100 protein-coding genes, 4 tRNA genes, 3 rRNA genes and 1 riboswitch (2 of these 108 running past the window's edge) are annotated in these 115,343 nt (G+C 55.6%); of the genes, 63 read left to right on the plus strand and 44 right to left on the minus strand.

From position 1 onward, the window contains the following. Nucleotides 1-131 carry the 3' end of an O-antigen ligase family protein gene (locus tag FA91_RS19180; protein ID WP_034918420.1) on the plus strand. Its footprint begins 1,117 nt before the window's first position, so only the last 131 of its 1,248 coding nucleotides appear in the window; the start codon falls outside the window, past its left edge; its stop codon occupies nucleotides 129-131. Nucleotides 132-153: 22 nt separating this feature from the next. Here the strand turns inward: FA91_RS19180 and FA91_RS19185 are convergent, their stop codons facing one another. The 4 genes from FA91_RS19185 to rfaD are packed head-to-tail and all read right to left on the minus strand — an operon-like array spanning nucleotide 154 to nucleotide 4,042. Continuing rightward, complete coding sequence (locus FA91_RS19185) at nucleotides 154-1,074, minus strand: glycosyltransferase family 2 protein (protein WP_034918423.1); 921 nt, start codon at nucleotides 1,072-1,074, stop codon at nucleotides 154-156. Next, nucleotides 1,074-2,051, minus strand: coding sequence for a lipopolysaccharide heptosyltransferase RfaC (gene rfaC / locus FA91_RS19190; protein ID WP_034918425.1), 978 nt, complete (start codon nucleotides 2,049-2,051; stop codon nucleotides 1,074-1,076). The genes FA91_RS19185 and rfaC overlap by 1 nt, the downstream gene beginning before the upstream one ends. After that, the gene (gene rfaF / locus FA91_RS19195) at nucleotides 2,039-3,100 is read right to left on the minus strand and encodes an ADP-heptose--LPS heptosyltransferase RfaF (RefSeq protein ID WP_034918427.1); all 1,062 of its coding nucleotides are present in this window, start codon (nucleotides 3,098-3,100) and stop codon (nucleotides 2,039-2,041) included. Before rfaF ends, rfaC begins: the two co-directional genes overlap by 13 nt. Before the next feature lie 9 nt (nucleotides 3,101-3,109). Next, nucleotides 3,110-4,042, minus strand: a complete 933-nt coding sequence (gene rfaD / locus FA91_RS19200) for an ADP-glyceromanno-heptose 6-epimerase (protein WP_034918429.1) — start codon at nucleotides 4,040-4,042, stop codon at nucleotides 3,110-3,112. A gap of 222 nt (nucleotides 4,043-4,264) precedes the next feature. Between rfaD and FA91_RS19205 the strand changes: the two genes are divergently transcribed. Then, nucleotides 4,265-5,473, plus strand: coding sequence for a glycine C-acetyltransferase (locus FA91_RS19205; protein ID WP_034918432.1), 1,209 nt, complete (start codon nucleotides 4,265-4,267; stop codon nucleotides 5,471-5,473). Further along, nucleotides 5,470-6,495 carry an L-threonine 3-dehydrogenase gene (gene tdh, locus FA91_RS19210; protein ID WP_034918434.1) on the plus strand — a complete coding sequence of 342 codons (1,026 nt, stop codon included), beginning with the start codon at nucleotides 5,470-5,472 and terminating at the stop codon, nucleotides 6,493-6,495. The genes FA91_RS19205 and tdh overlap by 4 nt, the downstream gene beginning before the upstream one ends. Nucleotides 6,496-6,531: 36 nt before the next feature. Here tdh and FA91_RS19215 read toward each other — a convergent pair whose 3' ends face one another. Genes FA91_RS19215 through envC form a run of 4 tightly spaced genes read right to left on the minus strand, consistent with a single transcriptional unit; the run spans nucleotide 6,532 to nucleotide 10,901 of the window. After that, nucleotides 6,532-7,434: a glycosyltransferase family A protein gene (locus FA91_RS19215; protein ID WP_034918436.1), complete on the minus strand. Its 903-nt coding sequence runs from the start codon at nucleotides 7,432-7,434 to the stop codon at nucleotides 6,532-6,534. Continuing rightward, complete coding sequence (locus FA91_RS19220) at nucleotides 7,427-8,662, minus strand: glycosyltransferase (protein ID WP_034918440.1); 1,236 nt, start codon at nucleotides 8,660-8,662, stop codon at nucleotides 7,427-7,429. The genes FA91_RS19215 and FA91_RS19220 overlap by 8 nt, the downstream gene beginning before the upstream one ends. 27 nt (nucleotides 8,663-8,689) lie before the next feature. Beyond that, the gene (locus FA91_RS19225; RefSeq protein ID WP_034918441.1) at nucleotides 8,690-9,592 is read right to left on the minus strand and encodes a divergent polysaccharide deacetylase family protein; all 903 of its coding nucleotides are present in this window, start codon (nucleotides 9,590-9,592) and stop codon (nucleotides 8,690-8,692) included. A gap of 1 nt (nucleotide 9,593) precedes the next feature. After that, the gene (gene envC, locus FA91_RS19230; protein WP_034918444.1) at nucleotides 9,594-10,901 is read right to left on the minus strand and encodes a murein hydrolase activator EnvC; all 1,308 of its coding nucleotides are present in this window, start codon (nucleotides 10,899-10,901) and stop codon (nucleotides 9,594-9,596) included. 327 nt (nucleotides 10,902-11,228) lie between these two features. On the opposite strand from envC, the gene FA91_RS19235 reads away from it, so the two are divergent. From FA91_RS19235 to cysE, 5 genes are all read left to right on the plus strand, one after another. Then, complete coding sequence (locus tag FA91_RS19235) at nucleotides 11,229-11,660, plus strand: rhodanese-like domain-containing protein (protein WP_034918446.1); 432 nt, start codon at nucleotides 11,229-11,231, stop codon at nucleotides 11,658-11,660. Nucleotides 11,661-11,675: 15 nt separating this feature from the next. Continuing rightward, nucleotides 11,676-11,927, plus strand: a complete 252-nt coding sequence (gene grxC / locus FA91_RS19240) for a glutaredoxin 3 (RefSeq protein ID WP_034918448.1) — start codon at nucleotides 11,676-11,678, stop codon at nucleotides 11,925-11,927. Between the two features lie 49 nt (nucleotides 11,928-11,976). After that, nucleotides 11,977-12,441 carry a protein-export chaperone SecB gene (gene secB, locus FA91_RS19245; protein WP_034918449.1) on the plus strand — a complete coding sequence of 155 codons (465 nt, stop codon included), beginning with the start codon at nucleotides 11,977-11,979 and terminating at the stop codon, nucleotides 12,439-12,441. After that, nucleotides 12,441-13,451: an NAD(P)H-dependent glycerol-3-phosphate dehydrogenase gene (gpsA, locus tag FA91_RS19250; RefSeq protein ID WP_034918451.1), complete on the plus strand. Its 1,011-nt coding sequence runs from the start codon at nucleotides 12,441-12,443 to the stop codon at nucleotides 13,449-13,451. Before secB ends, gpsA begins: the two co-directional genes overlap by 1 nt. 73 nt (nucleotides 13,452-13,524) lie before the next feature. After that, nucleotides 13,525-14,346 (plus strand): serine O-acetyltransferase, encoded by an 822-nt coding sequence (cysE, locus tag FA91_RS19255; RefSeq protein ID WP_034918453.1) that lies wholly within the window; start codon nucleotides 13,525-13,527, stop codon nucleotides 14,344-14,346. A 2-nt stretch (nucleotides 14,347-14,348) separates the two neighbouring features. Here the strand turns inward: cysE and trmL are convergent, their stop codons facing one another. From trmL to cpxR, 3 genes are read right to left on the minus strand one after another with little or no spacing between them, the layout of a single operon-like run. Beyond that, nucleotides 14,349-14,828: a tRNA (uridine(34)/cytosine(34)/5-carboxymethylaminomethyluridine(34)-2'-O)-methyltransferase TrmL gene (trmL, locus tag FA91_RS19260; protein ID WP_034918455.1), complete on the minus strand. Its 480-nt coding sequence runs from the start codon at nucleotides 14,826-14,828 to the stop codon at nucleotides 14,349-14,351. 45 nt (nucleotides 14,829-14,873) lie between these two features. After that, a complete protein-coding gene (gene cpxA / locus FA91_RS19265; protein WP_034918457.1) occupies nucleotides 14,874-16,250 on the minus strand; it encodes an envelope stress sensor histidine kinase CpxA in 1,377 nt (458 codons plus the stop codon). Continuing rightward, nucleotides 16,247-16,945 carry an envelope stress response regulator transcription factor CpxR gene (gene cpxR, locus FA91_RS19270; RefSeq protein ID WP_034918460.1) on the minus strand — a complete coding sequence of 233 codons (699 nt, stop codon included), beginning with the start codon at nucleotides 16,943-16,945 and terminating at the stop codon, nucleotides 16,247-16,249. The genes cpxA and cpxR overlap by 4 nt, the downstream gene beginning before the upstream one ends. A gap of 145 nt (nucleotides 16,946-17,090) precedes the next feature. On the opposite strand from cpxR, the gene cpxP reads away from it, so the two are divergent. From cpxP to FA91_RS19295, 5 genes are all read left to right on the plus strand, one after another. Further along, the gene (gene cpxP / locus FA91_RS19275) at nucleotides 17,091-17,606 is read left to right on the plus strand and encodes a cell-envelope stress modulator CpxP (protein ID WP_034918462.1); all 516 of its coding nucleotides are present in this window, start codon (nucleotides 17,091-17,093) and stop codon (nucleotides 17,604-17,606) included. 132 nt (nucleotides 17,607-17,738) lie between these two features. Next, nucleotides 17,739-18,650 carry a CDF family cation-efflux transporter FieF gene (fieF, locus tag FA91_RS19280; RefSeq protein ID WP_034918464.1) on the plus strand — a complete coding sequence of 304 codons (912 nt, stop codon included), beginning with the start codon at nucleotides 17,739-17,741 and terminating at the stop codon, nucleotides 18,648-18,650. 188 nt (nucleotides 18,651-18,838) lie between these two features. Next, a complete protein-coding gene (pfkA, locus tag FA91_RS19285; RefSeq protein ID WP_034918465.1) occupies nucleotides 18,839-19,801 on the plus strand; it encodes a 6-phosphofructokinase in 963 nt (320 codons plus the stop codon). Between the two features lie 139 nt (nucleotides 19,802-19,940). Continuing rightward, nucleotides 19,941-20,933, plus strand: coding sequence for a sulfate ABC transporter substrate-binding protein (locus FA91_RS19290; protein WP_034918466.1), 993 nt, complete (start codon nucleotides 19,941-19,943; stop codon nucleotides 20,931-20,933). A 94-nt stretch (nucleotides 20,934-21,027) separates the two neighbouring features. Continuing rightward, nucleotides 21,028-21,798: a CDP-diacylglycerol diphosphatase gene (locus FA91_RS19295; protein WP_034918469.1), complete on the plus strand. Its 771-nt coding sequence runs from the start codon at nucleotides 21,028-21,030 to the stop codon at nucleotides 21,796-21,798. Here FA91_RS19295 and yhjD read toward each other — a convergent pair whose 3' ends face one another. Together yhjD and FA91_RS19305 are read right to left on the minus strand one after the other, a co-directional pair. Continuing rightward, complete coding sequence (yhjD, locus tag FA91_RS19300) at nucleotides 21,799-22,803, minus strand: inner membrane protein YhjD (RefSeq protein ID WP_034918472.1); 1,005 nt, start codon at nucleotides 22,801-22,803, stop codon at nucleotides 21,799-21,801. It lies immediately after the preceding gene. 53 nt (nucleotides 22,804-22,856) lie between these two features. Beyond that, a complete protein-coding gene (locus FA91_RS19305; protein ID WP_034919589.1) occupies nucleotides 22,857-23,756 on the minus strand; it encodes a LysR family transcriptional regulator in 900 nt (299 codons plus the stop codon). Between the two features lie 115 nt (nucleotides 23,757-23,871). Here FA91_RS19305 and FA91_RS19310 point away from each other — a divergent pair, with 115 nt between their 5' ends. Next, complete coding sequence (locus FA91_RS19310; protein WP_034918473.1) at nucleotides 23,872-24,630, plus strand: SDR family oxidoreductase; 759 nt, start codon at nucleotides 23,872-23,874, stop codon at nucleotides 24,628-24,630. A gap of 12 nt (nucleotides 24,631-24,642) precedes the next feature. On the opposite strand, the gene FA91_RS19315 is transcribed toward FA91_RS19310, so the two are convergent. After that, complete coding sequence (locus FA91_RS19315) at nucleotides 24,643-25,494, minus strand: PhzF family phenazine biosynthesis protein (protein ID WP_034918476.1); 852 nt, start codon at nucleotides 25,492-25,494, stop codon at nucleotides 24,643-24,645. Nucleotides 25,495-25,539: 45 nt separating this feature from the next. Between FA91_RS19315 and FA91_RS19320 the strand changes: the two genes are divergently transcribed. Continuing rightward, nucleotides 25,540-26,163: a glutathione S-transferase gene (locus FA91_RS19320; protein WP_034918478.1), complete on the plus strand. Its 624-nt coding sequence runs from the start codon at nucleotides 25,540-25,542 to the stop codon at nucleotides 26,161-26,163. On the opposite strand, the gene FA91_RS19325 is transcribed toward FA91_RS19320, so the two are convergent. Beyond that, nucleotides 26,160-27,617, minus strand: coding sequence for a PLP-dependent aminotransferase family protein (locus FA91_RS19325; protein WP_034918481.1), 1,458 nt, complete (start codon nucleotides 27,615-27,617; stop codon nucleotides 26,160-26,162). The two genes, FA91_RS19320 and FA91_RS19325, sit on opposite strands and share 4 nt — an antisense overlap. Before the next feature lie 137 nt (nucleotides 27,618-27,754). On the opposite strand from FA91_RS19325, the gene FA91_RS19330 reads away from it, so the two are divergent. Further along, nucleotides 27,755-28,336 carry a LysE family translocator gene (locus FA91_RS19330; protein WP_034918485.1) on the plus strand — a complete coding sequence of 194 codons (582 nt, stop codon included), beginning with the start codon at nucleotides 27,755-27,757 and terminating at the stop codon, nucleotides 28,334-28,336. A gap of 26 nt (nucleotides 28,337-28,362) precedes the next feature. Here FA91_RS19330 and FA91_RS19335 read toward each other — a convergent pair whose 3' ends face one another. The 4 genes from FA91_RS19335 to FA91_RS19350 all read right to left on the minus strand — a co-directional run bounded on the left by FA91_RS19335 (nucleotide 28,363) and on the right by FA91_RS19350 (nucleotide 34,186). Then, nucleotides 28,363-30,759, minus strand: a complete 2,397-nt coding sequence (locus tag FA91_RS19335; RefSeq protein WP_034918488.1) for a phosphoketolase family protein — start codon at nucleotides 30,757-30,759, stop codon at nucleotides 28,363-28,365. Nucleotides 30,760-30,865: 106 nt separating this feature from the next. After that, nucleotides 30,866-32,479 carry a malate dehydrogenase (quinone) gene (gene mqo / locus FA91_RS19340; protein ID WP_034918490.1) on the minus strand — a complete coding sequence of 538 codons (1,614 nt, stop codon included), beginning with the start codon at nucleotides 32,477-32,479 and terminating at the stop codon, nucleotides 30,866-30,868. A 222-nt stretch (nucleotides 32,480-32,701) separates the two neighbouring features. Next, a complete protein-coding gene (tpiA, locus tag FA91_RS19345) occupies nucleotides 32,702-33,469 on the minus strand; it encodes a triose-phosphate isomerase (protein WP_034918492.1) in 768 nt (255 codons plus the stop codon). Between the two features lie 120 nt (nucleotides 33,470-33,589). Next, nucleotides 33,590-34,186, minus strand: coding sequence for a DUF1454 family protein (locus FA91_RS19350; protein WP_034918494.1), 597 nt, complete (start codon nucleotides 34,184-34,186; stop codon nucleotides 33,590-33,592). 91 nt (nucleotides 34,187-34,277) lie between these two features. Here FA91_RS19350 and FA91_RS19355 point away from each other — a divergent pair, with 91 nt between their 5' ends. Then, entirely contained in the window at nucleotides 34,278-34,715 is a 438-nt protein-coding gene (locus FA91_RS19355) for a DUF805 domain-containing protein (protein ID WP_034918497.1), read from the plus strand. Here FA91_RS19355 and fpr read toward each other — a convergent pair. From fpr to FA91_RS19375, 4 genes are all read right to left on the minus strand, one after another. Next, entirely contained in the window at nucleotides 34,706-35,452 is a 747-nt protein-coding gene (gene fpr, locus FA91_RS19360; protein ID WP_034918498.1) for a ferredoxin--NADP(+) reductase, read from the minus strand. The genes FA91_RS19355 and fpr overlap by 10 nt on opposite strands. A gap of 101 nt (nucleotides 35,453-35,553) precedes the next feature. Then, nucleotides 35,554-36,564 (minus strand): class II fructose-bisphosphatase, encoded by a 1,011-nt coding sequence (glpX, locus tag FA91_RS19365; RefSeq protein ID WP_034918500.1) that lies wholly within the window; start codon nucleotides 36,562-36,564, stop codon nucleotides 35,554-35,556. Between the two features lie 97 nt (nucleotides 36,565-36,661). Beyond that, complete coding sequence (gene glpK / locus FA91_RS19370) at nucleotides 36,662-38,176, minus strand: glycerol kinase GlpK (RefSeq protein WP_034919590.1); 1,515 nt, start codon at nucleotides 38,174-38,176, stop codon at nucleotides 36,662-36,664. Nucleotides 38,177-38,201: 25 nt separating this feature from the next. Continuing rightward, nucleotides 38,202-39,047, minus strand: coding sequence for an MIP/aquaporin family protein (locus tag FA91_RS19375; protein WP_034918503.1), 846 nt, complete (start codon nucleotides 39,045-39,047; stop codon nucleotides 38,202-38,204). Nucleotides 39,048-39,475: 428 nt separating this feature from the next. Here FA91_RS19375 and zapB point away from each other — a divergent pair, with 428 nt between their 5' ends. Together zapB and FA91_RS21135 are read left to right on the plus strand one after the other, a co-directional pair. After that, nucleotides 39,476-39,715, plus strand: coding sequence for a cell division protein ZapB (zapB, locus tag FA91_RS19380; RefSeq protein WP_034918504.1), 240 nt, complete (start codon nucleotides 39,476-39,478; stop codon nucleotides 39,713-39,715). A 256-nt stretch (nucleotides 39,716-39,971) separates the two neighbouring features. Continuing rightward, the gene (locus FA91_RS21135) at nucleotides 39,972-40,142 is read left to right on the plus strand and encodes a hypothetical protein (RefSeq protein WP_156103108.1); all 171 of its coding nucleotides are present in this window, start codon (nucleotides 39,972-39,974) and stop codon (nucleotides 40,140-40,142) included. A gap of 501 nt (nucleotides 40,143-40,643) precedes the next feature. On the opposite strand, the gene rraA is transcribed toward FA91_RS21135, so the two are convergent. The 7 genes from rraA to priA all read right to left on the minus strand — a co-directional run bounded on the left by rraA (nucleotide 40,644) and on the right by priA (nucleotide 48,857). Continuing rightward, nucleotides 40,644-41,129 carry a ribonuclease E activity regulator RraA gene (gene rraA, locus FA91_RS19390; protein WP_034918508.1) on the minus strand — a complete coding sequence of 162 codons (486 nt, stop codon included), beginning with the start codon at nucleotides 41,127-41,129 and terminating at the stop codon, nucleotides 40,644-40,646. Nucleotides 41,130-41,235: 106 nt separating this feature from the next. Further along, nucleotides 41,236-42,165: a 1,4-dihydroxy-2-naphthoate polyprenyltransferase gene (locus tag FA91_RS19395; protein WP_051937341.1), complete on the minus strand. Its 930-nt coding sequence runs from the start codon at nucleotides 42,163-42,165 to the stop codon at nucleotides 41,236-41,238. A 190-nt stretch (nucleotides 42,166-42,355) separates the two neighbouring features. Continuing rightward, entirely contained in the window at nucleotides 42,356-43,687 is a 1,332-nt protein-coding gene (gene hslU, locus FA91_RS19400) for an HslU--HslV peptidase ATPase subunit (protein WP_034918510.1), read from the minus strand. 11 nt (nucleotides 43,688-43,698) lie between these two features. Next, nucleotides 43,699-44,229: an ATP-dependent protease subunit HslV gene (gene hslV, locus FA91_RS19405; RefSeq protein ID WP_034918513.1), complete on the minus strand. Its 531-nt coding sequence runs from the start codon at nucleotides 44,227-44,229 to the stop codon at nucleotides 43,699-43,701. A gap of 87 nt (nucleotides 44,230-44,316) precedes the next feature. After that, nucleotides 44,317-45,255: a cell division protein FtsN gene (ftsN, locus tag FA91_RS19410; protein ID WP_034918516.1), complete on the minus strand. Its 939-nt coding sequence runs from the start codon at nucleotides 45,253-45,255 to the stop codon at nucleotides 44,317-44,319. 163 nt (nucleotides 45,256-45,418) lie between these two features. Beyond that, complete coding sequence (gene cytR, locus FA91_RS19415; RefSeq protein ID WP_072032326.1) at nucleotides 45,419-46,462, minus strand: DNA-binding transcriptional regulator CytR; 1,044 nt, start codon at nucleotides 46,460-46,462, stop codon at nucleotides 45,419-45,421. Between the two features lie 196 nt (nucleotides 46,463-46,658). Next, on the minus strand, nucleotides 46,659-48,857 hold the full coding sequence (gene priA, locus FA91_RS19420; protein ID WP_034918519.1) for a primosomal protein N': 2,199 nt from the start codon (nucleotides 48,855-48,857) through the stop codon (nucleotides 46,659-46,661). Between the two features lie 212 nt (nucleotides 48,858-49,069). On the opposite strand from priA, the gene rpmE reads away from it, so the two are divergent. Continuing rightward, nucleotides 49,070-49,282 (plus strand): 50S ribosomal protein L31, encoded by a 213-nt coding sequence (gene rpmE / locus FA91_RS19425; RefSeq protein WP_034918521.1) that lies wholly within the window; start codon nucleotides 49,070-49,072, stop codon nucleotides 49,280-49,282. A gap of 177 nt (nucleotides 49,283-49,459) precedes the next feature. Here rpmE and FA91_RS19430 read toward each other — a convergent pair whose 3' ends face one another. The 3 genes from FA91_RS19430 to metJ form a co-directional block, all read right to left on the minus strand. Next, a complete protein-coding gene (locus FA91_RS19430; protein WP_034918523.1) occupies nucleotides 49,460-50,962 on the minus strand; it encodes a filamentous hemagglutinin N-terminal domain-containing protein in 1,503 nt (500 codons plus the stop codon). 69 nt (nucleotides 50,963-51,031) lie between these two features. Next, nucleotides 51,032-52,765, minus strand: coding sequence for a ShlB/FhaC/HecB family hemolysin secretion/activation protein (locus FA91_RS19435; RefSeq protein WP_051937348.1), 1,734 nt, complete (start codon nucleotides 52,763-52,765; stop codon nucleotides 51,032-51,034). A gap of 166 nt (nucleotides 52,766-52,931) precedes the next feature. Continuing rightward, nucleotides 52,932-53,249, minus strand: a complete 318-nt coding sequence (gene metJ / locus FA91_RS19440; RefSeq protein WP_034918525.1) for a met regulon transcriptional regulator MetJ — start codon at nucleotides 53,247-53,249, stop codon at nucleotides 52,932-52,934. Nucleotides 53,250-53,491: 242 nt separating this feature from the next. On the opposite strand from metJ, the gene metB reads away from it, so the two are divergent. The 8 genes from metB (at nucleotide 53,492) to FA91_RS19480 (ending at nucleotide 64,046) form a co-directional block, all read left to right on the plus strand. Beyond that, complete coding sequence (metB, locus tag FA91_RS19445) at nucleotides 53,492-54,652, plus strand: cystathionine gamma-synthase (RefSeq protein ID WP_034918528.1); 1,161 nt, start codon at nucleotides 53,492-53,494, stop codon at nucleotides 54,650-54,652. A gap of 2 nt (nucleotides 54,653-54,654) precedes the next feature. Further along, nucleotides 54,655-57,081 carry a bifunctional aspartate kinase/homoserine dehydrogenase II gene (locus FA91_RS19450; RefSeq protein WP_034918531.1) on the plus strand — a complete coding sequence of 809 codons (2,427 nt, stop codon included), beginning with the start codon at nucleotides 54,655-54,657 and terminating at the stop codon, nucleotides 57,079-57,081. Between the two features lie 219 nt (nucleotides 57,082-57,300). Then, a complete protein-coding gene (gene metF, locus FA91_RS19455; RefSeq protein WP_034918533.1) occupies nucleotides 57,301-58,200 on the plus strand; it encodes a methylenetetrahydrofolate reductase in 900 nt (299 codons plus the stop codon). Between the two features lie 316 nt (nucleotides 58,201-58,516). Further along, the gene (gene otnK, locus FA91_RS19460) at nucleotides 58,517-59,770 is read left to right on the plus strand and encodes a 3-oxo-tetronate kinase (RefSeq protein WP_197060506.1); all 1,254 of its coding nucleotides are present in this window, start codon (nucleotides 58,517-58,519) and stop codon (nucleotides 59,768-59,770) included. Next, nucleotides 59,763-60,404, plus strand: coding sequence for an aldolase (locus FA91_RS19465; protein WP_034918536.1), 642 nt, complete (start codon nucleotides 59,763-59,765; stop codon nucleotides 60,402-60,404). Before otnK ends, FA91_RS19465 begins: the two co-directional genes overlap by 8 nt. 20 nt (nucleotides 60,405-60,424) lie before the next feature. Beyond that, nucleotides 60,425-61,204, plus strand: a complete 780-nt coding sequence (locus tag FA91_RS19470; RefSeq protein WP_034918538.1) for a DeoR/GlpR family DNA-binding transcription regulator — start codon at nucleotides 60,425-60,427, stop codon at nucleotides 61,202-61,204. A gap of 104 nt (nucleotides 61,205-61,308) precedes the next feature. Next, on the plus strand, nucleotides 61,309-62,661 hold the full coding sequence (locus tag FA91_RS19475; protein WP_034918540.1) for a gluconate:H+ symporter: 1,353 nt from the start codon (nucleotides 61,309-61,311) through the stop codon (nucleotides 62,659-62,661). Between the two features lie 23 nt (nucleotides 62,662-62,684). Beyond that, nucleotides 62,685-64,046, plus strand: a complete 1,362-nt coding sequence (locus FA91_RS19480) for a homoserine dehydrogenase (protein ID WP_034918543.1) — start codon at nucleotides 62,685-62,687, stop codon at nucleotides 64,044-64,046. Between the two features lie 38 nt (nucleotides 64,047-64,084). On the opposite strand, the gene ppc is transcribed toward FA91_RS19480, so the two are convergent. Continuing rightward, nucleotides 64,085-66,736: a phosphoenolpyruvate carboxylase gene (ppc, locus tag FA91_RS19485; protein WP_034918545.1), complete on the minus strand. Its 2,652-nt coding sequence runs from the start codon at nucleotides 66,734-66,736 to the stop codon at nucleotides 64,085-64,087. Nucleotides 66,737-66,972: 236 nt separating this feature from the next. Then, on the minus strand, nucleotides 66,973-68,124 hold the full coding sequence (gene argE, locus FA91_RS19490) for an acetylornithine deacetylase (protein ID WP_034918548.1): 1,152 nt from the start codon (nucleotides 68,122-68,124) through the stop codon (nucleotides 66,973-66,975). 173 nt (nucleotides 68,125-68,297) lie between these two features. Between argE and argC the strand changes: the two genes are divergently transcribed. From argC to argH, 4 genes are all read left to right on the plus strand, one after another. Next, on the plus strand, nucleotides 68,298-69,302 hold the full coding sequence (gene argC, locus FA91_RS19495; protein WP_034919595.1) for an N-acetyl-gamma-glutamyl-phosphate reductase: 1,005 nt from the start codon (nucleotides 68,298-68,300) through the stop codon (nucleotides 69,300-69,302). Nucleotides 69,303-69,317: 15 nt separating this feature from the next. Beyond that, entirely contained in the window at nucleotides 69,318-70,094 is a 777-nt protein-coding gene (argB, locus tag FA91_RS19500) for an acetylglutamate kinase (protein WP_034918551.1), read from the plus strand. A gap of 20 nt (nucleotides 70,095-70,114) precedes the next feature. After that, complete coding sequence (locus tag FA91_RS19505) at nucleotides 70,115-71,329, plus strand: argininosuccinate synthase (RefSeq protein ID WP_034918552.1); 1,215 nt, start codon at nucleotides 70,115-70,117, stop codon at nucleotides 71,327-71,329. 67 nt (nucleotides 71,330-71,396) lie between these two features. Then, a complete protein-coding gene (argH, locus tag FA91_RS19510) occupies nucleotides 71,397-72,773 on the plus strand; it encodes an argininosuccinate lyase (protein ID WP_034918554.1) in 1,377 nt (458 codons plus the stop codon). Between the two features lie 34 nt (nucleotides 72,774-72,807). Here the strand turns inward: argH and FA91_RS19515 are convergent, their stop codons facing one another. Beyond that, the gene (locus FA91_RS19515) at nucleotides 72,808-73,539 is read right to left on the minus strand and encodes a glutathione peroxidase (RefSeq protein ID WP_034918557.1); all 732 of its coding nucleotides are present in this window, start codon (nucleotides 73,537-73,539) and stop codon (nucleotides 72,808-72,810) included. A gap of 133 nt (nucleotides 73,540-73,672) precedes the next feature. Here FA91_RS19515 and oxyR point away from each other — a divergent pair, with 133 nt between their 5' ends. Further along, nucleotides 73,673-74,593, plus strand: coding sequence for a DNA-binding transcriptional regulator OxyR (gene oxyR, locus FA91_RS19520; RefSeq protein WP_034918559.1), 921 nt, complete (start codon nucleotides 73,673-73,675; stop codon nucleotides 74,591-74,593). Here oxyR and sthA read toward each other — a convergent pair. Next, complete coding sequence (sthA, locus tag FA91_RS19525) at nucleotides 74,567-75,967, minus strand: Si-specific NAD(P)(+) transhydrogenase (protein ID WP_034918561.1); 1,401 nt, start codon at nucleotides 75,965-75,967, stop codon at nucleotides 74,567-74,569. The two genes, oxyR and sthA, sit on opposite strands and share 27 nt — an antisense overlap. A gap of 192 nt (nucleotides 75,968-76,159) precedes the next feature. Here sthA and fabR point away from each other — a divergent pair, with 192 nt between their 5' ends. Both fabR and FA91_RS19535 read left to right on the plus strand, forming a co-directional pair. Next, on the plus strand, nucleotides 76,160-76,801 hold the full coding sequence (gene fabR, locus FA91_RS19530; RefSeq protein WP_034918563.1) for an HTH-type transcriptional repressor FabR: 642 nt from the start codon (nucleotides 76,160-76,162) through the stop codon (nucleotides 76,799-76,801). Between the two features lie 11 nt (nucleotides 76,802-76,812). Next, complete coding sequence (locus tag FA91_RS19535; protein ID WP_034918566.1) at nucleotides 76,813-77,166, plus strand: YijD family membrane protein; 354 nt, start codon at nucleotides 76,813-76,815, stop codon at nucleotides 77,164-77,166. 4 nt (nucleotides 77,167-77,170) lie between these two features. On the opposite strand, the gene trmA is transcribed toward FA91_RS19535, so the two are convergent. Further along, nucleotides 77,171-78,274 carry a tRNA (uridine(54)-C5)-methyltransferase TrmA gene (gene trmA, locus FA91_RS19540; RefSeq protein WP_034918568.1) on the minus strand — a complete coding sequence of 368 codons (1,104 nt, stop codon included), beginning with the start codon at nucleotides 78,272-78,274 and terminating at the stop codon, nucleotides 77,171-77,173. A 116-nt stretch (nucleotides 78,275-78,390) separates the two neighbouring features. Then, nucleotides 78,391-78,570: riboswitch (cobalamin riboswitch) on the plus strand. Between the two features lie 70 nt (nucleotides 78,571-78,640). Here trmA and btuB point away from each other — a divergent pair. The 9 genes from btuB to FA91_RS19585 all read left to right on the plus strand — a co-directional run bounded on the left by btuB (nucleotide 78,641) and on the right by FA91_RS19585 (nucleotide 87,146). Then, nucleotides 78,641-80,506: a TonB-dependent vitamin B12 receptor BtuB gene (gene btuB / locus FA91_RS19545; protein ID WP_034919596.1), complete on the plus strand. Its 1,866-nt coding sequence runs from the start codon at nucleotides 78,641-78,643 to the stop codon at nucleotides 80,504-80,506. Next, nucleotides 80,451-81,317 carry a glutamate racemase gene (murI, locus tag FA91_RS19550; RefSeq protein WP_034918569.1) on the plus strand — a complete coding sequence of 289 codons (867 nt, stop codon included), beginning with the start codon at nucleotides 80,451-80,453 and terminating at the stop codon, nucleotides 81,315-81,317. Before btuB ends, murI begins: the two co-directional genes overlap by 56 nt. Nucleotides 81,318-81,672: 355 nt before the next feature. Further along, nucleotides 81,673-83,214 (plus strand): 16S ribosomal RNA (locus FA91_RS19555). 73 nt (nucleotides 83,215-83,287) lie between these two features. Next, nucleotides 83,288-83,364: transfer RNA gene (locus tag FA91_RS19560), tRNA-Ile, on the plus strand. Between the two features lie 149 nt (nucleotides 83,365-83,513). Further along, a tRNA-Ala gene (locus FA91_RS19565) sits at nucleotides 83,514-83,589 on the plus strand. 196 nt (nucleotides 83,590-83,785) lie between these two features. Then, nucleotides 83,786-86,692: ribosomal RNA gene (locus FA91_RS19570) — 23S ribosomal RNA — on the plus strand. Between the two features lie 76 nt (nucleotides 86,693-86,768). Next, nucleotides 86,769-86,884, plus strand: a 5S ribosomal RNA gene (gene rrf, locus FA91_RS19575). Together the 16S, 23S and 5S rRNA genes with 4 tRNA genes alongside form the textbook arrangement of a ribosomal RNA operon. Nucleotides 86,885-86,985: 101 nt before the next feature. After that, nucleotides 86,986-87,062: transfer RNA gene (locus FA91_RS19580), tRNA-Asp, on the plus strand. Nucleotides 87,063-87,070: 8 nt separating this feature from the next. After that, nucleotides 87,071-87,146: transfer RNA gene (locus tag FA91_RS19585), tRNA-Trp, on the plus strand. 114 nt (nucleotides 87,147-87,260) lie between these two features. Here the strand turns inward: FA91_RS19585 and hdfR are convergent. Then, nucleotides 87,261-88,082 carry an HTH-type transcriptional regulator HdfR gene (hdfR, locus tag FA91_RS19590; RefSeq protein ID WP_034918570.1) on the minus strand — a complete coding sequence of 274 codons (822 nt, stop codon included), beginning with the start codon at nucleotides 88,080-88,082 and terminating at the stop codon, nucleotides 87,261-87,263. Between the two features lie 121 nt (nucleotides 88,083-88,203). Between hdfR and FA91_RS19595 the strand changes: the two genes are divergently transcribed. After that, nucleotides 88,204-88,542, plus strand: a complete 339-nt coding sequence (locus tag FA91_RS19595; protein WP_034918571.1) for a DUF413 domain-containing protein — start codon at nucleotides 88,204-88,206, stop codon at nucleotides 88,540-88,542. A 24-nt stretch (nucleotides 88,543-88,566) separates the two neighbouring features. On the opposite strand, the gene FA91_RS19600 is transcribed toward FA91_RS19595, so the two are convergent. Next, nucleotides 88,567-90,087: a YifB family Mg chelatase-like AAA ATPase gene (locus FA91_RS19600; RefSeq protein WP_034918572.1), complete on the minus strand. Its 1,521-nt coding sequence runs from the start codon at nucleotides 90,085-90,087 to the stop codon at nucleotides 88,567-88,569. A gap of 331 nt (nucleotides 90,088-90,418) precedes the next feature. Here FA91_RS19600 and FA91_RS21140 point away from each other — a divergent pair, with 331 nt between their 5' ends. From FA91_RS21140 to ilvA, 6 genes are all read left to right on the plus strand, one after another. Then, nucleotides 90,419-90,517, plus strand: a complete 99-nt coding sequence (locus FA91_RS21140; protein WP_152601420.1) for an IlvGEDA operon leader peptide — start codon at nucleotides 90,419-90,421, stop codon at nucleotides 90,515-90,517. Nucleotides 90,518-90,657: 140 nt separating this feature from the next. After that, on the plus strand, nucleotides 90,658-92,304 hold the full coding sequence (ilvG, locus tag FA91_RS19605; RefSeq protein ID WP_034918573.1) for an acetolactate synthase 2 catalytic subunit: 1,647 nt from the start codon (nucleotides 90,658-90,660) through the stop codon (nucleotides 92,302-92,304). Then, nucleotides 92,301-92,564, plus strand: coding sequence for an acetolactate synthase 2 small subunit (ilvM, locus tag FA91_RS19610; protein WP_034918574.1), 264 nt, complete (start codon nucleotides 92,301-92,303; stop codon nucleotides 92,562-92,564). The genes ilvG and ilvM overlap by 4 nt, the downstream gene beginning before the upstream one ends. A gap of 18 nt (nucleotides 92,565-92,582) precedes the next feature. Then, nucleotides 92,583-93,509, plus strand: a complete 927-nt coding sequence (locus FA91_RS19615; RefSeq protein WP_034918575.1) for a branched-chain amino acid transaminase — start codon at nucleotides 92,583-92,585, stop codon at nucleotides 93,507-93,509. Between the two features lie 64 nt (nucleotides 93,510-93,573). After that, on the plus strand, nucleotides 93,574-95,424 hold the full coding sequence (gene ilvD, locus FA91_RS19620; RefSeq protein ID WP_034918576.1) for a dihydroxy-acid dehydratase: 1,851 nt from the start codon (nucleotides 93,574-93,576) through the stop codon (nucleotides 95,422-95,424). Between the two features lie 2 nt (nucleotides 95,425-95,426). After that, nucleotides 95,427-96,995 carry a threonine ammonia-lyase, biosynthetic gene (ilvA, locus tag FA91_RS19625; RefSeq protein ID WP_034918578.1) on the plus strand — a complete coding sequence of 523 codons (1,569 nt, stop codon included), beginning with the start codon at nucleotides 95,427-95,429 and terminating at the stop codon, nucleotides 96,993-96,995. Here ilvA and ilvY read toward each other — a convergent pair. Beyond that, nucleotides 96,943-97,848 carry an HTH-type transcriptional activator IlvY gene (gene ilvY, locus FA91_RS19630; protein ID WP_034918581.1) on the minus strand — a complete coding sequence of 302 codons (906 nt, stop codon included), beginning with the start codon at nucleotides 97,846-97,848 and terminating at the stop codon, nucleotides 96,943-96,945. The genes ilvA and ilvY overlap by 53 nt on opposite strands. A gap of 156 nt (nucleotides 97,849-98,004) precedes the next feature. Here ilvY and ilvC point away from each other — a divergent pair, with 156 nt between their 5' ends. Continuing rightward, entirely contained in the window at nucleotides 98,005-99,483 is a 1,479-nt protein-coding gene (ilvC, locus tag FA91_RS19635; RefSeq protein ID WP_034918583.1) for a ketol-acid reductoisomerase, read from the plus strand. Between the two features lie 44 nt (nucleotides 99,484-99,527). Here ilvC and ppiC read toward each other — a convergent pair whose 3' ends face one another. Next, nucleotides 99,528-99,809, minus strand: a complete 282-nt coding sequence (ppiC, locus tag FA91_RS19640; protein ID WP_034918584.1) for a peptidylprolyl isomerase PpiC — start codon at nucleotides 99,807-99,809, stop codon at nucleotides 99,528-99,530. An 88-nt stretch (nucleotides 99,810-99,897) separates the two neighbouring features. Here ppiC and rep point away from each other — a divergent pair, with 88 nt between their 5' ends. After that, nucleotides 99,898-101,931, plus strand: a complete 2,034-nt coding sequence (gene rep / locus FA91_RS19645; protein ID WP_034918586.1) for a DNA helicase Rep — start codon at nucleotides 99,898-99,900, stop codon at nucleotides 101,929-101,931. 7 nt (nucleotides 101,932-101,938) lie between these two features. Here the strand turns inward: rep and gppA are convergent, their stop codons facing one another. Together gppA and rhlB are read right to left on the minus strand one after the other, a co-directional pair. Beyond that, nucleotides 101,939-103,423 (minus strand): guanosine-5'-triphosphate,3'-diphosphate diphosphatase, encoded by a 1,485-nt coding sequence (gppA, locus tag FA91_RS19650; protein WP_034918588.1) that lies wholly within the window; start codon nucleotides 103,421-103,423, stop codon nucleotides 101,939-101,941. Between the two features lie 7 nt (nucleotides 103,424-103,430). After that, entirely contained in the window at nucleotides 103,431-104,723 is a 1,293-nt protein-coding gene (gene rhlB / locus FA91_RS19655; RefSeq protein ID WP_034918590.1) for an ATP-dependent RNA helicase RhlB, read from the minus strand. 117 nt (nucleotides 104,724-104,840) lie between these two features. On the opposite strand from rhlB, the gene trxA reads away from it, so the two are divergent. The 10 genes from trxA to FA91_RS19705 all read left to right on the plus strand — a co-directional run. After that, on the plus strand, nucleotides 104,841-105,173 hold the full coding sequence (trxA, locus tag FA91_RS19660; protein WP_034918593.1) for a thioredoxin TrxA: 333 nt from the start codon (nucleotides 104,841-104,843) through the stop codon (nucleotides 105,171-105,173). A gap of 355 nt (nucleotides 105,174-105,528) precedes the next feature. Next, entirely contained in the window at nucleotides 105,529-106,788 is a 1,260-nt protein-coding gene (gene rho / locus FA91_RS19665; RefSeq protein WP_034918596.1) for a transcription termination factor Rho, read from the plus strand. A 267-nt stretch (nucleotides 106,789-107,055) separates the two neighbouring features. Further along, nucleotides 107,056-108,153, plus strand: a complete 1,098-nt coding sequence (wecA, locus tag FA91_RS19670; protein WP_034918598.1) for a UDP-N-acetylglucosamine--undecaprenyl-phosphate N-acetylglucosaminephosphotransferase — start codon at nucleotides 107,056-107,058, stop codon at nucleotides 108,151-108,153. A 32-nt stretch (nucleotides 108,154-108,185) separates the two neighbouring features. Then, nucleotides 108,186-109,241 carry an ECA polysaccharide chain length modulation protein gene (gene wzzE / locus FA91_RS19675; protein ID WP_034918600.1) on the plus strand — a complete coding sequence of 352 codons (1,056 nt, stop codon included), beginning with the start codon at nucleotides 108,186-108,188 and terminating at the stop codon, nucleotides 109,239-109,241. 23 nt (nucleotides 109,242-109,264) lie between these two features. Next, complete coding sequence (gene wecB / locus FA91_RS19680; RefSeq protein WP_034918602.1) at nucleotides 109,265-110,395, plus strand: UDP-N-acetylglucosamine 2-epimerase (non-hydrolyzing); 1,131 nt, start codon at nucleotides 109,265-109,267, stop codon at nucleotides 110,393-110,395. Then, nucleotides 110,392-111,654: a UDP-N-acetyl-D-mannosamine dehydrogenase gene (wecC, locus tag FA91_RS19685; protein WP_034918607.1), complete on the plus strand. Its 1,263-nt coding sequence runs from the start codon at nucleotides 110,392-110,394 to the stop codon at nucleotides 111,652-111,654. Before wecB ends, wecC begins: the two co-directional genes overlap by 4 nt. A gap of 36 nt (nucleotides 111,655-111,690) precedes the next feature. Next, nucleotides 111,691-112,383 (plus strand): dTDP-4-amino-4,6-dideoxy-D-galactose acyltransferase, encoded by a 693-nt coding sequence (gene rffC, locus FA91_RS19690; RefSeq protein WP_034918609.1) that lies wholly within the window; start codon nucleotides 111,691-111,693, stop codon nucleotides 112,381-112,383. 4 nt (nucleotides 112,384-112,387) lie between these two features. Next, a complete protein-coding gene (gene rffA, locus FA91_RS19695; RefSeq protein WP_034918611.1) occupies nucleotides 112,388-113,518 on the plus strand; it encodes a dTDP-4-amino-4,6-dideoxygalactose transaminase in 1,131 nt (376 codons plus the stop codon). A gap of 1 nt (nucleotide 113,519) precedes the next feature. Continuing rightward, nucleotides 113,520-114,770, plus strand: a complete 1,251-nt coding sequence (gene wzxE, locus FA91_RS19700; protein ID WP_034918613.1) for a lipid III flippase WzxE — start codon at nucleotides 113,520-113,522, stop codon at nucleotides 114,768-114,770. Further along, on the plus strand, nucleotides 114,767-115,343 hold the 5' portion of the coding sequence (locus FA91_RS19705) for a TDP-N-acetylfucosamine:lipid II N-acetylfucosaminyltransferase (protein ID WP_034918615.1). It continues 497 nt past the right edge of the window; 577 of the gene's 1,074 nt are visible here — the first part of the coding sequence; it begins with the start codon at nucleotides 114,767-114,769; its stop codon lies off the right edge, out of view. The genes wzxE and FA91_RS19705 overlap by 4 nt, the downstream gene beginning before the upstream one ends.

Raw genomic sequence — 115,343 nt, forward strand, 5'->3', positions numbered from 1 at the left:
TGCTCGGCGTCGTTGTCAGCGGTTTAACCGATGTGGTGTTTATCAGCCGTGAGTTAACCGTGTGTGTCGCGCTGATGATGATTATTGCTGAGATATGGCGCGCGCAAACCCGTTCCGACCTCAGACGCTGATTCTTTTGCTCAGCACGGGGCCTTACAGGCCCCGATTTCTCACGGTCAGCATCTTTCTCTTATAGCTCAGCCGGATTTTTCCATTCAGCATAAACCGAAGCGGACTCATGCGCCGCAGGCGTTGCTCAACCTCTTTTCCCTGTGGCGTATCATGAAGCTGCGAGTAATAACGATTGGCAATATCCAGCCAGTGACAGGTAATAAGCGGGGCATAACGCGCAGGCAATACCTCGTCGAGATGGCGAGTCGCCTCAATCAGGCAGTCAATCTTGTGGTGATCGATGGCTGATGACAGGCTCTGTGGATGTTTGCGATACAGGTAGAAACCGGCGCGAGAGTAAAGCGTTTTGCGGCTGTGCATCAGCATTACCGGGAAAAGCCAGGTATCTTCATAACAGATAAGATCCGGGAAAGCGTGTTGTTGCAGCAGGCGACGGGCAAAAAACTGTCCGATAAAGTGCGCCTGATAGTCGCGATGGATCAGAAAACGTTCAACAGCGTCATGCTGCGTTAATTCTTCCGGCACGGCAGGTTGCCAGGCCGGCTGGGGGCCGTCAGTCCGTGTTTCAATGATTTTACTCAGCAGAATGTCGGGACTGCGCTGCGCCAACAGCGCCAGCCTGTCCGCCAGCGCGTCGGGCAGCAGCCTGTCGTCGCCGTCTACCATCAAAATGTAGTCGCCACGAGCCATTTGCACCGCGTGATTACGAACGCGGCCGACGTTGCGATAGCGCGTCTTCTCCGTGCGAATGTGGGGATAGCGTCCGGCGTAGTCGTCGATAATCGCCTGGGTATCGTCGGTGGAGTCATCGTTGATGATGACGATCTCCGCGCGGTTGCGCGCATCGGCCAGAGAAGCAAAAACGCTGTTCAGCGTCTCCGCCAGCCAGGGCGCGCAGTTGTGCGCGGCAATTAAAATAGTGAGCTGCGGGCAGACGTCCATCAGGCGTCAGCACTGAGCAGAGGAAGAAGCATCGTCTGTACATCCGGCGCGGAAATAGCCGCCATCGCGTTTCCCTCCGCAGGCCGGACGACAAACTGGTTTTTTCCGTATCCGCCAATCAGGCCGGGGTCGGTCGGGCCATAGAGCGTGATATTAGGACGATCGAGCGCGGCAGTCAGATGGCTCAGGCCGGTGTCGACGGAAACCACCGCCCTGGCACCGGCCAGCACGCGTGCGATCTGCTCCAGCGTAAGCCGGGGCAGCACCTCAACGTTGTCAAACCCCTGCGCCAGACGTTGCGCGCGCTGATGTTCATGATCGGTGCCCCAGGGAAGCTTGATGCGCAGCCCGGTGTTTTGCAGCAGGCCGATAAGATCGCGCCAGTGTGACTCCGGCCAGTGCTTGGCGTCGCGGGTGGTGGCATGCAGGAAAACCAGATACTGGTTGACGTCGGCGGGCGGTTCAGCCAGAAAGTGGCTGGCGATGGCATAGTCGCCTTTACTTTCCGGCAGCGGATAGCCGAGGCTTTTCGCAAACAGTTCGCGCGTGCGCTGCACGGCGTGCTGCTGTTTGTTAATTTCATGACGTTGGTCATACCACCAGCTGGCAAAAGGCTCACGCGCGCTGCGGCTGTCCTGGCCGTGCTTGATGCCTTTGGCGATGCGGGTGACCAGCGCCGCGCTTTTAATTAGGCCCTGCGCATCGATCACCAGATCGTACTGGCGCGACTGAACGTCCTGCTTAAAGCGAAAGCGCTCTTCCCGGACATCGCTGCCAAACCAGTGTTTCCGCCAACGGCGAATGGCGACCGGGATCACCCGATCTACCGCCGGATGCCAGGCGGGAATTTGTGCAAATCCCTCTTCCACTACCCAGTCGAAGCGAATGCCGGGAAGGGCGCGCATGGCGTCCGTCAGCGCGGGCAGCGTGTGCAACACGTCGCCCATGGAGGACGTTTTAACAATCAGAACCTGCATTCGCTCTCCTGGTTTTTCTCCAGCAGGGTTTCCAGCTCAGCGAGAACGCGCTCTGGCGTGATATCAATCAGGCTTTGATGGTAGCCTTCCGCGGCATCCCCTTTGCGCACCCGGTGATAGCCGGTGATCATTCGGATCACGCGCGCTTTGTGCGACAGCGGCGGGGTAAAGTCGGGGCTGCTGGGGCCATAAAGCGCCACCAGCGGACGATCCAGCGCGGCGGCGATATGCATCAGTCCAGAATCGTTGCTGACCACGGCGCGGCACTGCGCCAGCAGGATCACCGCCTGCTCAAGCTGCGTTTCGCCTGCCAGATTGTGGCAGCGTTCGCGGGCGTCGGGATGAAGGCTTTGCACTATTTGCTCGCCGGTTTCTTTATCTTTTGCTGAACCAAACAGCGCGAGCTGAAAACCTTTGTCGATCAGCGTCTGTGCCAGTTCTGCGTAGTGATAGTGCGGCCAGCGCTTGGCCGGACCGAATTCGGCGCCGGGGCAGAAACCGATCAGCGGGCGCGCTGGCGACAGGCCGAAAGCGGCAGAGGTAGCCACTTTTTCTGCATCATTGACGTCCAGTTTGGGCCACAGCAGCGGCTGCGGAAGATCGCTTGCGCGCCGCACGCGCGATTTATCGTAGGCCAGCGCCACATAGCGCTCCACCATTAACGGCCAGGCGGCTTTATCCAGCACGCGCGCATCGTTTAACACGCCGTAGCGCATTTCACCGCGCCAGCCGGTACGCGTTTTGATCCCGGCGAAAAAGGGCACCAGGGCGGATTTGAAGGAGTTGGGCAGAACATAAGCGCGATCGTAACCTTTATCACGTAGCGCGTGGCCCAGCCGACGGCGCTCGCCTAACGCCAGCGCGCCGTGACCCAGCGGCATCGGCAGCGCCTCGTTAACCTCCGGCATGCGCGACAGCAACGGACGGCACCACGCAGGCGCCATTACGTCGATGACGGCATCCGGGTGGTTCGCCTTCAGCGTGCGATACAGACTTTGCGACATCATCATATCGCCCACCCAGGAAGGCCCGATGACCAGTATTTTCATCGGCACCCTTTACGCTTTGCGGTTGAGCCAGGCCATATAGTCGGCCACGCCTTCGGCGACGGTTTTGAACGGCTTATCGTAACCTGCCGCGCGAAGCCGGGTTAAATCCGCCTGGGTATAGCCCTGATAGCGGCCTTTCAGCTTTTCCGGGAAAGGAATGTATTCAATTTCACTTTTCTGATGGAATTTCAGGGCTGCGTCAGCCACTTCCTGGAACGACTCCGCCCGGCCCGTGCCGCAGTTGAAGATGCCGGATACGCCGTTTTCCCAGAACCACAGGTTGACGGCGGCCACGTCTTCGACATGGATGAAGTCGCGTTTAAAGCCGTCGCTGCCTTCAAACAGCTTGGGATTTTCACCGTTATTAAGCTGCGTATTCAGATGAAACGCCACGCTGGCCATGCTGCCTTTATGGCCTTCGCGCGGGCCGTAAACGTTAAAATAACGGAAGCCGCAAATCTGCGATTCTGCCTGCGGCAGCACCTGACGCACGTAGTGATCGAACAGCATTTTGGAGTAGCCGTAGACGTTCAACGGCTCTTCAAACTCGCGCTCTTCAATAAAGTTGTCGTTACGGCCGCCATAGGTCGCGGCAGAAGAGGCGTAAAGGAAGGGGATCTGGCGCTCGATGCAGTAATGCATCAGCTCCTTGGAGTACTGATAGTTGTTATCCATCATGTACTTGCCATCCCATTCGGTGGTGGCCGAGCAGGCGCCTTCGTGGAAGACCGCCTCCACATCGCCGAAATCTTCATCCGCAAGAACGCTAATCAGGAAATCTTCTTTATCCATGTAATCGGCAATATCCAGATCCACCAGGTTGGCGAACTTGGTGCCGTCTTTCAGGTTGTCGACAACAAGAATGTCCGTATAGCCTTTCAGATTCAGCGCTTTAATGATATTGCTGCCGATAAAACCAGCGCCGCCGGTGACGATAATCATGAGCTTTAACCTTAAACAGTGGGGGTGAAACGGGAGGTTTCACACACTAATGCCTAATATCATAACATCTCAGCACCACCCGGACAGCCGCAGGCGGCAGGAATTATCTTTCGTCGGCGTTAAATATGCTGTGAAAATCACACAACACGATCAGCACTCTCGTGACAACGCGCGCGCTTCAGTAAGATGTTTCGCTCATTTGCTCCCGTCGGAGAATAAAAAATGGCCTCATCATTTTATCAGCAGCTTACGCAGCAACTTGCCACGCTTCACGAAGACGGTTTGTTTAAGGAGGAGCGAGCGATCGCCTCCGCTCAACAGAGTAATTTAACGCTTGCGAGCGGCGAACAGACAATTAACTTCTGCGCCAACAACTATCTGGGGCTGGCAAACCACCCGGCGCTGATTGCGGCGGCGAAGGAGGGCATGGACAGCCACGGTTTCGGCATGGCCTCCGTGCGTTTCATCTGCGGCACGCAGGACACGCACAAACGGCTGGAGCAGCGGCTGGCAGAGTTTCTCGGCATGGAGGATGCCCTACTTTACTCCTCCTGTTTTGACGCCAACGGCGGCCTGTTTGAAACGCTGCTTGATGCAGAGGACGCGGTGATCTCCGACGCGTTAAACCACGCCTCTATTATTGACGGCGTGCGGCTGTGCAAGGCGAAACGCTATCGCTACGCCAACAACGATATGGCCGAGCTGGAAGCGCGTTTGACGGAGGCACGCAGCGCGGGCGCGCGACATATTATGATCGCCACCGACGGCGTGTTTTCGATGGATGGCGCGATAGCCAACCTGAAGGGCATCTGTGATTTGGCCGATCGCTACAACGCGCTGGTGATGGTGGATGATTCGCACGCGGTTGGCTTTGTCGGCGAGGGCGGGCGTGGCACCCATGAATATTGTGAGGTAATGGGGCGCGTCGATATTATTACCGGCACGCTGGGTAAAGCGTTGGGCGGCGCATCCGGCGGCTATACGGCAGCGCGGAAAGAGGTGGTGGAGTGGCTGCGTCAGCGTTCGCGTCCTTATCTCTTTTCCAACTCGCTGGCGCCCTCTATCGTCGCCGCCTCGCTGCGCGTGCTCGACATGCTGAGCGAAGGCGACGGGCTGCGTCAGCGTCTGTGGGAAAACACGCGTTTCTTCCGCAACGCGATGACGCAGGCGGGCTTCCGGCTGGCGGGCGCCGATCACGCCATCATTCCTGTGATGCTGGGCGAGGCAAAGCTGGCGCAGACGTTTTCGCGTCGTCTGCAAAAAGAAGGCATCTATGCGATTGGCTTCTTCTATCCGGTGGTGCCGCAGGGGCAGGCGCGCATTCGCACGCAAATCTCAGCCGCGCACACGCAAGAGCAGCTTACGCGCGCGGTGGAAGCCTTTACCCGCATCGGCCATGAGCTGGGCGTCATTGGAGGGGAAACGGCATGAAAGGCTTAGCCAAGCTGCGGTCTGAAGAGGGCATCTGGATGATCCATGACGCGCCCGTTCCCGAGCCGGGACATAACGATCTGCTGATCAAAATTCGCAAAACGGCCATCTGCGGCACCGACGTGCACATCTACAACTGGGACGCGTGGTCGCAGAAAACCATTCCGGTGCCAATGATCGTCGGCCATGAATACGTGGGTGAAGTGGTCGCGGTGGGCCAGGAAGTGAAAGGGTTTGCCATCGGCGACCGCGTTTCAGGTGAAGGGCATATTACCTGCGGGCACTGCCGCAACTGCCGCGCCGGGCGCACCCACTTGTGCCGCAACGCCATCGGCGTCGGCGTTAATCGCCAGGGCTGCTTTGCGGAATATCTGGTCATTCCCGCCTATAACGCCTTTCGCATTCCCGACAACATTTCCGACGAGCTGGCCGCCATTTTCGATCCCTTCGGCAACGCCGTGCACACCGCGCTGTCGTTTGATCTGGTGGGCGAAGACGTACTGATTTGCGGCGCGGGGCCAATCGGCATTATGGCGGCGGCGGTCTGTCGCCACGTCGGCGCCCGGCACGTGGTGATCACCGATGTGAATGAGTATCGCCTCGATCTCGCGCGCAAAATGGGCGTAACGCGTGCGGTCAACGTCAGCCATGAAAAGCTGCCAGAAGTGATGCACGAACTGGAGATGACGGAAGGCTTCGATATCGGCCTTGAGATGTCCGGGGCGCCCGCCGGTTTTCACAGTATGCTGAGCGTGATGAATCATGGCGGTCGCATCGCGCTGCTGGGCATTCCGCCTGCGGAAATGTCGATTGACTGGAATCAGGTAATTTTCAAGGGACTGTTTATTAAAGGCATTTACGGGCGGGAGATGTTCGAAACCTGGTACAAGATGGCGGCGCTGCTCCAGTCCGGGCTGGATCTCAGCCCAATTATTACTCACCGGTTCAGCATCAACGATTTCCAGCAGGGTTTCGATCGCATGCGTTCCGGGCAGTCCGGGAAGGTGATCCTGGAATGGTGATCGCTTCCGGGCCGGTTGCACACCGGCCCGGATGTCTTACCCTTTTTTTTCGTCATCCGTCAGATAGCGGACTTTGCGCGTGTAGTCCTGCCCTTTAAAGGTCATCTGTGCGTCCGGCGATTCAAGGTATTTCTGCCATTCGGAAAGCGGGAAGCCACCGTGCGCGCCGACAACCTCTCCCGGAATAGCTGCGGTAGCGCCGCCAATTTTCTTCGAAACGGGCCAGTTCATCCAGTCGCCCAGATTCACGGTTTTGAGATCCAGCATATCAAGCAGGGCAGCCAGCGGAAGCTGATCGGTTGGCGGCTGAGAGTCATCCATCAGCGCCCACGTATCCTGAAACAGCGTGAGCCACAGCGGACAGATACGCTGCCAGGTTTTTCGCGTGGCGGCGAGAAATGCGCCGTTAACGTGATCGACAATAAAGGGACGCACACTGTTGCGATAATAGGCGGGACGATTCTCCTCAGGCGCGCCCATCAGCTTGGCAATCATTCTGCCCTGGCGGAAACTGGAGTAAATGTGTCCGTCGTGCATCTGAATATCCGGCATTTTAAGCAAGTTCAGGTCGGAATCGATCATCAAAATGCCGTCTGTTTTTGCCTGTAACGGCGCCTGAAGCTTAATCAGCCTGCTGCGATAAATTTGCTTATAGCGGTAGCTCTCTTCGCGGAAAGGCACCTCCAGCGTCACCACGCGCGTTCTGTCAGGCAGTTCACCAAACTCATCGGCGGATCTGTCGCTGACGATGACGATCTCCTCCGCGCCCGGCGCAAAGCGGGAAGCGAACAGCGCGCTGAGTTTTGCTTCAGCAATAAAATCTTCGCCGGTACAGGGGATCACTACCGACGTGACGGGAATATTTCCCCGCGCGCTTTCATAGGGAAGGTTATGACGCGAGCGGATGTAACGAAAATGGGGTTTCATAAATTCAAACATGCGATGAGTTCCCGTGTGCCGCACTTTTTAAACGTGATTCCACGCCAGAGACATAATGCTCAATGGCATAGTGCTGTTTTACGCTGGCGTTGGCCTGGGCCAGCAAATTTTTACGCGTGTCCGCATCAAGGTAAAGGGTTTTCATTTGCGCGAACAGACCGTCAATGTCGCCATACTCAAACAGCAGGCCGGTTTGCGCGTGCGTCACGAGTTCGGCGGTGCCGGTCACGCGTGAACCGATGACCGCTGTGTTCAACAGCATTGCCTCCAGCACCACGCGCGGCAACCCCTCGCTTTTTGATGCAAGCACAAAAACGTCAAACGCAGCGAGATAGTCCAGCGGATTGCTGCGAAAACCGGTAAACGTGACGCGATCGGCAATGCCGGCTTTTTTCGCCTGCGCCTGTAGCGCAGCCAGATCGGGGCCTTCGCCAAGAATAACCATCCGCCAGCGGGCCTGCGGAAAGGCGGCGGCAAACTTCTCCAGCGCGCTCAGTACATGATGATGCGATTTACGGGCGATCAGCGAGCCGATGCTGCCAAACACAAAGGTGTCGTCTTCAATGTCCAGCAGCTCGCGGCGCATTGTCAGGCGGTCGGGCAAACGCTGGTGGATATCGATGGCGTTAAAAACGGTAAAACATTTTTCCGGCGCAACGCCCTTATCCAGCAGCACCTTTCGCACGCCGTTTGAAACGGCGATGACCGCATCGGCGCGCCGGTTCACCAGCCTTACCAGCTGCGGATTGAGCACCGGCTCTATGCGGCAGTGTTGCACTACCGCAATCGGCAGCCCCTCTGCCGCCAGATAGCCTTCTGCATTGGAGCCGGGTTGGTTATTCATATAGAGAATGTCTGCCTGATACTCGGCAATAAGCTGGCGGATACGTCTGGCATTGGGCCGTATGCGCCAGCGCATATCGATATGGTTAGTCATTTTCTGCCGCTGCGTGCGGCTATAAAAAACCAGGGTACGAAGCACCTCTTTGGCCATTTTTGCCCAGCGCGGCTGTTTACGCTGTGGGATCAGGATAAAAGGGATATCAAGCGCCTGGAGAACCTGTCTGATTGAATCGCCTGCGCCGCGCCGGTAGTTATGATAAAAACAGCAGCGCACATCAAACTGCGTGCGATCGATACGCTTCAGTAACTCAAGCATGCTGTTGGTGCCGCCGCCCCATTCATTGCCGGTATCCAGCAGCAGAATTTTTTCAGGCCGTTGTGTCATCGGACCGCTTCCCGTATCAGAAAGTCATTAAGGCGTCTTCGGGGCGCTGAACGTCAGCCCGGAAAAATGGGTGTTGATATAGCGCATCGCGCGGCTGCCGCTGATGCTTTCCGCTATCACCTCAAGCGCACGGCTGGCTGGCACCGGCTGCTGTTTCACGACGCAGAGTTTTACACCACGGAACGGATTGCGCAGCGGGCCGGTTCGCTGCGGCTCGCCTGACAGCTGGCTGGGCCGCACCAGCGTGATATCCGACGGCAACGTCGGCAGCATCTGCTGAAGAACGTGGACGGTTGTGGGATGAGGATGGCCGATAGCGATAGCGTAACCGTCACGTTGAGCAAGCCTTACCGCGCGGGTAAACTGGTTGCGTATATCGGCTTCGTTCTGCGTATCATCAAGAAATACCCGGCGTTTAATGACCTTCACACTGGTGCCTGCCGCCGCGCGGGTTGACTGGCTGTTACCGATGGTCATGCTGTCGAGAAAATAGAAGTTATAGTGATTCAGCACGCGCATTACTTTTTGCATGCCCGGCAGGCTGGAAGTCATCGCGCTGCCCATATGATTGTTCAACCCGACTGCGCCGGGCACGTTGGCCACCGCATGGCGAATAATTCGTTCGATTTCGGCATCCGACATGTCGGGGCGCAGCGTGTCTTTTTCCAGCGGCTGTTTGCTCAGCGGCGCCATTGGCAGGTGGATCAGCACTTCATGACCCCGCTGGCGGGCTTTGGTTGCCATTTCACGCGCGTGCGGCGCGTCAGGCAAAACGGCAACCGAAATCGCCGACGGCATCTGTAATACCTGGTTTTCCTGAGCCGGACGATAACCAAAATCGTCAATAACAATCGACAGTTTGCCCGCGTGCGCGGCGCAGGCCAGCGTGAGGCCCGTCAGCACGCCGCAAAGTTTGCGCAGAAGTAACAAATTATCTTCCTAACCACGGTAGTGGATTAACCGCCTGTCCCTGACGTCGAATTTCAAAATAGAGTGAAGGCGTACCCTGGCCGCCGCTGGTGCCCACCAGCGCAATCGGCTGTCCTGCCTTAACCTGAGCGCCTACGCTGACCAGCGCGCTCTGGTTATAACCATAAAGGCTCATATCGCCTTTACCGTGTTCAACCACCACAACCAGTCCGTAGCCCTGGAGCCAGTCGGCCATCAGCACGCGGCCATCGGCGATCGATTTCACTTCAGTGCCTTCTGCGGCGCTGATCACCAGCCCTTTCCAACGTAGCTCGCCCTGTAGCTCTTCGCCAAAGCGATGCTGTAAGCTGCCGCGAACCGGCCAGTTAGCCTGTCCTGAAGGGCGGCCAAGCCCACCGGTGCGGGACATCAGCGAGCGCTCGCTTTCGGTCGGTTTATAGGTGGTGCCTTTGCTCTTCGCCTGCTGTTGCCGCGCCCGAACGCGTTCGGCCTCGCGCGCTTCCCGTTCCGCGCGCGCGCGTGCTTCCCGCTCGGCTTTGGCAATCTTATCGCGCAGGCGAATTTCGTTTTGCCGCAGCTCGACCAGTTGCGCCCGATCTTTCTCCAGCGAAGACTCCAGCGTTCCCAACGTTTTCTTACGATCCGAGCGCGCGCTCTCCAGCTTCTGCGCCTGCGCCTGCTGCTGTGAAAGGAGGTTCTTTTGCTGCGCCTGTTTATCAATCCGCGCGGCTTTCTCCGCCGACAAATCGTTGCGTGTTTTTTTCAGATCGTCGATAGATTTCTGGCGGGCGTCATTGAGATAGCCGAAGTAGGCCAGCAGGCGTTCACTGCGCTGGCTCTCCTCACCGCTGAGGATCAGCTGAACGCCGCTGTGTTGCCCCTGACGAAACGCCGCATCCAGCTGCTCCGCCAGCAGCGCTTCCTGCGATGCCTGCCGGGTCTCAAGCTTATCAATGGAGGCGGTCAGGCTGTTGATCTCTGTACGTAAACTGTTCAGCGCAATCTGCGTTTCACGTAGCTGGCGACTGGCTTGCGCAATGGTTTTTTCCTGACTCTGCAACTGCGCGAGCAGTTTGCTTCGCTGTTGTTGCTGAAGGCGGACGCTCTTCTCTTTTTCGGCGATGTTCTGCTGAATGGTTTTCAGTTCAGATTTATTATCGTCCGCCGCCCGGCTTTCCGCAGGCAGCAGCAAAATGCCTGCGCTGAGCACGCAGGCGGAAAGTGTGAACATGCCAGTTCGTAGCAGAACGCCAATGGCCGATCCGTTACCTGGGGTTCGCAGACGTAAAACTGTCGAATTTTCCCTCATAGGAAAGGATTATTCCACGATGAACAGCGGCTTACCAGCCATCCGTAAACGCTTTTGCATTTCGTTTAGTAACGATGTCATTAACGTATTCACTTTCCGCCTGTCGCTATTCACAGAAACCAGACCCGGCATTGCACAATAAATAACCGTTCATTTGACGAGCGAAACAGCGCTTCGCGAGGGATTTACACAGATGACAATTTTTTTTGGGAAACAGCCCCAGAAAACGCAACTCGAACCGCTTCACGTCTGTACATGACAGCACTGGCAGGTATACTCAGAGGCCTTGTTTTCGCTTATTAACCCTTTCGGGAGTTGTTACCCCTCATGCAAGATATTATGCAGTTCGCAGGCAACCATACCATTCTGAGTCTGGCGTGGGTTGTTCTGCTGGTTTTGGTGATCGTGACCACCGTTAAGGGCATGTTCTCTAAGATAAAAACGGTCAGCCGCGGCGAAGCGACTCACCTTATCAATAAAGAAGAAGCCGTTGTAGTCGATGTGCGTTCACGTGATGACTACCGCAGAGGCCACATTTCTAACGCCATCAACCTTTCCGCCGCCGACATCAAAAAAGGCAGCCTGGGCGAACTGGAAAAACATAAAGCGCAACCGGTGATTGTTGTTTGCGCAAACGGCACGTCTGCCGGTGATTCCGCCTCACAACTGAACGCGGCAGGATTTGAAAAAGTCTATATCCTGAAAGAAGGCATCGCTGGCTGGAGCGGCGAGAATCTGCCGCTGATTCGCGGTAAATAATAGTGGAGAAGCCGTATGGCAAACGTTGAGATCTATACCAAAGCCACCTGCCCGTTTTGCCACCGCGCAAAGGCGCTTCTGGATCAGAAGGGCGTGAACTATCAGGAAATCGCCATTGATGGCGATGCCGATAAGCGCGAAGAGATGATCAAACGTAGCGGCCGTACCACCGTTCCGCAGATTTTTATTGATGCACAGCACATTGGCGGCTGTGATGACCTGTTCGCGCTCAACGAGCGTGCAGGCCTCGACCCGCTGCTCAAATAAACGGGCAGATGGCGTGATAACGGATTATTAACCCATAGGATTACGTAATATGTCAGAGCAAAACAACACCGAGATGGCTTTCCAGATCCAGCGCATTTACACGAAAGATATCTCCTTCGAAGCGCCAAACGCGCCGCAGGTCTTTCAGAAAGAGTGGGAGCCAGAGGTCAAACTGGATCTGGATACCGCATCCAGCCAGCTGGCTGATGAGATTTATGAAGTCGTTCTGCGCGTTACCGTGACCGCAACGGTGGGTGAAGAAACCGCATTTCTGTGCGAAGTTCAGCAGGCGGGTATTTTTTCCGTTGCCGGTATCGAAGGCAACCAGATGGCACACTGCCTGGGCGCATATTGCCCCAATATTCTGTTCCCGTACGCGCGTGAATGCATTACCAGCCTGGTTTCACGCGGCACGTTCCCGCAGCTTAACCTGGCTCCGGTAAACTTTGACGCGCTGTTCATGAACTATCTTCAGCAGTCAAGTGAAGGCACCGCTCCGCAACAGGACGCATAATGTCTTCCACCAACGCCTCAATGAGCGTTATCGGTGCCGGATCTTACGGCACCGCTTTAGCTATCACGCTGGCAAGAAACGGCCATCAGGTTGTTTTATGGGGTCATAATCCACAGCATCAGGCCCAGCTTCAGGCGGATCGCTGCAACACTGCTTTTCTGCCTGACGTGCCGTTTCCCGATTCCCTCAGCATGGAAAGCGATTTAGCCACGGCTATTGCGGCAAGTCGCGACCTGCTGGTGGTGGTTCCCAGCCATGTCTTTGGCGACGTGCTGCGGCAAATAAAGCCTCACCTGCGCCAGGACTCTCGTATTGTCTGGGCAACCAAAGGCCTGGAAAAAGAGACCGGCAGGCTGCTTCAGGACGTTGCTCGTGAGATTCTGGGCGACGACATTCCGCTGGCGGTCATATCCGGCCCTACCTTTGCAAAAGAGCTGGCAGCCGGTCTGCCGACCGCTATTGCGCTGGCCGCGACGGAGACGAAATTCGCCGACGATCTGCAAACGCTGCTGCACTGCGGCAAAAGCTTCCGGGTTTACAATAATCCCGATTTTATTGGCGTACAGCTTGGCGGCGCGGTAAAGAACGTTATCGCCATCGGCGCGGGTATTTCCGACGGCATTGGCTTTGGCGCCAACGCGCGAACGGCACTGATCACCCGTGGTCTGGCCGAAATGACCCGGCTGGGCAGCGCGCTGGGCGCCGATCCCACCACCTTTATGGGCATGGCGGGCTTAGGCGATCTGGTGCTGACCTGTACCGATAACCAGTCACGCAATCGCCGCTTCGGCATGATGCTTGGGCAGGGAAAAGATGTTGAAACCGCGCAAAATACCATTGGCCAGGTAGTGGAAGGTTTCCGAAATACCAAAGAAGTTAAGGCGCTGGCCGCCCGCTGCGGCGTTGAGATGCCAATAACCGAGCAGATTTATCAGATCCTGTATTGCGAAAAAAATGCACGAGAGGCAGCATTAAGCCTGCTCGGACGGACAAGAAAAGACGAAAAGTAGTTCCGGCTGAGCGGTAAAACAATGCTTCATCAGCAGCCAACTGGCGTGATGCACTATTCGACGGGAGAGAGCCATGGCGTGCGTAGAACCTGAACAGGTCTGGGACAATATAAAAGCGGAAGCGCGTGCGCTGGCTGATTCTGAACCGATGCTGGCCAGTTTTTACCACGCAACGCTGCTTAAGCATGATGACCTTGGCAGCGCGCTGAGCTACATGCTGGCTAACAAACTGGCAAACGCCATTATGCCGGCTATCGCGATCCGTGAAATCGTGCAGGAGGCATACAACCAGGATCCTTCAATGATCCAGTCCGCCGCCTGCGATATTCAGGCGGTACGCCAGCGCGATCCGGCTATCGACAAATATTCCACTCCGCTACTTTACCTGAAAGGCTTTCATGCGCTTCAGGCTTACCGCATCGGCCACTGGCTTTGGGGCGAAGGGCGACGCGCGCTGGCGGTTTATCTGCAAAACGAAGTGTCTGTTTCCTTCGCGGTAGATATCCATCCCGCCGCAAGAATTGGCCGCGGTATCATGCTGGATCACGCAACGGGTATCGTGGTGGGTGAAACGGCCATCATTGAAGATGACGTGTCGATTTTACAATCCGTTACCCTCGGCGGGACGGGCAAGACCAGCGGCGATCGCCACCCGAAAATTCGTGAAGGCGTGATGATTGGCGCAGGCGCGAAGATCCTCGGCAATATTGAAGTGGGGCGTGGCGCTAAGATCGGCGCAGGGTCGGTGGTATTACAACCGGTGCCGCCGCACACCACGGCGGCAGGCGTGCCCGCGCGGATTGTTGGCAAACCGGGCACCGACAAACCCGCAATGGATATGGATCAGCACTTTAACGGCACCGTCGCAGGCTTTGAGTTTGGCGACGGCATCTAGTATCAGGCCTGTTCCTTAATCACCGCGCCCGCATAACCAAGCTGGCGCCAGGCTTCATAAACCACCACCGAAACCGCATTTGACAGGTTCATGCTGCGGCTGTCCGGCTGCATCGGGATGCGGATCTTATGCTGAGCGGGCAGCGCATCAAGAATGGTTGCGGGCAAACCACGCGTTTCAGGTCCAAAAAGCAGGAAGTCGTCGGGCTGATAACTGACGGCGCTGTGTGCTGGCGTGCCTTTTGTGGTCAACGCAAAGAGGCGAGAAGGCGATTCTGAGGCGAGGAACGCGGCGTAGTCGGCATGACGGCGAACCGCCGTGAACTCATGGTAATCGAGCCCGGCGCGGCGAAGCCGTTTGTCATCCCACGTAAAACCGAGCGGTTCAATCAGGTGCAAACGAAAGCCGGTGTTGGCGCATAACCGAATAATATTGCCGGTGTTAGGCGGGATTTCAGGTTCGTATAAAACAATATTTAGCATCGGCTCTGGCCCTCGCGAAAGAGGGCCAGAGCATAGCAAACTATCTCAGTTTTTGCTGGAGTAAAGCGGCAGCCAGAGCGTCAGGCGCAGGCCGCCAAGCGGGCTGTCGTCGGCCTTAACCCAACCGCGATGTTGCTGGATCGCCGTTTCAACAATCGCCAGGCCCAGTCCCGTTCCGCCTGATTCCCGATCGCGCGCCTCGTCAGTACGATAGAACGGTCGGAAAATCTGCTCGCGATCCTCTTCACTCACGCCAGGGCCATCATCATCAACGTGAATGGTAATGCCCTGTTTATCTACGGCAAAGCTGACGGAAATCTTCGAATATGAGTAGCGCAGCGCATTGCGTACAATGTTTTCCAGCGCGCTGTCGAGCGCATTTGGGTTGCCGTAAAGCGGCCACGGCCCTGGCGGATAGGGCACGTCCAGCGTTTTACCCATTTGCTCTGCTTCAAATTTGGCATCGTCCAGCACGTCAGACCACAGGTGATTGGCCTTCAGCGCCTCGCTAACCAGCGCGTTTTTGTGCTGCGTGCGCGACAGCACCAGCAGATCGTTAATCATGCCGTCGAGGCGCTGGGCTTCCATCTCAATGCGCTGTAGCTCTTTTCCTTCGCCCTGGCGGCGTCGCATCAGCGCCGTAGCCAGTTGCAGCCGCGTCAGCGGCGTTCTCAGCTCGTGCGAGATATCCGACAGCAGTCGTTGCTGCCCGTTCATCATGCGTTCAAGCGCGCTGACCATCTGATTAAAACTGGCGCCGGCCGCCAGAAACTCCTGCGGGCCTGCTTCCAGTTCAGGGTGCTGCCGCAGATTACCGGCCGCCACGTCATCTGCCGCATGCTTCAGTTTCCTTGCGGGTTTTGCCAGGCTCCAGGCGAGCCAGAGCAGCAGCGGCGAACTGATTAACATTGTGACCATCAGCAGCAGCAACGGACGGTCGAAAAGCAGGTTGATGAAGTCAAGCTGGGAACTGCCCGCCGGGCGAATCAAATAAAGCTGGTAGCTGTCTTCACCATCGCGAACGGAAAACGGCCCGACCATCTCAACCCGGCCGTACTTTTTCTTCTGCGGTCGATCGGCGTTATCAGATTGCCCGATAAAATTACGGATCACCTGCATTTCATTATGCTGAGCGCCAATCACGCGGCCTTCGCTGGTGACCAGCAGAAGTCGCTGGCCCGGCGGCGCCCATTTATCAATTGCGCGAAACAGCCTGCGCCACCACATAAGATCGTTGGGCGGATCCTGCCTCAACTCAGCTTCAACGTGCTGCTCAATCATCGTGCCCTGTCGCTGCTCGTTATCAAGCAGCGACGTCATCTGGCGAGTGTCAAGTTTGGGAACCATCAGCACCAGCATCAGCACCAGCGCGAGGGTCAGCCAAAAGATGGCAAATATGCGGGTGGTAAGGCTGGATATCATGTAGCCGAAACCATCAGATAGCCACGGCCGCGCAGCGTTTTGAACCACGGATGACCATCCTTGCGATCCGGAAGCTTACGTCGCAGGTTCGAAATGTGCATATCGATAGCGCGATCGAACGGCGTCAGACGCTTGCCAAGCACTTCCTGGCTCAGATGCTCACGAGAAACCACCTGACCCAGATGCTGCGCCAGCAGGTAAAGCAGAGTGAATTCCGTGCCGGTCAGGTCCAGCGTCAGGTCGTCAAAGCTGGCCTCCTGGCGCCCTGGGTTAAGCCGCAAATGATCGACCTCCAGCGTAGGTGAACTGCTATCGTGCTGCTGTTGCTGTTCACTCCAGTTAGAACGACGCAGAATGGCGCGAATACGGGCCACCAGTTCGCGATCGTTAAACGGTTTAGGCAGATAGTCGTCTGCGCCCAGTTCCAGGCCCAAAACGCGGTCCAGCTCGCTGCCGCGAGCGGTAAGCATAATCACCGGCGTCTGGTGTTGCTGACGCAGTTCTTTAAGCGTGTCGATACCGTTTTTCTTCGGCATCATCACGTCGAGTAAAAGTAAATCAACTGTGTTATCTAACAAGGCCAGCGCTTGCTCGCCGTCGCCGGCAACAACCACTTCAAACCCTTCCATTTCAAGCAATTCTTTAAGCAGCGAAGTCAATTCGCGATCATCGTCAACCAACAGGATTTTATTCATTTTTTATTGCCCTCCGCAGGCAAAATACCGTGAACGAATGCTGTCAATCCATGACTTTACGTAGTTTTACACCGCCTGACGCATGTTTGCAGCGTTGTCCGTAGACTGGATTTCGTTGAATCGAAATATGGACCGGGAGTTAACGATGCGCAAAGCAACAGCAGCCGTCGTTGTGATACCGGCGCTGATCATAGCATTTTCAGCCGCAGGGGCCGCCGAGGTGGCGACAACTGATGACATGCCTCAAAGCGAGGCGGCGCCACGCAGTATGACGCAGATTCCTCAAACACACATGTTTGATGGTATCAGCCTTACTGAGCAGCAGCGCCAGCAAATGCGCGATTTAATGCGTCAAACGCGTCGAGAGCATTCTCTCATAAGTATTAACGATTTAGATCAACTGCATAAACTCGTCATTGCAGAGAATTTTAATGAAACGGCCTACAAGGCAGAGCTGGACAGAATCGCGCAGGCGGAAGTAACGCGTCAGGTTGAAATGGCGCGTGTGCGCAACAAGATGTATCAGCTCCTTACGCCAGCCCAGCAGGACGTTTTAAAACAGAAACATCAGCAGCGCATGGATAAAATGCGCCAGCTGACCAGTTTGCAGCAGCCTTCATCGCTGCATGCAGCAAGTAGTAGTACCAGCAGTAGTCAGTAATGCCGTAACCAGTAACATAGTATCCCTGTTTTCCTTGCCATAGACACATCCCTGTCTTCCCCGCCATGATGGCGGGGCTTTTTTTTGCTCAAAATTCATTATAATTACCTTCCGATCCTTATGGAGTTTGGCATGGAATATCCCTACGCCCGGTTGGTAAACGCGGCTGCTCTGGCGGCAACCACGCTCGCTTCTCTGCTGTTGATTGTGAAAATTTTTGCCTGGTGGTACACCGGCTCGGTCAGCGTGCTGGCCGCGCTGGTTGATTCGCTGGTTGATATTGCCGCGTCGCTGACCAACCTTTTCGTGGTGCGCTATTCTCTTCAACCTGCTGATGAAGAGCATACGTTTGGCCACGGCAAGGCAGAATCGCTCGCGGCGCTGGCGCAAAGCATGTTTATTTCAGGCTCCGCGCTGTTTCTGTTTCTTACCGGTCTCCAACACCTTGCCTCGCCCGCGCCGATGCGTGCGCCGCTGGTAGGGATGGTGGTGACGCTCATTGCGCTCGGCCTGACGATGGTGCTGGTAACCTTTCAGCGTTGGGTGGTGCGTAAAACGCGCAGCCAGGCGATTCGCGCCGATATGCTTCACTATCAGTCTGACGTAATAATGAACGGCGCCATTCTTGTCGCACTGGGGCTGAGCTGGTATGGATTTAAACTTGCCGACGCGCTGTTTGCCCTGGGCATTGGCGTCTGGATTTTATTCAGTGCGCTACGGCTGGGTTATGAGGCCGTTCAGGCGCTGTTGGATCGCGCGCTACCGGATGATGAGCGACAGGCAATAATCGACATTGCCTCGCGCTGGCCTGGCGTTATCGGCGCGCACGATATCCGAACCCGGCAGTCCGGCCCGACCCGCTTTATCCAGCTGCATTTAGAAATGGACGATAATTTGCCGCTTGATCAGGCGCATCGGTTGGGAGACGAAGTTGAAATCGCGCTGTTAAAACGTTTTCCCGGATCGGATGTCATTATCCACCTGGACCCCATTTCCAGCGTTATGCCGCACGAGCGTGAATCGGTCGTTTTGCCTGATAAATAAACGGGTTAACGGTTTTAAGGGCGAAAACGTGATACTGTGCAAAAAAAATAGCCGTTTGATGACTGACCTGAATCAATTCAGCAAACTGGCTTTGATATACTATTGCAGATATTCAGCGATAAGCTCGCTTGCGTCGTGTGACCCGGCGTCCAGAATTTACATTTGCATTAACAAGTTCAGAGGTTGTCATGATTAAAAAAATCGGTGTACTGACAAGCGGCGGTGACGCTCCGGGTATGAACGCAGCGATTCGCGGCGTGGTTCGCGCTGCGTTGAGCGAAGGTCTTGAAGTGTGCGGCATCTACGATGGCTATCTTGGCTTGTATGAAGATCGCATGATCAATCTCGATCGCTATAGCGTCTCTGACATGATTAACCGCGGCGGCACGTTCCTCGGCTCCGCGCGTTTTCCGGAATTCCGTGAAGAAGCTGTTCGTACCGTTGCGATTGAAAACATGAAAAAGCGCGGTATCGATGCGCTGGTGGTTATCGGCGGTGACGGCTCCTATATGGGCGCAAAACGCCTGACGGAAATGGGTTTCCCCTGCATTGGCCTGCCGGGCACCATTGATAATGACGTCGCGGGCACCGATTACACCATTGGCTATTTTACCGCGCTGGAAACGGTGGTTGAAGCGATTGACCGCCTGCGTGATACCTCTTCCTCGCATCAGCGTATCTCTATCGTTGAGGTGATGGGGCGTTACTGCGGCGATCTGACGCTGGCAGCGGCCATCGCGGGCGGCTGCGAATTTATCGTGCTGCCGGAAATCCCGTATACGCGTGAAGAGCTGGTAGAAGAGATTAAAGCGGGCATCGCGAAAGGTAAAAAACACGCTATCGTGGCTATTACCGAGCATATCTGCGATATCGACGAACTGGCGAAATACATCGAGTCTGAAACCAAACGCGAAACGCGTTCAACGGTGCTTGGACACATCCAGCGCGGCGGCGCGCCGGTGGCCTATGACCGCATCCTGGCCTCACGGATGGGCGCTTACTCTATTGAGCTGCTGTTGCAGGGCTACGGCGGTCGTTGCGTGGGCATCCAAAACGAGAAAATGGTTCACCATGACATCATTGACGCTATCGAAAATATGAAGCGTCCGTTTAAAGGTGACTGGCTGGATACGGCTAAACGACTCTACTAAATCGTTGGGCGCTGGCGACAGCGCCTTTCTTATGCATCGCGTTATACTCTTTAGTTATTACAGCTTATTTTTAATTCTTTAATTCATGAAACACTTTATGTCACGCTCTCGGTAAGAATTCATCCCCGGGAGCGCATCAATGAAGAAGTGGAGTGTAGGATTAACCCTGATCCTGGCATCAACCAGCGTGTTAGCTAAAGATGTTCAGCTTCTGAACGTCTCATACGATCCAACGCGCGAGCTGTACGAGCAGTACAATAAGGCGTTCAGCGCCCATTATAAGCAGGAAACGGGCGATAACGTGGTGATCCGCCAGTCGCATGGCGGCTCCGGCAAGCAGGCGACCTCGGTAATTAACGGTATTCGTGCGGACGTGGTGACGCTGGCGCTCGCGTCAGACGTTGATGCCATTGCCGAACGCGGCCGCATCGATAAGAACTGGATCAAACGGCTGCCGGACAACTCCGCGCCTTATACCTCCACGATCGTTTTCCTGGTTCGCAAAGGCAATCCTAAGCAGATCCACGACTGGCAGGACTTAACCAAACCAGGCGTTTCTGTTATTACCCCAAACCCGAAAACTTCTGGCGGCGCTCGCTGGAACTATCTGGCCGCGTGGGGTTGGGCGCTGGATCAAAACAATGGCGACAAAGCCAAAGCGCAGGATTACATCAAGGCGCTGTTTAAAAACGTTGAGGTACAGGACTCCGGTGCACGCGGCGCAACCAATACATTTGTTGAGCGTGGCATTGGTGACGTATTGATTGCATGGGAAAACGAAGCCTATCTGGCGGTAAACAAGTTAGGCAAAGACAAGTTTGAAATCGTGACGCCAAGCGAATCAATCCTGGCAGAACCCACCGTTTCCGTCGTCGATAAAGTGGTTGATGAGCGTGATACGCGTAAAGTTGCTGAAGAATATCTTAAGTATCTTTACTCGCCGCAAGGCCAGGAGATCGCCGCGCAAAATTACTATCGCCCACGCGATCCCAACGTCGTGAAAAAGTATGCCGATAAGTTTGCGCCGGTTAAACTGTTTACGATTGACGATGCAAAATTCGGCGGCTGGAGCGAAGCGCAGAAAACCCATTTTGGCAATGGTGGAACTTACGATCGCGCGATGCAGCGTTAAGCATCTTTAATAGTCGCCGCGATTGATTATTTGACATGATCTTTATCACCTGTTCATTTACATTGTGAACAGGTGATGTTCAGAGGCGTAGATCATGCAGGCGCGAAAGCGAGTCCTGTTAGCAGTTGCGATAACAGGTATAGTCATAACGGCGGGTTGCGCCTCGGTGGTATTCCATAAAAAGAGTGCCAACGCGCTGTGGAAAACGGTCCGCGAACAATGCGTACCCAATCAGCAGGAAAATAACGATCCCACTCCCTGCCGCATCGTCGATCTTCGCAACGGTTTTGTGGTGATGAAAGACCGCAATGGCCCTCTGCAATACCTCCTTTTGCCGGTTAACAGAATTACCGGTATCGAAAGTCCGCAGCTTCTTAATCCCGCTACGCCTAACTTTTTCGCTGAAGCCTGGCGCGCGCGACACTATATGGAAGAGCGCCGTGGGGCACTTATTGACGACAGGGTGTTTTCACTGACCATCAACTCGCCGACCGGCAGAACGCAAAAACAGCTGCACATTCATATTTCCTGTCTGCGGCCTGATATTCGCCAGCGGCTCGACACGCTTAACAGCACGCTGAATGACCACTGGCAATCCACGCAGCTTGCCGGTAATGATTACCAGATCCGCACCATTACGCGTGATGAAATGAAGAGAACGAGCCCGTTTATTCGCATCGCCAATGAGCTGCCTGGCGCGCGCGAGGAGATGGGGAAATACAGTATTGCGATTGCTGCGCTGCCGGACGGGCGACGCGCCCTGATGGTAACGAAACGCAACCTGCTGAAGCTCAACCGCGCCTCGGCGGAGGAGCTTCAGGATCACAGCTGCCAAATCCTACAGCCGTCAGGGCAGAAGGGGTAACTACTTCGCCGGTTCTGCTACTTCCGCGCCAGCTTCTTTCGGTTCGCCGTCTGCGGTGGCGATCCAGGCGGCGCAAAATAACGTCAGTCGGGCGAAGAAGTAGAAAAACGCCATCAGCCCCAATACTGACCCAAAGGCCGCGCCGGATGGCGACGAGGCAAGCTTGGGCAGCGTCAGCGTCATAATAAATTTGATCACTTCAAACCCAATAGCTGCCAGCAGCGTGCCGCGAAACAGCGCTTTTTTGCGCGGTTTATGGCGCGGCAGAATCCAGAAAATCCACAGGAACAGCAGATAGTTAGCCATGATTGAAATCGTCAGGGCAATCAGCGTCATCACCGGTCTGAGCCATTCAACATGGGACAGCCCAAGGGCTTCAACGATGCTTTCCTGCGCCGCGCCAGCGATTGAGGTCAGCGACAGCGTGACAATCAGCGCCACCACCAGGCCGATAAGCGAGATCAGATCGCGGGTGTATTTAAAATAGATTTTCTCTTTTTCCTGCTTTCTGCGTTCCCAGACGTCGCGAAACTGCGCGCGGATGGCTTCCCGCAGATTCCCCATCCAGCTGATGCCTGAATAAAGTGCGATCAGCAACCCGGTCAGGCCCACGGTAGTGCGCTGCTGCACGGCGGTATTGACCGTGTTTTTCAGCGTGGTCGCGAGGGTGGGATCGCTGATGCTGTTGACTATCTTGCCAATCAGCTCGGTCAACAGATCAGGATGGGAGGCCAGCACAAACCCGACGGCGGCAAAAGAGACCATCAGGATCGGGATCAGCGATAAAAAAGAGAAATAGGTGATTGCCGCGCCAAACTGGCTGCCCAGACGGTCATTAAAACGCTCGCCGGCACGCATGAAATGGGCGACAGCGGGAATGGCTTCGACCCTGCTCACGAAGCGAGAAACGCGTGAAATAGACTTATCGACAGTTTTATTGCCGGTTTTAATGTCAATGGCCGGCTTCTCATCGGTGTGATCCCCGACGGATGAGTTTTCCTTCATGTCGTTAGCGTGTCCTTTAAAAGAGAATGTTAAGTGGAATTATAGACTGCCGCTCAGGCAACGTAGCGTTTCATCGCCTGCGTCAGCCATTCCATGAAAACCTGAACCCGACGCGCAAGGTTGCGACGGTGTGGATAAAGTAGCGAAACCGGCATCGGTTCTGCACGAAACTGCGGCAGAATTTCCACCAGCGTTTTTTCTTTCAGCGCCGCGCGCGCGCCGCACTCCGGCGCCTGAATAATGCCTAAACCGGCCAGACAGGCTGCACGATAGGTCTCCGTACTGTTGACCGTGACCGCGCCGCCGGTTTTCACGTAACGACAGATTTTGCCATCAAAAAACTCAAAGCCGGAAGAGGGCGCCCCTAACTGCTGGCTGTAGTGCACCATCGCATGCTGTGCAAGATCGTCCAGTGAGGTTGGCGTGCCGAAACGGGCCAGATAATCCGGGCTGGCGCAGTTGACCAGGGTCAGCGAACCGAGCGGGCGGGCGATCAGCCCGGAGTCGGCCAGCGTACCTACGCGTATTACGCAATCAAAACCTTCCCGCACCACGTCAACCCGCCGGTCGCTGCTGCTCAACTCAAGTTCGATGCCGGGGTACTGCTGAAGAAAGGCAGGAAGCTGCGGCAGAATAAAATCACTGGCCATGCTGACCGGCATATCAACGCGCAGCCGTCCGCTCAGCGTGGCGGGGTCGTGTTGAAACAGTGAATCCATCTCCTCCAGCGTCGCCAGCACATCGCGGCAGCGATCGTAATAGACCAAACCATCCTGGGTAAGCTGCACGCGCCGCGTGGTGCGATGCAGCAACCGGACGCCCATCGTGTTTTCCAGCGCCTGGATCTGGCGGGAGAGGCTGCCTTTCGGCAGGCCGAGGCTTTCAGCGGCACGCGTAAAACTTTGCAGTTCCGCTACCCTGACAAAAACCTGCATTGCGTGAACTTTATCCATTTTTTCGCTTTTTGTTGCCTGAAATGAAACAGTGAAGCGCTCGTAAGGGTATTTATAGTTTATTTCAGCAGTAATATCCTTGATTTTGTCCACAGCACAACAAGCGGAGAAGAGAATGAGCAATAAAATCGCAGTGATCACCGGTGGAAACCGGGGTTTAGGTGAAAATGCAGCGCTGAAGCTGGCGAAAAAAGGCGTTGATATTATTTTAACGTGGCGCAATGGTGAAGAACAGGCGCAGACGGTGGTAGAGCGTATTGAAGCGCTTGGTGCCCGCGCGGTGGCGCTTCAGCTCGATGTGGCGGACAGCGGCAGCTTTGCTGACTTTGCCCGCAACGTGCAAAAACAGCTTAAAAACGTCTGGCAACGTGATTCTTTTGATTATTTATTGAACAATGCAGGCACCTCGCTGCATGCCAGTTTTGTAGAGACTACTGAAGCGCAGTTTGATGAAGTGGTAAACGTCCATTTTAAAGGCCCGTTCTTTCTTACGCAGACGCTGTTACCACTGATGGCCGATGGCGGCAGCATTCTGAATATTTCCAGCGGACTGGCGCGCTTCAGCCTGCCAGGCTCCGGCGCTTATGCGGCGGTGAAGGGTGCCATGGAAGTGCTGACGCGCTATCAGGCGAAAGAGCTTGGCGAACGTCGCATCACGGTAAATATTCTGGCACCGGGCGCTATCGCCACTGACTTCAGCGGCGGAATGGTGCGTGATAATCCGGAAGTGAACGCCTTTGTCGCTTCGCAAACCGCGCTGGGACGCGTCGGACTACCGGACGATATCGGCGATGCGGTGGCGCAAATCCTCAGCGATGAGAGCCGCTGGGTGAATGGTCAGCGCATCGAAGCCTCCGGCGGCATGTTCCTTTAAGCCACCTGGCAGTCAGAGCCGCAGCGTGCCATCAATCACCGTGGTGACCAGGCCGCCGATCCACACGCCGTCGGCGGTCCTGGAGACGCTGAGACGGCCCGCGCGATGCAGCGCGCTGCCCTGACGCACACGATAATCCAGCTCAACGCCCAGTGCCTGAAAGTAGCGCGCCAGGCAGGCGTTGGCGCTACCGGTAACCGGATCTTCCGTCAGCGAGCCCTGTTCAATCAGCAGCGCACGCACTTCATACTGCTCATTTTCGCCCGCCAGCGGGCCAAATATCATGACGCCGTTGACGCTGGCTTTGCAGAGCAGACGCGCCAGCTCCGCCACATCCGGCTTAACGCTGAGCACCGCCGCCGCTGAGGTCAGCGGGATCAGGAGCCAGCGGATCCCCATATCCGCGATGGTCACCGGCAGCGTGGTGTCAATTGACGGGCTGTTAAGCGTGCTGCCGATCGACGCATCGCTGAACGCCGTCATCGTCGCTTCCGGCGCGGCAAAAGCCAGCGCGCCTTCCGCGCCAATTTTCACCGTGATCAAACCGAGCGCGCACTCCTGCACAAGTTGTCCGGGCGTTTTAGGGTCGAGGCCGTTTTCCAGCAGCGCATGCGCGGTACCAAGCGTAGGGTGGCCAGCGAAGGGCAGCTCGGTATCCGGTGTGAATATCCGAACGCGATAGTCCGCCGCAGCGTTTTCAGGCGGCAGCACAAAAGTCGTTTCGGACAGGTTTGTCCAGCTCGCCATCGCCTGCATCTGCGCATCGCTCAGGCCGCTGGCATCCAGCACGACCGCCAGCGGATTGCCGTTAAGGGGTGAAGAAGTGAACACATCGACTTGTTTAAAGGGGCGCAACCAGGTCATAGTTTAGAGTCCGTCCATTTTTATTGATTGAAGAGTATCAGCCTTATGTTAAAAATTTTAGGACGCGCCTCATCAATTAACGTCAGAAAAGTGCTTTGGGCTTGTGAGGAGCTCGCTCTCCCTTTCCAGCGTGAGGAGTGGGGAGAAGGGCAAAAATCGTTGCAGGATCCCACCTTCAAAGCACTTAATCCCAATTCGCTGATCCCGGTACTTCAGGAAGACGACTTCATCCTGTGGGAATCTAACGCTATTATTCGCTACCTGGCAAATACACGACAGGCCGAATGGCTCTATCCGCAAGAGCCGCGCGCACGCGCCAGGGTCGATCAGTGGCTGGACTGGCAGGCTACCGAACTCAACACCTCATGGCGATATGCTTTTATGTCGCTGGTGCGCCACTCGCCCGCGCATCAGGACGCACGTTTGCTGGCGGCGGCCTGCAAAGGCTGGAACCAGATGATGACGCTGCTCAACGAACAGCTCGCGCGTACGGGGGGCTTTATAGCCGGCGAGGCGTTTTCGCTGGCGGACATCCCGATAGGACTGTCGGTGAACCGCTGGTTTGAGACGCCGTTGGATCACGCCGACTTGCCCGCCGTACGCGCCTATTATGAGCGGTTGACCGTAAGAAAAGGCTATGCGAAATGGGGCCGTAACGGCACGCCTTAGTCGCCGTTTGCGGCGATACCGCTCATTTCACACGCCAGCGCGCCGGTTCGCTTCAGCGCCCAGGTGTAGCGGTCGTCGAACGGATAGCAGCATGAAAGACGCAGCGCGTTGTTGCAGCGATCGCTGAGCGTATAGAGCGCGCCGGGCGTCAGGCAGATCTTTTCCTGAAGCAGGCGGTGGAAAAGCGCCACGCTGTCGACGTTTCCGGGCAGCTCAACCCAGAAGACAAAGCCGCCTTCAGGCAGCGTGGCTCGCGTGCCCTGCGGAAAGTGGCGGGCAATGATGCCGCGTGCCTCGTCCACCTGCGCAGCATAACGACGGCGCAGCGTCCGCAGGTGATGATCATAGCCGCCCGACTCAAGGAAATGCCCCAGCGTTTCGGACAGCAAGCGCGATTCGGTCAGCGATGAAACGGACTTCAGTCTGGCCAGCGTTCGGGTGAAACGTCCTGCCGCAATCCAGCCAACGTGAAAATCAGGCGCAACCGTTTTTGTGTAGCTGGTACAGTAAAGTACCCAGCCATCCCGATCGAACGCTTTTACCGCAGGCGACAGCGGCCAGCAGAATTGCAGCTCGCCATACAAACCGTCCTCAATCAGCGGAACCTGATAATCATTCACCAGCGTTGCCAGCCTTTTTTTGTCCTCCAGCCTCATGGTGAATCCCAACGGGTTTTGCACGGTGGGCATCGCCACGATGGCATTCAGCCGCTTTTCGCGTAGCAGCATTTCCAGGGCGTCAAGCGACAGGCCATGCCGGGGATCGGTCGGGATCTCAATGACCTTCAAATCGAGGCTGGCCAGCAGCGGAAAAAGATAAAAATAGGTGGGGGTTTCCAGCCCCACGCAGTCGCCCGGACGGGTGACCGTACGCAGCGCCAATTGCAACGCCTCCATGCAGCCATGCGTCAGCGTGACATCCTCTGCCGTCAGGCGAATGCCTAAATCCATCGATCGGCGCGCCACCTCGCGACGCAGGCGCTGGCTGCCGGGCGGCAACGCGTAGCGGCCAATCAGATCGGGTTCACGACGCATCAGCGATGCCATGATGCGGCTGATTTTAGCCGTGGGGAAAAAATCACTGTTCTGCGGGCAGGCAAGGGAGATATTGGTGTAGTCGGGATGGTTCTGGGCGGCAAAAACCGCGTCGATTAAATCCAGTTTTTCACTGCTGGGCGAATGCACGCTGGCACGATGGCCGGGTCGGGTCATGATCGACGGCAACACGCTGCGCACGAAGTAGCCCGACTGCGGGCGTGCAGCGATCAGACCGCGATCTTCCAGAATCCGGTAGGCGGCCAACACGGTATTAATGCTGACCTGATGATGACTGGCGCAGCGACGCAGTGCAGGCAAACGGCTCCCCGGCGCGAACGTGCCGTTGTGAATGGCATCGGCCAGCGTTTCCGCCAGTTGCGAATAGAGCGTGCTTTCCTGAGGATCGATAACGGACACAGTAACCTCAACAGATGATGGGTACAATTGCTAAAGGAACATGATTGTACTCATTACAATAGTGTATCTCTGAATCTGTTACCATTTCTTTTCTGCTTTTATGATGGAGTTCTTATCAGGCGGCAGGAAATCTTACTATGCTCGATCCCTCTTTTTTTAGCTATGTCACGGTGATGTCGATCACCCCAGGCCCGAACAACCTGATGCTGGCGACGTCCGGCGTCAATTTTGGCCTGCGGCGCACCTTACCGATGATGTTTGGCATCACGCTCGGATGTGCACTGCAAATGATCATCGCTTCATTGCTGTTAGATGTTTTACTCAGTTGGATGAGCGTGATCAAACTGCCCCTGACGATGCTTGGCTGTGCCTGGCTGGTGTGGCTGAGCTGGAAAATTTTTCGCGCGGGCGCGCCTGAGATGCAGGAAAAGGCCAGACCGATGTCTGTTCTGGGCGGCGCACTGTTTCAGGCGGTCAATCCCAAAGCCTGGCTGATGACCTGTAATGTGATGCTGGTATATACCGCCAGCAGCAGCGTGGTAACGGTCGTCGCAGGTTTTGCGCTGCTGAATTTACCCTGTATTCTGCTGTGGGCCGCGGCCGGAAACCGGCTTGGAAAGCATTTGCAGGTGGCCTGGAAGCTGCGTCTGTTTAACAGCGTGATGGCGCTGTCGCTGCTGGTAACAACACTCTGGATGCTGATGGAAGCCTTCAGATAAAAGAGCGGCACATGGCCGCTCAGGCGTTATTCCGGCATGTTGCTGTTGTCCTGCTGCGATGGCCATTTCCAGTTTTGCACTTCAGGAATGTCTTCGCCGTGTTCGCGCACGTAAGCATGATGCGCGGCGAGTTTTTCCTGAAGGGCATCCAGCACGTCGCCGGCTTTTTCCTGAAGTCCCGGCACGCGCAGAATCGCCTCCTGCGCCAGGTGATAGCGATCCAGCTCGTTCAGTACCGTCATATCAAACGGCGTGGTGGTGGTGCCCTCTTCAATGAAGCCGCGGACGTGGAAGTTACGGTGGTTAGTGCGCAGGTAACTGAGGCGATGTACCAGCGATGGATAGCCGTGAAAGGCGAAAATCACCGGCTTATCAGGGGTAAATATTGCATCGAACTCCGCCTCGCTCAGGCCGTGTGGATGCTGATCTTTCGTTTGTAATGCCAGCAGATCGACAACGTTAACCACGCGAACGCGCAGGTCGGGCAGGTACTGACGCAGCAGATCCACCGCCGCCATCGTCTCCATGGTCGGCACGTCGCCGGCGCAGGCCATGACGACCTCGGCAGGGTTGTCGGCCGTTTCATTCCCCGCCCATCGCCAGATGCCCATCCCTTTTTCACAGTGTTGGATCGCCGCCTCCATGGTCAGCCACTGCGGTTCCGGCTGTTTACCGGCGATGATCACGTTGATGCGGTTCCAGGTGTTCAGGCAGTGATCGCCCACCCACAACAGCGTATTGGCATCCGGCGGCAGGTAAATACGGACAATATCCGCTTTTTTATTGGCAACGTGATCGATAAAACCCGGGTCCTGATGGCTGTAGCCGTTGTGATCCTGTCGCCAGACGTGCGATGAGAGCAGATAGTTCAGGGAAGAGATGGGTTCACGCCACGGGAGCTTGCGCGAGACCTTCAGCCATTTCGCGTGCTGGTTGAACATTGAGTCGATGATATGAATAAACGCCTCGTAACAGTTAAACAGCCCGTGTCGGCCGGTTAACAGATAACCTTCCAGCCAGCCCTGGCACTGGTGCTCGCTGAGGATCTCCATAACGCGTCCGTCCGCAGCCAGTTGCTCATCGTAAGGGCGGGTCTCTTCCATCCAGCGACGGCTGGTGACGTTAAAGACGTTGCTGAGACGGTTAGAGGCCGTTTCGTCCGGGCCGAACAGGCGGAAATTGTCCGGGTTGCGTTCAAAGATCGCGCTCAGGTAATCGGCCAGCACCGCCGTGGACTGCGCCTGGGTTTCGCCCGGTTGCACAACGTTCACCGCGAACCGGCGAATATCCGGCGTTTCAAGCGGCTTACGTAATCGCCCGCCATTGGCGTACGGCGTGGCGCCCATGCGCTTTTCGCCCTGCGGTGCCAGCGCCTTAAGCTCAGGCCTCAGCCGGCCCGCCTCGTCAAACAGCTCCTCCGCCCGATAGCTTTGCAGCCATGATGCTAAAATCTGACGGTGTTCGTCGTTCTCGCGGCAGGCTGAAACCGGCACCTGATGCGCGCGCCAGAAGCCTTCCACTTTTTTACCCTCAACGGTTTTCGGGCCGGTCCAGCCTTTCGGGCTGCGCAGGACAATCATTGGCCAGCGTGGTACGCCCTGCGCCGCGTTTTCCCGTGCGGCGCGCTGAAAGTGTTGAATGCGATCAAAAGCGATATCCAGCGTATGGGCCATCTCCCGGTGCATCTTTTGCGGATCGTCACCGGTCACAAACAGCGGTTCGTAGCCGTAGCCCTCAAAAAGCTGTTTCAGTTCATCGTCGCTGGTGCGGCCGAGGATCGTCGGGCTGGCGATTTTGTAGCCGTTCAGATGTAAAATGGGTAATACGGCGCCGTCGCGAGCGGGGTTGAGGAATTTTATGCCGTGCCAGCTGGCGGCCAGCGGCCCGGTTTCGGCCTCGCCGTCGCCAATCACGCACGGCACAATCAAATCAGGATGATCAAAGGCCGCACCGAAGGCGTGAACCAGTGAGTAACCCAGCTCGCCGCCTTCGTGAATGGAACCCGGCGTTTCGGGCGCGGCGTGGCTCGGAATGCCGCCGGGAAACGAGAACTGCTTAAAGAGTTTTTTCATTCCTTCGGCATCGGCACCGATCGCTGGCCAGATTTCGCTGTAGGTGCCTTCCAGCCAGGTATTGGCAACCATGCCCGGCCCGCCGTGCCCCGGTCCGCAGATGTAGAGCAGGTTAAGATCGCGCTCACAGATGATGCGATTCAGATGCGCGTAGATAAAATTCAGGCCCGGCGTGGTGCCCCAGTGACCAAGCAGGCGCGGTTTGATGTGCTCTGGGCGCAGCGGTTCGCGCAGCAGTGGGTTATCCATCAGGTAGATTTGCCCGACCGAAAGGTAATTCGCGGCGCGCCAGTAGCGATCGATCAATGACAGCGTCTGGTCGGAAATCGGTTGGGGCTGGGGCGTATGCATCAGTATCTTCCTCGTAACGGGTAAGATAAAAGCATAGACGCCAGGTCATGTGGCAGCCGAAGGAATAAAAAAAGGGCGGATATATCCGCCCTTTCACTACGTTATGTTATTCATTCACGACGGCGGGTATTGAACCGTCGTCGTTGGCCGCCGCAAAAGGCGTGTAGTCCAACTGGAGAATGCGGCTGGTTTCAGACAGCTCTTTCTCGGTAGCCGCCGTGTTGCCGTCCAGTTTCTGACCGTAAGAGGGGATCATCGTTTTCAGTTTTGACTGCCACGCTGGCGTGTCGATTTTGTCCTTAAACACCTTTTTCATCAGATCCAGCATGATGGGCGCGGCGGTGGAGGCGCCCGGCGATGCGCCCAACAGGGCAGAGATGGTGCCATCCTGCGAGGTAACAACTTCGGTGCCCAGCTTCAGCACGCCGCCTTTGTCAGCATCTTTTTTGATGATCTGCACGCGCTGACCCGCTTTAACCAGACGCCATTCATCTTTCTTCGCGTTCGGGAAGTACTCTTTCAGCGCCTGATAGCGATCTTCATCGCTCAGCATCAGCTGGCCAATCAGGTATTTTACCAAATCGAAGTTATCCAGGCCCACATCCACCATCGGCATAAAGTTTGAGGTGGTGGTTGAATGGAACATATCCCACAGCGATCCGTGCATCAGGTATTTGGTGGAAAACGTGGCGAATGGCCCGAACAGCAGAACCTGCTTGCCGTCCAGCATGCGGGTGTCCAGATGCGGCACCGACATGGGCGGCGCGCCGACCGAGGCTTTCCCGTACACTTTCGCCAGGTGACGTTTTACCACCTCCTGATTGTCGGTAACGAGGAACTCGCCGCCAACGGGAAAGCCCGCGTAGGCTTTGGCTTCCGGAATGCCGGTTTCCTGCAACAGCGTCAGCGCCGCGCCGCCCGCGCCGATAAAGACGTATCTGGCACGCACGGTCGTTTCTTTGTCGTTGTTCTTCAGATCGGCCACCTTCACATTCCAGCTGCCGTCGTCGTTACGTTGAAAACCGCGCACTTCATTGTGCGTCTGCAACGTAAAGTTCGGATTTTTTTGCAGTGAAGCCACCAGTTGGCGGGTGATTTCGCCGAAGTTCACGTCGGTACCGATAGGGATGCGCGTCGCAGCCACCGGCTCTTTGCCATCACGCCCTTCCATGATCAGCGGCACCCACTTTTTGATCTGCGCCGGATCTTCTGAGTACTCCATACCGCGGAACAGCGTGCTTTTTTGCAGCGCCTCGTAGCGTTTTTTCAGAAACTTAACGTTCTCATCGCCCCACACAAAGCTCATGTGCGGGACGCTGTTAATAAAGCTGTGCGGATTGGTCAGCACGCCCTGTTGCACCTGGTGCGACCAGAACTGGCGGGAAATCTGAAACGATTCATTAATTTCAACCGCTTTCTGGATCTCGACCGTGCCGTCCTCTTTTTCCGGCGTGTAGTTCATTTCGGCCAGCGCGGAGTGTCCCGTTCCGGCGTTGTTCCAGCCGTTTGAGCTCTCTTCTGCCACGCCGTCAAGCCGCTCGACCATGCCGATCCGCCAGTCAGGCTCCAGCTCGTGCAGGTAAGTACCCAGCGTGGCGCTCATGACGCCGCCGCCAATCAGTAACACATCAACGTTTTTTGGTTCTTCATTTGCCATAGCCGCGCCCGTCAGGCCCAGGGCGCTGAAACAGGCGGTAAGCAGTAGTGCTAATTTTCGCATGAGGCGATATCTCCAACTCATAAGCCGGCCTGAAGCCGTTTTTTGTTACCAACGGTTTGATAAACCCTTAGTTTTAAAATGGTTTATTAAACAGTCAGTTAATGGGCGGGAAAGTGTACATTGTTACGGATACTTTAAAAAAATGTTTAAAGTTTAAAAACTATTGGAAGTAATCAGGGCGGGAAGAAGACCTGCTTCGCGAGCGCGAAGCAGGGAGGTGCATCAGGCGTTTTTGGCTTTCGCTGCGGCTTTAACGATCACGGCGAAGGCGTCGGCCTTCAGTGAGGCGCCGCCAACCAGCGCGCCATCGATGTCCGGCTGCGCGAACAGTTCAGCCGCATTTTTGTCGTTGACGGAACCACCGTACTGAATAATGACCTGCTCCGCCACGGCTGCGTCTTTCTTCGCAATGTGATCGCGAATGAATTTGTGAACGGCCTGAGCCTGCGCAGGCGTGGCAGATTTGCCGGTGCCGATCGCCCAGACGGGTTCGTAAGCAATAATTACGCCGTTGAACGCCCCGGCGCCCTGGCTGTTCAGTACCGCGTCGATCTGGCGCGCGCAAACTTCTTCGGTTTTACCCGCTTCGTTTTCCGCTTCGGTTTCACCGATGCACAGAACCGGGATCAGACCCGCGTCTTTCAGTACCGCGAATTTTTTCGCAATCAGCTCATCGCTCTCTTTATGATAAGTACGGCGTTCTGAGTGACCGATAATGATGTATTTCGCGCCGATGTCTTTCAGCATCTCGGCGGAAACTTCGCCGGTGAAGGCGCCGGAAAGATTCACATCAACGTTTTGCGCGCCCAGCGCAATTTTGCTGCCCGACACGGCATGTTTTGCCTGGTCCAGATACATCACTGGCGGAGCGATGGCAACGTTGCAACCGTCAACGGTGCTCAGCTCATTTCGTAAACCGGCAATCAGCTCTTTGACCAGGGCTTTATTGCCGTTCAGTTTCCAGTTTCCCATGACTAATGGATGTCGCATCATATCCTCCACGCTTCGCGTGATACGGTTAAATTACGCTGCTTCAGCAACGGTGTCTGTCAGACAGTATAGAGATCTACGCAGTGAAAGGCTTTGCTTTTCGTCATTCTTTGCGACCGCTCAGTCGGTGGCCAGCGACAGTTTTATCGGCTCGATGGCAAAGGTCAGCCCTTTTTCACCGTTATCCGCAATGACGTAGCGCAGTGCGCCCTCTTTCTGTTCAAAGTAGCGCGAGCCTTTGCCGTTATTCAGCAGTTCGTCCAGCCGCTTAAGGCTTTGCGCTTCGTTGAGCGTGGGCTCAAAAAAACGCTCCAGCGCGGCCATATAGGCGCGCGCGCTGTCTCGTGCCGCTTTCTCTTCCGGGCCGGGCACCGGCAGCCAGGTAATCTGTAACGTCTTGATCTTGCCCGTGCCTTGCTCAAGCGCGGTAGACGCGTAGAGATTTTCATTGATCTTACTGGCGGCGCGGGTCAAATTGCTTTTGTCACCACGACCATCAATGGCGCGATACTCAGCAATCGGCAATTCAGGGTTCAACGCATTATACTTTTCGCGAAACTGGCCGATAGTCATATCAAAGGTGGGCGCGCCCGTCAGCAGGTAGGGCGCAGTCGGCATGTGTTCGGCGCGATCCTGCGGTGCGGGTTCTTCAGCCCTGAGCGACGCCGTCGCCAGCGTACTGCAAAGAAAGATGCCGGTGAAGATCGCTTTTTTCATGTTGTCCGCCTTAACCCGTATTTTCAGCACAAGATTAGACCGGACAATGACCAGCAAAGTCAAAGCCTGACGCTGTCCTGAGGGATAAAAAATGACCTTACAAGCGTGGTGTTTTTCCTGGCAAGGCAGAATCGGGCGACGTGACCTGTGGGTTTGGCTGGCGCTGTGGCTGATGCTGATGATTTTGCTGCTGGCCCTGGCGGATCGTGGCTGGCTCAGTACGCAGACTGCCGCATTGTGCGTGGTCTGCCTGCTCTGGCCCAGCGGCGCGGTGGTGGTTAAACGGCTGCACGATCGCAATAAATCAGGCTGGTGGGGGCTGCTGTTGATCGTGGCGTGGATACTGCTGGCCGGAAACTGGGATACGCTCTCACCCGAATGGCATGTTGCGCTTGGGCGCTTTATTCCGCTGCTGATCCTGATAACCATGACGCTTGAGCTGGTTGTGTTTCCCGGTACCCGCGGAGAAAACCGCTTCGGCAAAGCGGCGTGCGCCGTCAATTATCGACGGCGGCCCGACTACCAGTAGTGTTCGCTGGTGATGTGTCCCGGCTTGCGTTTGAGGTGTTTACGCATCGCCCGCGTTTCTTTCAGCATCTGCTGCGTGTCTCTCACCATCTGCGGATTACCGCAGAGCATGATGTGGCTGTCTGCGGCGTCCATTTTCAGGCCGACCGCCGCTTCCAGTTCGCCGCTCTCGATCAGCGCCGGCACGCGACCGGTTAACGATCCGGCAATCTCTTCACGACTGACCACGGTCTGAATACGCAACTGTGCGCCGTAGCGTTGTTGAAGCTGCTGCATCAGCGGCAGATAGCTTAAGTCCTGCGCGTAGCGTGCGGCATGAAGCAGCACGATATTGTCAAAACGCTCCAGCCCTTTGCCTTCCTGCAATATAGAGAGATAAGGGCCGATGGCGGTGCCGGTTGCCAGCATCCACAGCGTTTTACAGTCGGGTATCTCATCAAGCACGAAAAAACCCGCCGCCTGCTTAGTGATCATCACCTGCAGGCCGGGTTGCAGCGCATGAAGGCGCGGGCTGAGCTTCCCTTCCGGCACGGTAACCAGATAAAACTCCAGCTTCTCGTCGCCCGGCGCATTTACGTAGGAGTAGGCACGTTGAACGCGTTCGCCGTCAATTTCCAGCGCCAGTTTGGCGAACTGACCGGCGATGAAAGGATCGACGGGCGCGGTCATGGTGATGCTGAACAGGCTGTCCGTCCAGTCGGTCACCTTTTCTATCCTGGCGTTGACCCATTCGGCCATAAACAACTCCTTAAACGGTGTAGCCTGGTTTTTCACTATTTTCGCTGCAATAACGCCCGTTTTCCAGTGCAGGCCGGGTTCGAAAGCTCAGATCGGCAAACTTACAGCAGGTAAGGGTGCAGCGCGGCGTCTTTGCGATCCAGATAGTGAACTGACTGAATGCGGCGGATGGTGCGCGATTTGCCGCGGATCAGCAGCGTTTCGCTGGTGGCCAGATTTCCCTGACGCGTCACGCCTTTCAGTAAATCGCCGCTGGTGATGCCGGTGGCGGCAAAAATAACGTTGTCGTTGCGCGCCATGTCGTCCAGCCGCAGTACGTTGTCGGTGTCGATGCCCATTGCGCGGCAGCGTTTCAGCTCGTCTTCGCCCAGTCTGCGGTTGTCCGGCGTGTCGCCTTTCACCTGATGACGCGGCAGCAGACGGCCGTGCATATCACCATCCAGCGCGCGGATCACCGCCGCAGAAATGACTCCTTCCGGCGCGCCGCCAATGCCATACAGCACGTCGACTTCGCTGTCCGGCATGCAGGTAAGAATGGAGGCGGCAACATCCCCGTCCGGGAAAGCAAAAATGCGCACGCCCAGGGCCTGCATCGCGGCAATCACCGCATCGTGTCGCGGTTTGGCAAGCAGGGTAACGGTCAGCTCGCTGAGCGGTTTATTCAGCGCACGCGCCACGTTGCGTAAGTTCTCCTCCAGCGGCAGCGCAAGGTCGATCGCTCCTTTTGCGCCGGGGCCGACGATCAGTTTCTCCATATACATATCGGGCGCGTTGAGAAAGGCACCTTTTTCGCCTACGGCCAGCACCGCCAGCGCGTTTGCCTGGCCCATTGCCGTCATGCGCGTGCCCTCAATCGGATCAACCGCGATATCCACCGCATCGCCTTCGCCGCTGCCGACTTTCTCACCGATATAGAGCATCGGCGCCTCGTCGATTTCGCCTTCGCCAATCACGATTTCGCCGTCAATATTCACCTTATTCAGCATAATGCGCATGGCGTGGACGGCCGCGCCGTCGGCGGCGTTTTTGTCTCCGCGTCCCAGCCATTTATAGCCAGCCAGTGCAGCGGCTTCCGTTACGCGTGAAAATTCAATGGCAAGTTCTCGTTTCATGGTTTGCCTCAGGAAAGAGTGAGGCGGGGAGTTTATCACAGCGGAGAAAAGAGGGGGAAATGCCCGCGATCGTGGCGATCGCGGGCGGGACAAGGGATTACGAGTCGTCCTGATCTTCCCACGCCTGCGCACGGGCAACGGCTTTGCGCCAGCCTTTATAGAGATAGTTACGCTCGGTGGTTTCAATGCCCGGACGGAACTCGCGCTCAATTACGGCTTTTGCACGTACTTCATCCAGATCCTTCCAGAAGCCAACGGCCAGGCCGGCCAGATAGGCGGAACCGAGCGCAGTGACTTCACGCACTTCCGGGCGCTCAACGCGCGCGCCAAGAATGTCGGACTGGAACTGCATCAGGAAGTCGTTGGCCACGGCGCCGCCGTCCACGCGCAGCGATTGCAGGCGCGTATTGGCGTCGTGCTGCATCGCTTCCAGCACGTCACGCGTCTGGTAAGCAATGGATTCCAGCGTGGCGCGAATGATGTGGTTGGCGTTGGCGCCGCGCGTCAGGCCGAACAGCGCGCCGCGTGCATACGGGTCCCAGTATGGTGCGCCGAGGCCGGTGAACGCTGGCACCATGTAAACGCCGTTGCTGTCTTTGACCTTCATTGCAAAGTATTCAGAGTCGGTTGAATCGCTAATCAGCTTCATTTCGTCGCGAAGCCACTGGATCGCCGCGCCACCGATAAATACCGCACCTTCCAGCGCATAGTTCACTTCGCCACGCGGACCGCAGGCGATAGTGGTCAACAGACCATGCGTGGAGGTCACCGCTTCGGTGCCGGTATTCATCAGCATAAAGCAGCCGGTGCCGTAGGTGTTTTTCGCCATACCGGGCTGGACGCACAGCTGACCGTAAAGCGCCGCCTGCTGGTCACCTGCAATGCCCGCGATAGGAATACGCGTACCGCCTTTACCACCGATGTTGGTCTGGCCGTAAACTTCCGATGACGATTTCACTTCTGGCAACATTTCACGCGGAATATCCAGGATATCCAGCATGCGCTGATCCCATTCCAGTTTGTGAATGTTAAACATCATGGTGCGCGAGGCGTTGGTGTAATCGGTGATATGCACCCGTCCCTGCGTCATTTTCCATACCAGCCACGAGTCGACGTTCCCGAACAGCAGCTCGCCGCGTTTTGCGCGTTCGCGCGAACCTTCAACGTGGTCAAGGATCCACTTCACCTTGGTACCGGAGAAGTAAGGGTTGATGACCAGACCGGTGGTATGCTGGATATACTCTTCCAGCCCCTCTTTTTTCAGTTTGGCGCAGTAATCAGCGGTGCGCGGATCCTGCCAGACGATGGCGTTATAAATCGGTTTTCCGGTCTCTTTATCCCAAACGATGGCCGTTTCGCGCTGGTTAGTAATACCAATCGCGGCGATCTCATCGGAGCGGATGTCCGCGTGGGCCAACACTTCCACCAGCGTGGAGCTCTGTGAAGCCCAGATATCCATCGGGTCATGCTCAACCCAGCCGGGCTTAGGATAGATTTGCTGAAATTCGCGCTGCGAAACGGCCACAATGTTGGAATCGTGGTCGAGAATTACCGCGCGGGAGCTGGTTGTGCCCTGATCGAGCGCGACAATGTATTTTTTTTCTGTGTTCATAGTCAGTTCCTGATGGTCAAAAGGTTTACGCTTTACGCTGTTCAGCACGCGTTATCGTCTTCTTTTCTTCTGCTACCACTACCTTACCCGGCAGATTGCGCGCGATCAGAGAACGGTAACCAACGGCACCGACAATAGCGCCTACAATCGGGCCAAAAATGGGCACGAGGAAGTAAGGAATATCGCGTCCACCGGTAAAAGCAACGTTACCCCAGCCTGCCAGCCACGCAAATAGCTTAGGTCCGAAATCACGTGCCGGGTTGAGAGCAAAGCCGGTCAGCGGGCCCATTGCGCCGCCAATCACCGCAATCAGCAGGCCGATCAGCAGCGGAGCCATCGGGCCGCGCGGCAGGCCGTTGCCGTCGTCGGTCAGCGCCATGATCAGTCCCATCATCACGGCGGTGATCACCGCTTCAACGAGGAATGCCTGACCGACGCTGATATGTGGGTTCGGATAGGTTGAGAAGATACCGGCAAGTTCAAGGCTGGCGACGCTGCCGCGTACCATTTGATGCGTCTGCTCATAATCGTAGAACAGGTTGTAGTAGAGGCCATAAACCAGCGCGGCGGAGCAGAAGGCCCCCGCGATCTGGGCGATGATATAAGGCACCACTTTGCGGCGCTCAAAATTAGCGAACAAAGTCAGCGCGATCGTCACTGCCGGGTTAAGATGCGCACCGGAGACGGCGGCGCTCAGGTAGATCGCCATGGCAACGGCGATACCCCAGATGATGCTGATTTCCCATAGTCCCAGCACCGCACCGGCCACTTTGGCGGCCGCCACGCAGCCAGCACCAAAGAAGATGATGGTGGCGACGCCGAGAAACTCGGCGATACATTGCCCTTTTAGTGTGCTTGTTGAATGACTCATAATGGCGTTTCCTGAAGGCGAGGTTAAATGTTATACGGCACTTTTTATTGTCGATGACTGTGTTGCCCTAATCTAATGTAGGACTGATGTAAATTTATCGTTAACGAGCATAAACGAGAAATAGCGAAATCAAAAGTTGTGCTCTGCGTCATAAAAATGAGCGTTTTCGCGTGTTTTGGCTTTCATTAAACCGCGTTTCCGCGCGATGAACAGCGCAGATTTTCGCAATTTGTTAACTATAGCCTTACTTCTGCCGTGGATAATGTTAAAGAATCCAGGAGGAGGATGAAAATTGTTACAGACTACGCCGCAGGCGGCTTCGCTGCTGGACTTGATGGTCGCGTCTACTTACAATCGGAACATCGTTGTTATCTGCACTACTGCGGCTGGCAGCATCAACGCCTTGCGTTTAGGAGAGGTCATTTACCATGTCATTTGAAGTGTTTGAAAAACTGGAAGCGAAAGTACAGCAGGCGATTGATACCATCACCCTGTTGCAGATGGAAATTGAAGAGCTGAAAGAGCAGAACAACAATCTGAATCACCAGATTCATGAGGCTTCAGGTAACAGCGAATCGCTGGTGCGTGAAAATCAGCAGCTGAAGGAAGAGCAGCACGTATGGCAGGAGCGTTTACGCGCGCTGTTAGGTAAAATGGAAGAAGTCTGAATTTTATCGTCTGTGAAGGGTGCAGCTCGCACCCTTCAAATGACGATTCACTTTCTATTGACGCTATTCGTCGTGGAACCGGCCACCTCATTATACCTCTTCACGAGTATTCTTTTCTGAATTATTAGTTTTATTCATTTTCTTGTCGGTTACTTTCGGGAATTCTTTTTTTTTGCAATGATTATAGAGATGATAATTTTTGATCCTTTTCACAAAGCTTAATGAATTTATATTCTGGAAGTTCATGGAGGTGAATATGAAATGGAGAGTATTATTTTTAGCAGCGATTTTAAGTTTATATTTGTATCTCTCTTTTGCTGAGCAGAGTATCAAATCGGCGTTATCTACCGTTACTCTCTTCTTTCCGGGCCTGAACGGCTTTGTAGCCACTAAAATGCCAGAACTGTTGATTTATGAAAAAGCTTAAAAGAAAAGGACGCCGTAAGCCTGTTCAGGCAAATCATCGATGATCCGGCATCAACCCCTGAGAGCAGAGCCTGGGCTTATTGCGGGCTTCAGGAAAAGGGGGCGACTGAAAATTTGAACGATGTCGATAATTACACTGCCCTTAACGTAACGGTTTTAAACGCAGATATTCTCAGAAAAGAAAATCTGGCTATTATTATTCAGAAAATAGTAACCCATGGATGTAAATAAAGCAGGGATTTATACAAATAATTAGCAGCTAAGCATTGAATGACGTTTCTGGCGCCATGCTTTGACAAGGAGGCAGAGAATCTCTAAATGTAATAGATTTATGGGAAAAGATATGGGATCGTGGACAGATGCAGCCAATAGTTGTTGAAAACCGGGCGCGCCCTCAATAATTACGTATCCAGGAGGGAGCTCTATTTCAGGCGTCAGGTTTTAAACCGCCAGGCTTACCACGCGATTTATAGTATAAGGGTGCCCCGGGCACCCTTTTTTGCTATTCGATATCGAGGGGATCTTCGGAAAGGATAATGCCAGTGTTGTCCGCATAAAGATGATCGCCTGAGAAGAAGGTCACGCCGCCGAAATTCACCCGCACGTCGCTTTCACCAATGCCTTCTCCAGCCGCGCCAACCGGAATGGCCGCGATAGCCTGAATACCAATATCCAACTCTTCCAGGTCATCCACCTGGCGGACAGAGCCGTAAACCACTATTCCTTCCCACTCGTTTTGCAGTGCCAGACGCGCCAGAGCGGCATCCACCAGCGCACGTCGCACCGAGCCGCCGCCGTCAACCAGCAGGACGCGACCACGGCCGTTTTCCTCCAGCAAATCAAAGAGTAGCCCGTTGTCTTCGAAACATTTAACCGTCACGATTTGTCCGCCAAACGAGGTGCGTCCGCCGAAGTTGGAGAAAAGCGGTTCAACGACGTTCACATCTTCATGATAGATGTCGCAGAGCTCAGAAGTGTCATATTTCATAAGGGTTTCATCTGTTTGCCACAGGGAAGGTAAGTATATCGCTTTACCCGGGAGATTGGCAAAATCATCAATGGGTTAAAGTTGCGATGGGTCAAGCACATCACAACTAATTGAGCAGCAGGCCGAATGAAAACAGCACGTTGACCAGCAGCGCGGTCTTTACGGTTTTTTCCAGCATCGGCCGCATTGCCAGCGCGGTGCGTTGTTGCATAACAAAACGCGCCTGACGGAAAAGAAGAGGAGCGGCAATCAGATAAAGCCACCCGGCGCCCGCCTGCGTGGTTAGCAGCGTAAACAGGATGAAGCATAGCAACGAACCTGCCAGCAGCAATGCATGATAGCGCCGTGCGTTAACTGGCCCCAGCCGTACCGCCAGCGTAAATTTTCCCTGGTTACGGTCGCTGTCGATGTCGCGCATGTTGTTGACGTTCAGCACCGCAACGGCAAGCAGGCCGCAGGCGGTGGCAGGCAGAAACAGCACGCCGTCAACGTTGTGCACCTGAAGGTAGTAGCTGCCCAGTACGCCCAACCAGCCGAAAAAAATCAGCACGGAAAGATCGCCCAGCCCCAGGTAGCCGTACGGTTTTTTGCCGACCGTATAGGCAATAGCAGCAACAATCGCCAGCGCGCCGAGCGCAATAAATCCCAGTATGTCATGCAGCGACTGGCAGGACGTCGCCACCAGCGTCACGCCTGCGCCAATAGTCAGCAAAACGGTTAAGATCAGCGCGCGTCGCATCTGCCGCTCGCCGATGAGCCCTTTTTGCATGCCGCGCAGCGGGCCGATACGGTCAGGCGTATCGCTGCCTTTGACGGCATCGCCATAGTCATTCGCCAGGTTGGACAGGATTTGCAGCAGTGCGGTGGTCAGAAGAGCAAGGCCGGCAATGGCAGGATCGAAATGCCCCTGCCACCAGGCCAGCGCCGAACCGGTAATGACCGATGCGCACGCCAGCGGCAGCGTTCGCAGACGAAGACTTTCCAGCCAGGCACGTGACGCGCCGTGAGCTGAGACAAACTGAACATTTTCCGTCATGGTGAAGGGCCTTTGCTGGAGACAACCGAAGGATAGTCACAGCAGTCTATCGCCGGCGGACGGGTTAAAAATTAATCCGCATCAAGAATGGTGATGCTCTTGACGACTTTTGGCATATTTATAACCATCCGCGCCCGCTCTGAACGTAAAAAGGGGAGCCGAAGCTCCCCTTTTTATCAGCCCGCAGGCGTTACAGAATAAAGCGGCTGAGATCTTCGTCTGCCACCAGTTCGTCCAGATGCTGGCTGACGTAGTCCGCATCAATGGTAATTGACTGGCCGTGGCGATCGCTTGCGTCATAGGAGATCTCCTCCATCAGACGCTCCAGCACGGTATGCAGACGACGCGCGCCGATGTTCTCAGCCGTCTCATTGACCTGCCAGGCGGCGGCGGCAATGCGCTGGATGGCGTCATCGGTGAAGTGAATATCCACACCTTCAGTCTTCATCAGTGCTTTGTACTGCACGGTAACGGAGGCGTTCGGTTCGGTCAGAATACGCTCGAAGTCTTCCGTGGTCAGAGCCTGAAGCTCAACGCGGATCGGCAGACGGCCCTGTAACTCAGGGATCAGATCCGACGGGCTGGCGACCTGAAACGCGCCGGACGCGATAAACAGGATATGATCTGTTTTCACCATGCCGTGCTTGGTGGACACGGTACAACCTTCCACCAGCGGCAGCAGATCGCGCTGGACGCCCTCGCGGGACACATCCGGGCCGGAGCTTTCGCCGCGTTTACACACCTTATCGATCTCATCGATAAACACGATGCCATGTTGTTCAACCGCGTCAATCGCTTCCTGCTTCAGCTCTTCCGGGTTAACCAGTTTGGCGGCTTCTTCTTCAATCAGCAGCTTCATGGCCTCTTTGATTTTCAGCTTGCGCGGCTTCTGCTTCTGGCCGCCCAGGTTCTGAAACATGGACTGAAGCTGGCTGGTCATCTCTTCCATGCCCGGCGGCGCCATGATCTCAACCCCCATCGGCGAAGCCGCCAGATTGATCTCAATTTCTTTGTCGTCCAGCTCGCCCTCGCGCAGCTTTTTGCGGAAAGACTGGCGTGCGGCGGACGGTTCGGCGTTGGTTTCAGCCTGTCCCCAGTTATTTTTAGCCGGTGGGATCAGCGCATCAAGGATACGCTCTTCCGCCGTCTCTTCAGCGCGATAGCGGTTTTTCTCAATCGCCTGCGAACGCACCATTTTTATCGCAGAATCGGTCAGATCGCGAATGATGGAGTCAACCTCCTTCCCGACGTAGCCCACTTCGGTAAACTTGGTCGCTTCAACCTTGATAAACGGCGCGTTCGCCAGTTTGGCGAGACGACGTGCGATTTCAGTTTTACCCACGCCGGTCGGGCCGATCATCAAAATGTTTTTTGGCGTGACTTCGGTACGCAGCTCTTCATCAAGCTGCATACGGCGCCAGCGGTTACGCAGAGCAATAGCAACGGCGCGTTTGGCGCCGTCCTGGCCGATAATAAATCTGTTCAGTTCGCTGACGATCTCGCGCGGAGTCATTTCAGACATAATCAGGATCCTTACGCTTTAGACGGTAATTCTTCAATGGTGAGATTGCTGTTGGTGTAAATGCAGATATCGCCTGCAATACCCAACGCTTTTTCCGCGATATCGCGCGCGCCAAGCTCGGTATTTTCCAGCAGAGCACGGGCGGCTGCCTGTGCGTAAGGACCACCGGAACCAATGGCAATCAGATCGTTTTCAGGTTGGATAACGTCACCGTTGCCGGTAATGATCAGCGAGGCGTTTTCATCAGCTACGGCCAGCAGCGCTTCAAGCTTGCGCAGCATCCGGTCGGTGCGCCAGTCCTTCGCCAGCTCAACGGCTGCCTTCACCAGATGTCCCTGATGCATTTCCAGCTTGCGTTCAAACAGTTCAAACAGCGTGAAGGCGTCCGCGGTACCGCCAGCAAAACCAGCAATAACCTTATCGTTATAGAGACGACGCACTTTTTTGACGTTGCCTTTCATTACGGTATTGCCAAGCGTCGCCTGGCCATCACCGCCAATGACCACCTGTCCGTTGCGTCGCACACTTACAATTGTTGTCACGGGCAAACCTCTCGTTGCATGAATAAAATAGCCTCGCCCGTAAGCGAGGCAGCAATGCAACAAGATATGGGGCAGGTTCGAAGGGTTTCAACCCCCGATGGAAAGAGGAATACAATTTGTATGGCCGGAGCCGCGCAGCTTCTTCAACGTGCTGTCTGCGCTGGCGCGTCCGTTGTACGGGCCAATCACCACGCGATTCCAGCCGCCGCCGCTGGTGATCCGGCTCTCAAACCCTTCAAAGGCCAACTGAGCGCGGATCGATTCGGCCTGATCGGTGCCTTTAAAGGAGCCGCATTGTACCATCCAGCGCTGCGCGTTTTCCTTTTCAACGTCCTTCGGCTTGCTTTCTGCTTTTGGCTGCGGCTCGGCGGCGGTTTGCGCAGGTGCCTGGCGAACCGGCTCGCGCGTCACAGGAGCGGCGGGGCGGGGCTGCGTTTTCGCTGGCTGCTGCGTCTGCACGGGCTGCTGCTGCTGTTGCATCCGCGACTGCTGCTGGAGCTGAGCTTGCTGTTGCTGCTGCATTCGCGACTGCTGCTGAAGCTGAGTTTGCTGCTGCTGACGCTGAAGCGTTTGCTGGCGTTGAGCAGGCGTCTGTTCATTCCACGGCACTTCATTCAACTGGGTAGGCTGCTGACGCATATCCGCCTGCATTTGCTCAAGCAACTGCCGTTGTTCGTCGGTAAGTTGTGTCTGCGAATGCACCTCGCCGCCCGCAGACGGTTCCGTTGGCGTAGGGACGGTGATCTGACGATTTTCAAGTTCTTTAATGTAGCGCCAGCGCTCTTCAGGCTTCGGCGGCAGGCCGTTGCCCACCGCTTTATGATCGGGAATGACCGGCGTTTCTTCTTTTTTATGATGTGCGATAAACCACAGGCCGCCAACGAAGGTGACGAGTACTGCGACGGCGAGAACCACCATAATTTTCGATACGCCTGAACCACCGCTACGCTTTTTACTGCGACTGTTGGTCTTCTTGCGACGCGTCCCTGTCGAACGCCCGCGGCCTACGTAATCTTTTTGTGCCACTATCGTTCCGCTAATAATCAATAAAAAAGGAGAGGGCGGGCAACATTGCCGCTGGAGTACCCAGCTTTTAGCCCGCCATGTTACTCAAGGGCCGGAACTTTGACCAGCGGGAATGGCGGTAAGAATCTCCTGATTCTTGAAATTTACCGCCAGAGGCACCGGTTTAACGCGCGTTTTCATCCCGTAGGGAAGGGGCCGTGCTGCCGCGAATTTTGAGCTCGAAATCCAGCAGCCTGGAGCCGCTGTTGACGATTTTTCCCTGAAGCTGCTCAAGCAGCAGGTTCATCGCTTCGCGGCCGATCTCAAAACGCGGCTGCGAAACGGTGGTGAGCTGCGGGTCACTGTAGCGGGAAAGCTCAATATCATCAAAGCCAACCAGCGAGATATCCTGCGGGATGCGCAGCCCCATGATCTTCGCTTCAGACATCGCGCCCAGCGCCATGATATCACTGTGGCAAAAGAGCGCATCGGGCGGTTCCGGCAGCGCCATCAGGTACTGCATGGCCCGGCTGCCCGCGTCAAAGGTGAAATCACCGCGTACAATATAGTGCGGGTCTACTGCGATACCGCTGCGTCTGAGTGCCTGAATATAGCCCTGAAGGCGATACTGGCAAAGCGGCATATCCTGCGGCCCGGCAATACAGGCAATGCGGCTGTGGCCCAGCCTCAGCAGGTGATTGACCGCCTCGAAGGCCGCGGTCAGATTGTCGATATGCACCGTGGGAAGATCCAGCTCTGGCGCAAATTCGTTCGCCATCACCATTGGCAGCAGCGCGCGCTGCTCTTCATTAGTACTGTCAAACGGCACCTGCGAACCCAGCAGCACCATACCGTCGATTTGACGCGTAAGCATCAGGTCGAGAAACGATCTCTCCTGCTGATTCTGATGCGCGCAGTCGCCCAACAGCACCAGGTAGCCAACGGCTGCGGCCACCGATTCCACGCCGCGGATCATTTCGCTGAAAAAGGGATCGCAGATATCAGGGACGATAACCAGAATGGTGCGTGATTCGCTGCGCTTGCTGTTGCGCGCCAGCGTATGAGGCGAGTAACCCACAGCGGTCACCGCGTCTTCAACTTTCTGACGCGTGGCGGCGGAGACTTTTTCAGGACTCATCAGGGCACGCGAAACGGTGGCTGTTGATACGCCCGCTTTTTCCGCCACGTCCTTCATGGTCGCGCCCGTTGCCTCTGGATGGTGCACCAACGTTGTATCCTCCTCTCTTCGCCGCGCGTAAACGATCGCTCTGATGAATGAAGCGCACTTACGCGTCCCTGTTTCGATCTCCATCACATTTTTATCAGATGTGGCGAGCCGTCGTTACTTAATTTGCATAAAAAATGTGACTTAAGCGACTATTTTCGAAGCGTCTCGCAGGGCGCGTTGCAAGACGCGACATTTTTCACCCTTCCGTTGGATCGACATCCAGCGTCCATTTCACCTTTCGCGCCTGCGGCAAGGTGCCGATCAGCGGAAGGGTGCTTTTTATCAGGCGCTGGAGCGTACCGCGCGAAGGATGCTGCAACAGCAACTGCCAGCGATAGCGTCCGCTGCGCTTGGGTTGCAGCGCGGGAACCGGCCCCATGACCCAGAACGCTTCATCTTTAAGCGGGCTGGCTTCCAGCAGGTTGCGTAGCTGCTGGAGAAACAGCGATGACTGCTGATTATCATGATCTTCCGAGCGAAAAAGCGCGTGATGCGTGAACGGCGGCAGCAGCACGGTTTTGCGTTCTTCCAGCGCCTGGCGGGCAAATGCGTCGTAGCCTTTATGCATCAGCGTTTGCAGCAGCGGATGTTCAGGGTGATGAGTCTGGAGCAGCACCTCGCCCTGTTTTCCGGCCCGCCCGGCGCGTCCGGCAACCTGCGTATACAGCTGGGCAAAACGCTCGGCGGAGCGAAAATCGGCGGAGAAGAGCGCGCCATCCACATCGAGCAGAGAAACCAGCGTTACATCGGGAAAATGATGCCCTTTTGCCAGCATCTGCGTGCCGACAAGTATTCGCGCACCGCCGCGATGGACAGCAGCAAGGTGTTGTTCAAGCGCGCCCTTACGGCTGGTGGTGTCGCGGTCAATACGCGAAAGCGGCACGTCGGGAAAGCGTTGCGTTAAATTGTGCTCCAGCTGCTCGGTGCCAAGCCCGACCGGCACCAGATGCGTTGATCCGCACTGCGGGCATTGGTGAGGCACAGGCCGCTGGCTGTCACAGTGATGGCAGCGAAGTTGATGGTGCTGCTGATGCAGCGTGTAATAGCGATCGCAGCGCTGGCATTCCGCAATCCAGCCGCACTCGTGACACAGCATGGCAGGCGAAAAGCCACGGCGGTTAAGAAACAGCAGCACCTGGTTATCCGCCTGAAGATGCTGACCGATTCTTTTAATCAACGCAGGCGAAAGACCGCCTTCCAGTCTTACGCCCTTTAAATCAATAAGGTGCTGCGTCGCCTGACGCGCATTACCCGCCCGTTTACTCAGATTGAGCTGGCGATATTTACCGGTTTGCACGTTGTGCAGGGTTTCCAGGGCCGGGGTTGCCGAGCCCAAAACGATGGGAATATCTTCCTGTCGCGCGCGAAACACCGCCAGATCCCGCGCCTGATAGCGCCAGCCTTCCTGCTGTTTGTAGGAGCTGTCATGCTCTTCATCAATAATGATCACGCCCAGGTGGGCAAAAGGTGTGAACAGTGCTGAACGTGTACCGATAATAATCGCCGTTTCACCGCTGCGGGCGCGCAGCCAGACCGCCAGCCTCTCGCTGTCGTTCAGCGCGGAGTGCAGTACGTCTACCGGCGCATTGAAACGCTCACGAAAACGCGCGATGGTCTGCGGCGTCAGGCCAATCTCCGGCACCAGCACCAGCGCCTGACGGCCGCTCTCCAGCACGTTTTCCAGCACGCTGAGATAGACCTCTGTTTTACCGGAACCGGTGATCCCCGCCAGCAGCCAGGCGGCAAAATGGTTGTCTTCACTACGGATCGCGCCCACGGCCGTGGCCTGCTCGGTGTTGAGACGAAGCCTTTCGCCAGTGACGCTGAACCGGCTGCGCCAGTCCTCAGAGGCGGGCGCCAGGCTGCGCAGCTCACAGAGCCCTTTGGCCCGCAGCGCCTGAAGCGTGGCGTCGGTGATATCGTGCTGGCTGATTTCATGGCGCCAAAGGCTACGCTGGCGCAGGGCCGCAAGCGCCTGCTGCTGCTTTGGCGCACGCTTCAGGCTTTCAGGCGCGGTGGCGTGTCCCGTTTCGCTCAGCGTCCACTGAAACAGCGGGGCCTTTTCGGCCGGTTTGCCCTGGCGAAGCAGCACCGGCAGCGCGTGAAACAGCACTTCGCCGTGCGGAAAATGGTAGTAGTCAGCCGCCCACAGCAGGATACGCCACAGGGAAGGAGGAAACAGTGAGGCGTTGTCCATCACCCGAATAATTTCTTTCAGCTGCTCTCGCGGCAGGTCGCTGTGTTCACACAGGCCAACAACAATGCCCGTTGCCTTGCGTTTGCCAAAAGGGACTTCCACGCGCGCGCCAACCGCAACCGTCGGCAGATGCGTCGGCAACAGATAATCGAAGTGGCGGGCAAGCGGGACCGGCAGGGCAACCTGAACAACGGGCATGAGATCATCCGGATGAATTTGTGAGCGGAATAGTGTACACTGTGTCTTCCTGAATGTGCGGATTCGATTGCAGCGAACGGTTACTTTCTGTATAGTTCGCCGCCTTGATACTGCATTCAGGTATCAATTCATCTGAATTTTAATCATCGTGTGGTGCCGGTGCAGGCGTTTCCTGGCACGGGAGAGCGACACGGCCTTAACTGAGGTTTCCCATGAAAAAAGATATTCATCCAAACTATGCTGAAGTTACTGCTAAATGTTCTTGCGGTAACGAAATTAAAACCCGCTCAACCGTGGGTCACGATCTGAACCTGGACGTGTGCGGCAAATGCCACCCGTTCTACACTGGCAAGCAGCGTGACGTTGCTACCGGTGGTCGTGTGGACCGCTTCAACAAGCGTTTCAGCATCCCTGGCAGCAAATAAGCTGCTGCACGCTCCGCTTCGGATGCATGAAAAACCCGGCTTCGGCCGGGTTTTTTTATATCTGATTCATCATGAATCAGAAGCAGTGCCGCGAGTCTGAACGGCAAAAAACACCGCGCTGATCGTCGCCAGCGCGGTGTTTTACTTAACGTTTAATAGGCGGTAATCGCCACGAAATTATTCCGCGTCTGCAACGATCTCTTCAATCGGGTTCAGCACGATGTGTCTCGCATTAATGTTGCCGTTTACCTTATTGATGCTGGTCACCTGAGGCGCTTTAATCGTCAGTTTTTCCGCTTTTAACGTACCGGTATTGCAGCTAAACCAGCCGCACTCTTCGTTAACGATGGTGCCTTGAGTTGCAAGCGTCAGATTTGTGCTTTCCAGCATTCCCACGTTGCGGATGCCGTTTTGCGCACTGATGTTCATGTCCTGGCTGGCACGAATGGTACCGCTGTTATTAAGGTTTGCAGCCAGCAGATCCACATTGTTAGCAGAGATAGCGCCGCCGTTAGTCGCGGCACCTCCGGTAAGCAGAGTCAATGATTTGCCTGCTTCAATCGAGCCGCTCGCCAGAGTAATGCTGTTGTTTGAGAGCATTTCAATATTGCCGCCTGTTTTAATGGTGCCACGGTTAGTGATATTACCGCTCCAACCGAACAGAGTATCAAAAATTGAACCGAGCAGGTTATTCTTGTCTGGCGCAGCAGGGATAGCATAAAGACCAATGGTACCAAACTGAGAGGCCAGCGTGCCTTCGTTGACAACGTCTTTGGTCGTCGCCAGGTTAATCATGTTCATTGACTCGATTTTGCCTTCAGCTTTATTTTCAATGTTGTCGCTGGCGTTCACACTTGTTCCAATCATTGAAGAGATAGTCCCGGTATTGACCAGTTTACCGCTGCTATTGATTTGAATAACATGACCGTTAAGGAGGCCTTTATTATTTACGCCCGCCCCCGCCTGGGTGGTGGCGAGGAAAATTGTATCTGCCGTAATGCCGCCTAACGACTGAACATCAATACTGGCATTTTTCGCTTCCTTGCCCGCTTCGATTTTCCCGGTTTCGCGGTCAAAGCGATAGTTTCCAGCAATAGCATATACGCTATTGGAGTTCACCTTGCCCTCAAGCTGAATAGTATTCGCCAGCAACTCAGTAAAGCTGGTGTTGTTCAGGCCCTCAGCGCCTACCTTAATGCTGCCTTTATCAACATTAAAACCGGTCAATGCGCCTTCTGCATTAATCAGAGGCGTACCGGTAGTCAACGTTGCACGGTCGGTATTAATAAAGCTACAGCCTGAGCAGGTAATGCCGTTAGGGTTAGCAATAATCACATCCGCTTTTTGACCGGCAACTTCTATAAAGCCTTGCAGTGAACTGGCCTTATTGGTGATAACCTCATTCAAAATAATTTTTGCCGCGCTATCGAGGTTATTGTTTTTAGCAATGTTGCCGGTATCACGTAAGATATCGGTGGTTGAGTTATTTAAAATCATACCGTTCTTGCTAACGTTGAACTCTTTCCACAGGTTATGAGAAAGACCGTTTGAATTCGCTTTATTGATATCGACAACCACTGTGCCATTACGATGTTGATACTGATCGGGATCGGCGCTGGCTGCATGAGAGAAAAGTGCTACTGCGGTAGCAATAAAAAGAACGTTAAATTGATGTTTCATTGTTTAATCCTTTAATTTAATTTTATTTTAAAAACACGACGATAAAAGTTACTACGCTTCTTCTCTTACTTAATAACTCCACTGCATTGAAAATCCGAGCGTCAATGAGTCAGTATGGAAATTATGCGGTTTAATCAGCGGTACACCGAGAAAAACATCATAACTTGTATTCCATAACCAGCCGCGTACACCTGCGACGCTACCCATCAATGTTTTACCAACGATGCCATTTTGGCTGGCATCGCCAATAATTCTGCCGACATCAGCACCTAAATAAGGCTGATAATTCTTCTCAGGCAATATCAGACTAAACGTATTCCGCCAGTATCCTCCCTGGTTTTGTTGCAGGCTGCTTTCTCCATCAAAGCCACGCACTGTCCAACGACTGCCAATTGAAAAACGATCCAACGAGGAGAGACGGTTTGGTGACAGCTGTACGTTAAGCTGTGGCGCATAATGAATCTTATGCGAAGCAATATCAAACCAGCCAGACCCGGCGATATTCAACGTCGCTATAGTTGCATCATGGTCAATTAAATTAAACTTCGCTTCCTGTGTTGCAAGGCTGCCAAACCAGGGCATCTTTTTTTGCAGTGACAGAGTGGTATCAACGCTGCTTCTTTCCCATCTATGCGAATGCTTAATTATTGCTTTCAGGCCCGCACTTTTTTTATGCATGCTGGTCAGCTCGGTATGACCATTAAAATAATAGCGTGTTCCAATGTTAAATATCTGCATTCCGGCAGTCGTTTTATGCGTCATGGACTGCGAAAGAAGATAGTTTACCTGTGCGCTCAGATAATGGTTGTAATTATTCAGGTTCCAGCTTGCCTGATTACCCTGAATGTGCTGCTGTGATTGGCTTTCACTGGCATAAAAATCCAGCCACCAGTAATTCCACGGTACGGAATAGCCTACGGCGCGGTTACTGTTACCGAACGGTTTATGGCTGAAATCAATATCCCGTCCATACGAGAAATAAAGCGAATCGCTGAGCGAGGTGATATTATTAAGATAGAGCGCGCCGCCGCCCTGGTAACGACCGGTGGCTTTACTCCCTGCATCATCTAACCAGGCTGCGACCTGCCAGTATTTTTTCTGCTCGCGCGTAATGTCAACGTCGCTTTCGCCCTGATATTTACCGGGGAGGATTTCAATTTTGACCTCGGAACCGGGTACTCTTTTAAGGTTAAAACTTCCCTGCTCCAGATCGCGTAGATTAAGAATATCGCCCTCATGTAAAGGTAACGTATTTTTCAGGCTGATATAGTTCCCGCTGCTTTCAGCCAGGCGGATTTTACCCACCTTTCCGGTAAGGACAGTAAAATTAAGTTTCCGCTGCGTCAGATCCTGGTCGGGCATCTCAAGACGTGTGGTAATATAACCCATACGGATAATTTCATTTTGGATCGTTTTTGACAACAGACGAATGCCTTCGATGCCTAAACACTTCCCTTCGGCCTGCCGGGTAATATCGCGCAACCGGCTAAAGTTAATGGCGTCGTTGTCAACGTGATATGACACGCTCTCTATATCGTAACAATTATTCTCTTCAGGAAAGAGGATGATATCTTTTTGCAGATCGCTGACGCTGGAATTATTTTCATTTTTTAGCGGTAACAAATGTTCTTTTCGAATCTTATCTTGTTCGATTAGTTGTGCTGAATTATTTTTCAACGCCTTTTCGGTACCAACAGGAAGCCCGTCCCCATCGGCGGAGGCGCCGAGGGAAACTACCGCGGAGAAAAAAGAAGCAAACAGATAAAGAAACCGCTGTCGCGGGTTTTTGTGAAAACAGTCCATGTGTTAAACCTGGTATTATTATATTCCATTATTAATAGCAGGATTGTATTGATCATGAATGGCTATTGATATAGTAATAATTCCAAATATTACTGATAATAAATTTTTAAAGGGATAGCATTTACCCGGAGAGTCCGTGCTATCCCCTGAACAGAGAACGGGGCGATCAATATTCCCACGTATCAGGGTCGACGCCCATCTCGCGCATAATCACCTTCGCCTCTTCGGGAATTTCATCATTCCGCTCTTTGCGCAGATCAACATCGTCCGGCAGCGGTTGCCCGGTAAACGCGTGGAGAAAAGCTTCACACAGCAGTTCACTGTTGGTCGCGTGACGCAGGTTGTTCACCTGGCGGCGGGTGCGCTCATCGGTCAGGATCTTAAGCACTTTCAACGGGATAGATACCGTAATCTTTTTTACCTGCTCGCTCTTTTTGCCGTGCTCAGCGTAAGGGCTGATATATTCGCCGTTCCATTCAGCCATGGGTTACCTTAGTCATCATTAAAATTATCAACATGCCGGAATTTGGCTAATTATGCCTGAAGTTGGGGCCCGCTATACTGCCTCGGTTCAACTTTCTGTCGGCTATAGGGCCATAATATTAACGGTTATTGCCAGTTTGCTCAATCTATACGCAAAGACATTTAGATGTCCAGATGTATTGACGTCCGTTTTTGCGCTGTTATGCTAGTGCTTCTTTTATACTTGCCAGGAATGTATGCACTATGACGCGTAAACAGGCAACCATTGCGGTCCGCAGCGGTTTAAATGACGACGAGCAATACGGCTGCGTTGTTCCGCCGATCCATCTCTCCAGCACCTATAATTTTACCGATTTCAACCAGCCCCGAGCCCATGACTACTCTCGCCGCGGTAACCCAACGCGCGACGTGGTGCAACGCGCGCTGGCGGAGCTGGAAGGCGGCGCTGGCGCGGTGATGACCAATACCGGGATGTCTGCTATTCATCTGGTGTGTACCGTTTTTCTTAAACCCGGCGATCTGCTGGTCGCGCCTCATGACTGCTACGGCGGCAGCTACCGGCTGTTTGACAGCCTGAGTAAACGCGGCGCGTATCGGGTGAAATTTGTCGATCAAGGCGACAGCGCTGCATTGCAGGCCGCGTTGCAGGAAAAGCCGAAGCTGGTGCTGATTGAAAGCCCCAGCAATCCGCTGCTGCGCGTGGTTGATATCGCTGGCATCTGCAAAGCCGTCAGGGAAGCGGGCGCGCTGAGCGTCGTTGACAATACTTTTTTGAGCCCGGCGCTGCAAAATCCGCTGGCGCTGGGCGCGGATCTGGTGCTGCATTCCTGTACGAAATACCTGAACGGCCACTCCGACGTCGTCGCAGGCGTAGTGATTGCTAAAGATCCCGGGTTGGTGACTGAGCTGGCATGGTGGGCCAATAATATCGGCGTGACGGGCGCGGCGTTCGACAGCTATTTGCTGCTGCGCGGCCTGCGTACGCTGGCACCCAGAATGGCTGCTGCGCAGCGTAACGCGCTGGCCATTGTCGACTACCTGAGGCATCAGCCGTTGGTGAAAAAGCTGTATCATCCTTCTTTGCCGGAAAATCCGGGCCATGCTTTTGCGGTACGTCAGCAAAAAGGCTTTGGCGCTATGTTAAGTTTTGAGCTGGATGGCGACGAGCAGACGCTGCGTCGTTTCCTCGGGGCGCTGGAGCTGTTCACCCTGGCCGAATCGCTGGGTGGCGTGGAGAGTTTGATTTCCCATACGGCAACCATGACCCACGCCGGGATGTCGGCAGAGGCGCGCGCGGCGGCGGGTATTTCGGAAACCCTTCTGCGGATTTCGGTAGGAATTGAAGATCACGAAGATTTAATCGCCGATCTGGATAACGCATTCCGGATCGCGGCCGAGGACTAAGCATGAGTCAGTCAGCAGTAGCGGGCACGCGTCAGCTACATAAATTTGGCGGCAGCAGCCTTGCTGACGCGAAATGTTATCAGCGGGTCGCCGGGATCATGGCCGGGTACAGTTTTCCCGGCGATATCATGGTGGTTTCCGCCGCAGGCGGCACAACTAACCAGTTAATCAGCTGGCTCAAACTGAGCCAGAGTGACCGCCTCTCCGCGCATCAGGTTCAGCAGGCGCTACGTCGTTATCAAAGCGATTTGATCGGCGCCCTGCTTCCCGCCGCTCAGGCGGCAGAACTCATTACCCGCTTTATCCATGATTTGGAACGGCTGGCGGCATTGCTTGACGGCAACATTACCGATGCCGTGTATGCTGAAGTCGTCGGTCATGGCGAGATCTGGTCGGCGCGTCTGATGGCCGCCGTGCTTAATCAGCAGGATATCGCCGCTGTTTGTCTGGACGCCCGCGATTTTCTGCGGGCCGAGCAGGCCGCGCAGCCGCAGGTGGATGAGGGGAAATCCTGGCCTCTGCTTCAGCAGCTGCTGGCGCAGCATCCCAACCAGCGACTGGTGATCACCGGTTTTATCTGCCGCAACGAGGCGGGCGACACGGTATTACTGGGTCGCAACGGCAGCGACTACTCCGCTACGCAAATTGGTGCGTTGGCGGGCGTTTCCCGCGTCACCATCTGGAGCGATGTCGCGGGCGTCTATAGCGCCGATCCGCGCAAGGTGAAAGATGCCTGCCTGCTGCCGCTGCTGCGGCTTGATGAGGCCAGTGAACTGGCGCGGCTGGCGGCCCCGGTGCTGCATACCCGCACCCTGCAACCGGTTTCCGGCAGCGATATCGATCTGCAACTGCGCTGTAGCTATCAGCCGGAGCAGGGTTCCACGCGCATTGAGCGCGTGCTGGCTTCCGGCACCGGCGCGCGAATCGTCACCAGCCACGACGATGTCTGCCTGATTGAGTATCAGGTGCCGCCGCAGCATGATTTCGCCACGCTGCATAAAGAGTTGGATCAATTACTCAAACGTGCGCAGCTGCGTCCGCTGGCAATCGGTCTTCATCCGGATCGCAACCTTCTCCAGCTTTGCTACACCTCTGAAGTGGTCAACAGCGCGCACGCGCTGCTTGAAAACGCCGCCTTGCCCGGCAGCATCCGGCTTCGCGAGGGCATGGCGCTGGTTGCGCTGGTCGGGGCGGGCGTCTGCCGTAATCCACTGCACAGTCATCGCTTCTGGCAGCAGTTAAAAGATCAGCCCGTTGAGTTTATCTGGCAGTCGGAAGAGAGCATCAGTCTGGTCGCCGTGCTGCGCGTTGGCCCAACGGAGAGCCTGATTCGGGGCCTTCATCAGTCGCTGTTCCGCGCGGAAAAACAGGTTGGACTGATGCTGTTCGGTAAAGGCAACATCGGTTCACGCTGGCTTGAGCTGTTTGGCCGCGAACGGGAAACGCTGTCGGCCAGAACGGGCTTTGAATTTGTGCTGGCGGGCGTGGTGGACAGCCGCCGCAGCCTGCTCAATTATCAGGGGCTGGATGCCAGCCGCGCCCTGGCCTTTTTTGAAGACGAAGCGGTCGGGCACGATGAAGAATCGTTGTTTTTGTGGATGCGGGCGCATCCCTTTGATGACCTGGTGGTGCTGGACGTGACCGCCAGCGAAACGCTGGCCGAACAGTATCTGGACTTTGCCAGCCACGGTTTTCACGTGGTCAGCGCCAATAAAGTGGCGGGCGCGTCGGACAGCCATCGTTATCGCCAGATCCGCGATGCCTTTGCGAAAACCGGACGACACTGGCTGTACAACGCCACGGTAGGCGCCGGGCTGCCGGTGAATCACACCGTGCGCGATCTGCGCGAAAGCGGCGACAGCATTCTCTCTATCAGCGGTATCTTCTCCGGCACGCTCTCGTGGCTGTTTCTGCAATATGACGGCACGGTGCCGTTTACCGAGCTGGTCGATCAGGCGTGGCAGCAGGGTCTGACCGAGCCGGACCCGCGCGTGGATCTCTCCGGGCAGGACGTGATGCGCAAGCTGGTGATCCTGGCGCGTGAAGCCGGTTACGATATCGAGCCGGAGCAGGTGCGCGTCGAGTCGCTGGTGCCGAAAGGTTGCGAAAACGAATCCGTCGATCACTTTTTCGAGAACGGCGAGATGCTGAATGAGCAGATGCAGCAGCGTTTTGAAGCGGCGCAGGAGCTGGGGTTGGTTCTGCGCTATGTGGCGCGTTTTGACGCCAACGGTAAAGCGCGCGTTGGCGTTGAGGCGGTAAGAGGCGATCATCCGCTCGCGTCACTGCTGCCATGCGACAACGTATTTGCCATCGAAAGCCGCTGGTATCGCGATAATCCTCTGGTGATCCGCGGCCCGGGCGCGGGCCGGGACGTCACCGCTGGCGCCATTCAATCCGATCTCAACAGGCTGGCGCAGCTTTTATAACGCGTCGGGGGCCAGACCCGGTCTGGCCCGGCTTTTCTCCTGCCTCATGCCGCGTCCTTACATGAATTTTTCTCATTATCACTGAGAATTTGTCACTTGCCGAAAGCAATTACAGGTTGACTGGATAAGCGGATTCCGTCATTTTGAGTGTCTGGACGTCTAAACGTATGGATGTTCAACTGGACGAGTCATTCATAACGCGATCGATTGAGGTAAGCCATGAGTTTTTTCCACGCCAACCAGCGCGAAGCGCTGAATCAAAGTCTGGCCGAGTTAAGCGGACGGATTAACGTCTCCTTCGAGTTTTTCCCACCGCGTACCAGTGAAATGGAACAGACTCTGTGGAGCTCAATCGATCGGCTGAGCAGCCTGAAACCTAAATTCGTTTCCGTCACCTACGGCGCGAACTCCGGCGAGCGTGACCGTACGCACAGCATTATTAAAGGCATTAAAGATCGTACTGGCCTGGAAGCCGCGCCGCATCTCACCTGCATCGACGCCACGCCTGACGAACTGCGCGCCATTGCCAGAGACTACTGGGACAACGGCATCCGTCATATCGTTGCGCTGCGCGGCGATCTGCCGCCGGGCGGCGGCAAACCGGAAATGTACGGCGCGGATCTGGTGTCGCTGCTGAAAGACGTGGGCGATTTTGATATTTCCGTTGCGGCTTACCCGGAAGTGCACCCGGAAGCGAAAAGCGCGCAATCCGATCTGATTAACCTCAAGCGTAAAATCGACGCGGGCGCCAACCGGGCGATTACGCAGTTTTTCTTCGACGTTGAGAGCTATCTGCGCTTTCGCGATCGCTGTGTCGCCACCGGCATTGACGTGGAAATCGTGCCGGGCATTTTGCCGGTTTCCAACTTCAAACAGCTTCAGCGCTTCGCCACCATGACCAACGTGCGCGTACCGGGCTGGATGACCAGCATGTTTGAAGGACTGGATGACGACCCGGAAACCCGCAAGATGGTCGGTGCCAACGTGGCGATGGACATGGTGAGAATTCTCAGCCGCGAAGGGGTGAAGGATTTTCACTTCTACACGCTGAACCGCGCAGAAATGAGCTATGCCATTTGCCACACGCTGGGCGTGCGGCCGACGTTAGCAACAGCATGATGTTGCGGGGCAGGCGGCTGCCCCGTTTGTTCAGAAAAGCAGGGCGCCTTGCCAGCTCATTGCTTCCCGCCAGCGCTTCTCTTCTCAGAAAGCGTTCATCTCTCCCGATTCGGTTCCACACCGTCACGATACTTCACATGAATTCACAGCGCGTTGTGAATATCCGCTTTCTCTGTTGATTATTATAAAACAACAGGTTGACGGATTTTCAGGTGCAATTCCCCGGCGCGTAAGTGTGATATGCCTCATCGGAATGTGAATCCGATCCGCGCATAATGTTTCATAAATTCACACGGTCAGAACACGCGGTAACGTTATGACAATTAAGCTGGGCATCATCGCAGATGATTTTACGGGCGCAACGGACATCGCCAGTTTCATGGCCACATCCGGCTGGCGGGTGGTGCAGTTAAACGGCATCCCGACCGGCACCGTCGATCTGGCCAGCGCCGATGCCGTGGTGATTTCGCTGAAAAGCCGCTCCTGCGCCGCTGAGCAGGCGTTGACGCTCTCTGCACACGCCAGCCGCTGGCTGACGACGCAGGGCTGCGAGCGTCTCTACTTCAAGTACTGCTCCACTTTTGATTCAACATCGGCGGGGAATATCGGCCCGGTTACCGACTTTCTGCTGGCGGAGACGCGTGCGCCGATGGCGATATTGTGTCCGGCGCTGCCGATCAACGGCCGTACCGTGGTTCACGGTCATCTCTTTGTGAACGGACGTCTGCTTAATGAGTCCGGCATGGAAAACCATCCGCTGACGCCAATGAAAGACGCCAACCTTCTTCGCGTCATGGAACAACAGGCGCAAGGCACCTGCGGGCTGGTTTCTCTGGCGACGTTGGGTGAAGGAAAAGCGGCTGTGGTCCGGCGGCTGGCGCAGTTAGAAAACGAAGGAAAACGTTATGCGGTGGTGGATGCGCTAACCCAGAACGATTTGCTGACGCTGGCCGATGCGCTCCCGCACAACGTGCTGCTGACCGGCGGCTCCGGTCTGGCAGGCGCGCTGGCGGCGCGGCATCCCCAGCCGCCGCAGGCGGAGGAGTTTGCGCCTTTATCGACCGGACGCACGCTGATCCTTGCCGGAAGCTGTTCATTAATGACCAATCAGCAGGTGGCGCATTACCGCGAACATGCTCCTTCGCTGGCGCTGGATGTGGAGCGCTGCCTGAACGATGCGGACTATCAGGCGGAGCTGGCCGCGTGGGTGTTAACGCAGTCTGCGGAAAAAGCGCCGATGATCTATGCCACGCGCCCGGCGGAAGAGGTGAAAGCGCTGCAAGAACGCTTTGGCGTGGAGGCGGTCGGCAGCGCCATTGAACACCTTTTTGCCGCACTGGCCGTTGAATTAAACGGGCAGGGCGTGAACAAATTTATCGTGGCGGGCGGCGAAACATCCAGCCTGATCGTACAGAAGCTCTCCGTAGAGGGCTTTGCCATCGGTGAGACGATCGCCCCCGGCGTACCCTGGGTGAAAGATCTTCACCGCCCGCTCTGGCTGGCGCTGAAGTCAGGTAATTTTGGGGATGAGCATTTCTTTACTAAGGCCCAGGAGTTTTATCATGCGTGATAGGGAACACCGCGAGCAGATGGTCTCGCTGGCACACTCAATGTTTATGCGTGGCTATTGCAGCGGCGGCGCGGGAAATCTGAGCTGCCGCCTGCCGGGCGGCGGATTTCTGGTAACGCCGACCAATTCCAGCTTTGGCTCGCTGGATGCCGCCACCCTCAGCGAGCTGGACGCGGAAGGCAATTGGGTATCAGGCAATAAACCGTCGAAGGAGTCGGTGATGCATCTGGCTTTTTATCGCCAGCGGCCGGATATTGGCGGCGTGGTGCACCTTCACTCGCCGTCGCTCACCGCGCTCTCCTGTCTGCCGGGCCTCGATCCGACCGACTGCCTGCCGCCGATCACCCCCTACTTTGTCATGCGGGTCGGCAGGCTGCCGCTTATTCCTTATTACCGACCGGGCCATGCCGGGCTGGCGGACGAGGTCGGCGCGCTGGCACCGACGCATAATGCGATGCTGTTGGCGAATCACGGGCCGGTCATTGGCGGCGCAAACCTGCGCGAAGCGACCTTCAACGCCGAAGAGCTTGAGGATACGGCCCGGCTCTACTTCACGCTGCTGCCGCATGGTATGGTCAGGCTGAATGAGGAACAGGTCGCCGAACTGCGCACCACCTTCGGCGGCGGTCACTAAGCGTCGCACGAGAGAGAGCCATGTTGCCTGACGAACGCCGCACATTTATCTACAGCTACCTGCACCAGCACGCGCACGCGGCGATCAATGAGCTGGTAAAGCTGCTGGACGTTTCACATATGACCATTCGTCGCGATCTCAAAGAGATGGAAGATGAAGGAAAAGTTACGTTAATCAGCGGCGGGGCGAAATTAAATGCGTCGCTGATTCAGGAGCTGCCTTACGTTGAAAAAGCATTGCTTCATCATAAGGTAAAAAGAGATATCGGTATTATTGCCGAAAGGTTTGTTGAATCCGGCAAGGTTATTTATCTGGATGCGGGCACCACCACGTATGAAATAGCGCGCTGCGTGGCGAAAAAATTAAAAAAGGTGGCGATTGTCACCAACGATTTTACTATTGCTGATTTTTTAATGACGATGCCTCACATCGATATTTACCATACCGGTGGGCAGATCGATATTCGTAATCGTTCCTGCGTCGGACACAGCGCGGCGCAGTTTATTCGTGAGCATAATATCGACGTCGCCTTTATCAGCTCAAGCTCATGGGATATCGAACACGGCGTCTCCACGCCGGATGAGGGCAAGATGCTGGTGAAAAAGGCGGTACTGGCTTCATCGCGCCGGAACGTGCTGGTTTCTGACAGCAGCAAATATGGCAAGTACGGCATGTTTCATATCTGCCATCTTGATCAACTGGACGATATTATTTGCGACGATCAATTACCCGCCGATGTTTTAAAGAATCTGGCAGCAATTGATCTCCGGCTGCATCAGGCTCAAACCGATAAAATATGAGGAAAAACGGATGTAGACACGCTCGCTGAACCCTACACGCTAATTATGAAAGTATAAGGCTTATTATAATCGATAAGGCATATTTCAATATGCCCGGAGGCACTATGCATTTCGACATCAGTCAGTTCATTGCGCTGATCAGTGCGATCGCAATTCTTATTATTTTAATTACGCAGTTTAAGTTCCATCCTTTTTTGGCTTTAATTATTTCCGCAGGTTTTCTTGGTGTCGCGGCAGGTCTGTCGCCCACGCAGACCATAAAAAGCTTTGAAAAAGGCTTCGGCGGCGTACTGGGATCGACCGGGCTGGTCGTCGGCCTCGGCACCATGCTTGGCGGACTGCTGCTGGAGTCCGGCGGCGCGGACAAAATTGCCAACACCTTTATCCGGCTCGGCTCGGTGCGGCTGATCCCGCTGACCATCTGTATCGCCGCGCTGATTATCGGCCTGCCGCACCTGTTTGACGTCAGCTTTGTGATGCTGGTGCCGCTGGTTTATGCCATCGCCCGCCGCACGCGCAGCCAGCTGATGCGTATCGGTATTCCGATGGCAGCCGGTTTATACGTTGCGCATGGCCTGCTGTTGCCGCATCCGGCGCCGACGCTGGCCATGACCACCTATAGCGCCGATGCCGGGCAGGCGATGTTCTTCGGCCTGCTGCTGGCGGTGCCGATGGTGCTGCTTGCCGGGCCGGTCTTTACGTCGTTTGTCATGAAGACATTCCCCGATTTAGGCCGCCAGGACTTCAGCAACGACGCGCTCCCCATTGAGGCGACTGAACAGAGCGAAAAACGCAGCCCGTCGTTTTTCCTCGCGATGCTGACCATTCTGTTGCCGCCAATGTTAATGATGTGCCGCACGCTGGCGAAAAATGCGGTCGCGCCCGGCAGCACAGCGGCAGAGATCCTCAACACCATTGGCGATCCGATCGTCTCCCTGCTGATCGCCGTACTGTTCGCCATTTACGCGCTTGGCATTCGCAGCGGCCACTCTATGCAGCAGCTGCAAAAAATGCTGGGTAAAAGCCTCGGGCCCTGTGCGGCGATCATCCTGATCCTGGGGGCCGGCGGCGGCCTGAAGGAGATGCTGCTTGCCACGCACGTCAGCACGCTGATCGCGGACTCAGCGATGCACTGGAACATTTCGCCGCTGGTACTGGCGTGGCTGGTGGCGGCGCTGATCCGCATCGCCATTGGCTCGGCGACGGTCGCCGTGGTCACGACCGCAGGCATCGTAGCGCCCCTGGCGGCGCACGGCGTCAACCTGCCGCTGCTGGTGCTGGCAACCAGCACGGGCGGACTGATGCTCTCCCACGTTAACGACTCCGGCTTCTGGCTGTTTAAAGAGTATTTCCAACTGACGGTGGCAGAGACGCTGAAAAGCTGGACGCTGCTGGTCTCTTTTCTGTCGATCCTGGGCCTGATTTTTGTCTTATTGCTGAATGCGATCGTGAGCTAACGACGCGTCGTCGAGGAATTATCATGAATTATGAACTGTTGTTTTCTGAGTTAACGAGCCGCCGCATCCGTATCGCCATTACCGGCGCCAGCGGCGGTTTTGGGCGATCTTTTCTGGTGCAGTGCCGCGACATTCCTGCGCTGGAAGTGGTGGCGCTGTGCGATATCAACGTTGATGGCACGCGTTCGCTGCTGAATACGCTCGGTTACTGTCAGGACGCCGAAGTGTGCCACAGCGCTGATGAAGCCAGAGCGGCAGAAGCATCGGGAAAAGCGGCCATCGTCAACGACTTCGCCCTGCTGGACGCGCTGTCGCTGGATATGGTGATCGAAGCCACCGGCAGGCCGGAGATCAGCGTGCAGATCGCCATTAACGCCCTGAAGCGCGGCGTGCATGTCGGCATGGTCAGTAAGGAAACCGATTCGGTCGCCGGGCCGTGGCTGAATAAACTGGCGCTGGAAAACAGTGCTGTTTACACCACGGTGGATGGCGATCAGCCCGCTAACCTGATTGGCCTGATCACCTGGGCGAAGGTGCTGGGCTTTGATATTGTGGCGGCGGGGAAATCAAGCGAATACGACTATGTCTGGTCAGCGCAGAGCGGCCAGCTTGACTACAGCGGACGTAAAGTAGACGCGCCTGAACTGGGTGCGTGTTGGGGGCTGGGCGATGACGTTGGCGCGACGCTGGCGCAGCGTAAAGCGCTGCTCTCCTCTCTGCCGCTCTCCGCCACGCCGGACTACTGTGAAATGAACGTCGTGGCAAACTCGTCGGGCCTGATCCCCGCCTGCGATGCGATGAGCTATCCGCTCTGCCATATCAGCGAACTGGCCGATATTTTTATTCCTCAGGAAGAGGGCGGCATCCTGACGCGCACCGGCGTGGTTGACGTATTCAACTGTCTGCGTCGCGATGATGAAGTGAGCTTTGGCGGCGGCGTTTTCGTTATTGTGCGCTGTAAAGATGACGAGACCTGGGAGATGTTGGCGGGCAAAGGCCATGTGGTGAGCCGCAGCCGCAAATACGCCTGTATCTACCTGCCTTATCACATCATGGGGCTGGAATCGCCGCACAGTATCTTCTCTGCCGTACTGCATAAACGCGCATCCGGTTCGACAACGCAGGCGGTGCATGCCGTGATGGCGGGTTTTGCCGAGCGGGATATCAAAAAAGGCGAACTGCTGGAGATGGGCGGCCATCATCATACTATCGAGGCGGTCAGCGCACGTTTGCTGCCGAAAGCCGACGCTGCCGGACTGGCTCCGTATTATCTGCTGTCCGATAAGGTGCTGAACCGGGACGTCAAGGCGGGCGAGCTGATCCCGCTTGAGGCGCTGGAAATGGATAACTCACTGCTCTACACCGCCTGGCAGCAGAGCGTCTGAGACAGGTTGCCCGGCGAGGAGCCGCCGGGCAGAAGAGACTAGCCCGTATTGCGCATGCCTGCGGCAACACCGGCGATCGTCACCATCAACGCCTGCTCGACGCGGGCGTCTGACGCTTCGCCGCGCGCTTCCTGCTGACGCGAACGGTGCAGCAGCTCTGCCTGAAGCACGTTAAGCGGATCGGTGTAGACGTTGCGCAGCGCGATGGATTCCGCAATCCACGGCTGATCGGCCATCAGATGCGCATCGTTAGCGATGGTCAGCACGGCGGTGATATCGGCATCCAACTGATCGCGCAGCTGCCTGCCCAGCGGCCACAGCGACTTATCCACCAAACGCTGATCGTAGTACTCCGCCAGCCACAGATCGGCTTTTGAAAAAACCATCTCCAGCATGCCAAGACGCGTTGAGAAGAACGGCCAGTCGCGGCACATCGCTTCCAGCTGATCCTGATGACCGGCTTCCATCGCCGTCTGCAATGCCGCGCCTGCGCCAAGCCAGGCGGGCAGCATCAGGCGGTTTTGCGTCCAGGCGAAAATCCACGGAATAGCGCGCAGCGACTCCACGCCGCCGGTAGGACGACGCTTGGCCGGCCGCGAGCCGAGCGGCAGTTTGCCCAGCTCCAGCTCCGGCGTGGCCGAGCGGAAGTAGGGCACGAAATCCTCGTTTTCACGCACGTACCCACGATACATTGCGCAGGAATCCGCCGACAGCTGATCCATGATCGCCCGCCACTGCGTTTTTGGCTCCGGCGGCGGCAGCAGGTTGGCTTCCAGAATGGCGCCGGTATAGAGCGACAGGCTGCTGATGGTGACTTCCGGCAGGCCATATTTAAAGCGGATCATTTCGCCCTGTTCGGTCACGCGCAGGCCGCCCTTCAGGCTGCCGGGCGGTTGTGACAGCAGCGCCGCGTGCGCCGGCGCGCCGCCGCGACCGATGGTGCCGCCACGTCCGTGGAACAGCGTCAGCGCAATGCCCGCTTTTTCACAGGTTTTGATCAGCGCATCCTGCGCCTGATATTGCGCCCAGCTGGCGGCCATCACGCCCGCGTCTTTCGCCGAGTCTGAATAGCCGATCATCACCATCTGCTTGCCCTGAATGAAACCGCGATACCAGTCGATATTCAGTAACTGGCTCATCACGTCATTGGCGTTGTTCAGGTCGTCAAGGGTTTCGAACAGCGGCGCAACCGGCATGGCGAACGGAATGCCGGCCTCTTTCAACAGCAGATGTACCGCCAGCACGTCCGACGGCGTTTTCGCCATCGAAATCACATAGGCGGCGATAGAACCCTGGGGCGCATCCGCCGCCACGCGGCAGGTTTCCAGCACCTCGCGCGTGTCGTCGCTCGGCGTCCACTGGCGTGGCAGCAGAGGACGTTTTGAGTTCAACTCGCGGATCAGGAAAGCCTGCTTGTCGGCTTCGGACCAGCTTTCGTAGTCACCGAGGCCAAGGTAGCGGGTGATTTCGGCAATGGCTTCGGTGTGGCGGGTGCTCTCCTGACGGATATCAATGCGCACTAACGGCACGCCGAAGCATTTCACGCGGCGCAGCGTATCCAGCAGCTGGCCGTTAGCGATAATGCCCATGCCGCACGCCTGGAGCGACTGATAGCAGGCGTAAAGCGGATCCCACAGCTGCTCGTTGGCGATCAGCAGATCGTCCGGGCGCGGCAGGCGCTCGCCTTTCAGGCGGCCTTCAAGGTATGACTGGGTGTTCATCAGCTGGCTGCGCAGCTTTTTCATGATTTCGCGATACGGTTCCAGCGCGTCAGGCTTGCCGCACAGTTCGCGAATGTCCGGCGTGCACTCCGACATAGAGAGCTCAGAAACCAGCACCGCGATGTCGCGCAGGAACAGATCGGTTGCTTTCCAGCGGCTGAGTTGCAGCACGTGGCGGGTGATGTCGGCGGTCACGTTAGGGTTGCCGTCCCGGTCGCCGCCCATCCACGAGGTGAATTTAACCGGTACAAAATCGACCGGCAGCTTTATGCCAAAAACGGCTTCTACCTGTTCATTCAGCTCGCGCAGGAAATGCGGCACGCCTTCCCACAGGCTGTTTTCAACCACGGCAAAGCCCCATTTTGCTTCATCGATCGGTGAAGGGCGATACTTACGTATTTCATCGGTATGCCAGGCCTGCGCCACTAGCTGGCGCAGACGGCGCATGATTTTCGCGCGCTCATAGTCGGAGAGATCGTTGTGATCGAGCTGCGCCAGGCAGCTGTTCACTTCCACCAGCTTGTGGATCAGCGTCCGGCGGGTGATCTCGGTGGGATGCGCGGTCAGCACAAGCTCAAGCGACAGCGATTCGATGGCTTCGCGGATGGCGGCTTCGGTCAGATCGGGCTGCTGCCTGAGGCGCTCAAACGTACCGGTCAGCATCTCAGGATGGTTAGCGCCTTCACCATTAGGCGAAATCGTGTGGTACTGCTCGGCAACGTTGGTCAGGTTCAGAAACTGGCTGAAGGCGCGGGCCACGGGCAGCAGCTCGTCGTTGGAGAGATTTTGCAGCGTCGAAAGCAGCTGCTGGCGATCATCCTCATTGCCCGCGCGGGAAGATTTCGAGAGCTTACGGATGGTTTCCACCCGTTCGAGAATATTTTCTCCCAGCGCATCCTTGATTGTGTCTCCCAGCAGTTTGCCGAGCATACTGACATTACTTCGCATTGCGGAATACTGTTCGTTCATATGACCCCTGACGCCTTTTGTCGTTTTATTTCACCGCTGTCGGCATAACCCTGCCTTTTATCTAGCCATGTTAACCGCCATTCGTCAATTGACTTAAACTTTACTTTCAAAAGGGCTAAGTAACGGTAATTTATGAAATTTAATTACAAGAACTTGCAATAAGTTATTCTTATCGGCGGCGGACTGAAATTACAGAACAACCTGCTGTTTTAACCGTTAATTGCCCGGCGTCATCATTAATGGTGGCAGAAATGGTGCACCACCTGCGCGATCAGCGCGCGCGTAGGCTTGATAAAAGCAGTGTCGAGATATTCGTCAGGTTGATGCGCCTGATCGATAGAGCCGGGGCCAAGGACCAGCGTCGGGCAAAGCGTCTGGATAAACGGCGCTTCGGTGCAGTAATTCACCACTTCGGTCTCCGTTCCCAGCAGTTTTTCTACCACCTGAACCAGCTGATGATCGGGCGGACATTCGTAGCCGGGGATCGGCGGATGCAGCTCGCTCACGGTCAGACGTCCCGGCCAGCGTTCGCTGACGGGCGCCAGCGCCTCATTCAATAACCCGTCCAGTTCGCTCAGCGTCAGGCCCGGCAACGGGCGAATATCCATATGCAGTTCGCAGCAGGCGCAGATGCGGTTCGCCGCGTCGCCGCCGTTGATATGACCGAAATTCATGGTCGGATAGGGGATAACAAAGCCATCATGGCGATAGCGCGTTTTCAACGTGTTGCGCAGCGCCATCAACTGCGTAATGGATTCATGCATTAACTCAATGGCGTTGACGCCGCGCGCCGGATCGCTGGAGTGGCCGGACTGCCCCTGAATACGAACGGCATGGGAGAGATGACCTTTGTGCGCGCGCACCGGTTTCAGCGACGTTGGCTCGCCAATAATGGCGCAGTCAGGCCGAATGGCGGTGTTTTCCGAGAAGTACTTCGCACCCGCCATCGACGTTTCTTCATCGGCCGTCGCCAGGATGTAGAGCGGTTTCGACAGTGTTGTCACGTCCACGTCGCGCAGAGTATCTACAATAAAAGCGAAGAAGCCTTTCATGTCGGCGGTGCCCAGGCCATAAAGCTTGTTGTCGTGCTCGGTCAGGGTGAAGGGATCGCGTGTCCAGCGGCCGTCGTCGAACGGCACGGTGTCGGTATGGCCCGCCAGCAGCAGGCCACCCGTGCCGCTGCCGGTCTTCGCCAGCATGTTAAATTTGTGACGCGTGCCGGGAACGGGCTGTACCTCAACGCTGAAGCCGAGATCGCGGAACCAGCCGGCCAGCAAACTGATTAAATTCTCATTACTCTGATCGATGGCGCTATCGGTTGCGCTGATGGATGGCGTGGCAATCAACTCACGATAAAGCTCGATAAAAGGGGGTAATTTTGTCTTCACTGTTGACAGTCCTTGCGTTAGGATAGTATCAATATTCATGCATTAATAGTGAATAAAAATACATTAATGGCGTACGGTTGGAAACCGGTAATTTTTCCAGCAGATCGCGCGCCGATCGCCCGGCAGGCAGCTGCTGCCAGCCGGAAATTCGTGACCAAAAAGGTGTCAGTCTGATGTTGAATACGCTGATCGTTGGTGCCAGCGGCTACGCTGGCGTTGAACTCGCGACCTGTCTGAATCGTCACCCTGAAGTGAACATAACCGCTTTAGCGGTTTCAGCGCAAAGCCCCGATGCAGGAAAATTGCTTTCCGATCTCCATCCGCAGTTGAAGGGCATCATCGATCTGCCGTTGCAGCCGCTCAGCAGCGCGGCGGATTTCGCTGGCAACGTTGACGTGGTGTTTCTGGCGACCGCGCATGAGGTGAGTCACGATCTCGCGCCCGCCTTTCTGGCCGCAGGCTGCGTGGTATTCGATCTGTCCGGCGCGTTCCGCGTAAACAATCCCGATTTTTATACTGATTTTTATGGCTTCCCGCATCAGCACCCGGACTGGCTGGACAAAGCGGTATATGGCCTTGCCGAGTGGCAGCAGGAAAAAATCAAAGAGGCCCGGCTGATCGCCGTGCCGGGCTGCTATCCCACCGCCGCGCAGCTGGCCCTGAAACCGCTGGTGCAGGCAGGACTGCTGAATGACGCGCAGTGGCCGGTGATCAACGCCACCAGCGGCGTCAGCGGCGCGGGCCGCAAGGCCTCGGTGACCACCAGCTTTTGCGAAGTCAGCCTGCAACCTTACGGCATCTTCAACCATCGTCATCATCCTGAAATTACCGCACATCTGGGCATTCCGGTGATCTTCACCCCGCATCTGGGCAACTTCCCGCGCGGCATTCTGGCGACCACCACCTGCCGTCTGAAGGCGGGAATCACCCGCGAGGACGTGGCGGAAGCGTTTCACAATGCCTATCACGATAAGCCGCTGGTGCGCCTGTACGATAAAGGCGTGCCGTCCATTAAGGCCGTGGCGGGCCTGCCGTTCTGCGATATCGGTTTTGCCGTGCAGGGCGAACACCTGATCGTGGTGTCAGCGGAAGATAACCTGCTAAAGGGCGCCTCAACGCAGGCCGTGCAGTGTCTGAATATTCGTTTCGGTTTTCCTGAAACGCAGTCACTTATTTAATCAGCGAGTAAGACCATGACCAATCCATTAATTATCAAACTCGGCGGCGTGCTGCTGGACAGCGAAGAAGCGCTGGAAAAGTTGTTTACCGCGCTGGCAAGCTGGCGCGAATCGCATCAGCGCCCGTTGTTAATCGTTCACGGCGGCGGTTACCTGGTGGATGAGCTGATGAAGAAGCTCGCGCTGCCGGTGAAAAAGAAAAACGGCCTGCGGGTCACGCCTGCGGATCAAATCGATATCATTACCGGCGCGCTGGCGGGCACAGCGAACAAAACCCTGCTGGCCTGGTCGAAAAAACACGGTCTTGAAGCGGTCGGCCTCTGCCTGGGCGACGGCGGCAGCGTTAACGTCGCGCAGTTTGATGAAGAGCTGGGCCACGTCGGCAACGCCACGCCCGGTTCGCCAAAACTGCTGAACACGCTGCTCAACGGCGGTTTTCTGCCGGTGATCAGCTCTATCGGCATTACCGAAGACGGTAAGCTGATGAACGTTAACGCCGATCAGGCCGCCACCGCGCTGGCTTCCACGTTGGGCGCGGATCTGATCCTGCTGTCGGACGTCAGCGGTATTCTGGATGGCAAAGGCCAGCGCATTGAAGAGATGACCGCCGCCAGGGCAGAGCAGCTTATTGCGCAGGGCATCATCACCGACGGCATGATTGTGAAAGTGAATGCCGCGCTGGACGCCGCCCGCACGCTGGGCCGCCCGGTTGATATCGCCAGCTGGCGCCATGCCGAACAGCTACCCACTCTTTTTAACGGCGTGTCCATTGGCACCCGTATCCTCGCTTAACCGTATTCAAGGAAAAGATTATGCAAGACAAGAGCATTAAAAAGATCGTTCTGGCCTACTCCGGCGGCCTGGATACCTCGGCCATTATTCCCTGGCTGAAAGAAAACTATGGCGGCTGTGAAGTGGTTGCGTTCGTTGCCGATATCGGCCAGGAGCGCGGCGATCTGGAAGGCGTTGAGCAAAAAGCGTTGCAGTCCGGCGCATCAGAGTGCCACGTGGTCGATCTGCGTGAAGAATTTATCAGCGACTACGTTTACCCCGTTCTGCAAACCGGCGCGCTGTACGAAGGCACCTATCTGCTGGGCACCTCAATGGCGCGTCCGATTATCGCCAAAGCGCAGGTCGAACTGGCGCTTAAAGTGGGCGCGGATGCGCTGTGCCACGGCGCAACCGGCAAAGGGAACGACCAGGTGCGTTTCGAAACCACCTATACCGCGCTGGCGCCACAGCTGAAAGTCGTTGCACCGTGGCGCGAATGGGATCTGCGTTCGCGCGAGGCGCTGCTGGATTACCTGAAAGCGCGTAACATCCCGACCACCGCGTCGCTGGAGAAAATCTACAGCCGTGATGAAAACGCCTGGCATATCTCCACCGAAGGCGGCGTGCTGGAAAGCCCGTCAAATGCGCCGAACAAGGATTGCTGGGTCTGGACCATCGATCCGCTGGAAGCGCCAGACCAGCCAGAACAGGTCACCGTGCGCGTAGAAAAAGGGCGCGTGGTGGCGGTGAACGGCGAAACGTTAAGCCCGTTCCAGTGTCTGGAAAAGCTTAACGTGCTGGGCGCGAAGCACGGCGTCGGTCGTATTGATATTGTTGAAAACCGTCTGGTCGGCATTAAGTCGCGCGGCTGTTATGAAACGCCCGGCGGCACTATTATGGTCAATGCGCTGCGGGCGGTAGAGCAGCTGGTGCTCGATCGCGACAGCTTCAAATGGCGCGAACAGCTGGGCCACGAAATGTCCTATGTGGTTTACGACGGCCGCTGGTTCGCGCCGCTGCGTAAATCCATCCAGGCCGCCGCCGAATCGCTGGCGGAAGAGGTAAACGGCGAGGTGGTGCTGCAACTCTATAAAGGCCAGGCGACGGCGATTGAAAAACGCTCCGCGAACAGCCTCTACTCCGAAGAGTTCGCGACCTTTGGCGAAGATGAAGTCTACGATCATCGTCACGCGGGCGGCTTTATCCGTCTGTTCTCGCTCTCTTCACGCATCCGTGCGCTGAACGAAAAGAAATAAAATCGTACGGGGCGGCGCACTTCCGCCCTGTTCACGCGTCATCATTAAAATTTTAGGGAGCACTGACATGGCACTTTGGGGTGGACGTTTTACTCAGGCCGCAGACCAGCGTTTTAAACTGTTTAACGACTCGCTGCGCTTCGACTATCGCCTGGCGGAGCAGGATATTGTCGGGTCCGTTGCCTGGTCCAAAGCGCTGGTAACCGTTAATGTGTTGACCACGGAAGAGCAGCAGCAGTTGGAAAGCGCGCTGAATACGCTGCTGGAAGAGGTGCGCGCCAACCCGCAGCAGATCCTCGAAAGCGATGCTGAAGATATTCACAGCTACGTGGAAGGCCGGTTGATCGACAAAGTGGGCGCGCTGGGTAAAAAACTGCATACCGGGCGCAGCCGTAACGATCAGGTCGCCACCGATCTGAAGCTCTGGTGCAAGGCACAAGTCGGCGAATTGCTGATCGCCATCCGCCAGTTGCAGCAGGCGCTGGTCGCCACCGCCACAGCGAATCAGGACGCGGTAATGCCTGGCTACACGCATCTTCAGCGCGCGCAACCGGTGACGTTTGCGCACTGGTGCCTGGCCTACGTTGAGATGCTGGCACGCGATGAGAGTCGGCTCGAAGATACGCTGAAGCGACTGGACGTCAGCCCGCTGGGCTGCGGCGCGCTGGCGGGAACGGCCTATGAGATTGACCGCGAGCAGCTGGCGGGCTGGTTAGGCTTCACCTCCGCGACGCGCAACAGCCTGGATACCGTTTCTGACCGCGATCACGTACTGGAACTGCTTTCCGATGCGTCCATCGGCATGGTGCATCTGTCGCGTTTTGCTGAAGATCTGATTTTCTTCAATACCGGCGAGGCGGGATTTGTTGAGCTGTCTGACAAGGTTACCTCCGGCTCTTCGCTGATGCCGCAGAAGAAAAACCCGGATGCGCTGGAGCTGATCCGCGGTAAATGCGGCCGCGTGCAGGGCGCGCTGACGGCGATGACCATGACGCTGAAGGGATTGCCGCTGGCCTATAACAAAGACATGCAGGAAGACAAAGAAGGGCTGTTTGACGCGCTGGATACCTGGTCCGACTGCCTGCATATGGCGGCGCTGGTGCTGGACGGCATTCAGGTGATGCGCCCACGCTGTCAGGAAGCGGCAGAGCAGGGCTACGCGAACGCGACCGAACTGGCCGACTATCTGGTGGCGAAGGGCGTGCCGTTCCGCGAGGCGCATCATATCGTGGGGGAAGTGGTGGTCGCGGCAATCGCGCAGGGCGTGGCGCTTGAAGCGTTGCCGCTCGGCGAATTACAGCGCTATAGCAGCGTGATCGGTGATGATGTGTATGCGATTCTGTCGTTGCAGTCCTGCCTGGAGAAACGGAACGCAAAAGGCGGCGTTTCGCCTCAGCAGGTTGCCGGGGCGATCGGGAATGCGACGCAACGGCTGGGCAAATAATAACGAGAGGCCAGCGCTGCTGGCCTTTTCACGTTTACGCCATGAAAAACTGTTCTAAATCGTCGCTGCCGCCGATATGACGTCCGCCAATGTAAACCTGCGGCACGGTGGAACGGCCGGTAACGGCGCGCAGACTGACGGTAGTGGCATCCTGACCAAGCACAATCTCTTCATACTGAATACCGCGATCGTGCAGCATCTGCTTGGCTTTGGCGCAGAACGAGCAGCCCGGCTTGGTAAACAGCGAAACGGACTCCTGCACCTTAAATTCAGGCGCCAGATAGCGCAGCATGGTATCCGCATCTGACACTTCAAACGGGTCGCCCGGCTTGTTCGGCTCAACAAACATCTTTTCTACCACGCCGTTGCGTACCAGCATGGAGTAACGCCATGAGCGTGGACCAAAGCCCAAATCGGCTTTTTCAACCAGCATGTTCATGCCGCGCGTAAAGTCGCCGTTGCCATCAGGAATGAAGGTGATGTGCTCCGCATGCTGATCGGCTTTCCAGGCGTTCATCACGAAGGTGTCATTCACTGACACGCACAGAATGCTGTCCACGCCGTGCTTCTGGAAAACGCCCGCCAGTTCGTTATAACGCGGCAGGTGGCTTGACGAGCAGGTGGGCGTAAAGGCGCCGGGTAACGAGAAGACGATAACCGTTTTGTCTTTGAACAGCTCGTCCGTGCTCACATCAATCCACCGGTCGCCCTGACGCGTATGAAAAATAACCTGTGGTACTGATTTACCTTCCTGAGTTGCAAACATAGAACCTCTGAATGATGGTGTAAAAGGAGTCGTTCGATTTCTGTGGAACATTATTCAGGCCCGCGCTTGATAGGGATAATCGTTGGTTGCTATCCTATTTATCGCTACGGACTATCGTGGCTCGGAGGATAAGATGAACATTCGCGATCTGGAATACCTTGTAGCGCTGGCGGAATTCCGCCATTTCCGCCGTGCGGCGGATGCCTGTCACGTCAGTCAGCCAACGCTGAGCGGGCAGATTCGTAAGCTGGAAGATGAACTGGGCGTCATGCTGTTGGAACGTACCAGCCGTAAGGTGCTGTTTACCCAGGCCGGTTTATTGCTGGTGGATCAGGCCCGCACCGTATTACGCGAGGTGAAGGTGCTGAAAGAGATGGCCAGCCAACAGGGTGAAGAGATGTCCGGCCCGCTGCATATCGGCCTGATCCCCACCGTCGGCCCCTATTTGCTGCCGCAGATTGTGCCCATGCTGCACAAAACCTTTCCCAGGCTCGAGATGTATCTGCATGAAGCGCAAACGCAGCAGCTTCTGGCGCAGCTCGACAGTGGCAAACTCGACTGTGCCATTCTGGCGCTGGTTAAAGAGTCAGAGGCGTTTATCGAAGTGCCGCTGTTTGATGAACCGATGAGGCTGGCGATCTATCAGGACCACCCATGGCACGATCGCGACCGTGTGCCGATGGCCGATCTGGCTGGCGAAAAACTGCTGATGCTGGAGGACGGGCACTGCCTGCGCGATCAGGCGATGGGCTTTTGTTTTCAGGCGGGCGCCGACGAAGACAAACACTTCCGCGCCACCAGCCTGGAGACGCTGCGCAATATGGTTGCCGCAGGCAGCGGCATTACGCTACTGCCCGCCCTGGCGGTGCCGAAGGAGCGCGTACGCGATGGCGTTTGTTACCTTACGTGTCACAAGCCGGAGCCACAGCGCACTATCGCGCTGGTCTATCGTCCCGGTTCGCCACTGCGCAGCCGCTATGAGCAGCTGGCAGAGGCAATTCGCCAGCACATGCAGGATAGCATGGCGTTAAAACAGCCGGTTCAGACCGTTTAACGCCGCCACGCGATAGGCTTCGGCCATGGTGGGATAATTGAAGGTGGTATTAACGAAGTATTCGATCGTGTTGCCACCGTTTTTCTGCTCCATGATGGCCTGGCCGATGTGCACGATCTCCGCCGCGTGTTCGCCAAAGCAGTGAATGCCGAGGATCTCTTTGGTTTCACGGTGGAAAAGGATTTTCAGGCTGCCCACGTTCATACCGATGATCTGCGCGCGCGCCAGATGCTTGAACTGCGCGCGACCCACTTCATACGGCACTTTCATCGCCGTCAGCTGCTGTTCGGTTTTGCCGACGGAGCTGATTTCAGGAATGGTGTAAATCCCGGTAGGAATGTCTTCAATCAGATGCGCGTTGGCTTCGCCTTTGATCAATGCCTGTGCGGCGAGGCGTCCCTGATCGTAGGCGGCTGACGCCAGGCTCGGGTAACCAATGACGTCGCCTACCGCATAAATATGCGGCTGCGCCGTCTGGTACATGCTGTTCACCTTGAGCAGACCGCGGCCGTCGGCTTCCAGACCCACATTTTCCAGCGAGAGCGAGTCGGTGTTGCCGGTGCGTCCGTTGGCATAGAGCAGGCAGTCGGCTTTGACTTTTTTACCCGACTTCAAATGCACGATCACGCCGTCGCTGACGCCTTCGATTTTCTCAAACTCTTCGTTATGGCGGATGACCACGCCGTTGTTCCAGAAGTGATAAGAGAGCGAGTCCGAAATCTCCTGATCGAGAAAGGCCAACAGATGGTCGCGCGTGTTGATCAGGTCAACTTTGACCCCCAGTCCGCGAAAAATCGACGCATATTCGCAGCCGATCACGCCGGCGCCGTAAATAATTACGTGGCTGGGTTCGTGATGAAGATCGAGAATGGAGTCGCTGTCGTAAATGCGCGAATGCGTGAAGTCCACTTCCGGCGGACGATAAGGCCGCGAGCCGCAGGCAATAACAAATTTCCCGGCGGTCAGGCGTTCGACAGAGCCGTCATGCGCTTTAATTTCCAGCGTGTTCGCGTCCAGAAAGCGTGCGTCGCCCTGATAGAGCGCACAGCGGTTGCGTTCATAAAAACCCTGACGCATCCGGGTTTGCTGGCTGATGACATTTTCAGTGTGGGTCAGAATATCGGCAAAGGAAGAGCGTAGAAGGCGGCTGTGATCGCTGTAGAGTGGATTCTGGTTAAATTCGATAATACGGCTGACGGCGTGGCGTAGCGCCTTGGAGGGGATGGTTCCCCAATGGGTACAACCGCCGCCGATGTTGTGATAACGCTCAATGACAGCGATGCGCGCGCCTTGTTTCAGCAGGCCCATTGCCGCACCTTCGCCGCCGGGACCGGAACCGATCACAATGGCGTCGTAATCATAAGAGTTTGACATACTCATGCGTCCTGGTTCTTATACAAATTTTCAACGAGATTCTAACATCTCCTTGACCACTTCCCAATTCAATCGCCTTTTTTTGCCATTAATTGTTCAGAAAAAAAGGTTAACAGGGGCTCACAAAGTGATACCGCTGTTCGCTGAAATTTTTGTTATAGTGCCTGGATGAAAGCAATAACAGGCAGAATAATGGGCGTCAGAGCGCAGCAAAAAGAACGAACTCGGCGTACGCTGATTGAGGCCGCATTCAGTCAGCTCAGCGCTGAGCGAAGTTTCGCCAGTCTCAGCCTGCGCGAGGTGGCGCGTGAAGCCGGGATTGCGCCAACCTCATTTTACCGTCACTTTCGCGATGTTGATGAATTAGGTCTGACAATGGTAGACGAAAGCGGCCTGATGCTTCGTCAACTGATGCGCCAGGCACGCCAGCGTATCGCCAAAGGCGGCAGCGTTATTCGCACCTCTGTCGCCACGTTTATGGAATTTATCGGCGATAATCCCAATGCGTTCCGCCTGTTGCTGCGCGAACGCTCAGGTACTTCGGCGGCGTTTCGTGCGGCGGTTGCCCGTGAAATTCAACACTTTATTGCTGAACTGGCAGACTATCTGGAAATTGAAAACCGGATGCCGCGCAGCTTTACGGAAGCGCAGGCCGAAGCGATGGTGATCATTGTGTTTAACGCTGGCGCAGAGGCGCTTGATATTGACGCCGCTCAGCGCCGTCAGTTGGAAGAGCGGCTGGTATTGCAGCTCAGGATGATTTCCAAAGGCGCATATTACTGGTATCGACGTGAACAGGAGAGGCTGGCGGTCACGCTGGAATCCCATGACTAAAGGACAGAGACATGAGTTTAGCCCCAAATCGTGACAGAGGGACGCTGCTGCTGTCTTTTCTGGTCGGCCTGTCGGTTAATGGCACATTTTCCGTGCTGTTCAGTGCCTGGGTGCCGTTCTCCGTGTTTCCGCTTATTGCGCTGGGTCTGTCGGCCTGGTGCCTCCATCAGCGCTATCTTAATCGCTCAATGCCCAACGGCATGCCGTCGCTGGCGGCGGCGTTTTTCCTGCTGGGCATCCTGCTCTACAGCGCCGTGGTGCGGGCGGAGTATCCGCAAATCGGCTCCAATTTCGTGCCGACGACCCTGATGGTGGCGCTGGTTTTCTGGATTGGCCTCAGGATCAGGTCGCGCAGAGGCGAATAAAACGTCAGCTTTTCCGCGTCAGCAGCACGCCACACTCCATATGGTGCGTGTAGGGGAACTGATCGAACAGCGCCAGACGCGTTACCTCGTGCGTGGCGGCGAGCGTTTCCAGATTGGCGCACAGCGTTTCCGGGTTGCAGGAGATATACAGGATGCGTGGATACGCCTGTACCATTTTCACCGTTTCCTCATCCAGCCCGCTGCGCGGCGGATCGACAAAAATCGTTTCGCACTGATAGCTGCTGAGATCGATGCCCTCCAGACGGTTGAACGAGCGTACGCCATTCATCGCCTGCGTAAACTCTTCCGCCGCCATGCGAATAATCTGCACGTTGTCGATATTATTGACCGCAATATTATATTGCGCCGAGGCCACCGACGGCTTGGCGATCTCCGTGGCCAGCACTCGCCGGAAGTTGCGCGCCAGCGCCAGCGAAAAGTTACCGTTGCCGCAGTAAAGCTCAAGGAGATCGCCGTTGGCGTCTTTTGTCACGTCCAGCGCCCACTCCAGCATCTGGATATTTACCGCTGCGTTAGGCTGCGTAAAACTGTTCTCTATTTGACGATAGACCATCTCTTTCCCGGCAACCGGCAGGCGCTCGTCAACGAAATCCCTGTCGAGGCAGATTTTGGTTTTGGTGGCGCGGCCAATTAAATGGACGTCGAAGCCCTGCGCACGCAGCGTATCCCGCAACTGCGTTGCCGCCTGGCGCCACTCGTCGGTCAGCGCCCGGTGATAGAGCATCGATACGAGAATTTGATTGCTCATGGTAGAGAGATAGTCAAGCTGGAAAAGCTTGTGGCGCAGAACCGGCTCATCACGCAGCGCTGCGATCATCTGCGGCATCAGATCGTTGATCAACCGGCTGGCGGCGGGAAAGCGGTCTACCCGAATACGCTGACGGGTCTGCTGGTCAAAGATGATGTGATAAAGATCGTCTCCATCGTGCCAGAGGCGGAACTCGGCGCGCATCCGGTAGTGACTGTCCGGCGAACGAAAAACCTCGACGTTTTGCGCGGTGAAAGGCGTCATCAGCGTTTTCAGCCGGACAACTTTCTCTTCAAGTTGGGCATCGTAGCGTTCTGTCGGCAGCTTTTCGGGGGTCATTTTCTGTCCTGATGGGTTGCGGCTTTATTGCCCGGCGATTGTAGGGATTCATCGGGCAATGTCCAGCGTTGTCCATGTACAGCCCGCCTCCGATGTCTGGATTTTCCGCTGTTTTGAACATAAGATGCGCTGCCGGCCTTTTACGAGTTAAAAGGGAATCCAGTGCAAAGCTGGAGCTGACGCGCAGCGGTAGGGAATGTCGTGGTGATTGCTGATGCAGACACTGTCTTTCGACGGGAAGTCTTCACCATTTATGATTCCGAGCCCGAAGACCTGCCGGCGTTACGTCGCACTTCATATGATTATCGCGTGCTATTGATCGTATGCCTGCGGCATCCTGCACGATTTTTTGGATGCTTTGTCACAATGAAAAAGAATAACACCACGCTGTTGGCATTTGGCGCAACGGCGATTTCCCTCTGGGCGCAAAACGGCTTCGCGCAGGAAACGCTGGTCACCACCGCCAGCCGTTTCGCCGAACCGGTTTCTTCCGTGCTGGCGCCCACTTCCGTCGTTACGCGTGAAGAGATTGACCGCTGGCAGTCAAAAAGCGTGGCGGACGTGATGCGTCGCCTGCCCGGCGTCGATATCGCACAGAATGGCGGGCTGGGACAGCAAAGTTCGCTGTTCATTCGCGGTACAGAATCCCGCCACGTGCTGGTGCTGGTCGATGGCGTGCGCCTGAATCAGGCAGGCATCAGCGGCTCTTCCGACCTCAGCCAGATCCCCATTTCTCTTGTGCAGCGTATCGAGTACGTGCGCGGCGCGCGGTCTGCGGTGTACGGTTCGGATGCGATCGGCGGCGTGGTGAATATTATAACCGGTCGCGATAAGCCTGGTACGACGCTCTCGGCAGGTACGGGCTCTAACGGCTATCAGTCCTACGACGGTTCCACGCAGCAAATGCCCGGCAACGACACGCGCGTAACGCTGGCCGGAAACTACACCTATACCAAAGGGTTTGACGTGGTGGCGAATTACCCCGACGCCTTTGGCGATACGCCACAGAAAGACCGGGACGGTTTCATGAGCAAGACGGTCTATGGCGCTATCGAGCAGCAGTTTAATGACGAATTCAGCGGTTTTGTTCGTGGTTATGGATTTGATAACCGTACGGCCTATGACGGCAGCCCGACCTATGTTCAGCCCGATACGTTTGTGGATACGCGACAGCTTTACAGCCAGACGTGGGACAGCGGGCTGAAATACAATAATGGCGATTACTCTTCCCGGCTTGTTGCCAGCTACAGTCATGCGAAAGATTATAATTACAGCCCGGATTTGGGGCGTTACGCCTCTTCCGCCTCGCTGGATGATTCTCAACAGTATAATTTGCAATGGGGCAACAATGTTGCCATCGGCAACGGCAGCGTAAGCGGCGGTGTTGACTGGCAGAAACAAACCATCGAACCCGGCACGGCCTATGTGAATGACAGCCGCCAGGTTACCAACACCGGACTTTATGCTACTGCCCAGCAAAAAGCAGGAACGGTTACGCTCGAAGGCGCTCTTCGCGGCGATGACCATTCTGAATTCGGCTGGCATGAAACCTGGCAAACCAGCGCTGCCTGGGAATTTGTTGAAGGCTATCGGCTGCTCGCCAGTTACGGCACCGCCTTTAAAGCGCCAACGCTCGGCCAGCTCTATGGTTCTTTTGGCGGCAACAGCGATCTCAATCCTGAAGAGAGCAAGCAGTGGGAAGCGGGCGTTGAAGGGCTTACGGGGCCTGTCAGCTGGCATCTCTCCGGCTACAAAAACCTCATCGACAGCCTGATTGATTATAATTCGGCAACAAATAATTATTTCAATGTTAATAAGGCTGCAATCAAGGGGCTTGAAGCAACCGCCTCTTTTGATACCGGGCCGGTAACGCATCAGCTCTCTTATGACTACATTGATGCGCGTAATGCTGAAACAGATGAAATCCTCCTTCGCCGTGCTAAGCAGCAGGTGAAATATCAGTTGGACTGGACGCTTTATGAGTTCGACTGGGCAGTCAGCTATCACTATTCAGGGCAGCGCTACGATCGGCAATACGCGCAAAATCCTGACGGTGATATCGTTAAGCTCGGCGGCGTGAACCTGTGGGATCTCGCCGTTTCATATCCGGTCACGTCTCAACTGATCGTTCGTGGTAGAATCGCCAACCTGTTCGATAAAGATTACGAGACAGTTTATGGCTATCAAACTGCGGGACGAGAGTATTACCTTACCGGCAGCTATACCTTCTGAAAAACGCCCAACGGTGCTGGTTTTTGATTCCGGCGTTGGTGGGCTCTCTGTCTATGATGAGATCCGGCAGCTATTACCGGATCTTCATTATCTCTACGTATTTGATAATGTCGCCTTTCCGTATGGCGAGAAATCAGAAGCCTTTATCATTGAACGCGTTCTTGAAATTGTTGACGCCGCCAGCAAGCGTTATCCGTTGGCGCTGGTGGTAATCGCCTGCAACTCGGCCAGCACCGTGACGCTCCCTGCGCTACGCCAGCGTTTCGAATTTCCCGTTGTGGGCGTGGTGCCGGCGATTAAACCTGCCGCGCGTCTGACGAGGAACGGCGTTGTCGGTCTGTTGGCAACCCGTGGAACGGTGAAACGCCCTTATACGCATGAGCTGGTGGCACGCTTTGCCAGCGAATGCAAAACCGAGATGCTCGGTTCCGCAGAACTGGTCGAACTGGCAGAAGCGAAACTGCATGGTGAAACGGTGCCTCTCGAAAGCGTTCGGCGCATTCTGCAACCCTGGCTGCGAATGAAAGAGCCGCCGGATACGGTTGTTTTAGGCTGTACGCATTTTCCATTATTGAATGAAGAGCTTCTTCAGGTGTTGCCTGAAGGCACGCGCCTGGTGGACTCCGGCGCAGCAATCGCCCGAAGAACGGCCTGGCTATTAGAAAATGCCTCGCCGGATGCTTGCTCCGCCGATGACAGTGTTGCTTTCTGTATGGATATTACTGAGCATACAGCGCGATTATTACCCGTATTACAGCGCTACGGCTTTGTAAGGCTTGAAAAGCTGTCTCTTCAGGGCGGAAATGGGTAAAAAATGGCCGGTCAGACATTTTTTTGCAAATTGCGCTTGTCTGCCGCAGGGAAGTCCCTATAATGCGCCACCACTGACACGGAACAACGGCCTGACGGTCGCCGGTTCAGGAAGAGAAAAGAGAAAAAACTCTTGACTCTTCAGCGGGAAAGCGTATTATCTGCACCCCGCGCCACACGAGATATGTGGCACTGCTCTTTAACAATTTATCAGACAATCTGTGTGGGCACTCGCAGGATTGATATCACAGCCTTCGGGCAAACGAAATATCAAGTCTTTGTTGAGTGAACACGTAATTCATTACGACGTTTTAATTCACAGAGCACCGCCATCCACGTGATGGCAAATCAGACTTTAATTGAAGAGTTTGATCATGGCTCAGATTGAACGCTGGCGGCAGGCCTAACACATGCAAGTCGAACGGTAGCACAGAGGAGCTTGCTCCTCGGGTGACGAGTGGCGGACGGGTGAGTAATGTCTGGGGATCTGCCCGGTAGAGGGGGATAACCACTGGAAACGGTGGCTAATACCGCATAATCTCGCAAGAGCAAAGTGGGGGACCTTCGGGCCTCACACTACCGGATGAACCCAGATGGGATTAGCCAGCTGGTGAGGTAACGGCTCACCAGGGCGACGATCCCTAGCTGGTCTGAGAGGATGACCAGCCACACTGGAACTGAGACACGGTCCAGACTCCTACGGGAGGCAGCAGTGGGGAATATTGCACAATGGGCGCAAGCCTGATGCAGCCATGCCGCGTGTATGAAGAAGGCCTTCGGGTTGTAAAGTACTTTCAGCGGGGAGGAAGGGTGGAGAGCGAATAACTTTTCACATTGACGTTACCCGCAGAAGAAGCACCGGCTAACTCCGTGCCAGCAGCCGCGGTAATACGGAGGGTGCAAGCGTTAATCGGAATTACTGGGCGTAAAGCGCACGCAGGCGGTCTGTTAAGTCAGATGTGAAATCCCCGGGCTCAACCCGGGAACTGCATTTGAAACTGGCAGGCTTGAGTCTCGTAGAGGGGGGTGGAATTCCAGGTGTAGCGGTGAAATGCGTAGAGATCTGGAGGAATACCGGTGGCGAAGGCGGCCCCCTGGACGAAGACTGACGCTCAGGTGCGAAAGCGTGGGGAGCAAACAGGATTAGATACCCTGGTAGTCCACGCCGTAAACGATGTCGATTTGGAGGCTGTGAGCTTGACTCGTGGCTTCCGTAGCTAACGCGTTAAATCGACCGCCTGGGGAGTACGGCCGCAAGGTTAAAACTCAAATGAATTGACGGGGGCCCGCACAAGCGGTGGAGCATGTGGTTTAATTCGATGCAACGCGAAGAACCTTACCTGGTCTTGACATCCACGGAATCGGGCAGAGATGCCTGAGTGCCTTCGGGAGCCGTGAGACAGGTGCTGCATGGCTGTCGTCAGCTCGTGTTGTGAAATGTTGGGTTAAGTCCCGCAACGAGCGCAACCCTTATCCTTTGTTGCCAGCGATTCGGTCGGGAACTCAAAGGAGACTGCCGGTGATAAACCGGAGGAAGGTGGGGATGACGTCAAGTCATCATGGCCCTTACGACCAGGGCTACACACGTGCTACAATGGCGCATACAAAGAGAAGCGACCTCGCGAGAGCAAGCGGACCTCATAAAGTGCGTCGTAGTCCGGATCGGAGTCTGCAACCCGACTCCGTGAAGTCGGAATCGCTAGTAATCGTGGATCAGAATGCCACGGTGAATACGTTCCCGGGCCTTGTACACACCGCCCGTCACACCATGGGAGTGGGTTGCAAAAGAAGTAGGTAGCTTAACCTTCGGGAGGGCGCTTACCACTTTGTGATTCATGACTGGGGTGAAGTCGTAACAAGGTAACCGTAGGGGAACCTGCGGTTGGATCACCTCCTTACCAGAAGATACTTTTTTGCGCAGTGTCCACAACAGATTGTCTGATAGAAGTAATGAGCAGAAAAAACCTCTACAGGCTTGTAGCTCAGGTGGTTAGAGCGCACCCCTGATAAGGGTGAGGTCGGTGGTTCAAGTCCACTCAGGCCTACCAAATTTCACCTCATGCGGCGTTATGCGCGCGGTCGTTTACGTAAGTAAACTTCCCTTCCGCATGCCTTGCCTGAGAAGAAATTAACGTGTTTTCCGCAGGGAAAAGACGTGACTCGGTTGAGTGGTAGTAAAGGTCTCTGCACACTGTATGGGGCTATAGCTCAGCTGGGAGAGCGCCTGCCTTGCACGCAGGAGGTCAGCGGTTCGATCCCGCTTAGCTCCACCATGCAGTCTGAAATCACTTCAGAGCGTACCGGTAACGGTGTGCTGTGAAGTATTTGCTCTTTAACAATCCGGAACAAGCTGAAAATTTGAAAACGACATAGTGGGTCACTCTGCGTATAGAGTGGCGCAAACACTATGGTCGGGTCTCTCAAATGCCTGCAACAGCATGTGTCCTCCGGGACGCTTGTGGGTTGTGAGGTTAAGTGACGAAGCGTACACGGTGGATGCCCTGGCAGTCAGAGGCGATGAAGGGCGTGCTAATCTGCGATAAGCGTCGGTAAGGTGATATGAACCGTTATACCCGACGATACCCGAATGGGGAAACCCGGTGCAATCCGTTGCATCATCGCAACATGAATACATAGTGTTGCGAGGCGAACCGGGGGAACTGAAACATCTAAGTACCCCGAGGAAAAGAAATCAACCGAGATTCCCCCAGTAGCGGCGAGCGAACGGGGAGGAGCCCGGAACCATCATCAGCGGTTGCGTCAGTGGAAGCGTCTGGAAAGTCGCACGATACAGGGTGAAAGTCCCGTACACGAAGATGCAGCCGTTGTGAGTTCGAAGAGTAGGGCGGGACACGTGGTATCCTGTCTGAATATGGGGGGACCATCCTCCAAGGCTAAATACTCCTGACTGACCGATAGTGAACCAGTACCGTGAGGGAAAGGCGAAAAGAACCCCGGCGAGGGGAGTGAAACAGAACCTGAAACCGTGTACGTACAAGCAGTGGGAGCCTCATTTATGGGGTGACTGCGTACCTTTTGTATAATGGGTCAGCGACTTGTATTCTGTAGCAAGGTTAACCGTATAGGGGAGCCGAAGGGAAACCGAGTCTTAACCGGGCGTTAAGTTGCAGGGTACAGACCCGAAACCCGGTGATCTAGCCATGGGCAGGTTGAAGGTTGGGTAACACTAACTGGAGGACCGAACCGACTGATGTTGAAAAATCAGCGGATGACCTGTGGCTGGGGGTGAAAGGCCAATCAAACCGGGAGATAGCTGGTTCTCCCCGAAAGCTATTTAGGTAGCGCCTCGTGAACTCATCTCCGGGGGTAGAGCACTGTTTCGGCTAGGGGGCCATCCCGGCTTACCAACCCGATGCAAACTGCGAATACCGGAGAATGTTATCACGGGAGACACACGGCGGGTGCTAACGTCCGTCGTGAAGAGGGAAACAACCCAGACCGCCAGCTAAGGTCCCAAAGTCATGGTTAAGTGGGAAACGATGTGGGAAGGCCCAGACAGCCAGGATGTTGGCTTAGAAGCAGCCATCATTTAAAGAAAGCGTAATAGCTCACTGGTCGAGTCGGCCTGCGCGGAAGATGTAACGGGGCTAAACCATGCACCGAAGCTGCGGCAGCGACGCGAATGCGTTGTTGGGTAGGGGAGCGTTCTGTAAGCCGTCGAAGGTGGACTGTGAGGTCTGCTGGAGGTATCAGAAGTGCGAATGCTGACATAAGTAACGATAAAGCGGGTGAAAAGCCCGCTCGCCGGAAGACCAAGGGTTCCTGTCCAACGTTAATCGGGGCAGGGTGAGTCGACCCCTAAGGCGAGGCCGAAAGGCGTAGTCGATGGGAAACAGGTTAATATTCCTGTACTCGGTGTTACTGCGAAGGGGGGACGGAGAAGGCTATGTTGGCCGGGCGACGGTAGTCCCGGTTTAAGCGTGTAGGTGTGTGTTCCAGGCAAATCCGGTTCACTTTACACTGAGGCGTGATGACGAGGCACCACGGTGCTGAAGCAACAAATGCCCTGCTTCCAGGAAAAGCCTCTAAGCATCAGGTAACACAGAATCGTACCCCAAACCGACACAGGTGGTCAGGTAGAGAATACCAAGGCGCTTGAGAGAACCCGGGTGAAGGAACTAGGCAAAATGGTGCCGTAACTTCGGGAGAAGGCACGCTGGTGCGTAGGTGAAGTCACTTGCTGACGGAGCTGAAGCCAGTCGAAGATACCAGCTGGCTGCAACTGTTTATTAAAAACACAGCACTGTGCAAACACGAAAGTGGACGTATACGGTGTGACGCCTGCCCGGTGCCGGAAGGTTAATTGATGAGGTTATCCGTAAGGAGAAGCTTTTGATCGAAGCCCCGGTAAACGGCGGCCGTAACTATAACGGTCCTAAGGTAGCGAAATTCCTTGTCGGGTAAGTTCCGACCTGCACGAATGGCGTAATGATGGCCAGGCTGTCTCCACCCGGGACTCAGTGAAATTGAACTCGCTGTGAAGATGCAGTGTACCCGCGGCAAGACGGAAAGACCCCGTGAACCTTTACTACAGCTTGACACTGAACACTGAGCCTTGATGTGCAGGATAGGTGGGAGGCTTTGAAGCGTGGACGCCAGTCTGCGCGGAGCCATCCTTGAAATACCACCCTTTAATGTTTGGTGTTCTAACCTTGCGCCGTGATCCGGCGCGGGGACAGTGTCTGGTGGGTAGTTTGACTGGGGCGGTCTCCTCCCAAAGCGTAACGGAGGAGCACGAAGATTGGCTAATCACGGTCGGACATCGTGAGGTTAGTGCAAAGGCATAAGCCAGTTTGACTGCGAGAGTGACGGCTCGAGCAGGTGCGAAAGCAGGTCTTAGTGATCCGGTGGTTCTGAATGGAAGGGCCATCGCTCAACGGATAAAAGGTACTCCGGGGATAACAGGCTGATACCGCCCAAGAGTTCATATCGACGGCGGTGTTTGGCACCTCGATGTCGGCTCATCACATCCTGGGGCTGTAGCAGGTCCCAAGGGTACGGCTGTTCGCCGTTTAAAGTGGTACGCGAGCTGGGTTTAGAACGTCGTGAGACAGTTCGGTCCCTATCTGCCGTGGGCGCTGGAGAATTGAGAGGGTTTGCTCCCAGTACGAGAGGACCGGAGTGAACGCACCACTGGTGTACGGGTTGTCATGCCAATGGCACTGCCCGGTAGCTAAGTGCGGAACGGATAAGCGCTGAAAGCATCTAAGCGCGAAACCAGCCTCGAGATGAGTTCTCCCTGAGTCCTTGCGACTCCTGAAGGGACGTTGAAGACGACGACGTTGATAGGCCGGATGTGTAAGCGCAGCGATGCGTTGAGCTGACCGGTACTAATGACCCGAGAGGCTTAACCTTACAACGCCAGAAGCGTTCTGGTGGTATTGAGAGACGAAGAAGAATTTTCAGCGGATGTTCCGGATAACAGAATTTGCCTGGCGGCTCTAGCGCGGTGGTCCCACCTGACCCCATGCCGAACTCAGAAGTGAAACGCCGTAGCGCCGATGGTAGTGTGGGGTCTCCCCATGTGAGAGTAGGGAACTGCCAGGCATCATATTAAGGTTCATACGAACCGTGACCTCTCCGGTGACGCGGAAAGGGCGACATACCTGATATCAGAAGCAACATTCTGAATTCAGTCCAGAATCGGTGGAGCGGTAGTTCAGTTGGTTAGAATACCTGCCTGTCACGCAGGGGGTCGCGGGTTCGAGCCCCGTCCGTTCCGCCACCCTATTTAGGGGCGTAGTTCAATTGGTAGAGCACCGGTCTCCAAAACCGGGTGTTGGGGGTTCGAGTCCCTCCGCCCCTGCCAGATAATAATCCTTTGCTCCGGCAAAGGATTTTTTTTGATCTTAATTCAGCCACACACGCTTATTCTTTCAAATAATGACCGGTAAACCGATCATTATTCCCACAGCTGAACCTGTTATACGTTGACTGGAAACTTCAATAGCTGGCGTATATAGGCCTGCTGATCGCTGTTTTGCAACCAAACCGCATAAAGTGGCCGCATAGCAACAGGCGTATCCGGAATGACAGTTAAGTCCGGGTATTCGTTATGCCAGACGTCCGGCAGAAATGCGCAGGCGCCGGTGGTATGCAAAAGCTGTCGCGTCAAATGCGCCGACGTGGTGGTTAAGACAGGCACGTCGTCAGCGCCTGCCAGATAACTTTCATGTTGATGAAAATCGGCTCCCCATTCCAGCTTGATGTAGTCATATTTTTCGCGTTTATCCAGCCTCTGCGAACGAAACAGCATCAAAGAAATATGACCAATCTGCTGGCTTGTCAGCTCATCCATTTTGGGCGCTTCAGTGGTGATCAACAAATCTAACTGCCGTTCATGAAGCTGCTTAACCAATAAATGCCGTTGCGCAACACGCGCTTCAAGATGGAGACTTTCTCTGTTCTCATAAAGCGTTTGAAGCCACGGTGTAAGATAGGCTTCCCAAAGCGAGGCGCTGGCTCCAATGGATAACTCATGATGCTGCTGAGTATGTGATACTTCTTTTTTTGCCATCATCCAGGTGCTCATCAAACTTTCAGCATAAGGAAGAAGGCGTTCGCCCGCTGAAGTAAGCCGGATATTATTACGGTGGCGCGTGAAAAGGTTAACGCCAAGCTGGTTTTCCAACTGCCTGATTCGAAAACTTACGGCAGACTGAGTGAGATAGAGCGCTTCAGCGGCACGCCCAAAATGGCGGGTCCTGCTCACTTCAAGAAAGGTTTTAAGTAATTCCGTATCCACGTCTATCTCCAAAAAATCATTTGTCGTTATGATTTAAATGTTTTGTTTTACACTCTGTCAAGCGTATCTAATACTCCGCGCGATAAATAGCACGACCATAGAAGAGTCAGGAGCGTGTAAGATGGCGGAAAGCTTCGCAACAACTAATCGTTTTTTTGATAACAAACATTACCCGCGCGGGTTCTCACGTCACGGTGACTTCACCATAAAAGAAGCCCAACTTCTTGAGCGTTATGGTTACGCTTTTAACGAGTTGGATCTTGAAAAGCGTGCGCCGTCAACGGAAGAAGAGCGTCTGTTTATCGAAGTATGCCGCGGTATCCGCGAGCCTAACACAGAAGCAGAGCGGGTTTGGTCAAAATACATGACGCGCATTAAACGTCCAAAACGTTTTCATACCCTCTCCGGGGGAAAACCACAGATGGAAGGTGTGGAAGACTATTCAGATAGTGACGATTAAGAGAAAGGGCCTGAGGGCCCTTTTTTACGTCAGGGTTTTATGCAAATGAATGAGTAATCTGTCGATGCCCCGGTAGCTTATCGCTTCCTGAAGATGCTGTCGCATTAACGTTTTCTCGCCGGCCAAATCGGCAATGGTTCTGGCAACTTTCAGTATACGTTGCCATGCGCGAACCGAAAGCCCAAGCTGGTTGAGTACCTCCTCCAACCAAATGGCATCAGCATGGTTGATGTGGCAAACGTCCTGGATCTCTGAAGGATTAAGCGCCGCGTTAATTTTCCCGCTGCGTTTAAGCTGGCGTTCCCGCGCCGCCAGTACCCGATGGCGAACCGCCTCACTATTTTCAGACGGCTTATGTTCACTGCTCAGCGTTCCCGGTGGAAGAAGTGGCACCTCCATAGATAGATCAAAACGATCCAGGAAAGGGCCAGACAAACGGCTAAGATAACGCAGCGTCTGCTCTGGCGATGTGCGGTTATGTGAGCCGCTATAGTGGCCGGTCGGGCTGGGATTCATCGCTGCCACAAGCTGAAAGCGCGCGGGATAGATGACCTTAGCGCGAGCGCGAGAAATACAAATCTCTCCTGATTCGAGAGGCTCTCTCAGCGCCTCCAGCGTTTTACGATCAAACTCCGGTAGTTCGTCCAGAAAAAGCACGCCATTGTGAGCCAGAGAAATTTCACCCGGTTTAGGCAGAGAACCGCCGCCGACCAGGGCATAGCGCGAAGAAGAGTGGTGGGGCGCACGGAAGGGCCGCTGACGCCACTGCTTCTTCATTTCGCTGCCACTTAACAGGCTGGTGATTGCCGCGCTCTCAAGGGCTTCGCCGTCGCTGAGGGGCGGCATCAGCCCGACAAGCCGGTTCGCTAACATTGTTTTACCCGTTCCAGGTGGGCCGATGAGGAGAAGGTTGTGACCACCCGCTGCGGTAATTTCCAGCGCTCTTTTAGCCTGTTGCTGGCCAATAATATCCTGTAAATCGCCCCGCTGTTGTTGTATCTCTTCCTGAGAATAGTGAGCTGCCTCCAGCGATGTTTTACCATGTAAAAAAGCGCATATCTCAAGCAGATGCGTGCCGGTGAGGCAACCACCATTTTTGATGAGCCCGACCTCACTCAGATTATCAGCAGAGAGAACGAGCTGGCGATGAACCGCCGCCGCCGCCATCGCTGCCGGGATCGCGCCCTGTACGCCACGCAGAGCGCCCGTCAATGCCAGCTCTCCCAGGAATTCATAATGGCCCAGTTTGTCGGCTGGTATCTGCTCTGAGGCGGCCAGAATAGCGATTGCAATAGGAAGATCGTATCTTCCGCCCTCTTTAGGCAGATCGGCTGGCGCGAGGTTAACGGTAATACGCTTTGCCGGGAAGGTAAAACCACAGTTAATGAGTGCGCTGCGCACCCGCTCCCTCGCCTCTTTAACCGTTGTTTCAGGTAAACCTACCAGGGTAAGCGCCGGAAGCCCGTTACTCAAATGGACCTCAATTGATACCAGCGGCGCTTCAATACCAATGGCAGCCCGGGTGTATGCAATGGCCAACGACATAAATTCTCCTTGTTGTTCGCCAGTGTGAACAAACAAGGGAAGCGGTACGAGCCACAAAATTACCTTTCTGAAAGGCGTTCGAACATTTTTTTCACGGCATACATCGTGCGACAAATTTTTCAGAGGCCGCCCGAAAATTCCACTGTTCCCGTTTTTTCTGTCACGCAGACATTCAGAGACTTTAGTAAGCTTATTGCCTGAATGAAAAGGAATTTATCAATGACAGATAAGCGTGTGGAAAAATAAAAAGATAAAAAAATGTTGAATCATCTGCGCTAACTGTGATAACTCTGTAGGCATTACTTCGAACGAGTGAAAGAAAAGAATCTAAATGAAAGCCCTTCTAAGCGTCCTAAGCCTTGTCGTCATTAACGTCGTCGTGATTATTATCACGCCGTGCGGGGCTACGCTCGGAGGAAGAAAGGCTTAAAAATCAAGCCTGATTTCGAAAGAACCCCCGCACCGACAGGTCCGGGGGTTTTTTTTTGCCATATGAGACATGTCACAGGAACATAAAATGAACAGTAGAATAAAATGCTGTAGTTCCAGTAACGGAGCGGAGGAATAACTATGAATGGGGCTCAATGGGTGGTTCAGGCGTTGCGCGCGCAGGGCGTCGAAACTGTTTTCGGCTATCCGGGCGGCGCAATCATGCCGGTTTATGACGCGCTCTACGACGGCGGCGTGGAACATCTGTTGTGTCGACATGAGCAGGGCGCCGCGATGGGCGCGATAGGCTATGCGCGTTCGACCGGAAAAGTAGGCGTCTGCATCGCCACCTCCGGCCCTGGCGCAACCAACCTGATCACCGGGCTGGCTGATGCCATGATGGATTCAGTGCCGGTGGTTGCCATCACCGGGCAGGTGGCCTCTGGCTTAATCGGTACCGATGCCTTCCAGGAAATAGACGTACTTGGCCTCTCTTTGGCCTGTACAAAGCACAGCTTTCTGGTTGAAACGCTGGACGAACTGCCGGAAATCATGGCTGAAGCCTTTGCCATCGCGACGACGGGTCGTCCGGGCCCGGTACTGATTGATATTCCAAAGGACATTCAGCTGGCAAACGGCGAGCTGAATGCCCATTTGCTGCCGGTAGAAGACGAAGAAGCTTACCCGCATCAGGCGATCGAAGAGGCGCGATTGCTCCTTGCTCAGGCGAAGAAACCCATGCTTTATGTGGGCGGCGGTGTGGGCATGGCGGGCGCGGTTGATGCGCTTCGCGCATTTGCCCTGACCAGCGGTATCCCCAGCGTCGCAACACTGAAAGGCCTGGGCGCGCCCGATCCGGCGGATCCTTGCTATCTGGGCATGTTGGGCATGCACGGCACCAAAGCGGCGAACATTGCCGTTCAGCAGTGCGACCTGCTGATTGCCGTCGGCGCCCGCTTCGACGACCGCGTAACCGGTAAGTTAAACGCATTCGCGTCCAACGCGATCGTCATTCATATGGACATCGATCCCGCCGAGTTGAACAAACTCCGCCGGGCGCATATTTCACTGCGCGGCGATATGAACAAAATGCTGGCCGATCTGCATCATCCCGCCGACATCGGCGCCTGGCGTGAAGAGGTGCAGGCGCTGAAAGCTGCGCATCCGTGGCGCTATGATCATCCAGGCGAAGCGATCTACGCCCCGCTGTTTTTAAAACAGTTATCGGCGCGCAAACCGGAAAACGCGATTGTCACGACGGATGTAGGGCAGCATCAGATGTGGACGGCGCAACATATGGACTTCACTCGTCCCGAAAATTTCATTACCTCCAGCGGACTGGGCACCATGGGTTTTGGCCTGCCGGTTGCGATAGGCGCACAGGTCGCCCGCCCGCAGGATACGGTGATCTGCGTTTCTGGCGACGGTTCATTTATGATGAATATTCAGGAGCTGGGCACCATTAAGCGCAAAAATCTGCCGGTGAAAATCGTGCTGATAGACAACCAGCGCCTGGGTATGGTGCGCCAATGGCAGCAGCTGTTCTTCTCCGAGCGCTACAGCGAAACAAACCTCTCTGATAACCCCGATTTCCTTACCCTGGCCAGCGCATTTGATATTCCTGGTCAACGCATCACCCGAAAAGACCAGGTCGACGCTGCATTAGACGCTTTGCTAAACAGTGAAGGGCCGTATCTGCTCCACGTCGCTATTGATGAGCTTGAGAACGTCTGGCCCCTGGTGCCGCCTGGCGCCAGCAACGAAAACATGATGGAGAAAATTTTATGACGCAGCATCAATTGTCTATCGAAGCACGGTTCCGCCCCGAAATACTGGAGCGTATTTTACGCGTCGTCCGTCATCGCGGTTTCCAGATCTGCAACATGAACATGGCATCCGGGCTGAACACGGAAAACATTAATATTGAAATGACCGTTGCCAGTCAGCGCTCTGTCGATTTACTGTCAACACAATTAAGCAAACTGATGGATGTCGCTTGCGTACAGATCCAACACCAACAACAGACAACACAACAAATCCGCGCCTGAGCGCGAAAGGAAATAAGAATGACGAAGAAAGCTGACTTTATCTGGTTCAATGGCGAGATGGTTAAGTGGGAAGAGGCGAAGGTCAGCGTCATGTCCCACGCATTGCATTACGGTACGTCGGTGTTTGAAGGCGTTCGCTGCTATGAATCACACATCGGTCCGGTCGTCTTCCGCCATCGTGAACACATGCAGCGCCTGCGCGACTCGGCAAAAATCTATCGCTTCCCCGTCACCCAGAGCGTTGATCAGCTGATGGAAGCGTGCCGCGAGGTGCTGCGCGTCAATAACCTGAAAAGCGCTTACATTCGTCCGCTGATTTTTGTTGGTGATGTGGGTCTGGGCGTGAATCCGCCGGATGGCTACAGTACCGACGTGATTATCGCCGCGTTCCCGTGGGGCGCCTATCTGGGTGCGGAAGCGCTGGAGCAGGGCATCGACGCCATGGTGTCATCGTGGAACCGCGTTGCGCCCAACACGCTGCCTACTGCCGCAAAAGCGGGCGGTAACTATCTCTCTTCCCTGCTGGTGGGTAGCGAAGCACGTCGTCATGGCTATCAGGAAGGTATCGCGCTGGATACGCAGGGCTATATTTCCGAGGGCGCAGGCGAGAACCTGTTTGAAGTAAAAGACGGCATCCTGTTTACGCCGCCGTTCACCTCCTCGGCGCTGCCGGGCATTACCCGCGACGCGATTATCAAGCTGGCGCAGGATCTGGGCATTGAAGTTCGTGAGCAGGTGCTGTCGCGTGAATCGCTCTACCTGGCGGATGAGGTCTTTATGTCGGGCACCGCTGCGGAAATCACGCCGGTGCGTAGCGTGGATGGCATCCAGGTCGGCGAAGGCAAACGTGGCCCGGTTACGGCGCGCATTCAGTCGGCCTTCTTTGGCCTGTTTACCGGCGAAACCGAAGACAAATGGGGCTGGCTGGATCCGGTCAACCCATAACAAAACGCATTAAATGCGGGCGTCGACTGACGCCCGCGCACTTTACAGATTCTGGAGTATGAGCATGCCTAAGTACCGTTCCGCTACGACCACTCACGGCCGCAACATGGCCGGCGCCCGCGCCCTGTGGCGCGCCACGGGAATGACCGATGACGATTTCGGCAAGCCGATCATTGCCGTGGTCAACTCCTTCACGCAGTTTGTGCCAGGGCACGTTCACCTGCGCGATTTGGGAAAACTGGTTGCCGAACAGATTGAGGCTTCCGGCGGCGTGGCGAAAGAGTTCAACACCATTGCGGTTGATGATGGCATCGCGATGGGACACGGCGGCATGCTTTATTCGCTGCCGTCGCGCGAGCTGATCGCTGACTCCGTGGAGTACATGGTGAACGCGCACTGCGCCGATGCGATGGTTTGCATTTCTAACTGCGATAAAATCACGCCGGGCATGCTGATGGCTTCGCTGCGTCTGAATATTCCGGTGATCTTCGTTTCCGGCGGCCCAATGGAGGCCGGGAAAACCAAACTCTCCGATAAAATCATTAAGCTGGATCTGGTAGACGCGATGATCCAGGGTGCCAATCCGAACGTCAGCGACGCCGACAGCGAGCAAATTGAACGTTCCGCCTGCCCGACCTGCGGTTCCTGCTCCGGTATGTTCACCGCGAACTCAATGAACTGTCTGACCGAAGCGCTGGGGCTTTCGCAGCCGGGCAACGGTTCGCTGCTGGCGACGCACGCCGATCGCAAAGACCTGTTCTTGAATGCGGGTAAGCGCATTGTTGGTCTGGCCAAACGTTATTACGAGCAGGATGACGAGAGCGTGCTGCCGCGCAACATCGCCAATAAATCCGCATTTGAGAACGCCATGACGCTGGATATCGCCATGGGCGGCTCGACCAATACCGTTCTGCACCTGCTGGCTGCCGCGCAGGAAGGCGAAATCGATTTCAATATTTCCGATATCGATCGCCTGTCGCGCAAGGTGCCGCACCTGTGCAAGGTTGCGCCCAGCACGCAAAAATATCATATGGAAGACGTGCATCGTGCGGGCGGCGTCATCGCTATTCTCGGCGAGCTGAGCCGCGCGGGCCTGATGGACAACAGCGTGCGCAACGTGCTGGGGTTGAGCCTGCAAGAAACGCTGGATCAGTACGACATCATGCTGACCAAAGACGATGCGGTAAAAACCATGTTCCGCGCAGGCCCGGCGGGTATCCGCACCACCCAGGCGTTTTCCCAGGATACGCGTTGGGACACGCTGGACGACGATCGTCAGGAAGGCTGTATTCGTTCGCGCGAGTTTGCGTTCAGTCAGGACGGCGGCCTGGCGGTACTTTACGGCAATATGGCTGAAGATGGCTCTATCGTGAAGACGGCAGGCGTTGACAAAGAGAGCCTGACCTTCCGTGGCCCGGCAAAAGTTTACGAGAGCCAGGACGACGCGGTCAGCGCGATTCTCGGCGGCAAAGTTGTGGCGGGCGACGTCGTGGTGATTCGCTACGAAGGGCCAAAGGGCGGGCCGGGCATGCAGGAAATGCTGTATCCGACCACTTACCTGAAATCAATGGGCCTCGGCAAAAGCTGTGCGCTGATCACCGACGGTCGCTTCTCCGGCGGCACCTCCGGTCTGTCAATCGGCCATGCCTCACCGGAAGCCGCCAGCGGCGGTACCATCGCGCTGGTGAAAGATGGCGATATGATTGATATCGATATCCCTAATCGTGGCATCAGGCTCGACGTACCGGACAACGAGCTGCACGCGCGTCGCGAAGAGGAAGAAGCCCGTGGCGAAGCGGCCTATACGCCGCACGGTCGCGAACGTCAGGTCTCTTTCGCCCTGCGCGCCTATGCGCTGCTGGCCACCAGCGCCGATAAAGGCGCCGTCCGCGACAAGAGCAAGCTGGGAGGCTGATAATGGCAGAGTCGCTACCCGCGCAGCCCTGCGGCGCAGAATATCTGCGCGCGGTGCTGCGTTCGCCGGTCTATGAAGTGGCGCAGGTCACACCGCTGCAAAAGATGGAGAAGATCTCCTCGCGTCTTGGCAACACCGTGCTGGTGAAACGTGAGGATCGGCAGCCGGTGCACAGCTTTAAGCTGCGCGGCGCCTACGCGATGATTGCCTCACTGACCGGCGAGCAGAAAGCGCGTGGCGTGATCACCGCATCGGCGGGCAATCATGCGCAGGGCGTGGCGCTCTCGGCAACGCGCGTCGGCATCAAATCGTTGATCGTGATGCCTGTTGCGACCGCTGACATCAAAGTGGACGCGGTGCGGGCATTTGGCGGCGAGATCTATCTGTTTGGCGCAAATTTTGATGAGGCGAAGGCAAAAGCCATCGAACTGGCGGAGCAGAAAGGCTACACCTTCGTGCCGCCGTTCGATCACCCGATGGTGATTGCCGGACAGGGCACGCTGGCGATGGAGCTGTTGCAACAGGATGCGCACCTCGATCGCGTCTTTGTGCCGGTTGGCGGCGGCGGGCTGGCGGCGGGCGTGGCCGTTCTGATTAAGCAACTGATGCCGCAAATCAAAGTGATTGCCGTGGAGTCCGTAGACTCCGCCTGCCTGAAGGCGGCGCTGGACGCGGGCGAACCGGTTGATTTGCCGCGCGTCGGGCTGTTCGCCGAAGGCGTGGCGGTCAGGCGTATCGGCAGCGAAACCTTCCGTCTCTGTCGGGAATACCTTGATGACATCATTACCGTTGACAGCGACGCGATCTGCGCGGCCATGAAAGATCTGTTTGAGGATGTGCGCGCGGTTGCTGAGCCGTCGGGCGCGCTGGCGCTGGCGGGCATGAAGAAATATGTCCAGCAGCATCAGATCAAAGGGGAACGTCTGGCACACGTGCTGTCGGGTGCGAACGTCAACTTTCACGGTTTGCGTTACGTTTCAGAGCGATGCGAACTGGGCGAACAGCGCGAGGCGCTGCTGGCGGTCACCATTCCTGAACAGAAAGGCAGCTTCCTGAAGTTTTGTCAGATCCTCGGCGGGCGTTCGGTAACCGAATTCAACTACCGTTACGCCAACCCGGACGACGCCTGCATATTTGTGGGCGTGCGTCTGACGCGCGGTCTGGAAGAGCGGCAGGAGATCCTGCAACAGCTGAGCGAGGGCGGCTACCACGTGGTCGACCTCTCTGATGATGAAATGGCGAAGCTGCATGTGCGTTACATGGTTGGCGGTCGTCCGTCGCGGCCGCTGCGGGAGCGCCTGTTCAGCTTTGAGTTTCCGGAAGCGCCCGGCGCGCTGCTGCGTTTTTTACAAACGCTGGGCACGCACTGGAACATCTCTCTGTTCCACTATCGCAGCCACGGTACGGACTTTGGCCGTGTGCTGGCCGCCTTCGAAGTGGGCGATATCGAGCCGCAGTTTGCCGAACATCTGGCAGCGCTCGGTTATGATTTTCACGATGAAACCAGTAACCCGGCCTTCAGCTTTTTCCTGGCGGGTCAGTCTGCATCAGACTCCAGAACGCATCAATAAGCGGCTCGTTGAGCCGTTTTTTTTGCACGCAAACGCCCAGTTCGAACGGCGCAACCATCTCAATATGATCCAGTTCAAGGATGCGATTGCGCACCGGTTCGGGGCTGTTTTCCAGCACCACGTCCGGCAGCAGCGCGATGCCGCAGCCCAGCGCGACCATTGAGACAATGGCTTCGTGGCCGGAAACCGTGGCGTAAATCAAGGGGTTAGTAATTCGACGACGGCGAAACCATAAATCGATACGCTGCCTGGCCGGCCCCTGATCGGGAAGAATAAACGGAATTTGTGACCAGTCAGGCTCCGGCAGGATCGCCTGGCTGCGCACCGGGCACGGCAGTGCAGGCGCGATCAGCAGCAGCGGGATCAGCCCCAGCGGCGTAAAGCCAATACTGGCAGGCAGCGTTTCGGGACGGCCGGCGATGGCAATATCCGCCTCAGCGCTTTGCACTTTTTCCACCGCGTCGGCGGCATCGCCGGTGGTCAGTTTGATTTCGACCAGCGGATGCCCGGCGCGAAAACGGTCAAGGATCGGCGGCAGATGGCTGTAAGCGGCAGTAACCGAGCAGAACAGACGCAGTTCGCCGCTCAGCGACGGGCCGCTGTGGCCGATAGCGTGGCGCAGTTGCTGATACTGCAACAGCGTTTGCTGCGCAAACTGGCGGAGCTGCTCACCCGCATCGGTAAGCGTCACGGTGCGGTTGTCGCGCAGGAAAAGCGTCTGGCCGAGATCTTCCTCCAGCCGCTGGATTTGTCGTGAAAGCGTGGACGGGCTGACGTGCATCGCGCGCGCGCTGCGGCCGAAGTGGCGGCTCTCCGCCAGATGCAGGAATAGTTTCAGGTCACGTAAATCCATGCGCGGCAGCCCTCATTTTGGCGTTGCAGTTATTGCAATATCACGTTGTTAATATATCAATTTAAGCAATACATTTCCTGTCATATGATGGGGACAATCATGAGGCAAACGCCTCGCACGAATAAAAAACGCAACACAACCTCATACGGAGTACCCATGGCCAACTATTTCAACACGCTGAATTTGCGCAACCAGTTAGCGCAGTTAGGTAAATGTCGCTTTATGACACGCGATGAATTCGCCGATGAAGCAAGCTACCTGAAAGGCAAAAAAGTCGTCATCGTGGGCTGCGGCGCTCAGGGCCTCAACCAGGGCCTCAACATGCGTGATTCCGGTCTTGATATCGCTTACGCGCTGCGTGCGGAAGCCATTGCTGAGAAACGCGCCTCCTGGCGTAAAGCCACCGAAAACGGTTTTAAAGTGGGCACTTATGAAGAGCTGGTGCCGCAGGCCGATCTGGTGGTTAACCTGACGCCGGACAAGCAGCACTCCGACGTGGTGCGTACCATTCAGCCACTGATGAAAGACGGTGCGGCGCTGGGCTACTCGCATGGTTTCAACATCGTTGAAGTCGGCGAGCAGATCCGTAAAGACATTACCGTGGTAATGGTTGCGCCCAAATGCCCCGGCACCGAAGTGCGCGAAGAGTACAAGCGCGGTTTCGGCGTGCCGACGCTGATTGCCGTTCACCCGGAAAACGATCCGAAAGGCGAGGGCATGGCGATTGCTAAAGCCTGGGCGGCAGCCACCGGCGGACACCGCGCGGGCGTGCTGGAATCCTCTTTCGTTGCGGAAGTAAAATCTGACCTGATGGGCGAGCAGACCATTCTGTGCGGCATGTTGCAGGCCGGTTCTCTGCTGTGCTTTGACAAGCTCGTGGCGGAAGGTACCGATCCTGCCTATGTCGAAAAGCTGATTCAGTTTGGCTGGGAAACCGTCACCGAAGCGCTGAAGCAGGGCGGTATCACGCTGATGATGGATCGCCTGTCTAACCCGGCGAAGGTGCGTGCGTATGCGCTTTCAGAACAGCTGAAAACAATTATGGCGCCGCTGTTCCAGAAGCACATGGACGATATCATTTCCGGTGAGTTCTCTTCCGGCATGATGGCCGACTGGGCCAATGATGATAAAAAACTGCTGGGCTGGCGTGAAGAAACCGGTAAAACCGCGTTTGAAACCGCGCCGCAGTTTGAAGGCAAAATTGCCGAGCAGGAGTATTTCGATCAGGGCGTGGTGATGATCGCTATGGTTAAAGCGGGCGTTGAGCTGGCGTTTGAAACCATGGTTGATGCGGGCATTATCGAAGAGTCTGCCTATTACGAATCACTGCACGAACTGCCGCTCATCGCCAATACCATTGCGCGTAAGCGTCTGTATGAGATGAACGTGGTGATTTCAGATACCGCCGAATACGGTAACTATCTCTTCTCTTACGCGGCGGTTCCGCTGCTGAAAGAGTTTATGACCACGCTTCAGGCCGGCGATCTGGGCAAAACGGCAGCCGCTTCGGCGACCGTCGACAACGCCCAACTGCGTGACGTCAACGAAGCGATCCGTAATCATGCTATCGAAGCCGTTGGCCGTAAACTTCGTGGCTACATGACCGATATGAAACGTATTGCCGTTGCGGGCTGACCGCGAGCGCATACTAAAAAAGAGCGGATATCCGCTCTTTTTTTTTAGTTACGGTAAAGCACTTTAATAACGTGATAACCGAACTGGGTATGCAGCGGGCCGTAAGGCACCAGAAGCGGGCAGGAGAACACCACTTTATCGAACGCCGGCACCATCGCGCCCTGTTTGAATTCACCTAAATGGCCGCCTTTCTTACCTGACGGACAGGTTGAATGCTTTTTCGCCAGCTTTTCAAAATCGGCGCCCTGTTCCAGCTGCGCCAGAATGTCCTGCGCCTGTTTCTCTTCCTTAACAAGGATGTGCATTGCTGCTGCTGTTTTTGCCATGATCGAACCTTGAGTCCTGGAGTTGTAGCTGGCTATACTACCACGCTGTAAATTCATTCTTCCTGTCATTTCACTGAGCACTCTTCTTATGCGTCTTAATCCTGGCCAGCAACACGCCGTCGAATTTGTCACCGGGCCTTGTCTGGTGCTGGCCGGTGCCGGATCGGGCAAAACGCGCGTGATCACCAATAAAATCGCCCATTTGATCCGTGAATGCGGCTATCAGGCGCGACACATTGCCGCCGTCACCTTTACCAACAAAGCTTCACGCGAGATGAAAGAGCGCGTGGCGCAAACGCTGGGCCGAAAAGAGGCGCGCGGGCTGATGATCTCCACTTTCCATACGCTGGGGCTGGAGATCATCAAGCGGGAGTATGCGGCGCTGGGCATGAAGTCGAACTTCTCGCTGTTCGACGATCAGGATCAGCTGGCGCTGCTGAAAGACCTGACCGAAGAGTGGCTGGAAAATGACAAGAATCTGCTGCAACAGTTGATCTCGACGATTTCCAACTGGAAAAACGATCTGATGGATCCGGCACGTGCGGCGGCGTCGGTGAAATCGGAGCGCGATCGGCTGTTTGCACACTGCTACGGTCTGTACGATCGTCACTTAAAATCGTGCAACGTGCTGGACTTTGACGATCTGATCCTGCTGCCCACGCTGCTGTTTCAGCGCAACACAGAAGTGCTTGAGCGCTGGCAGCAACGCATCCGTTACCTGCTGGTGGATGAATATCAGGACACCAATACCAGTCAGTACGAACTGGTGAAGCTGCTGGTTGGCGCGCGGGCGCGTTTCACCGTGGTGGGCGACGACGATCAGTCTATCTACTCCTGGCGCGGCGCCAGGCCGCAGAACCTGGTGCTGCTGAAAGAGGATTTTCCCGCGCTTCAGGTCATCAAGCTGGAACAGAACTATCGCTCGTCCGGGCGCATTCTGAAAGCGGCGAACATCCTTATCGCCAATAATCCGCACGTCTTTGAAAAACGGCTGTTCTCTGAGTTGGGCTATGGCGCAGAGCTGAAAGTGGTGATGGCAAATCACGAAGATCACGAGGCGGAGCGCGTGGCCGGTGAACTGATCGCCCACCATTTTATCAATAAAACGCAGTATAAAGATTACGCAATTCTCTACCGTGGCAACCATCAGTCGCGCGTCTTTGAAAAAATGCTGATGCAGAACCGCATTCCCTATCGCATTTCCGGCGGCACCTCGTTTTTCTCGCGACCGGAAATCAAAGACCTGCTCGCCTATCTGCGCGTATTGACCAATGCAGACGATGACAGCGCCTTTATGCGTATTATCAATACGCCGCGCCGCGAAATTGGTGCAACGACGCTGCAAAAACTGGGCGAATGGGCGACGCATCGCAATAAAAGTTTGTTTCAATCCAGCTTTGATATGGGCCTGGAGCAAACGCTGTCGGGGAGAGGGCTGGAAGCGCTTCGACGGTTTACTTACTGGTTGAAAGAGATTGCTCAACTGGCCGATCGTGAGCCGGTCGCAGCCGTTCGCGACCTGATCCGCGGCATCGACTACGAGAGCTGGCTGTTTGAAACCTCGCCCAGCCCGAAAGCCGCTGAGATGCGCATGAAAAACGTTAACACGCTCTTTCAGTGGATGACGGAAATGCTGGAAGGCAGCGACATCGATGAGCCAATGACGCTCACGCAAGTGGTCACGCGCTTTACGCTGCGCGACATGATGGAGCGCGGCGAAAGCGATGAAGAGTCCGACCAGGTGCAGCTGATGACGCTCCACGCGTCGAAAGGGCTGGAGTTCCCTTACGTGTACATGGTCGGCATGGAAGAAGCGCTGTTGCCGCACCAGAGCAGCATTGATGAGAACAATATCGAAGAGGAGCGACGCCTTGCTTACGTGGGCATCACCCGCGCGCAGAAGGAGTTGACCTTTACGCTGTGTCGCGAGCGCCGCCAGTACGGCGAGCTGGTGCGTCCCGAGCCCAGCCGCTTCCTGCTGGAACTGCCGCAGGACGATCTTAACTGGGAGACGGAGCGCAAAGTAGTCAGCGCCGAGCAGCGGATGCAAACCGGCCAGAGCCGCGTGGCCGGTTTGAAGGCGATGCTGGAAAAAGCGAAAGGCGGGTCGGGCGGCAGCTAAGGTTTACTTATAAAATCACCAGCGGCCAGTGCACGTAACTCTGCCAGTGGCACTCCTGCTCAAGTAATTCTGCACGCAGAGGATGCGCTTCCATCCAGTCAGCAGGCAGGGTGATGCTCAGCGTGTCGTCGTCGGCATGCAGCCTGACCGCAGGCAGCGTATCGTCGCGGCGGCGGCTGGAAAAGATAATCGCCAGACGCAGCAGACGGCAAAGGCGTTCAGCCATGCGCGGCGGCACCGCGTTTTGCTGCGCCAGCAACGCCAGATCGATACCGTTTATCTGATTTTGCAGCAGCGTGGCGAGCAGCTTTTTCTGAGCGGGCGTAAAACCAGGAAGATCGAGATGGCGAATAAGGTATGCGGCGTGCTGAGGCGCCTGTCTGAAATCGACGCTGAGGCCAATTTCATGGATCAGGCAGGCGCTGTCGAGTAACTCACGACATCGTTCGTCCAGCTTCCAGCTCTGGCTGACCTGACGCGTGAAGCTTTCCGCCAGCTGGCGCACACGCTCTGCCTGCTCCACGTCAATCGCAAAGCGGCGTTGGATGTTGTGTAGTGTGCGGCTGCGAATATCGCGATCCACCGGCAGATGCAACATGCCGTAAACCAGCCCTTCGCGCAGCGCGCCGCCGGCCAGCGTCATGCTGTTGATGTTCAGCTCAGTAAATATGGCGATAAGAATCGATAATCCACTGGGAAAAACCAGCGCTCTTTCCAGCGTCAGCCCTTCAATCTCCAGCTCTTCCAGCTTGCCGCACTGAATGGCGCGCTGCTTAAGCTGTTGCAGCTTGGCAAGGGTGATGCGTTCGTCCATTCCCTGCGCCATCATAATTTCCTGAAGCGCCTGAACCGTACCGGAAGCGCCGACGCACACCTGCCAGCCGTGCTCGCAAAGCTTATCAGCTACCGGACGGATCATTGCGCGCGCGGCCTGTTCCGCTTGTTCAAAATTTTCCTGACCCAGGTGCCTGTCGGCAAAATAGCGTTCAAGCCAGGTGACGCAACCCATGGAAAGACTGAACAGGGAAGTGGTCTGCGCGCCGCTTCCCGTAACCAGTTCAGTGCTGCCGCCGCCGATATCCACCACCAGGCGCTTATCAGAGCCGCCGGTGGTATGCGCCACGCCCTGATAAATCAGCCGTGCTTCCTCTTCGCCGGTAATCACATTTACCGGACAACCCAGAATCTGCTGCGCTTTATCAAGGAAGTCGGCGGCATTGGTCGCCAGCCGCAGGGTAGCCGTTGCCACCACGCGGATCTGGCCGGACGGAATGTCCTGAAGCTGCTCGGAGAACAGCCGCAGGCAGTGCCATCCACGCGCCATTGCTTCATCGGAAAGATGGCTGTCGCTGTTCAGGCCTGCCGCCAGACGCACTTTGCGTTTAATGCGCGCAACGGTCTGAATATTGCCCGCCACTTCGCGCACCACCAGCATATGAAAGCTGTTCGATCCTAAATCTATCGCAGCATAAAGTGATGATGCGCGCAGCATAGTCGCCTTAACCTGACCGTTTACGGTTGTTGTTGCGCGGCGCGCTGCCGCGACGATTATTGTTGCCGCCGCGACGCGGGCCATTGCCAGAACGGCTGCGCGTCAGCCGCTTAGGCGGCGGCAGATCGTTCATCAGCGCCTCGCTGTTGTAGCGGCTAACGGGAATGCTGTGGCCAATGTACTCTTCAATTGCCGGCAGATTCAGGGCGTACTCTTCGCAGGCCAGACTGATGGAATGCCCGTTGGCGCCAGCGCGGCCTGTGCGGCCGATGCGGTGAACGTAATCTTCGCGGTCATCCGGCAGATCGTAGTTAAATACGTGCGTGACGGCAGGAATATGCAGACCCCGTGCGGCGACATCCGTCGCAACCAGAATATCAACGTCGCCTTTGGTGAAGTCGTCCAGAATGCGCAGACGCTTCTTCTGCGCGACGTCGCCCGTTAACAGGCCAACGCGATGACCGTCGGCGGCAAGGTGACCCCAGATGTCTTCACAGCGGTGTTTGGTATTGGCGAAAATAATGGCGCGATCCGGCCACTCTTCTTCCAACAGCGTTTGCAGCAGACGCATTTTCTCTTCGTTAGACGGATAGAAAAGCTCTTCTTTAATGCGGTGACCGGTTTTTTGTTCCGGCTCGACTTCGACATATTCCGCGTTGTGCATGTTTTCGAATGCCAGCTCGCGCACGCGGAAAGAGAGGGTTGCGGAGAACAGCATATTCAGGCGCTGGTTCGCGGCAGGCATGCGGCGGAACAGCCAGCGGATATCTTTAATAAAGCCGAGATCGAACATGCGATCGGCCTCATCAAGCACGACGACCTGAATGGCGCCCAGGTTAACGTGGTTTTGCTTGGCGTAGTCGATCAGTCTGCCGGTGGTGCCGATTAAAATATCGACGCCGCTTTCCAGCACCTTGAGCTGCTTATCGTAGCCATCGCCGCCGTAGGCCAGCCCACAGCGCAGACCGGTAGAGTCCGCCAGCGGTTCGGCATCGGCATGGATCTGCACGGCCAGTTCGCGCGTTGGGGCCAGGATCAGCGCGCGTGGCTGATTGACCTGACGGCCTTCCGGCGCCGGGTGAGAAAGAAGATGATGAAACGTTGACGTCAGAAACGCCATCGTTTTTCCGGTACCGGTTTGCGCCTGACCCGCAACATCACGCCCTGAGAGCGTAAAAGGCAATGCGAGTGCCTGAATAGGCGTGCAGTTATGGAAGCCTTTAGTTTCAAGGGCTTCAATCACCTGAGGGTGCAGGGCGAAGTCGGAAAACTTCTGTTCGGTTAAGTGTGTTTTGCTCATAGTGTGGTAGAATATCAGCTTACTATTGCTTTACGAAAGCGTATCCGGTGAAATAAAGTCAACCTACGTTGGCAGATTTTACGCCAATCAGCCAGGCATAATCTTTTGGAGTAAGACATGAGCAGCGATAAAATTGTGCACCTGACCGATGACAGCTTCGAAACCGACGTATTGAAAGCTGACGGTTTGACGCTGGTCGACTTTTGGGCAGAGTGGTGCGGCCCGTGTAAAATGATCGCCCCGATACTGGATGAAGTTGCTGAAGAGTACGACGGCAAACTGACGGTGGCGAAACTGAATATCGACGACAACCCTGGCACCGCGCCGAAATACGGTATTCGCGGCATCCCAACGCTTCTGCTGTTTAAGAACGGCGAAGTGGCAGCCACCAAGGTTGGTGCGCTTTCTAAAGGTCAGCTGAAAGAATTTCTGAACGCTAACCTGGGTTAATGGCTACCCGGCGTCCGGCGTTGAGTGAATTTTTCGCTCTTCGCTGGACGACCAGCATTAAGCATGCTAATTTACCTCTACTGCACTACGCACTTACCTGTAGTTAGAATCTTAGAATTACCCCTTGTTGAGCATTGGACGTGACCGATTTACGGCAACTCAGCAATCTGACGGTTAGCATCATCAGCACTTCCAGCATCTTGTCCTTACCGTCTCCTCATTTAAGATCTTCGTTATCCTGTACGCGATCGTTGAGGGGAGCCTGATGAGAATGCTGTTAACAGGCATGGATTTTTCGCCATTCCACTTACGACAAACATTTCGAGATTTACCCCGAGTTTAAGAACCCACCATTATGAATCTTACCGAATTAAAAAATACGCCGGTTTCTGACCTGATTACACTCGGCGAAAATATGGGACTGGAAAACCTGGCGCGCATGCGCAAACAGGACATCATTTTCTCCATTCTCAAGCAGCATGCTAAAAGCGGCGAAGACATTTTCGGCGACGGCGTTTTGGAAATATTGCAGGATGGATTTGGATTTCTCCGTTCCGGAGACAGCTCCTACCTCGCCGGCCCTGATGATATCTACGTTTCCCCCAGCCAGATTCGCCGTTTTAACCTTCGCACAGGCGATACCATCGCCGGTAAAATTCGTCCGCCAAAAGAAGGCGAACGCTATTTTGCCCTGCTGAAAGTTAATGAAGTTAACTACGACAAGCCTGAGAACGCGCGTAATAAGATTCTGTTTGAAAACTTAACGCCGCTGCACGCTAACTCTCGTTTGCGCATGGAGCGCGGCAACGGTTCTACCGAAGATCTGACGGCGCGCGTGCTGGATTTGGCTTCGCCAATCGGTCGTGGCCAGCGCGGCCTGATCGTGGCGCCGCCTAAAGCCGGTAAGACGATGCTGCTGCAAAACATCGCAACGAGCATCGCTTACAACCATCCAGACTGCGTGCTGATGGTGCTGCTGATTGACGAACGTCCTGAAGAAGTTACCGAAATGCAGCGTCTGGTTAAGGGTGAAGTGATTGCCTCGACCTTTGATGAGCCCGCGTCCCGCCACGTTCAGGTTGCCGAAATGGTGATCGAAAAAGCGAAGCGTCTGGTTGAACACAAAAAAGACGTCATTATCCTGCTCGACTCCATCACGCGTCTTGCACGTGCCTATAACACCGTTGTGCCTGCCTCCGGCAAGGTTCTGACCGGTGGTGTGGATGCTAACGCTTTGCATCGTCCAAAACGCTTCTTCGGTGCCGCGCGTAACGTGGAAGAGGGCGGAAGCCTGACCATTATCGCCACCGCGCTGGTCGACACCGGTTCGAAAATGGATGAGGTCATCTACGAAGAGTTTAAAGGTACGGGCAACATGGAACTGCATCTGGCGCGTAAAATCGCAGAGAAGCGCGTGTTCCCTGCCATTGATTACAACCGCTCAGGTACGCGTAAAGAAGAGCTGCTTACCAGCTCTGAAGAGCTGCAAAAAATGTGGATTTTGCGCAAAATCATTCATCCGATGGGTGAAATCGACGCAATGGAGTTCCTCATTAACAAGTTAGCCATGACCAAAACGAACGACGAGTTTTTTGATATGATGAAGCGTTCTTAACGCTCATCAGCTCGCTGAAAGGCTCTGCATTTGCGGGCCTGAGCGGCGAAAAACGCGCCTGACGCCACGTATAAACGTGGCGTTTTTCATTTTTGAGTTATACGATATTTCACTAATACGATAAATCAGGCAAACGTGTCGCGTGGGCGGAACAGGCATTTCTGATCCAGATCGTTCAATTTGCTCAAAAAAATTCAGAATCTTAACGACGTATTTGGCACAATGTACGCCCTCTATAGTTAAGTTCATAGCAGAGAGCTGGTTAATGTGAATTTACTCAATTTGAGTACGGAACTTGCGTTTATCTTCATCTTTTCATTGGTTTTTCTCTTTTTCGCCAGAAAAGCAGCGAAGAAAATAGGATTAGTGGATAAACCCAATTATCGCAAACGTCATCAAGGAGTGATTCCCCTCGTTGGTGGTATCTCAGTTTTTGCCGGTATCTGCTTTACTTTTACTTTCACAAATTACTACATCCCTCATGCGCTTCTTTACATCGGCTGTGCCGCCGCCCTGGTATTTATTGGGGCGTTGGACGATCGATTTGATATCAGCGTGAAGCTACGTGCCTCCGTTCAGGCTGGCGTGGCGATTGTGATGATGTTCGCAGCGAATCTTTATCTGCTCAGTCTTGGCTACATTTTTGGCCCCTGGGAGTTGGTGGTCGGCCCATTCGGCTATGTGCTGACACTGTTTGCGGTTTGGGCTGCCATCAACGCTTTTAACATGGTTGATGGTATTGATGGTCTGCTGGGCGGTCTTTCATGCGTGACCTTCCTCGCGATGGGCATCATCCTCCTTTTCGACGGACAGCAAAGCCTGGCCGTCTGGTGCTTTGCGATGATTGCGGCGATCGTGCCTTACATCCTGCTCAATATGGGTGTCTTTGGCCGCCACTATAAAGTATTTATGGGCGATGCGGGCAGCACGCTAATCGGTTTCACTATCATCTGGATCCTGCTTGAAGCGACGCAGGGGAAAAATCATCCGATCACGCCAGTCACCGCGTTATGGCTCATTGCCATTCCGTTGATGGATATGGTGGCAATAATGTATCGCCGCCTGAGTAAGGGGATGAGTCCTTTTTCGGCAGACCGCCAGCATATTCACCATCTGATCATGCGGGCTGGCTTTACGTCGCGGCAGGCATTTGTCTTGATCACCGCCGCCGCTGCGTTGCTGGCTGCGGTTGGCGTGCTGGGGGAATACCTCAGTTTTATTCCTGAATGGATGATGCTGGTGCTGTTTTTGATGGCCTTTATGCTTTATGGCTACTGTATTAAGCGAGCGTGGCGCGTGGCGCGTTATATTAAAAGGCTTAAGCGTCGTATGCGTCGCAGCGCGAGTAATTCCTCTACTGACTGATATCTGACGCCCGATAAAAAGGATGATTGTGTATGACGCCTCCTGAGGTTATTGATAACGAACTGGATCTCCGCGGTCTTTTTAACGCGCTGTGGCGAGGCAAAATCTGGATTGCAGGCGGCGCCCTGGCGTTTGCACTGCTGACTTTTGCCGCCACCTTCCTGATCACGCCTCAATGGAGCACCACCGCCGTGACCGATCGTCCTACGGTCAATTTGCTCGGCGGCTATTATTCGCAGCAGCAGTTCCTCAATAACCTGGATTCCCGCGCCAGCACGTTAACCGTTACGCCACCCTCAATAATGGATGAAGCCTATCAGGAGTTCGTTATGCAACTCTCGGCTTATGACACGCGCCGCGAGTTCTGGCTGAAGTCGGACTATTACAAACAGCGTCAACGCGGTAACGCCAGCGAAGACGCGGTGCTGCTGGACAAGCTGACCAGCGATATTCAATTTCAGCCCGCCGAACCCGCAAAAAATCAAAGCGACAGCGTCAGGCTGGTGGCGGAAACGGCGAAGGATGCCAATACGCTGCTGCGCCAGTACGTGACGTTTGCCAATGAGCGAGCCGCCACGCACCTTAACGAAGAACTGACCGGCGCCTGGGCTGCGCGCACTATTCAGTTAAAAGCGCAGGTTAAGAGGCAGGAAGCGGTGGCGAAGGCCATCTACGATCGGCAGCTCAACAGCGTGCAGCAGGCGTTGAAAATTGCTCAGCGGCAGGGGCTGGAGCAGGCGAAAACGGATACGCCATCGCAGCAGCTTCCCGACTCCGAACTTTTTTTATTAGGCCGTCCATTGCTTCAGGCGCGGCTTGAAAGCCTTCAGACCAGCGGGCCTGGCTTTGATCTGGACTATGATCAGAACAGGGCAATGCTGGGCACGCTCAACGTCGGGCCGGTCCTGGTCAAGACTTTTAACACCTATCGTTTCCTGCGTACACCGGAAGAGCCGGTGAAGCGCGACAGCCCGCGCCGCCTTTTTCTGATGTTTATGTGGGGCACGGTTGGCGCGCTGGTTGGCGCAGGCGTTGCGCTGGTTCGCCGTCCTGTAAAACGGACGTCAGACGGTTATCCGGCGGTTTAACAGATGAACGAAAGAGAGCAACAGTGAAAGTATTAACTGTTTTTGGCACGCGCCCGGAGGCGATAAAAATGGCTCCGCTGGTTCATGCACTCGCACAGGATAGCGAGATAGAGACGCGTCTGTGCGTTACCGCGCAGCACCGCGAGATGCTCGATCAGGTTTTACAGCTGTTTGCGATCGTACCGGATTACGATCTCAACATTATGCGGCCAGGTCAGGGCCTGACTGAGATTACCAGCCGTATTCTGGAAGGGTTGAAAACGGTCTTTGCTGACTTCACGCCTGATGTGGTGCTGGTGCATGGCGATACCACTACCACCTTTGCCGCCAGCCTCGCGGCATTTTACCATCGCATTCCGGTCGGGCACGTTGAGGCCGGGTTACGCACCGGCGATCTGCTATCACCCTGGCCGGAAGAAGCTAACCGCACGCTGACCGGCCGGCTGGCGACCTGGCATTTCACGCCAACGGAAGCCGCCAGGGACAATTTGCTGCGTGAAAACCTCCGCAGCGATCGGATGTTCGTGACCGGCAATACGGTGATTGACGCCCTGTTCTGGGTGCGCGACCGCGTGTTGAATGATGAAAGCCTTCGCACCAGCCTGTCCCACCATTATCCTTTTCTTGATGACGATAAAAAGCTGATCCTGGTGACCGGTCATCGACGCGAAAGCTTTGGCGGCGGTTTTGAACGGATTTGCAGCGCGCTGGCGGAAATTGCGCGTCGCCATCCCGATGCGCAAATCGTCTATCCGGTTCATCTGAATCCTAACGTTAGCGAACCGGTGAATCGCATCCTGCGCGATATCGACAATATCATTTTGATCGAGCCGCAGGAGTACCTGCCGTTTGTCTGGCTGATGGTGCGTTCGTGGCTGATCCTCACTGATTCCGGCGGTATTCAGGAAGAGGCGCCGTCGCTGGGCAAACCGGTGCTGGTCATGCGCGATACCACCGAACGTCCCGAAGCGGTTGAGGCCGGGACGGTACGCCTGGTGGGCACGGACGTCGGGAAAATCGTCAGCGAAGTTACCCGCCTGCTTACGGATGAAGAGGCGTATCAATCAATGAGCCGTGCCCACAACCCTTATGGAGACGGCCATGCCTGCCAGCGTATCGTGCAGGCGCTAAAAAATAATCGGGTTAGTTTATGAATTTCAATACCATCTCTGTTATCGGGCTGGGGTACATCGGCCTGCCGACCGCAGCGGCTTTTGCTTCACGGCGAACGCGCGTTATCGGCATTGATATTAATACGCACGCGGTGGAAACCATTAACCGTGGTGAAATCCACATCGTTGAGCCTGATCTCGATCGGGTAGTGAAAGCCGCAGTCGGGCAGGGTTTCCTGCATGCGGCAACGCGCCCGATGGCGGCGGATGCCTTTTTGATCGCCGTTCCTACACCGTTCAAAGGCGATCATCAGCCGGACATGCGTTTTGTGAAGGCCGCTGCGGAGTCCATTGCGCCCGTGCTGGCCAGCGGAAATCTGGTGATCCTCGAATCCACGTCGCCGGTAGGCGCCACCGAGCAAATGGCCGAATGGCTGGCGGCAGCGCGTCCGGATCTGACCTTTCCGCAGCAGGCGGGCGATAACGCCGATATTCATATCGCGTACTGCCCGGAGCGAGTGTTGCCGGGCAACGTTATGATCGAACTGATTAAAAACGATCGCGTGATTGGCGGAATGACGCCAACCGCTTCCCGGCTGGCGTGCGACCTGTACACGATTTTCCTTGAAGGCGAATGCGTGGTGACAAACGCGCGTACGGCAGAGATGTGTAAGCTGACGGAAAACAGCTTTCGCGATGTGAATATTGCCTTCGCCAATGAACTGTCGCTTATCTGCGCCGATCAGGGCATCAACGTGTGGGAGCTGATCCGCCTGGCGAACCGCCATCCGCGCGTCAACATTTTGCAACCGGGGCCTGGCGTTGGCGGTCACTGCATCGCCGTCGATCCGTGGTTCATTGTGGCGCAGAATCCGATCCAGGCAAGGCTGATTCGCACGGCCCGCGAAGTCAATGACGCCAAACCGCACTGGGTGCTTGAGCAGGTGAAAAAAACCGTGGCAGAGTGTCTGGCAGCCAGCGACAAGCGCGCCAGCGAGCTGACTATCGCCTGCTTCGGTCTGGCGTTCAAACCGAATATTGATGACCTGCGTGAAAGCCCGGCAATGGACGTCGCAACGATGATTGCTGACTGGCACCCTGGCGCCACGCTGGTGGTGGAGCCGCATATTACGCGCCTTCCACCGTCGTTAACGAATAAAGCTGAACTGGTGTCGCCCGACGCGGCGCTGGCGCGGGCCGATGTGCATGTTTTGCTGGTCGATCACAGCGTTTTCAGGCAGCTTGATATGGCGCGCGTATCATCGTCCTGGCGGGTCGATACCAAAGGAATCTGGCAGTGAAGCGTCGTAACCGGCACACTATGGTGGATCGCTCCGATGTCCGTCCGCGCCACTATTAAACCCCTGATTTGGGAAAGTGAATTTTTCAGCCGGCAAAGCGGGCTGATCGACTTCACCGGCGATGCGCCGCTGACCGAAGCGATGCTGTACGGCTATGATGTGGTGCAGGCAAAGGTGTTGTCGCAGCAGACGGCGGAACTGGATGCGCTGGGGGAACTGGGTTTTCGCCTGGTAGAAGGCGAAGCGGATTTTGTGCTGAGCGTTGACGCCGCGTCGCGGCCCGAAGGCATCCGTATCGCACGGGCTGAACATATCCCGGCGCTGCGCCAGGCCGCCAGCGAAGCATTTGCCTGGAGCCGCTTTCGTGCGCCCTGGTATCAACCCGGCGACAGCGGTCGCTTCTACGCGCAATGGATTGAAAACGCGGTGCTGGGCGCGTTCGATCATCAGTGCCTTCTTGCCGCTGATGAAAACGGCGCGATGCAGGGTTTTATCTCGCTGCGCGAGCTGCCTGACGGTAGCGGTCGTGTCGGCCTGCTGGCAACGCTGCCGGAGGCGCAGGGGTTGGGTGTCGGCTACCGCATGATGGCTGCCGCCGCCGACTGGTGTCGCGTCCGCCGACTGTCGCGGCTGCATGTCGCTACGCAACTGAGCAATCTGGCCGCGCTCCGACTTTATCAACGCTGCGGCGGTGTGATTGAACGCACCGCCTGGTGGCTCTACAGGTAACGCTATGATCCCATTTAACGCACCGCCGGTTGTCGGCACCGAACTTGACTACATGCGCTCTGCCATGAGCAGCGGCAAACTGTGCGGCGACGGCGGTTTCACCCGGCGCTGTCAGCAGTGGCTGGAGCATCGTTTTGGCAGTAAAAAAGTGTTGCTGACCCCATCCTGTACCGCCTCGCTGGAAATGGCCGCGATCCTGATCGATATTCAACCCGGCGACGAAGTGATCATGCCGAGCTACACCTTTGTTTCTACGGCAAATGCGTTCGTTCTGCGTGGCGCGACTATCGTCTTTGTGGATATTCGCCCGGACACGCTTAACATTGATGAAACTCTGATTGAGGCGGCGATTACCGACAAGACCAAAGCGATTGTGCCCGTTCACTACGCAGGCGTGGCGTGCGAAATGGATACGATTATCGCTATCGCCGAAAAGTACAGCCTGTACGTGATCGAAGACGCGGCGCAGGGCGTGATGTCCGGTTACAAAGGCAAAGCGCTGGGTACGATCGGTCACATTGGCTGTTTCAGCTTCCATGAAACGAAAAATTATACGGCGGGCGGCGAAGGTGGCGCGACGCTAATCAATGATGCAAAACTCGTTGAACGTGCGGAGATCGTGCGGGAAAAGGGCACGAATCGCAGCCAGTTTTTTCGTGGTCAGGTTGATAAGTATACCTGGCGCGATATTGGTTCAAGCTACCTGATGTCCGATATTCAGGCAGCGTATTTATGGGCGCAACTCGAAGCCGCTGAAGAGATTAATCAGCGACGCCTTCAGCTATGGCAACGCTACTACGATGCGCTGGCGCCCGTTGCGGCAGGCGGTCGGCTTGTCCTGCCTTCTCTTCCGCCGCTTTGCCAGCATAACGCCCACATGTTTTACATCAAACTGCGTGATATTGAGGATCGCAGCGCGTTAATTGACTGGTTGAAAGAAGCCGAAATTCTGGCCGTTTTCCACTACATTCCGCTGCATACTTCTCCTGCGGGGCTACGGTTTGGCCGCTTTAACGGCGAAGATCGTCATACGCAGTCTGAGAGCGAACGCCTGCTGCGGCTGCCGCTGTTTTATAACCTATCTGATAATAATCAGAAAACGGTTATTAACTCGCTGCTTAGCTACTTTTCCTGATATGTCGTTAGCAAAAGCGTCAGTGTGGACGGCGGCCTCCACGCTGGTAAAAATCGCTGCCGGTCTGCTGGTAGTGAAAATGCTGGCGGTCTCTTTTGGGCCGTCCGGCGTGGGGCAGGCGGGCAATTTTCGGCAACTGATTACCGTGCTGGGCGTGCTGGCGGGTGCCGGAATTTTCAATGGCGTGACGCGTTACGTCGCGGAACATCAGACGCATCCTCAGCAGCTGCGTGAACTGCTCGGTACGGCATCGGCGATGGTGCTGGGCTTCTCCACGCTGTTGGCGGTGATCTTTTTACTCTTTGCCGCGCCCATCGGCAGGGGGCTGTTTGGTCATGATGGTTACCAGAACGTGATACGTATTGTCGCGTTCCTTCAGTTGGGTATTGCCTGGGCAAACCTGCTGCTGGCCATCGTTAAGGGCTTCCGCGATGCGCGCGGCAATGCGCTGGCAATCATCATCGGCAGCCTGATCGGCGTGGCCGCCTGGTTTGTTTGCTACTGGCTTGGCGGCTACAGCGGCGCGCTGGTTGGGTTGGCGATGGTGCCCGCGCTGGTGGTGATCCCGGCAGCCCTGATGCTGGCTACGCGTGAGCACCTGCCGCTTCATTTTCTCAAGCCTGCCTGGCACGGCGCCATCGCCCGCAACCTCAGCAAGTTTACCCTGATGGCGCTGATCACCGCCGTGACGCTGCCGGTAGCGTGGATCATGATGCGTAACCTGCTCGCCGCGCACAGCGGCTGGCAGCAGGTAGGGCTTTGGCAGGGCGTAACCACGATTTCCGATGCCTATTTACAGTTCATCACCGCGTCATTCACCGTCTGGCTGCTGCCCACGCTCTCTCGTCTGAACAGTAAGCCGGAAATTTCCCGCGAGATCCTGCGCTCGCTGCGCTTTGTTTTACCCGCTGTCGCCGCCGTCAGCTTCACCGTCTGGCTGCTGCGCGACGTGGCGATCGGACTGCTTTTTTCCAGCCAGTTCCACGGCATGCGCGATCTGTTTATCTGGCAGCTCACCGGCGACGTGTTCAAGGTAGGCGCGTATATTTTTGGCTATCTGGTGATTGCCAAATCGTCGCTGAAGTTTTATATCCTGACGGAGGTCAGCCAGTTTATTTTGCTGACGCTGTTTGCGCGCTGGCTGATCCCGCTTCACGGCGCAGGCGGCGCGGCGCAGGCCTATATGGCCACCTACGTCACTTATTTTGCGCTCTGTTGCTGCGCCTTTATTCTTTATTGCAGAAAAGCATGAATACAGTTATCCACGTTCTCGGCTCGCCCATTCCGCATCATAATCAGACGGTGCTGCGCTTTTTTAACGACGTGCTGCCGCAGGCGCTGCCCGTTGCCGCGCCGCGCCAGTTGTGGATAGTCGGCGCGCCTCCCGCAGATAGGACGTACGACGCGCTGACCCTGCGCTTTTTTCAGGACAAACGCGCCATCGCGCGGGCGGTAACGGCGCGCGCGATGGCAGATCGGCAAACGCGCTTTTTCTTTCACGGGCAGTTCAACCCGATGCTTTGGCTGGCGGTGCTGGCCGGGAAAATAAAACCTGCGCAGGCCTGGTGGCATATCTGGGGCGCCGATCTTTACGAGCAGGGAAGCGGCTGGCGTTTTCGCCTTTTTTACCTGCTGCGGCGGCTGGCGCAAAAGCGCGTGGGGCATGTTTTCGCTACCAGGGGCGATATCGCCTTCTTCCATCAGCGGCACCCGGGCGTACCGGCATCGGTGCTCTATTTCCCGACGCGGATGGCGAAAGTGGCGCTGCCTGCGGCCAGTAAAGCAGAGAAGCTGACCGTGCTTGTTGGCAACTCCGGCGACGCCA

It is taken from the genome of Erwinia sp. 9145, assembly GCF_000745075.1.
Classification (GTDB): Bacteria; Pseudomonadota; Gammaproteobacteria; order Enterobacterales; family Enterobacteriaceae; genus Erwinia; species Erwinia oleae.

Coding starts and splice junctions, on each gene's coding strand:
- FA91_RS19185 (WP_034918423.1), bottom strand. CDS start 1,074: ATGGACGTCTGCCCGCAGCTCACTATTTTAATTGCCGCGCACAACTGC.
- rfaC (WP_034918425.1), bottom strand. CDS start 2,051: ATGCAGGTTCTGATTGTTAAAACGTCCTCCATGGGCGACGTGTTGCAC.
- rfaF (WP_034918427.1), bottom strand. CDS start 3,100: ATGAAAATACTGGTCATCGGGCCTTCCTGGGTGGGCGATATGATGATG.
- rfaD (WP_034918429.1), bottom strand. CDS start 4,042: ATGATTATCGTCACCGGCGGCGCTGGTTTTATCGGCAGCAATATCATT.
- FA91_RS19205 (WP_034918432.1), top strand. CDS start 4,265: ATGGCCTCATCATTTTATCAGCAGCTTACGCAGCAACTTGCCACGCTT.
- tdh (WP_034918434.1), top strand. CDS start 5,470: ATGAAAGGCTTAGCCAAGCTGCGGTCTGAAGAGGGCATCTGGATGATC.
- FA91_RS19215 (WP_034918436.1), bottom strand. CDS start 7,434: ATGTTTGAATTTATGAAACCCCATTTTCGTTACATCCGCTCGCGTCAT.
- FA91_RS19220 (WP_034918440.1), bottom strand. CDS start 8,662: ATGACACAACGGCCTGAAAAAATTCTGCTGCTGGATACCGGCAATGAA.
- envC (WP_034918444.1), bottom strand. CDS start 10,901: ATGAGGGAAAATTCGACAGTTTTACGTCTGCGAACCCCAGGTAACGGA.
- FA91_RS19235 (WP_034918446.1), top strand. CDS start 11,229: ATGCAAGATATTATGCAGTTCGCAGGCAACCATACCATTCTGAGTCTG.
- grxC (WP_034918448.1), top strand. CDS start 11,676: ATGGCAAACGTTGAGATCTATACCAAAGCCACCTGCCCGTTTTGCCAC.
- secB (WP_034918449.1), top strand. CDS start 11,977: ATGTCAGAGCAAAACAACACCGAGATGGCTTTCCAGATCCAGCGCATT.
- gpsA (WP_034918451.1), top strand. CDS start 12,441: ATGTCTTCCACCAACGCCTCAATGAGCGTTATCGGTGCCGGATCTTAC.
- cysE (WP_034918453.1), top strand. CDS start 13,525: ATGGCGTGCGTAGAACCTGAACAGGTCTGGGACAATATAAAAGCGGAA.
- trmL (WP_034918455.1), bottom strand. CDS start 14,828: ATGCTAAATATTGTTTTATACGAACCTGAAATCCCGCCTAACACCGGC.
- cpxA (WP_034918457.1), bottom strand. CDS start 16,250: ATGATATCCAGCCTTACCACCCGCATATTTGCCATCTTTTGGCTGACC.
- cpxR (WP_034918460.1), bottom strand. CDS start 16,945: ATGAATAAAATCCTGTTGGTTGACGATGATCGCGAATTGACTTCGCTG.
- cpxP (WP_034918462.1), top strand. CDS start 17,091: ATGCGCAAAGCAACAGCAGCCGTCGTTGTGATACCGGCGCTGATCATA.
- fieF (WP_034918464.1), top strand. CDS start 17,739: ATGGAATATCCCTACGCCCGGTTGGTAAACGCGGCTGCTCTGGCGGCA.
- pfkA (WP_034918465.1), top strand. CDS start 18,839: ATGATTAAAAAAATCGGTGTACTGACAAGCGGCGGTGACGCTCCGGGT.
- FA91_RS19290 (WP_034918466.1), top strand. CDS start 19,941: ATGAAGAAGTGGAGTGTAGGATTAACCCTGATCCTGGCATCAACCAGC.
- FA91_RS19295 (WP_034918469.1), top strand. CDS start 21,028: ATGCAGGCGCGAAAGCGAGTCCTGTTAGCAGTTGCGATAACAGGTATA.
- yhjD (WP_034918472.1), bottom strand. CDS start 22,803: ATGAAGGAAAACTCATCCGTCGGGGATCACACCGATGAGAAGCCGGCC.
- FA91_RS19305 (WP_034919589.1), bottom strand. CDS start 23,756: ATGGATAAAGTTCACGCAATGCAGGTTTTTGTCAGGGTAGCGGAACTG.
- FA91_RS19310 (WP_034918473.1), top strand. CDS start 23,872: ATGAGCAATAAAATCGCAGTGATCACCGGTGGAAACCGGGGTTTAGGT.
- FA91_RS19315 (WP_034918476.1), bottom strand. CDS start 25,494: ATGACCTGGTTGCGCCCCTTTAAACAAGTCGATGTGTTCACTTCTTCA.
- FA91_RS19320 (WP_034918478.1), top strand. CDS start 25,540: ATGTTAAAAATTTTAGGACGCGCCTCATCAATTAACGTCAGAAAAGTG.
- FA91_RS19330 (WP_034918485.1), top strand. CDS start 27,755: ATGCTCGATCCCTCTTTTTTTAGCTATGTCACGGTGATGTCGATCACC.
- FA91_RS19335 (WP_034918488.1), bottom strand. CDS start 30,759: ATGCATACGCCCCAGCCCCAACCGATTTCCGACCAGACGCTGTCATTG.
- mqo (WP_034918490.1), bottom strand. CDS start 32,479: ATGCGAAAATTAGCACTACTGCTTACCGCCTGTTTCAGCGCCCTGGGC.
- tpiA (WP_034918492.1), bottom strand. CDS start 33,469: ATGCGACATCCATTAGTCATGGGAAACTGGAAACTGAACGGCAATAAA.
- FA91_RS19350 (WP_034918494.1), bottom strand. CDS start 34,186: ATGAAAAAAGCGATCTTCACCGGCATCTTTCTTTGCAGTACGCTGGCG.
- FA91_RS19355 (WP_034918497.1), top strand. CDS start 34,278: ATGACCTTACAAGCGTGGTGTTTTTCCTGGCAAGGCAGAATCGGGCGA.
- fpr (WP_034918498.1), bottom strand. CDS start 35,452: ATGGCCGAATGGGTCAACGCCAGGATAGAAAAGGTGACCGACTGGACG.
- glpX (WP_034918500.1), bottom strand. CDS start 36,564: ATGAAACGAGAACTTGCCATTGAATTTTCACGCGTAACGGAAGCCGCT.
- glpK (WP_034919590.1), bottom strand. CDS start 38,176: ATGAACACAGAAAAAAAATACATTGTCGCGCTCGATCAGGGCACAACC.
- FA91_RS19375 (WP_034918503.1), bottom strand. CDS start 39,047: ATGAGTCATTCAACAAGCACACTAAAAGGGCAATGTATCGCCGAGTTT.
- zapB (WP_034918504.1), top strand. CDS start 39,476: ATGTCATTTGAAGTGTTTGAAAAACTGGAAGCGAAAGTACAGCAGGCG.
- FA91_RS21135 (WP_156103108.1), top strand. CDS start 39,972: ATGAAATGGAGAGTATTATTTTTAGCAGCGATTTTAAGTTTATATTTG.
- rraA (WP_034918508.1), bottom strand. CDS start 41,129: ATGAAATATGACACTTCTGAGCTCTGCGACATCTATCATGAAGATGTG.
- FA91_RS19395 (WP_051937341.1), bottom strand. CDS start 42,165: ATGACGGAAAATGTTCAGTTTGTCTCAGCTCACGGCGCGTCACGTGCC.
- hslU (WP_034918510.1), bottom strand. CDS start 43,687: ATGTCTGAAATGACTCCGCGCGAGATCGTCAGCGAACTGAACAGATTT.
- priA (WP_034918519.1), bottom strand. CDS start 48,857: ATGCCCGTTGTTCAGGTTGCCCTGCCGGTCCCGCTTGCCCGCCACTTC.
- rpmE (WP_034918521.1), top strand. CDS start 49,070: ATGAAAAAAGATATTCATCCAAACTATGCTGAAGTTACTGCTAAATGT.
- FA91_RS19430 (WP_034918523.1), bottom strand. CDS start 50,962: ATGAAACATCAATTTAACGTTCTTTTTATTGCTACCGCAGTAGCACTT.
- FA91_RS19435 (WP_051937348.1), bottom strand. CDS start 52,765: ATGGACTGTTTTCACAAAAACCCGCGACAGCGGTTTCTTTATCTGTTT.
- metJ (WP_034918525.1), bottom strand. CDS start 53,249: ATGGCTGAATGGAACGGCGAATATATCAGCCCTTACGCTGAGCACGGC.
- metB (WP_034918528.1), top strand. CDS start 53,492: ATGACGCGTAAACAGGCAACCATTGCGGTCCGCAGCGGTTTAAATGAC.
- FA91_RS19450 (WP_034918531.1), top strand. CDS start 54,655: ATGAGTCAGTCAGCAGTAGCGGGCACGCGTCAGCTACATAAATTTGGC.
- metF (WP_034918533.1), top strand. CDS start 57,301: ATGAGTTTTTTCCACGCCAACCAGCGCGAAGCGCTGAATCAAAGTCTG.
- otnK (WP_197060506.1), top strand. CDS start 58,517: ATGACAATTAAGCTGGGCATCATCGCAGATGATTTTACGGGCGCAACG.
- FA91_RS19465 (WP_034918536.1), top strand. CDS start 59,763: ATGCGTGATAGGGAACACCGCGAGCAGATGGTCTCGCTGGCACACTCA.
- FA91_RS19470 (WP_034918538.1), top strand. CDS start 60,425: ATGTTGCCTGACGAACGCCGCACATTTATCTACAGCTACCTGCACCAG.
- FA91_RS19475 (WP_034918540.1), top strand. CDS start 61,309: ATGCATTTCGACATCAGTCAGTTCATTGCGCTGATCAGTGCGATCGCA.
- FA91_RS19480 (WP_034918543.1), top strand. CDS start 62,685: ATGAATTATGAACTGTTGTTTTCTGAGTTAACGAGCCGCCGCATCCGT.
- ppc (WP_034918545.1), bottom strand. CDS start 66,736: ATGAACGAACAGTATTCCGCAATGCGAAGTAATGTCAGTATGCTCGGC.
- argC (WP_034919595.1), top strand. CDS start 68,298: ATGTTGAATACGCTGATCGTTGGTGCCAGCGGCTACGCTGGCGTTGAA.
- argB (WP_034918551.1), top strand. CDS start 69,318: ATGACCAATCCATTAATTATCAAACTCGGCGGCGTGCTGCTGGACAGC.
- FA91_RS19505 (WP_034918552.1), top strand. CDS start 70,115: ATGCAAGACAAGAGCATTAAAAAGATCGTTCTGGCCTACTCCGGCGGC.
- argH (WP_034918554.1), top strand. CDS start 71,397: ATGGCACTTTGGGGTGGACGTTTTACTCAGGCCGCAGACCAGCGTTTT.
- FA91_RS19515 (WP_034918557.1), bottom strand. CDS start 73,539: ATGTTTGCAACTCAGGAAGGTAAATCAGTACCACAGGTTATTTTTCAT.
- oxyR (WP_034918559.1), top strand. CDS start 73,673: ATGAACATTCGCGATCTGGAATACCTTGTAGCGCTGGCGGAATTCCGC.
- sthA (WP_034918561.1), bottom strand. CDS start 75,967: ATGTCAAACTCTTATGATTACGACGCCATTGTGATCGGTTCCGGTCCC.
- fabR (WP_034918563.1), top strand. CDS start 76,160: ATGGGCGTCAGAGCGCAGCAAAAAGAACGAACTCGGCGTACGCTGATT.
- FA91_RS19535 (WP_034918566.1), top strand. CDS start 76,813: ATGAGTTTAGCCCCAAATCGTGACAGAGGGACGCTGCTGCTGTCTTTT.
- trmA (WP_034918568.1), bottom strand. CDS start 78,274: ATGACCCCCGAAAAGCTGCCGACAGAACGCTACGATGCCCAACTTGAA.
- btuB (WP_034919596.1), top strand. CDS start 78,641: ATGAAAAAGAATAACACCACGCTGTTGGCATTTGGCGCAACGGCGATT.
- murI (WP_034918569.1), top strand. CDS start 80,451: ATGGCTATCAAACTGCGGGACGAGAGTATTACCTTACCGGCAGCTATA.
- FA91_RS19595 (WP_034918571.1), top strand. CDS start 88,204: ATGGCGGAAAGCTTCGCAACAACTAATCGTTTTTTTGATAACAAACAT.
- FA91_RS19600 (WP_034918572.1), bottom strand. CDS start 90,087: ATGTCGTTGGCCATTGCATACACCCGGGCTGCCATTGGTATTGAAGCG.
- FA91_RS21140 (WP_152601420.1), top strand. CDS start 90,419: ATGAAAGCCCTTCTAAGCGTCCTAAGCCTTGTCGTCATTAACGTCGTC.
- ilvG (WP_034918573.1), top strand. CDS start 90,658: ATGAATGGGGCTCAATGGGTGGTTCAGGCGTTGCGCGCGCAGGGCGTC.
- ilvM (WP_034918574.1), top strand. CDS start 92,301: ATGACGCAGCATCAATTGTCTATCGAAGCACGGTTCCGCCCCGAAATA.
- FA91_RS19615 (WP_034918575.1), top strand. CDS start 92,583: ATGACGAAGAAAGCTGACTTTATCTGGTTCAATGGCGAGATGGTTAAG.
- ilvD (WP_034918576.1), top strand. CDS start 93,574: ATGCCTAAGTACCGTTCCGCTACGACCACTCACGGCCGCAACATGGCC.
- ilvA (WP_034918578.1), top strand. CDS start 95,427: ATGGCAGAGTCGCTACCCGCGCAGCCCTGCGGCGCAGAATATCTGCGC.
- ilvY (WP_034918581.1), bottom strand. CDS start 97,848: ATGGATTTACGTGACCTGAAACTATTCCTGCATCTGGCGGAGAGCCGC.
- ilvC (WP_034918583.1), top strand. CDS start 98,005: ATGGCCAACTATTTCAACACGCTGAATTTGCGCAACCAGTTAGCGCAG.
- ppiC (WP_034918584.1), bottom strand. CDS start 99,809: ATGGCAAAAACAGCAGCAGCAATGCACATCCTTGTTAAGGAAGAGAAA.
- rep (WP_034918586.1), top strand. CDS start 99,898: ATGCGTCTTAATCCTGGCCAGCAACACGCCGTCGAATTTGTCACCGGG.
- gppA (WP_034918588.1), bottom strand. CDS start 103,423: ATGCTGCGCGCATCATCACTTTATGCTGCGATAGATTTAGGATCGAAC.
- rhlB (WP_034918590.1), bottom strand. CDS start 104,723: ATGAGCAAAACACACTTAACCGAACAGAAGTTTTCCGACTTCGCCCTG.
- trxA (WP_034918593.1), top strand. CDS start 104,841: ATGAGCAGCGATAAAATTGTGCACCTGACCGATGACAGCTTCGAAACC.
- rho (WP_034918596.1), top strand. CDS start 105,529: ATGAATCTTACCGAATTAAAAAATACGCCGGTTTCTGACCTGATTACA.
- wzzE (WP_034918600.1), top strand. CDS start 108,186: ATGACGCCTCCTGAGGTTATTGATAACGAACTGGATCTCCGCGGTCTT.
- wecC (WP_034918607.1), top strand. CDS start 110,392: ATGAATTTCAATACCATCTCTGTTATCGGGCTGGGGTACATCGGCCTG.
- rffC (WP_034918609.1), top strand. CDS start 111,691: ATGTCCGTCCGCGCCACTATTAAACCCCTGATTTGGGAAAGTGAATTT.
- rffA (WP_034918611.1), top strand. CDS start 112,388: ATGATCCCATTTAACGCACCGCCGGTTGTCGGCACCGAACTTGACTAC.
- wzxE (WP_034918613.1), top strand. CDS start 113,520: ATGTCGTTAGCAAAAGCGTCAGTGTGGACGGCGGCCTCCACGCTGGTA.